Origin of the sequence: Flexivirga endophytica (genome assembly GCF_014640635.1) — a bacterium.
In the GTDB taxonomy this organism is placed as follows: domain Bacteria; phylum Actinomycetota; class Actinomycetes; order Actinomycetales; family Dermatophilaceae; genus Flexivirga; species Flexivirga endophytica.
This window is the reverse complement of sequence record NZ_BMHI01000005.1, coordinates 1-115,343: the sequence shown is the minus strand read 5'-3', so window position 1 is coordinate 115,343 and position 115,343 is coordinate 1. Positions and strand designations below refer to the sequence as shown.

General features: G+C 67.7%; 99 protein-coding genes, 1 pseudogene and 1 riboswitch (1 of these 101 running past the window's edge). Of the genes and pseudogenes, 48 read left to right on the top strand and 52 right to left on the bottom strand.

Translation table 11 applies throughout. The features are described 5' to 3' along the window. Together IEX71_RS15810 and IEX71_RS15805 are read left to right on the top strand one after the other, a co-directional pair. Window positions 1-554, top strand: partial view of a Na+/H+ antiporter gene (locus IEX71_RS15810; protein ID WP_188838024.1) — the final stretch only. Its footprint begins 1,333 nt before the window's first position; the window shows 554 of its 1,887 coding nt (coding positions 1,334-1,887); the start codon falls outside the window, past its left edge; the stop codon is at window positions 552-554. A gap of 97 nt (window positions 555-651) precedes the next feature. After that, entirely contained in the window at window positions 652-1,281 is a 630-nt protein-coding gene (locus IEX71_RS15805; RefSeq protein WP_229749788.1) for a Maf family protein, read from the top strand. 6 nt (window positions 1,282-1,287) lie between these two features. On the opposite strand, the gene IEX71_RS15800 is transcribed toward IEX71_RS15805, so the two are convergent. After that, complete coding sequence (locus IEX71_RS15800; RefSeq protein ID WP_188838022.1) at window positions 1,288-2,580, bottom strand: MFS transporter; 1,293 nt, start codon at window positions 2,578-2,580, stop codon at window positions 1,288-1,290. A gap of 161 nt (window positions 2,581-2,741) precedes the next feature. On the opposite strand from IEX71_RS15800, the gene IEX71_RS15795 reads away from it, so the two are divergent. From IEX71_RS15795 to metE, 3 genes are all read left to right on the top strand, one after another. Next, complete coding sequence (locus tag IEX71_RS15795) at window positions 2,742-4,016, top strand: MFS transporter (RefSeq protein WP_188838021.1); 1,275 nt, start codon at window positions 2,742-2,744, stop codon at window positions 4,014-4,016. A 47-nt stretch (window positions 4,017-4,063) separates the two neighbouring features. Then, a complete protein-coding gene (locus IEX71_RS15790) occupies window positions 4,064-4,873 on the top strand; it encodes an MBL fold metallo-hydrolase (protein WP_188838020.1) in 810 nt (269 codons plus the stop codon). Between the two features lie 74 nt (window positions 4,874-4,947). Then, window positions 4,948-5,161, top strand: a riboswitch (cobalamin riboswitch). Between the two features lie 56 nt (window positions 5,162-5,217). Next, on the top strand, window positions 5,218-7,521 hold the full coding sequence (metE, locus tag IEX71_RS15785; RefSeq protein ID WP_229749787.1) for a 5-methyltetrahydropteroyltriglutamate--homocysteine S-methyltransferase: 2,304 nt from the start codon (window positions 5,218-5,220) through the stop codon (window positions 7,519-7,521). On the opposite strand, the gene IEX71_RS15780 is transcribed toward metE, so the two are convergent. The 4 genes from IEX71_RS15780 to IEX71_RS15765 all read right to left on the bottom strand — a co-directional run bounded on the left by IEX71_RS15780 (window position 7,518) and on the right by IEX71_RS15765 (window position 12,055). Then, window positions 7,518-8,807, bottom strand: coding sequence for a YihY/virulence factor BrkB family protein (locus tag IEX71_RS15780; RefSeq protein ID WP_229749786.1), 1,290 nt, complete (start codon window positions 8,805-8,807; stop codon window positions 7,518-7,520). The genes metE and IEX71_RS15780 overlap by 4 nt on opposite strands. An 85-nt stretch (window positions 8,808-8,892) precedes the next feature. After that, entirely contained in the window at window positions 8,893-9,093 is a 201-nt protein-coding gene (locus IEX71_RS15775; RefSeq protein WP_188838019.1) for a DUF7489 domain-containing protein, read from the bottom strand. Between the two features lie 89 nt (window positions 9,094-9,182). Next, window positions 9,183-10,724 carry an acyl-CoA carboxylase subunit beta gene (locus IEX71_RS15770; RefSeq protein ID WP_229749785.1) on the bottom strand — a complete coding sequence of 514 codons (1,542 nt, stop codon included), beginning with the start codon at window positions 10,722-10,724 and terminating at the stop codon, window positions 9,183-9,185. Window positions 10,725-10,873: 149 nt separating this feature from the next. Further along, window positions 10,874-12,055: an acyl-CoA dehydrogenase family protein gene (locus IEX71_RS15765; RefSeq protein ID WP_188838017.1), complete on the bottom strand. Its 1,182-nt coding sequence runs from the start codon at window positions 12,053-12,055 to the stop codon at window positions 10,874-10,876. An 82-nt stretch (window positions 12,056-12,137) separates the two neighbouring features. On the opposite strand from IEX71_RS15765, the gene IEX71_RS15760 reads away from it, so the two are divergent. From IEX71_RS15760 to IEX71_RS15740, 5 genes are all read left to right on the top strand, one after another. Continuing rightward, window positions 12,138-12,539 carry a MerR family transcriptional regulator gene (locus IEX71_RS15760; RefSeq protein WP_188838016.1) on the top strand — a complete coding sequence of 134 codons (402 nt, stop codon included), beginning with the start codon at window positions 12,138-12,140 and terminating at the stop codon, window positions 12,537-12,539. A gap of 149 nt (window positions 12,540-12,688) precedes the next feature. Next, window positions 12,689-13,633, top strand: coding sequence for a cutinase family protein (locus tag IEX71_RS15755; protein ID WP_188838015.1), 945 nt, complete (start codon window positions 12,689-12,691; stop codon window positions 13,631-13,633). A 30-nt stretch (window positions 13,634-13,663) separates the two neighbouring features. Continuing rightward, window positions 13,664-14,560, top strand: a complete 897-nt coding sequence (locus IEX71_RS15750; protein ID WP_188838014.1) for an AAA family ATPase — start codon at window positions 13,664-13,666, stop codon at window positions 14,558-14,560. Next, window positions 14,538-16,028 (top strand): VWA domain-containing protein, encoded by a 1,491-nt coding sequence (locus IEX71_RS15745; RefSeq protein ID WP_229749784.1) that lies wholly within the window; start codon window positions 14,538-14,540, stop codon window positions 16,026-16,028. The genes IEX71_RS15750 and IEX71_RS15745 overlap by 23 nt, the downstream gene beginning before the upstream one ends. Window positions 16,029-16,155: 127 nt before the next feature. Further along, window positions 16,156-17,418 carry a hypothetical protein gene (locus IEX71_RS15740; RefSeq protein WP_188838013.1) on the top strand — a complete coding sequence of 421 codons (1,263 nt, stop codon included), beginning with the start codon at window positions 16,156-16,158 and terminating at the stop codon, window positions 17,416-17,418. On the opposite strand, the gene IEX71_RS15735 is transcribed toward IEX71_RS15740, so the two are convergent. From IEX71_RS15735 to IEX71_RS15725, 3 genes are all read right to left on the bottom strand, one after another. Then, on the bottom strand, window positions 17,409-18,863 hold the full coding sequence (locus tag IEX71_RS15735; protein WP_188838012.1) for a catalase: 1,455 nt from the start codon (window positions 18,861-18,863) through the stop codon (window positions 17,409-17,411). The two genes, IEX71_RS15740 and IEX71_RS15735, sit on opposite strands and share 10 nt — an antisense overlap. Window positions 18,864-18,954: 91 nt before the next feature. Beyond that, window positions 18,955-20,178: a protein kinase domain-containing protein gene (locus IEX71_RS15730; protein ID WP_188838011.1), complete on the bottom strand. Its 1,224-nt coding sequence runs from the start codon at window positions 20,176-20,178 to the stop codon at window positions 18,955-18,957. 85 nt (window positions 20,179-20,263) lie between these two features. Continuing rightward, window positions 20,264-21,112 carry an aldo/keto reductase gene (locus IEX71_RS15725; RefSeq protein WP_188838010.1) on the bottom strand — a complete coding sequence of 283 codons (849 nt, stop codon included), beginning with the start codon at window positions 21,110-21,112 and terminating at the stop codon, window positions 20,264-20,266. Window positions 21,113-21,212: 100 nt separating this feature from the next. Between IEX71_RS15725 and IEX71_RS15720 the strand changes: the two genes are divergently transcribed. Further along, window positions 21,213-22,991, top strand: coding sequence for an acetyl/propionyl/methylcrotonyl-CoA carboxylase subunit alpha (locus IEX71_RS15720; RefSeq protein WP_188838009.1), 1,779 nt, complete (start codon window positions 21,213-21,215; stop codon window positions 22,989-22,991). A gap of 3 nt (window positions 22,992-22,994) precedes the next feature. Here the strand turns inward: IEX71_RS15720 and IEX71_RS15715 are convergent, their stop codons facing one another. Continuing rightward, window positions 22,995-23,648, bottom strand: coding sequence for a TetR/AcrR family transcriptional regulator (locus IEX71_RS15715; protein WP_188838008.1), 654 nt, complete (start codon window positions 23,646-23,648; stop codon window positions 22,995-22,997). A gap of 126 nt (window positions 23,649-23,774) precedes the next feature. On the opposite strand from IEX71_RS15715, the gene IEX71_RS15710 reads away from it, so the two are divergent. Further along, window positions 23,775-23,954 (top strand): hypothetical protein, encoded by a 180-nt coding sequence (locus tag IEX71_RS15710; RefSeq protein ID WP_188838007.1) that lies wholly within the window; start codon window positions 23,775-23,777, stop codon window positions 23,952-23,954. 145 nt (window positions 23,955-24,099) lie between these two features. After that, complete coding sequence (locus tag IEX71_RS15705) at window positions 24,100-24,300, top strand: hypothetical protein (RefSeq protein WP_188838006.1); 201 nt, start codon at window positions 24,100-24,102, stop codon at window positions 24,298-24,300. A gap of 13 nt (window positions 24,301-24,313) precedes the next feature. Here IEX71_RS15705 and IEX71_RS15700 read toward each other — a convergent pair whose 3' ends face one another. After that, window positions 24,314-25,729, bottom strand: a complete 1,416-nt coding sequence (locus IEX71_RS15700) for an NAD(P)H-quinone dehydrogenase (RefSeq protein WP_188838005.1) — start codon at window positions 25,727-25,729, stop codon at window positions 24,314-24,316. Between the two features lie 68 nt (window positions 25,730-25,797). Here IEX71_RS15700 and IEX71_RS15695 point away from each other — a divergent pair, with 68 nt between their 5' ends. Continuing rightward, window positions 25,798-26,649 (top strand): purine-nucleoside phosphorylase, encoded by an 852-nt coding sequence (locus tag IEX71_RS15695; protein ID WP_373284648.1) that lies wholly within the window; start codon window positions 25,798-25,800, stop codon window positions 26,647-26,649. Further along, window positions 26,646-28,280, top strand: coding sequence for a phospho-sugar mutase (locus tag IEX71_RS15690; protein ID WP_188838004.1), 1,635 nt, complete (start codon window positions 26,646-26,648; stop codon window positions 28,278-28,280). The genes IEX71_RS15695 and IEX71_RS15690 overlap by 4 nt, the downstream gene beginning before the upstream one ends. A 313-nt stretch (window positions 28,281-28,593) precedes the next feature. Here the strand turns inward: IEX71_RS15690 and IEX71_RS15685 are convergent, their stop codons facing one another. After that, entirely contained in the window at window positions 28,594-29,241 is a 648-nt protein-coding gene (locus tag IEX71_RS15685) for a hypothetical protein (RefSeq protein WP_188838003.1), read from the bottom strand. Between the two features lie 54 nt (window positions 29,242-29,295). Here IEX71_RS15685 and deoC point away from each other — a divergent pair, with 54 nt between their 5' ends. Genes deoC through IEX71_RS15640 form a run of 9 tightly spaced genes read left to right on the top strand, consistent with a single transcriptional unit; the run spans window position 29,296 to window position 38,457 of the window. Further along, a complete protein-coding gene (gene deoC, locus IEX71_RS15680; RefSeq protein WP_188838472.1) occupies window positions 29,296-30,243 on the top strand; it encodes a deoxyribose-phosphate aldolase in 948 nt (315 codons plus the stop codon). 10 nt (window positions 30,244-30,253) lie between these two features. Continuing rightward, window positions 30,254-31,705, top strand: a complete 1,452-nt coding sequence (locus tag IEX71_RS15675; RefSeq protein ID WP_188838002.1) for an aldehyde dehydrogenase family protein — start codon at window positions 30,254-30,256, stop codon at window positions 31,703-31,705. Next, on the top strand, window positions 31,705-32,589 hold the full coding sequence (locus IEX71_RS15670; RefSeq protein WP_188838001.1) for an aldehyde dehydrogenase family protein: 885 nt from the start codon (window positions 31,705-31,707) through the stop codon (window positions 32,587-32,589). The genes IEX71_RS15675 and IEX71_RS15670 overlap by 1 nt, the downstream gene beginning before the upstream one ends. 20 nt (window positions 32,590-32,609) lie before the next feature. Next, the gene (locus IEX71_RS15665; RefSeq protein ID WP_188838000.1) at window positions 32,610-33,215 is read left to right on the top strand and encodes an AAA family ATPase; all 606 of its coding nucleotides are present in this window, start codon (window positions 32,610-32,612) and stop codon (window positions 33,213-33,215) included. A gap of 37 nt (window positions 33,216-33,252) precedes the next feature. After that, window positions 33,253-34,431, top strand: a complete 1,179-nt coding sequence (locus IEX71_RS15660) for a DUF7847 domain-containing protein (protein WP_188837999.1) — start codon at window positions 33,253-33,255, stop codon at window positions 34,429-34,431. Further along, entirely contained in the window at window positions 34,421-35,068 is a 648-nt protein-coding gene (locus tag IEX71_RS15655) for a DUF4129 domain-containing protein (protein ID WP_188837998.1), read from the top strand. Before IEX71_RS15660 ends, IEX71_RS15655 begins: the two co-directional genes overlap by 11 nt. Further along, window positions 35,065-36,171 (top strand): DUF4350 domain-containing protein, encoded by a 1,107-nt coding sequence (locus IEX71_RS15650; RefSeq protein ID WP_188837997.1) that lies wholly within the window; start codon window positions 35,065-35,067, stop codon window positions 36,169-36,171. Before IEX71_RS15655 ends, IEX71_RS15650 begins: the two co-directional genes overlap by 4 nt. Further along, window positions 36,168-37,151: an AAA family ATPase gene (locus tag IEX71_RS15645; protein WP_188837996.1), complete on the top strand. Its 984-nt coding sequence runs from the start codon at window positions 36,168-36,170 to the stop codon at window positions 37,149-37,151. The genes IEX71_RS15650 and IEX71_RS15645 overlap by 4 nt, the downstream gene beginning before the upstream one ends. 10 nt (window positions 37,152-37,161) lie before the next feature. Beyond that, window positions 37,162-38,457: a DUF58 domain-containing protein gene (locus IEX71_RS15640; RefSeq protein WP_188837995.1), complete on the top strand. Its 1,296-nt coding sequence runs from the start codon at window positions 37,162-37,164 to the stop codon at window positions 38,455-38,457. 123 nt (window positions 38,458-38,580) lie between these two features. Here the strand turns inward: IEX71_RS15640 and IEX71_RS15635 are convergent, their stop codons facing one another. Next, a complete protein-coding gene (locus tag IEX71_RS15635; protein WP_188837994.1) occupies window positions 38,581-39,576 on the bottom strand; it encodes a stage II sporulation protein M in 996 nt (331 codons plus the stop codon). Window positions 39,577-39,599: 23 nt separating this feature from the next. Between IEX71_RS15635 and IEX71_RS15630 the strand changes: the two genes are divergently transcribed. Further along, window positions 39,600-40,454 (top strand): RDD family protein, encoded by an 855-nt coding sequence (locus IEX71_RS15630; RefSeq protein ID WP_188837993.1) that lies wholly within the window; start codon window positions 39,600-39,602, stop codon window positions 40,452-40,454. 118 nt (window positions 40,455-40,572) lie between these two features. Here the strand turns inward: IEX71_RS15630 and IEX71_RS15625 are convergent, their stop codons facing one another. The 3 genes from IEX71_RS15625 to IEX71_RS15615 all read right to left on the bottom strand — a co-directional run bounded on the left by IEX71_RS15625 (window position 40,573) and on the right by IEX71_RS15615 (window position 43,420). Further along, the gene (locus tag IEX71_RS15625) at window positions 40,573-41,637 is read right to left on the bottom strand and encodes an adenosine deaminase (protein ID WP_188837992.1); all 1,065 of its coding nucleotides are present in this window, start codon (window positions 41,635-41,637) and stop codon (window positions 40,573-40,575) included. Continuing rightward, window positions 41,630-41,986 carry a cupin domain-containing protein gene (locus IEX71_RS15620; RefSeq protein ID WP_188837991.1) on the bottom strand — a complete coding sequence of 119 codons (357 nt, stop codon included), beginning with the start codon at window positions 41,984-41,986 and terminating at the stop codon, window positions 41,630-41,632. Before IEX71_RS15620 ends, IEX71_RS15625 begins: the two co-directional genes overlap by 8 nt. Window positions 41,987-42,073: 87 nt before the next feature. Continuing rightward, window positions 42,074-43,420, bottom strand: coding sequence for a thymidine phosphorylase (locus tag IEX71_RS15615; RefSeq protein WP_188837990.1), 1,347 nt, complete (start codon window positions 43,418-43,420; stop codon window positions 42,074-42,076). 165 nt (window positions 43,421-43,585) lie between these two features. Here IEX71_RS15615 and IEX71_RS15610 point away from each other — a divergent pair, with 165 nt between their 5' ends. Then, window positions 43,586-43,945: a hypothetical protein gene (locus tag IEX71_RS15610; protein WP_188837989.1), complete on the top strand. Its 360-nt coding sequence runs from the start codon at window positions 43,586-43,588 to the stop codon at window positions 43,943-43,945. Window positions 43,946-44,043: 98 nt separating this feature from the next. Then, entirely contained in the window at window positions 44,044-44,499 is a 456-nt protein-coding gene (locus IEX71_RS15605; protein ID WP_188837988.1) for a hypothetical protein, read from the top strand. On the opposite strand, the gene IEX71_RS15600 is transcribed toward IEX71_RS15605, so the two are convergent. The 8 genes from IEX71_RS15600 to IEX71_RS15565 form a co-directional block, all read right to left on the bottom strand. After that, window positions 44,476-44,949: a cytidine deaminase gene (locus IEX71_RS15600; RefSeq protein WP_188837987.1), complete on the bottom strand. Its 474-nt coding sequence runs from the start codon at window positions 44,947-44,949 to the stop codon at window positions 44,476-44,478. The two genes, IEX71_RS15605 and IEX71_RS15600, sit on opposite strands and share 24 nt — an antisense overlap. After that, window positions 44,933-46,285 carry an ABC transporter permease gene (locus IEX71_RS15595; RefSeq protein WP_188837986.1) on the bottom strand — a complete coding sequence of 451 codons (1,353 nt, stop codon included), beginning with the start codon at window positions 46,283-46,285 and terminating at the stop codon, window positions 44,933-44,935. Before IEX71_RS15595 ends, IEX71_RS15600 begins: the two co-directional genes overlap by 17 nt. Continuing rightward, complete coding sequence (locus tag IEX71_RS15590) at window positions 46,282-47,571, bottom strand: ABC transporter permease (protein ID WP_188837985.1); 1,290 nt, start codon at window positions 47,569-47,571, stop codon at window positions 46,282-46,284. Before IEX71_RS15590 ends, IEX71_RS15595 begins: the two co-directional genes overlap by 4 nt. Beyond that, window positions 47,568-49,085 (bottom strand): ABC transporter ATP-binding protein, encoded by a 1,518-nt coding sequence (locus IEX71_RS15585; RefSeq protein WP_308420988.1) that lies wholly within the window; start codon window positions 49,083-49,085, stop codon window positions 47,568-47,570. The genes IEX71_RS15590 and IEX71_RS15585 overlap by 4 nt, the downstream gene beginning before the upstream one ends. 144 nt (window positions 49,086-49,229) lie before the next feature. Then, the gene (locus IEX71_RS15580; RefSeq protein ID WP_229749782.1) at window positions 49,230-50,339 is read right to left on the bottom strand and encodes a BMP family lipoprotein; all 1,110 of its coding nucleotides are present in this window, start codon (window positions 50,337-50,339) and stop codon (window positions 49,230-49,232) included. A gap of 193 nt (window positions 50,340-50,532) precedes the next feature. Beyond that, window positions 50,533-51,741: an amidohydrolase gene (locus IEX71_RS15575; protein ID WP_188837984.1), complete on the bottom strand. Its 1,209-nt coding sequence runs from the start codon at window positions 51,739-51,741 to the stop codon at window positions 50,533-50,535. Next, window positions 51,738-52,148 (bottom strand): barstar family protein, encoded by a 411-nt coding sequence (locus IEX71_RS15570; protein ID WP_229749781.1) that lies wholly within the window; start codon window positions 52,146-52,148, stop codon window positions 51,738-51,740. The genes IEX71_RS15575 and IEX71_RS15570 overlap by 4 nt, the downstream gene beginning before the upstream one ends. Then, a complete protein-coding gene (locus tag IEX71_RS15565; protein WP_188837983.1) occupies window positions 52,145-52,615 on the bottom strand; it encodes a guanyl-specific ribonuclease in 471 nt (156 codons plus the stop codon). The genes IEX71_RS15570 and IEX71_RS15565 overlap by 4 nt, the downstream gene beginning before the upstream one ends. Before the next feature lie 175 nt (window positions 52,616-52,790). On the opposite strand from IEX71_RS15565, the gene IEX71_RS15560 reads away from it, so the two are divergent. Continuing rightward, window positions 52,791-53,876 (top strand): hypothetical protein, encoded by a 1,086-nt coding sequence (locus tag IEX71_RS15560; protein WP_188837982.1) that lies wholly within the window; start codon window positions 52,791-52,793, stop codon window positions 53,874-53,876. Between the two features lie 76 nt (window positions 53,877-53,952). Here IEX71_RS15560 and IEX71_RS15555 read toward each other — a convergent pair whose 3' ends face one another. Both IEX71_RS15555 and IEX71_RS15550 read right to left on the bottom strand, forming a co-directional pair. After that, window positions 53,953-55,002, bottom strand: coding sequence for a quinone-dependent dihydroorotate dehydrogenase (locus IEX71_RS15555; RefSeq protein WP_188837981.1), 1,050 nt, complete (start codon window positions 55,000-55,002; stop codon window positions 53,953-53,955). Continuing rightward, window positions 55,002-56,102 carry a mannose-1-phosphate guanylyltransferase gene (locus IEX71_RS15550; RefSeq protein ID WP_188837980.1) on the bottom strand — a complete coding sequence of 367 codons (1,101 nt, stop codon included), beginning with the start codon at window positions 56,100-56,102 and terminating at the stop codon, window positions 55,002-55,004. Before IEX71_RS15550 ends, IEX71_RS15555 begins: the two co-directional genes overlap by 1 nt. A 156-nt stretch (window positions 56,103-56,258) precedes the next feature. Here IEX71_RS15550 and IEX71_RS15545 point away from each other — a divergent pair, with 156 nt between their 5' ends. From IEX71_RS15545 to IEX71_RS15530, 4 genes are all read left to right on the top strand, one after another. Then, window positions 56,259-57,341, top strand: a complete 1,083-nt coding sequence (locus IEX71_RS15545; protein ID WP_229749780.1) for a glycosyltransferase family 4 protein — start codon at window positions 56,259-56,261, stop codon at window positions 57,339-57,341. A 48-nt stretch (window positions 57,342-57,389) separates the two neighbouring features. Next, window positions 57,390-58,091, top strand: coding sequence for a GntR family transcriptional regulator (locus IEX71_RS15540; RefSeq protein ID WP_188837978.1), 702 nt, complete (start codon window positions 57,390-57,392; stop codon window positions 58,089-58,091). Between the two features lie 107 nt (window positions 58,092-58,198). Further along, window positions 58,199-60,973, top strand: coding sequence for a glycoside hydrolase family 84 protein (locus tag IEX71_RS15535; protein ID WP_229749779.1), 2,775 nt, complete (start codon window positions 58,199-58,201; stop codon window positions 60,971-60,973). Between the two features lie 587 nt (window positions 60,974-61,560). Then, on the top strand, window positions 61,561-62,382 hold the full coding sequence (locus IEX71_RS15530; RefSeq protein ID WP_188837977.1) for a putative endonuclease domain-containing protein: 822 nt from the start codon (window positions 61,561-61,563) through the stop codon (window positions 62,380-62,382). Window positions 62,383-62,798: 416 nt separating this feature from the next. Here IEX71_RS15530 and IEX71_RS15525 read toward each other — a convergent pair whose 3' ends face one another. Genes IEX71_RS15525 through trpS form a run of 5 tightly spaced genes read right to left on the bottom strand, consistent with a single transcriptional unit; the run spans window position 62,799 to window position 67,829 of the window. Next, a complete protein-coding gene (locus IEX71_RS15525; RefSeq protein WP_188837976.1) occupies window positions 62,799-63,533 on the bottom strand; it encodes a succinate dehydrogenase/fumarate reductase iron-sulfur subunit in 735 nt (244 codons plus the stop codon). After that, window positions 63,533-65,512: a fumarate reductase/succinate dehydrogenase flavoprotein subunit gene (locus IEX71_RS15520; RefSeq protein WP_188837975.1), complete on the bottom strand. Its 1,980-nt coding sequence runs from the start codon at window positions 65,510-65,512 to the stop codon at window positions 63,533-63,535. Before IEX71_RS15520 ends, IEX71_RS15525 begins: the two co-directional genes overlap by 1 nt. Before the next feature lie 10 nt (window positions 65,513-65,522). After that, on the bottom strand, window positions 65,523-66,251 hold the full coding sequence (locus IEX71_RS15515; protein WP_188837974.1) for a succinate dehydrogenase cytochrome b subunit: 729 nt from the start codon (window positions 66,249-66,251) through the stop codon (window positions 65,523-65,525). A 49-nt stretch (window positions 66,252-66,300) separates the two neighbouring features. Then, window positions 66,301-66,816, bottom strand: coding sequence for a 2'-5' RNA ligase family protein (locus IEX71_RS15510; protein WP_188837973.1), 516 nt, complete (start codon window positions 66,814-66,816; stop codon window positions 66,301-66,303). Beyond that, window positions 66,813-67,829: a tryptophan--tRNA ligase gene (trpS, locus tag IEX71_RS15505; protein WP_373284659.1), complete on the bottom strand. Its 1,017-nt coding sequence runs from the start codon at window positions 67,827-67,829 to the stop codon at window positions 66,813-66,815. The genes IEX71_RS15510 and trpS overlap by 4 nt, the downstream gene beginning before the upstream one ends. Window positions 67,830-68,042: 213 nt before the next feature. Between trpS and IEX71_RS15500 the strand changes: the two genes are divergently transcribed. Next, a complete protein-coding gene (locus tag IEX71_RS15500; RefSeq protein WP_188837971.1) occupies window positions 68,043-68,837 on the top strand; it encodes a DeoR/GlpR family DNA-binding transcription regulator in 795 nt (264 codons plus the stop codon). Between the two features lie 35 nt (window positions 68,838-68,872). Here IEX71_RS15500 and IEX71_RS15495 read toward each other — a convergent pair whose 3' ends face one another. Then, window positions 68,873-70,363, bottom strand: a complete 1,491-nt coding sequence (locus tag IEX71_RS15495) for a peptidoglycan DD-metalloendopeptidase family protein (protein WP_188837970.1) — start codon at window positions 70,361-70,363, stop codon at window positions 68,873-68,875. Window positions 70,364-70,453: 90 nt separating this feature from the next. Between IEX71_RS15495 and IEX71_RS15490 the strand changes: the two genes are divergently transcribed. Together IEX71_RS15490 and IEX71_RS15485 are read left to right on the top strand one after the other, a co-directional pair. Continuing rightward, on the top strand, window positions 70,454-71,971 hold the full coding sequence (locus IEX71_RS15490) for a S10 family peptidase (RefSeq protein ID WP_229749778.1): 1,518 nt from the start codon (window positions 70,454-70,456) through the stop codon (window positions 71,969-71,971). After that, on the top strand, window positions 71,971-72,942 hold the full coding sequence (locus IEX71_RS15485; RefSeq protein ID WP_188837969.1) for a glycosyltransferase family 4 protein: 972 nt from the start codon (window positions 71,971-71,973) through the stop codon (window positions 72,940-72,942). Before IEX71_RS15490 ends, IEX71_RS15485 begins: the two co-directional genes overlap by 1 nt. Before the next feature lie 120 nt (window positions 72,943-73,062). Here the strand turns inward: IEX71_RS15485 and IEX71_RS22860 are convergent, their stop codons facing one another. The 3 genes from IEX71_RS22860 to IEX71_RS15470 form a co-directional block, all read right to left on the bottom strand. Next, window positions 73,063-73,722 (bottom strand): glycosyltransferase family protein, encoded by a 660-nt coding sequence (locus tag IEX71_RS22860; RefSeq protein WP_373284658.1) that lies wholly within the window; start codon window positions 73,720-73,722, stop codon window positions 73,063-73,065. 337 nt (window positions 73,723-74,059) lie between these two features. Further along, window positions 74,060-75,262 carry a glycosyltransferase family 4 protein gene (locus IEX71_RS15475; RefSeq protein WP_188837967.1) on the bottom strand — a complete coding sequence of 401 codons (1,203 nt, stop codon included), beginning with the start codon at window positions 75,260-75,262 and terminating at the stop codon, window positions 74,060-74,062. Beyond that, window positions 75,255-76,355 carry a glycosyltransferase family 4 protein gene (locus IEX71_RS15470; RefSeq protein ID WP_188837966.1) on the bottom strand — a complete coding sequence of 367 codons (1,101 nt, stop codon included), beginning with the start codon at window positions 76,353-76,355 and terminating at the stop codon, window positions 75,255-75,257. The genes IEX71_RS15475 and IEX71_RS15470 overlap by 8 nt, the downstream gene beginning before the upstream one ends. A 169-nt stretch (window positions 76,356-76,524) precedes the next feature. Between IEX71_RS15470 and IEX71_RS15465 the strand changes: the two genes are divergently transcribed. Together IEX71_RS15465 and IEX71_RS15460 are read left to right on the top strand one after the other, a co-directional pair. Next, complete coding sequence (locus tag IEX71_RS15465) at window positions 76,525-77,469, top strand: UDP-glucuronic acid decarboxylase family protein (protein WP_229749777.1); 945 nt, start codon at window positions 76,525-76,527, stop codon at window positions 77,467-77,469. After that, a complete protein-coding gene (locus IEX71_RS15460; protein WP_188837965.1) occupies window positions 77,462-78,514 on the top strand; it encodes a glycosyltransferase family 4 protein in 1,053 nt (350 codons plus the stop codon). Before IEX71_RS15465 ends, IEX71_RS15460 begins: the two co-directional genes overlap by 8 nt. Here IEX71_RS15460 and IEX71_RS15455 read toward each other — a convergent pair. Next, window positions 78,493-79,410: a glycosyltransferase family 2 protein gene (locus tag IEX71_RS15455; protein WP_188837964.1), complete on the bottom strand. Its 918-nt coding sequence runs from the start codon at window positions 79,408-79,410 to the stop codon at window positions 78,493-78,495. The two genes, IEX71_RS15460 and IEX71_RS15455, sit on opposite strands and share 22 nt — an antisense overlap. Window positions 79,411-79,491: 81 nt before the next feature. On the opposite strand from IEX71_RS15455, the gene IEX71_RS15450 reads away from it, so the two are divergent. Continuing rightward, the gene (locus tag IEX71_RS15450; RefSeq protein ID WP_188837963.1) at window positions 79,492-80,169 is read left to right on the top strand and encodes a methyltransferase domain-containing protein; all 678 of its coding nucleotides are present in this window, start codon (window positions 79,492-79,494) and stop codon (window positions 80,167-80,169) included. A 31-nt stretch (window positions 80,170-80,200) separates the two neighbouring features. Here IEX71_RS15450 and IEX71_RS15445 read toward each other — a convergent pair whose 3' ends face one another. From IEX71_RS15445 to IEX71_RS15425, 5 genes are all read right to left on the bottom strand, one after another. Continuing rightward, entirely contained in the window at window positions 80,201-81,199 is a 999-nt protein-coding gene (locus IEX71_RS15445; protein ID WP_188837962.1) for a glycosyltransferase family 2 protein, read from the bottom strand. Window positions 81,200-81,347: 148 nt separating this feature from the next. Next, window positions 81,348-82,826 carry an MATE family efflux transporter gene (locus IEX71_RS15440; RefSeq protein WP_188837961.1) on the bottom strand — a complete coding sequence of 493 codons (1,479 nt, stop codon included), beginning with the start codon at window positions 82,824-82,826 and terminating at the stop codon, window positions 81,348-81,350. Window positions 82,827-83,051: 225 nt separating this feature from the next. Beyond that, complete coding sequence (locus IEX71_RS15435; RefSeq protein ID WP_188837960.1) at window positions 83,052-84,080, bottom strand: acyltransferase family protein; 1,029 nt, start codon at window positions 84,078-84,080, stop codon at window positions 83,052-83,054. 74 nt (window positions 84,081-84,154) lie between these two features. Then, complete coding sequence (locus IEX71_RS15430; RefSeq protein ID WP_188837959.1) at window positions 84,155-85,228, bottom strand: glycosyltransferase family 4 protein; 1,074 nt, start codon at window positions 85,226-85,228, stop codon at window positions 84,155-84,157. Window positions 85,229-85,284: 56 nt separating this feature from the next. Further along, entirely contained in the window at window positions 85,285-86,298 is a 1,014-nt protein-coding gene (locus IEX71_RS15425; protein WP_188837958.1) for a TlpA family protein disulfide reductase, read from the bottom strand. A 57-nt stretch (window positions 86,299-86,355) separates the two neighbouring features. Between IEX71_RS15425 and IEX71_RS15420 the strand changes: the two genes are divergently transcribed. Beyond that, window positions 86,356-87,228: a nucleotidyltransferase family protein gene (locus tag IEX71_RS15420; protein ID WP_188837957.1), complete on the top strand. Its 873-nt coding sequence runs from the start codon at window positions 86,356-86,358 to the stop codon at window positions 87,226-87,228. Beyond that, on the top strand, window positions 87,225-87,482 hold the full coding sequence (locus tag IEX71_RS15415) for a PqqD family protein (RefSeq protein ID WP_188837956.1): 258 nt from the start codon (window positions 87,225-87,227) through the stop codon (window positions 87,480-87,482). The genes IEX71_RS15420 and IEX71_RS15415 overlap by 4 nt, the downstream gene beginning before the upstream one ends. On the opposite strand, the gene IEX71_RS15410 is transcribed toward IEX71_RS15415, so the two are convergent. After that, window positions 87,469-88,929 (bottom strand): tyrosine-protein kinase domain-containing protein, encoded by a 1,461-nt coding sequence (locus IEX71_RS15410; protein WP_188837955.1) that lies wholly within the window; start codon window positions 88,927-88,929, stop codon window positions 87,469-87,471. The genes IEX71_RS15415 and IEX71_RS15410 overlap by 14 nt on opposite strands. 100 nt (window positions 88,930-89,029) lie before the next feature. Between IEX71_RS15410 and IEX71_RS15405 the strand changes: the two genes are divergently transcribed. The 5 genes from IEX71_RS15405 (at window position 89,030) to IEX71_RS15385 (ending at window position 95,335) form a co-directional block, all read left to right on the top strand. Beyond that, a complete protein-coding gene (locus IEX71_RS15405) occupies window positions 89,030-90,997 on the top strand; it encodes a glycosyltransferase (RefSeq protein ID WP_188837954.1) in 1,968 nt (655 codons plus the stop codon). A 12-nt stretch (window positions 90,998-91,009) separates the two neighbouring features. Next, window positions 91,010-92,332, top strand: coding sequence for an O-antigen ligase family protein (locus tag IEX71_RS15400; protein WP_188837953.1), 1,323 nt, complete (start codon window positions 91,010-91,012; stop codon window positions 92,330-92,332). Next, window positions 92,329-93,351, top strand: coding sequence for a glycosyltransferase family 4 protein (locus IEX71_RS15395; protein WP_188837952.1), 1,023 nt, complete (start codon window positions 92,329-92,331; stop codon window positions 93,349-93,351). The genes IEX71_RS15400 and IEX71_RS15395 overlap by 4 nt, the downstream gene beginning before the upstream one ends. After that, window positions 93,348-94,463 (top strand): glycosyltransferase, encoded by a 1,116-nt coding sequence (locus IEX71_RS15390; RefSeq protein ID WP_188837951.1) that lies wholly within the window; start codon window positions 93,348-93,350, stop codon window positions 94,461-94,463. Before IEX71_RS15395 ends, IEX71_RS15390 begins: the two co-directional genes overlap by 4 nt. A gap of 227 nt (window positions 94,464-94,690) precedes the next feature. After that, a complete protein-coding gene (locus IEX71_RS15385) occupies window positions 94,691-95,335 on the top strand; it encodes a hypothetical protein (protein ID WP_188837950.1) in 645 nt (214 codons plus the stop codon). A gap of 83 nt (window positions 95,336-95,418) precedes the next feature. Here IEX71_RS15385 and IEX71_RS15380 read toward each other — a convergent pair whose 3' ends face one another. The 3 genes and pseudogenes from IEX71_RS15380 to IEX71_RS15370 form a co-directional block, all read right to left on the bottom strand. After that, window positions 95,419-96,678: a glycosyltransferase gene (locus tag IEX71_RS15380; RefSeq protein WP_229749776.1), complete on the bottom strand. Its 1,260-nt coding sequence runs from the start codon at window positions 96,676-96,678 to the stop codon at window positions 95,419-95,421. Between the two features lie 362 nt (window positions 96,679-97,040). Next, window positions 97,041-97,840: pseudogene (locus IEX71_RS15375) on the bottom strand (HAD-IIA family hydrolase). 144 nt (window positions 97,841-97,984) lie between these two features. After that, a complete protein-coding gene (locus IEX71_RS15370) occupies window positions 97,985-99,211 on the bottom strand; it encodes an NADP-dependent isocitrate dehydrogenase (protein WP_188837949.1) in 1,227 nt (408 codons plus the stop codon). A gap of 163 nt (window positions 99,212-99,374) precedes the next feature. Here IEX71_RS15370 and IEX71_RS15365 point away from each other — a divergent pair, with 163 nt between their 5' ends. Beyond that, the gene (locus IEX71_RS15365; RefSeq protein ID WP_229749850.1) at window positions 99,375-100,373 is read left to right on the top strand and encodes a malate dehydrogenase; all 999 of its coding nucleotides are present in this window, start codon (window positions 99,375-99,377) and stop codon (window positions 100,371-100,373) included. A gap of 474 nt (window positions 100,374-100,847) precedes the next feature. On the opposite strand, the gene IEX71_RS15360 is transcribed toward IEX71_RS15365, so the two are convergent. The 6 genes from IEX71_RS15360 to IEX71_RS15335 all read right to left on the bottom strand — a co-directional run bounded on the left by IEX71_RS15360 (window position 100,848) and on the right by IEX71_RS15335 (window position 111,791). Next, window positions 100,848-101,123: a DUF3017 domain-containing protein gene (locus tag IEX71_RS15360; protein WP_188837947.1), complete on the bottom strand. Its 276-nt coding sequence runs from the start codon at window positions 101,121-101,123 to the stop codon at window positions 100,848-100,850. Next, window positions 101,120-101,980: a bifunctional methylenetetrahydrofolate dehydrogenase/methenyltetrahydrofolate cyclohydrolase gene (locus tag IEX71_RS15355; protein ID WP_188837946.1), complete on the bottom strand. Its 861-nt coding sequence runs from the start codon at window positions 101,978-101,980 to the stop codon at window positions 101,120-101,122. The genes IEX71_RS15360 and IEX71_RS15355 overlap by 4 nt, the downstream gene beginning before the upstream one ends. Before the next feature lie 46 nt (window positions 101,981-102,026). Further along, the gene (locus IEX71_RS15350; RefSeq protein ID WP_188837945.1) at window positions 102,027-102,431 is read right to left on the bottom strand and encodes a YjbQ family protein; all 405 of its coding nucleotides are present in this window, start codon (window positions 102,429-102,431) and stop codon (window positions 102,027-102,029) included. Window positions 102,432-102,433: 2 nt separating this feature from the next. Then, a complete protein-coding gene (locus IEX71_RS15345) occupies window positions 102,434-105,544 on the bottom strand; it encodes an adenylate/guanylate cyclase domain-containing protein (protein WP_188837944.1) in 3,111 nt (1,036 codons plus the stop codon). A 61-nt stretch (window positions 105,545-105,605) separates the two neighbouring features. Further along, window positions 105,606-108,689 (bottom strand): adenylate/guanylate cyclase domain-containing protein, encoded by a 3,084-nt coding sequence (locus IEX71_RS15340; protein ID WP_188837943.1) that lies wholly within the window; start codon window positions 108,687-108,689, stop codon window positions 105,606-105,608. A 24-nt stretch (window positions 108,690-108,713) separates the two neighbouring features. After that, complete coding sequence (locus tag IEX71_RS15335; RefSeq protein ID WP_188837942.1) at window positions 108,714-111,791, bottom strand: adenylate/guanylate cyclase domain-containing protein; 3,078 nt, start codon at window positions 111,789-111,791, stop codon at window positions 108,714-108,716. 141 nt (window positions 111,792-111,932) lie between these two features. Here IEX71_RS15335 and IEX71_RS15330 point away from each other — a divergent pair, with 141 nt between their 5' ends. Further along, entirely contained in the window at window positions 111,933-112,355 is a 423-nt protein-coding gene (locus IEX71_RS15330) for a cyclic nucleotide-binding domain-containing protein (protein WP_188837941.1), read from the top strand. A 112-nt stretch (window positions 112,356-112,467) separates the two neighbouring features. Here IEX71_RS15330 and IEX71_RS15325 read toward each other — a convergent pair whose 3' ends face one another. Further along, window positions 112,468-113,145: a response regulator gene (locus tag IEX71_RS15325; protein ID WP_188837940.1), complete on the bottom strand. Its 678-nt coding sequence runs from the start codon at window positions 113,143-113,145 to the stop codon at window positions 112,468-112,470. Then, a complete protein-coding gene (locus IEX71_RS15320) occupies window positions 113,142-114,302 on the bottom strand; it encodes a sensor histidine kinase (RefSeq protein ID WP_229749775.1) in 1,161 nt (386 codons plus the stop codon). Before IEX71_RS15320 ends, IEX71_RS15325 begins: the two co-directional genes overlap by 4 nt. Window positions 114,303-114,468: 166 nt before the next feature. Between IEX71_RS15320 and IEX71_RS15315 the strand changes: the two genes are divergently transcribed. Further along, window positions 114,469-115,191 carry a hypothetical protein gene (locus IEX71_RS15315; protein WP_229749774.1) on the top strand — a complete coding sequence of 241 codons (723 nt, stop codon included), beginning with the start codon at window positions 114,469-114,471 and terminating at the stop codon, window positions 115,189-115,191. The last annotated feature ends 152 nt before the right edge of the window (window positions 115,192-115,343 follow it).

The following is a 115,343-nucleotide window of genomic DNA, read 5'->3' as shown; positions in this document are numbered from 1 at the left end:
TCCTCATCTCGCTGCGGCACCAGGGCACCCGGCGGGCCAACCTCGCCTGGGAGCGGCTGGGGCACAGCGACGACACCAGCGAGACACCGTCGGATGCCTACCGCCGACTGCGCTCGGCCATGCTGGAGGCCGAACGCGCCAAGGTCCTCAAGCTGCGCGACAAGGGCATCATGGACCACGATGTCCTGCAGCAAGTCATGCAGCTGCTCGACGTCGAGGAATCTATGATTGCCAGGGTGCGGGACCACGACGAAGCCTTGAACGAGCGCGTCCTGCTCACGCCCGAAGAACGCCAGTTCGGTTGTGAGCACCTCGCCGATGCGCCGTTCGCCGTCGACCCCAACACCCCGGAGGGCTGCGAGGAGTGCCTGCGCGACGGCACGGTCTGGGTACACCTGCGGTTGTGCCTGGCCTGCGGCCACGTCGGCTGCTGCGACTCCTCGGTCGGCAAGCACGCCAGCAAGCACTACGCCGAGACCGACCACCCGGTGATGCGTTCCTTCGAGCCCGGCGAGGGCTGGCGCTGGTGCTTCGCGGACAGTGTCCTTGGCTGAGTCCCTCAACGCTGCACGCCGCCTCAGCATGTCCTCGGCTGACTTCCTCACCGCGGAACGCCGCGTGGCCGCACCGCTGCCCATAAGCTTGTCGGTCGTGACTGTCGACCTCGTCCTCGCCTCCGCCTCCCCCGCCCGCCTCACGACATTGCGATCGGCCGGTGTCGAACCGGAAGTGATCGTGTCCGATGTCGACGAGCGCGCCGTCATCGCGGCCGCCGAGGAAGGTCTCGGCGCGACCCTCGCCGCGGACGACGTCGCGCTGCTGCTGGCGCGTGCCAAGTGCGAGGCCGTGGCGTCCGACACCGATGCCGATGCGTTGGTCCTGGGCTGTGATTCGGTGCTGGAGTTCGAGGACGCGACATTCGGCAAACCCGCCGATGCCGCAGAGGCCATCGACCGATGGCGACAGATGCGCGGGCGCTCCGGCTCGCTACACACCGGCCACTGGCTGGTCGATGGTCGGGAGGAGTCGACCGGTGCGACGTTCGGCGTCGTCGCCTCGACGGTCGTGCACTTCGCCGATCTCACCGACGCGGAGATCGAGGCGTATGTCGGCACCGGCGAACCGCTGCACGTCGCAGGCGCGTTCACGATCGACGGCCTCGGCGGACCGTTCGTCCGTCGCATCGAGGGCGACCACCACAACGTGGTCGGCTTGAGCCTGCCGGTCCTGCGCGAGATGCTCGGCGAGGTCGGTGTGACCTTCGATCAGCTGCGCGACTGAGGTCGCTCAGGCCGCCTCTGAAGCGGTGTCGTCCCTGCCGGTGACCGCCGACATACGCATCAACCGCGGGAACGGCAGCACCAGCACACCGGACACCACGAGCAACGCCGCGAAGCCGACCATCGCACGCTCACCACCGGCGGCGCCGATCAAGAAGCCCATCGTCGCGGGCGCCAGCGCGGTCAGCACGAGCGAGAGCACGTTGTCCGCGCTCATCACCCGGCCGAGGCGGTCCTCGGGGGTCCGCGAGGTGAGCACCGAAACCACCGCCGCGTTGCACGGCGCGAGCAGGAAGGTCGCACACGCCATCAGCAGCATCAGCAGCAGCGGCGCATGCACGAACGCCATGCCGGCGAACGCGACCGCACCGACGATGGGCGTGAGGAACATCAGCAGCCCGACGCTCAGGTGCGCCAGGATCCGGCCGGACAGCAAGGACGCGACCAGCATCGAGACCGCCATCGAACTCGAAACGGCGCCGATCCACGCCGGCGCCGTGCCTCGCTGCTGCATGGTGATGGTCACCGAGACGACCAAGCCGGTGCCGGCGAAGTTGAGCACCGTGGACAGCAGCGTGATGGTGCGCAGCAACTGATGCTGGAACAGGAAGCTGAGCCCCGTGCGGATGGAGGGCAGCAGCGCCTCCCGGTCCGAGCGGGCTTTGCCGGGCAGCGTTGTCCGGACTCGCAGCGCGCAGAAGATCGCGATGGCATAGGTGATCGCATCGGCGGCCATCGGCAGCCCACGGGTGATGCCGAAGAGGAAGCCGCCGATCGGCGGTCCGGCCAGACCGGCCGTCGCCGACCGCACCTGGTTGTTGACCGCCGCTCGAGGGATGTCGTCCCTGCGGACGACATTGCGCACGGCGACCTGCTCCGCCGGGGTGTAGAAGCTGTTGGCGATGCCGCCGCACGCGGCAGCGAGCATCAGGTGAGGCACGGTCACGCGATCTGCGAACGCCGCGAGAGCGACCGACAGATAAGCGATGCCGCCCAGCGATGCAGCGGCGATCATCGTGCGGCGCCGATCCCAGCGGTCGACCAGCGCTCCGGCGGGAATGCCGATGAGAACCAGTGCCATCGTGGCAGTTCCGGCGACCAGACCGACCGCGAACGGGCTACCCGTGGCCGCCAGCGTGATGAGCGGGAAGGCGATGTTGCTCATCCGGCTGCCCAGACTCGAGACGGCGCCACCGGCGATCAGGTAGGCGTAGTCCCGGTTGTGCCGCAACGGTGGCAGCGCTGATCGCCCCGCGTCGTCGGTCCCCACCGTCGCGCGCCCCCTCTCGTGCACTGTCACGACCCAACACCTTGCCACCCCGGGGCCCCCCGATGGGCCACCGGAAGGTAAGGGTTTGGTCATGACGCCGAGTCGTCGGCCGCGAATCCAGCGGGCACCCATACAGCGGGTCTAGCTTCGTCCTTCGCACAGCTATCCATCGCCCGCGATGAAGGAGCCGTATGTCGATCACCCGCCACTCGCAGAAGCTCACCTCGGACCAGCGGAACTCGTTCGCCGCGGCATACCTCGGCTGGGCGATGGACGCCTTCGACTACTTCCTGGTCGTGCTGATCTACGCCCAGATCGCCAAGGATTTCGGCAAGTCACTGACCGAGATGTCGCTGATCACGACCATGACGCTGATCATGCGCCCGGTCGGTGCGTTCATCTTCGGGCTGTGGGCGGACCGGGCCGGACGGCGCATCCCGTTGATGGTCGACGTCTCGTTCTATTCGGTGGTCGGCTTCCTGTGCGCCTTCGCGCCGAACTTCTGGGTCCTGATGGTGCTGCGGATGCTCTACGGCATCGGCATGGGCGGCGAGTGGGGCCTGGGTGCCGCGCTGGCGATGGAGAAGATCCCGACGGAGCGTCGCGGCTTCTTCTCCGGCATCCTGCAGGGCGGCTACTCGATGGGCTACCTGATGGCATCGCTCGCGTTCCTGGTGGTCAACACGTGGTGGGGACTGAACTGGCGGTGGATGTTCGCTCTGTCGATCGTGCCTGCGCTCATCTCGCTGATGATCAGGGCGAGGGTCGAGGAGTCGGAGGTATGGCGCGAGAGCCGACAGCGCTTCAAGTCGACCACCACGAGCGTCGGCGACATCGTGAAGAGCCCGACCATCTGGAAGCGGTTCATCTTCCTGGTGCTGCTGATGACGGCGTTCAACTGGATGAGTCACGGCACACAGGACGTCTATCCGACCTTCCTGAAGGAGACCGTCGATTCCGGTCTCGGCTTCGCGAAGTCGACGGCCACCTGGATCGCGGTCGTCTACAACCTCGGCGCCATCGTCGGCGGCGCGATCGCCGGTGCTCTGTCGGAGCGCTACGGCCGCCGGACGCTCATCGTGCTGTGTGCGGTCCTCGGCCTGCCGATCGTGCCGCTGTTCGCGTACTCCTCCTCGCTGGGGATGATCATCCTCGGCTCGTTCCTGATGCAGGTGATGGTGCAGGGCGCGTGGGGCGTCATACCGGCGCACCTGACGGAGTTGTCGCCGGACGAGATCCGCGGCTTCTACCCCGGCGTGACCTACCAGCTCGGCAACTGCCTGGCGGCGTTCAACCTGCCGATCCAGGAGGCCCTCGCGTCGTCGCACGGCTATCCGTTCGCACTGTCTGTCACCATCGTGCCCGTCTTCATAGCGGTCATCGCGCTGACTCTGATCGGCAAGGAACAGAAGGGGATTCAGTTCGGGACCCGCGACACCAGCATGGTCGCCGAGACCGCCGGTTGACGATTTCCGTTGACCTCAAGCGTGCTTGAAGTACCAGGATGGTGCGCATGATCACTTGTGCCACGTGTGCCGTGGAGTATGACGACACCGCTGCCGACCGCGACTGCCCGATCTGCGTCGATGAACGGCAATACGTTCCCGAGAACGGTCAGGTCTGGACGGACCTGTCGAAGCTTGCCGCGGACGGTCACCGGGTCGAGGTGCTCGACCTCCGACCCGGGCTGACCGGCCTGCGGACCGATGTCGGCATCGGACAGACCGCGCTGCTCGTGCAGACCCCCGAAGGCAACCTGTTGTGGGACCCGCCGGGGTTCATCGACGACGCCGCGATCGCTGCGGTGACCGAGCGCGGCGGCATCCGATGGATCGCTGCGAGTCACCCGCACATGTTCGGCGTACAGCTCGAGTGGTCAGCAGCGTTCGACGACGCACCGGTCCACGTCAATGCCGCCGACACCGATTGGCTGGGCCGGCGTGGTCCGGCGATCACCGAGTGGGGCGACGAGCTGGGGCTGACCGACGGACTCACGCTGCATCGGATCGGCGGCCACTTCCCCGGAAGCGCCGTTGCACACTGGGCGCTCGGCGCCGACGGTCGCGGCGCGCTGCTCAGCGGCGACACGATCATGTCCAACCCGGACCGTCGGACGGTGAGCTTCATGCGCTCCTATCCCAACCGGATCCCACTGTCGGGCAATGTCGTGCTCCGCATCGCCGAGCGAGTGAAACCGCTTGCCTACGAAGAGATCTGGAACAACTTCGGTCTGGCCGTGCCGACCGACGCCGCTGCCGCCGTGCAGGACTCGGCACAGCGACACGCGGCCTGGGTCCGTGGGGACTTCGACCACCTGACCTGAGCGATCACACCTTCGCGGCCAGAGCGCCGCAATGTGGCTGCCGGCGGGTGACGCGCGTTCCAGCAGGCGTCGGTAGGCTGCGGAGCGCGACAGGTTCGTGTCCTCCGAGTGACCGGGGGCCGCGACGCAAGAGGGAACCCGGTGTGACTCCGGGACTGCCCCGCAGCGGTATGTGAGAACGACCTCCGTCATACGCACTGGCCCCATCGGGCTGGGAAGCGACGGACAGTAGGCGCCGGATCAGGCGTGCTCACGAGTCCGAATACCTGCCTGTCGCCCGAGCCCGGACCCGGGTTCGGCCGATTCCGTGACCTCTCGGGTGGGTCACGAAGGAAAGGTTCTCCATGACCGAGCGCATGACCGAACACATCAGCGGACACACCGATGCCACCGTTCTGGGTTGGCCACGCCAGGGACCGCGACGCGAACTCAAGCGAGCGATCGAGTCCTACTGGGCGGGACGTACCAGCGAGAGCGAGCTGCACGACGTCGCGACAGGACTACGCGCTGACGCGTGGAAACTGCTCTCCGACAACGGGATCGACGAAGTCCCGACCGGCGACTTCTCCTACTACGACCACGTCCTCGACACCGCGTGGACGGTGGGCGCCATCCCCCAGCGCTACCGTGCCGCCGCCGACACCGACCTGGACGTCTACTTCGCGATGGCCCGCGGCAACGACCGGGTCGCACCGCTGGAGATGACCAAGTGGTTCGACACCAACTACCACTACCTCGTGCCGGAGCTGTCCCCCACGACGACGTTCGCCGCCGACCCGGCTCGGCAACTGGAGCACTTCGCGCAGGCGACCGAGGCCGGGCACACCGCCCGCCCGGTGCTCGTCGGCCCGCTCACCTTCCTGTTGCTGTCGAAGCCGGCACCGAACGCTCCCGCGGACTTCGATCCGCTGACGCTCCTCGAGCCATTGCTCGACGTGTATGTCGAGATCCTCGGCGCATTGCACGACGCCGGCGCGGCCTGGGTGCAGATCGACGAACCGGCCCTGGTCCTGGACCAGCCGGCGTCGGTACTGGACGCCGCGCGGCACGCGCTCGACAGGCTCGGCACGGCGACCAACCGGCCGAAACTGTTGATCGCCAGCTATTTCGCCGCATTGCAGGATGCCTTCGAGGTGCTCGCCGACGCACCGGTCGACGGTCTGGCCATCGACTGCACGGTGCCGGACAACGTCACGGCGATCCTCGAGCACGGACTGTCCGGCAAGCGTTTGGTCGCCGGGGTGATCGACGGCCGCAACGTCTGGGTGGCGGACGTCGATGACCGGCTCGCGACCTTGCGCCGCCTGGACGCACGGGTCGACGACCTCGTCGTCGGCACTTCCTGCTCGCTGCTGCACGTCCCGCTCGACGCATCCCGCGAGACCGCCGTCGACGAGGAGGTCCGCAGCTGGCTGGCCTTCGCGCGCGAGAAGGTGCTCGAAGTGCGCACTCTCGCAACCGCTCTCGACGACGAGTCGGCAGCGGCAGCCGCCCTCGAGTCATCGCGGCGAGCAGTCGCCTCGCGGCGGGCATCGACCCGCACCCATGACGACGCCGTGCGCAGTCGCGTCGCGGCTGTGTCCGACGCGGACGCGCACCGTACGACGCCCTTCGACCAGCGGCGCGCGCAGCAGCAGGAGGCGCTCGGACTCCCGCTGCTGCCCACGACGACCATCGGCTCGTTCCCGCAGACCGACGCAGTGCGCAAGGCGCGAGCTTCCTTGCGGCGCGGCGAGATCGACGGGGCGACATACGAGACAGCGATGCAGGACGAGATCTCGGCCGTCATCTCGCTCCAGGAGGAGCTCGGTCTGGACGTGCTGGTGCACGGAGAGCCGGAGCGCAACGACATGGTCCAGTACTTCGCCGAGCAGCTCGACGGCTACCTGGCGACCACCCATGGCTGGGTGCAGTCCTACGGCACCCGGTGTGTCCGACCGCCGATCGTCTTCGGCGACGTGTCCCGCCCGCAGCCGATGACCGTCCGCTGGTGGCAGTACGCGCAGTCGCTGACCGAGCGCCCGGTCAAGGGCATGCTGACCGGGCCGGTGACCATGCTCGCCTGGTCGTTCGTGCGCGACGACCAGCCGGTCGGCGACACGGCCCGGCAGGTCGCACTTGCCCTGCGGAACGAGGTCACCGACCTGGAGGACGCCGGTTGCCGGGTCATCCAGGTCGACGAACCGGCGCTGCGCGAGACGCTCCCGCTGCGCAAGTCCGAGCGTGCGGCATACCTGGACTGGGCGACCGAATCCTTCCGGCTGGCAACGAGTTCGGTTGCCAGCACCACCCAGGTGCACACCCACATGTGCTACGCCGATTTCGGGGACATCTTCGCCGCGATCGACGACCTGGACGCCGACGTGATCAGCCTCGAGGCGACCCGATCCGGTATGTCGCTGGCCGACGAGCTGGAGCAGTCCGGCTACGCCAAGGGGGTCGGTCCGGGCGTCTACGACATCCACTCGCCCCGGGTGCCGAGCGCGGATGAAGTGCGAGCGTTGCTGGAGAAGGCGGTCGGCGCGCTGCCCGCCCGCCAGGTGTGGGTCAACCCGGACTGCGGCCTGAAGACCCGGCGCCCGGACGAGGTCCGGTCCGCACTCGCGAACCTCGTGACGGCGGCGACCGCCGCTCGCGCTTCGCTCTAACGTTCGGCGGACCAGGGGCCGCGGATGACGGGTGCAGTGTCCTCGTCGTCCGCGGCTTCCGTGGTCTCCACGGCCTCTGAGTGCCGCCGGACCAGCGGAATGGTGCGCTCGTCCTCCTGCCGTGCGGCACCGTGATGGCGAGCGGGCAACCGGTGCGCCTCGTCCGGCGCCTGGGACGCGCGGGTCGGCATCGGCTCGGTAGCCGTGGGCCCACCCCGTTGCGGCCCGGTGCTCGGCCCGTCCGGTTCGTCACCGTCGCCGAAGTCCAGCGGCAGTGGGAGCGCTTCGTGCCCGGAGTCCTCGTCGCTCTCCGGTGACTCTGGCAGCTCGGGTGGCCTGTCGAAGCCCACCTCGATCTGCTGGAAGCCCTTGAGCCGGGTGGCACGCGCCAACCCGCCGTATGCGCGCACGTCGGCGTCCGTGAGTTCCACGTTGTCGGTGAAGGGCGTCAGCAGCGCCCGCGGCCACAACCGCAACGTCCAGACCGCATTGATCTCCATGCTCAGCACGATGATGATCCCGGCGATGAACAACAGCAGCATCAGGCCGAGCACGACCGCGAGGGTGCCGGTCTCCTTGTTGCGCTGCACGACGTGTTCGACGTAGAGATTGCCGAAGCGCTGCAGCACCTGCCACATCACGGAGGCGAAGACCGCGCCCGGCCAGATGTCGCGCCAGCGCAGGGATCGGCTGGTGGCCACGTGGTAGGCCACCATGAAAGCCACCACGTCGATGCCCACGGTGCCGAGCTTGACGCCGAACGATGCCAGCCCCGCCAGATGCACCAGGCGGGGCATCACCGTCGTCAGACCGATGGTGGCGAGCAACGCCGTGCCGAGCAGCGCGATGAGTCCGACCGACTTGCCCCGCGCAGCGAAGGGGTTCGGCCGGGCGTTGCGCGGCACCTGCCACACACTGTTGGCGATGTACTGGAAGGCCTGCGCACTGCCCAATGCACCGTAGAGAGCAACCACGGTGCTCACCGTGATCGACATCCAACTGCCGGACAGGGCGTTCGGGGAGGCGAGTTGGTCGTTGATGATCGGGAACTCGTTGAGAGCCGACTCGATCAGTCGCTGCTGCAGGGCGGCATCACCGCTCAGCACCACTCCGAGGATCGTCGAGCCGAGGATCAGCAGCGGGAACAGCGAGACGAACGCATAGAACGCGAGCAGCGCCCCGAGATAGTTGCCCATGTCGTCGAAGAACTTGTAGACGACGGCGATGGGATAGCCCAGCGGCGGGAACCTCCGCTGTGCCTGATCGACCACCGAGTGCGCTGACACCCCTCCACGGTATCCGCACGCACGGAAATCCACGGAATCCTGCGGAGCGTCGCCGACACGGCGCGACCCGCCGGCGGGTGCGGTGCTACTGCTTGACCGGGTCCTCACCCGCCCGCTTCACGACCCGGTCCCCGACCTCGAGGCTGTTCCACAGGTCCTTGCCGACGCGGGCCTTGATAGTCGAGCCGTCGGCACAACGGATCTTCAACCGGCGGTACATGTTCGAGCCGTCGAGCAGTCCGCGGGACTTCTTGGCGACCGTGCCCTCCCAGGCGTCGTGACTCATCAGCATCCCTTTCGGTGGTGTCGTCTCCGACGAGTCTCGCAGCGGCGAGCCGTCCGCACATCCGCCGAAAGTTGACACCTGGGCGACTTTCAGACCGGCGGTATGGCGCGGCGACGCTCGCTGAAGGCGCGATCGCGGCGGGCGGCATGCGCCAGCCTGCGCAGCAGATCGGCCCGCAGGTCGGACGCCTCGACGACCGAGTCGATGACCAGGTCGGACGCGAGCCGCTCCAGGTCGACGTCCTCGAGGTATTCCTCGCGGCGGGCCTGCACGAACTCCGCCCGCTCGACGTCGTCCTCGATGGCGGCGATCTTTCCGGCATACACCGCATTGACCGCAGCCTCCGGACCCATCACGGCGATGCGTGCGGTCGGCAGCGCGATGGTCGCGTCCGGCCCGAAACCCGGGCCGCACATCGCATAGAGCCCGGCGCCATACGCCTTGCGCACCACGACGCAGAACTGCGGCACGGTCGCCTCGGACACGGCCGACACCATCTTGGCGCCGTGCCGGATGATGCCGCCACGCTCGACCTCCGAGCCGATCATGAAGCCCGGCACGTCGGCCAGGTAGATCAGCGGGATCGAGTAGGCGTCACACATCCAGATGAACCGGGTCGCCTTGTCCGCGCTGTCGGTGAAGAGCACGCCACCCTTGGCCGCGGAGTTGTTGGCGACGAAACCGACTGTTCTGCCGTCCATCCGGCCCAGGCCGACGACGAGTTCGGGGGCGAAGAGCGGCTTGATCTCGAAGAACGAGTCGTCGTCGACGAGGCCGTCGATGACCTCGTGGATGTCGAACGGCTGGCTCTCGATCTCCGGCACCGCGGTGTCGGTGAGCGGCGCCTCCGGCTCCTCCGCGATGTATGTCGGAGGCTCGTCGCGCCAGGTCGTCGGCAGGTAGGAGAAGAAGAGCTTGGCCAGCTCGATGGCCTCGGTGTCGTCCTCGGCGAGCAGATCGCCGACGCCGGAGACGGTGCAGTGCATCCGGGCACCGCCCATCTCCTCGAGCGAAACCTTCTCTCCGACAACCATTTCCGCCATACGCGGGCTGCCGAGATACATGGACGCATTGCCCTCGACCATGATGATCGCGTCGGTGAAGCTCGGGATGTAGGCGCCGCCGGCAGCCGACGGGCCGAAGAGGCAGCAGATCTGCGGCACCCTGCCGGACAACGCCACCTGGTTGTGGAAGATCCGTCCCGCCCCGCGGCGACCGGGGAAGAGTTGCACCTGGTCGGTGATCCGCGCGCCGGCGGAGTCGACGAACCAGAAGATCGGCAGTTCCTCGCGCAGTGCGGATTCGGTTGCCCGCACGATCTTCTCGACAGTGCGCGCTCCCCACGAGCCGGCCTTCACGGTCGGGTCGTTGGCGACGACGATCGCCGAGCGCCCGTCGACCGTGCCGCGCCCGGTGACGACTCCGTCGGCCGGCAGGTTGCCCGCGACCGAGTTTGCGTAGCGCCCGTCCTCGATGAACGAGCCCTCGTCGAAGAGCAGCGCGATCCGGTCCCGCACGTAGAGCTTGTTCTGCGAATCCAGCTTGGCGCGAGCCTTGTCCGACAACGTCTGTGACGCCTCGTGTGCCGCGGCCAGCCGCTCCCGGACGTCGGCCACCCGTGGGTCACCCAAGCTGGTCGAGTAGGCCGGAGCGCTAGCGGAGGCCGTATCGAGACCTTCCTGATCTCGATACGCTCCTCCGCTTCGCTCCCCCGCTACCCTTCGAGACGCCCGCTCGTCCCTCACGGGCTCCTCAGGGCGCGCTCGATCAGCATTAGTTGTCATGCGGGCAAGCCTAGGCCGCGAGCGATCAGCATCCGCTGAACCTCCGAGGTGCCTTCACCGATCTCCAGGATCTTGGCGTCCCGGTAGAACCGCGCCACGGGGTACTCCTCCATGAAGCCGTTGCCGCCGAAGATCTGGGTGGCGATGCGGGTCGCGGTGACCGCCGACTCGGTCGAGTAGAGCTTGGCGATCGAGGCGGCCTGCTTGACCTCGGCGACCGAGCGGCGGCCGGCCTCCAGCTCGTCCTTGAGCCAGGCGGCTTTGTAGGTCAGCAGCCGGGACGCCTCGACCATCACGGCCAGGTCGGACAGCTGGAACGAGACACCCTGGTTGACGGCGATCGGCTTGCCGAATGCCGTTCGGGTCTTTGCGTATTCGGTCGCCGCCTCCAGGCACGCCTGCGACAGGCCGACCGCGAGCGCGGAGATCGCGATGCGGCCGTCGTCGAGCGTCTTGAGGAACTGCCGGTAGCCCTGGCCACGCTCCCCCAACAGATTGCCTTCCGGCACAACACAATTGGCGAACGTCAAACCGTGAGTGTCGGAGATGTTCCAGCCGAGCTTGTTGTATGCCGGCTCGGCGGTGAAGCCGGGCGTCCCGGCAGGAACCATGATCGCGCTGATCTCGGCACGGCCCTTGTCATCGGTGCCGGTGCGCGCGGTCACCGTGACCACCGAGGTGATGTCGGTGCCCGAGTTGGTGATGAACGCCTTGGAACCGTTGATCGTCCACTGCCCGTCGGCCAGCGCCGCCTTGGTACGGGTGGCGCCGGCGTCCGAGCCCGCGTCCGGCTCGGTCAGGCCGAAACCGGCCAACGCACGACCGGCGACCAGATCGGGCAGGAAGCGCTCTTTCTGCTCCTGGGACCCGTAGGTCAGGACCGGGTTGATCCCCAGCCCCATGCCGGCCGACAGGGTGATCCCGATCGACTGGTCGACCCGCCCCAACTCCTCGATGGCCAGGCACAGGTAGGTGAAGCCGCCCTCGTCCAGGCCCGCGCCGCCGTACTCCTCCGGCACGACCAGCCCGAAGAGTCCGAGCTCGCCCATCTTCGGCACCAGGTCGGTCGGGAAGTGGTGATCGAGGTCCCATTGCGCAACGTGCGGAGCGACCTCCTTCTCGGCGAAGTCGCGCACCAACTGCCGGAATTCCTCGTGCTCCTGGGTCAACTCGAACATGTGGCTGGCGGGTCCTTCCGGATCGGTGCGGCACGTCTCGCGTGCTTGACGTTGACGTAAACGTAAAGCATGCTTGCCGACCATGACAACCCCGGAGCGAGCCAGCACGTGGACGATCGCCGAGCTCGCCGAGGAGTACGGCGTCACGCACCGCACGATCCGGCACTACGAGGAGCTCGGCCTCATCTCCCCCGAGCGCCGCGGCACCGTCCGGGTCTTCCACCGCCGCGACCGGACACGACTCGCGCTCATCCTGCGCGGCAAGCGGATCGGCTTCCCGCTGGAGGAGATTCGCACGATCATCGACATGTATGACGAGACGCCCGGCGAGGCCGGACAGCTCACGTACCTGTTGGCGCAGATCGCCGCCCGGCGTGCCGACCTCGAGCAGCGTCGCGCGGACATCGAGCAGACCCTGCGCGATCTCGGGGACGTCGAGGCACGCTGTCGCACCGACCTGCGGGCGCTGCGCCGAACGCCGTAATCCAACTTTCACCCTTTGGTGAATCATTTACTCAATCTTGGCTGCTTTGCTGTTTTGTTCTCGGCGAACCCCTCGTAGCGTGCAAGACACCACCTGCGCCAACCGAGGAGCCGACAGTGCACCGGAAGAAATCGATTACTCGCACAACGGTGACCACCGTCGCGAGCATCGCCATGCTGACGACCGGACTCGGCGCCGCCGCGCTGCACGCAGCGCCTGCCGCTTCCGGCGCCGGCTGTTCCAACAAGATCTTTCTCGTCGACGGATACAAGAGCGGCGAGTCCGCGGCCAGTTTCGGCGGAGCGAGCATGAGCAACGTGACCTCCGTCCCCGGCTGGGATCGCGAGATCTTCTATTACGAGAACGGCATCATCCCGGTCATCGATCCGACCACGCTCAACGAGACCGTCGCCAAGGCGGTCCCGAGTCTCGAGCGGAAGGCGGTCGACTACCACCGCGCCTGCCCGAACGCGAAGATCGCGTTCCTCGGCTATTCCTTCGGCGCGCTCGTCGCCGGCAACGTCGTGGAGTCGTTGGCGCACAAGAGCGTCATACCGCACAACCAGCTCAATGCCGTCCTGTATGGCGACCCGCGCCGCGCGCCCCACGCGAAGGGCATCGAAGGCCCCGCCGGAGGCGTGCTGACGATGCTGCCCAACCTGCCGACCATCGATGCTCCCGGACCCCGCGACTTCCAGGACGTCGACGTCAGCGAGGTCTGCAACCAGAACGACGTGATCTGCAACGCGGCGAACCCCTTCACCAATGCACTGGCCGTCGCCAACGAGGTGCAGGGCTACCGATCCGGCGACCACGGCTACGGCAAGTTCGATCCGTTCGGTGCGTATTCGCATCCGGGTGACCACTGGATCGCGCAGCAACCGAGGATCAACTACGGCGCGCCATTGCCACTGCCGATAGCCACGCCCCACGACCTGCTCAAGGACAACGCCGGTTGGAACGCCGCCATGAAGGCGATCGGTGACGCCATCACCGCAGCCACCCTCGGCGAGACCTTCGGCGGGTTCGGCATACCGCCACAGGTGGCCGAGGTGGCGATGGGTCTGGTGCGGGAGGCGGGCGTCGCGTCCTGATCGACCACATCGCGGGTTAGCGTTGTCGCCGTGAGCAGTGACGACAGCGCGACGCGCTTCAACTCCGTCGACGAGGTGTCCCGCGCTCTGCAGAGCGCGGGATATCTTGCGTCCGAGGAGATTTCGACCACCGTCTATCTCGCGGCTGCCCTCGGCCGGCCGATCCTGGTGGAAGGACCGGCGGGTGTCGGCAAGACCGCGCTGGCCGCGGCGCTGTCGCAGTCGCTCGACCAGCGGCTGGTCCGGCTGCAGTGTTACGAAGGCGTCGACGAGGCGCGCGCCCTCTACGAGTGGAATCACGCCAAGCAACTGCTGCGCATCACTGCCGAGCAGGGCGCCGAGTGGGACGAGTTGCGCACCGACATCTTCGGCGAGGAGTTCCTGCTCCCCCGCCCGCTGCTGACCGCGGTCCGCAGCGAGGAGCCCGTGGTGCTCCTCATCGACGAGGTCGACAAGGCCGACGAGGAGATGGAAGGCCTGCTGCTGGAGCTGCTCTCGGAGTTCCAGGTCACCATCCCCGAGCTGGGCACGCTGCGTGCCAGCCACCGGCCACTGGTCGTGCTGACCTCCAATGCCACCCGCGAGCTCTCCGAAGCGCTGCGCCGCCGCTGCCTCTTCCTGCACATCGACTACCCGTCCCCCGAGCTCGAGCAACGCATCGTCTCGTCCCACGTGCCGGACCTGCCCGACGCACTCGCAGCCTCGATCGTGCGGGTCGTCGGAGCGCTGCGAGCGCTCGAGCTGCGTAAGGCGCCCTCGGTCGCCGAGACCGTCGACTGGGCGGGCACCCTGCTCAGCCTTGGCGCCACCGAGCTCGACCCGGCGGTCGTCCGGCGCAGTCTCGGCGTGATCCTCAAGCACAACAGCGACATCGAGCTCGCACTGCGCAAGCTGGATCTTGATCGTGACCTCGCCGGTTCAGCCTGAGTCCCCTGCTGTCGCACACCGATTCATCCGACTGGGTGCGGCGATGCGTGGGCACGGCATACGCGTCGGGCCCAGTGAGGTGACCGACGCGGCACGGGTCGCCGAGGCGCTCGGCTTCGACAACCGCACCCGCCTGCGCGCCGGTATGGCGGCCGCCATGGTCCGGCAGGCGGAGGACCGGGCGACGTTCGACCAGCTCTTCGACATCTTCTTCCCCGCGGCCACCGGCGCACGCACAGCGACCGGTGAGCAGGCGGACGACGACAGCGACCTCCTCGATCAACTGGCCCGTGCCCTGGCGACGGGTGACGACGCCGAGCTGGAACGGCTGGCAGGTGCCGCCGTCGAGTTGCTCGGCCAGGTCGACCCCGCCGATCCCGAACGCGGCTGGAGCTCGGCTCGCACCCTGGATGCCCTCGCACCGCAACGGGCCATCGCCGACGCCCACCAGCAACTGCGCGCGACGCAGGAAGGCGCCGGTGGTGAGGGCAACGCGCTCGGTCCCGGCTCCGGAATGGCGCCCTCGGCCTCCGCCGCCGCCGACACCTCCTGGGCGGTCAACCCCTGGGACCGCCCACCGACCCGCCCGGAACAACTCACCGACCGGGTCGACCGCGACGAATTGCGCCGCCGGGTCGACGACTTCCGGGCGCGTGTCGAGACCGAGTCCCGCCGTCGCAACGCCGAACTCCGCGACCGGGATCGCCTCGCGCAACTCGCGGTGCCGTCCTCGCTCCGGCGCCGCGATTTCATCAGCTCCGGCGACAAGCAACTGGCCGAGCTGCGCCGCGAGATCGACCCACTGACCCGGAAACTCGCCGCCCGGATGACCGCCCGCGAGCGCTCCGGTCGCCGCAGCATCGACGTCCGCCGCACCCTGCGTGCGTCCATGTCGACCGGCGGGGTGCCGATCAAACCGTCATACCGCCGCCGCGCCCCGCACCGCCCGGACCTGATCCTCTTCGCCGACCTCTCCGGATCGGTCGGCGGCTTCTCGACGTTCACCATGCTGCTGATGCAGGCGCTGCACCAGCACTTCCGGCGGGTCCGGGTCTTCGGATTCATCAGCAGCACGGCCGAGATCACCGATGTGGTGCACGCTCTGCCGCCGGGCACCTCGTTGACCAGCTGGGCGCTGGGCACACCGGAGCTGATCCGCCGCGGCACCAACTCCAACTACGGCTGGGCGCTGCGCACCTTCACGCGTGGCCACCTGGACGCCATCACCAAGCGGTCGACCGTGCTGGTTCTCGGCGACGCACGCACCAACTTCGCCGACCCAAACGTCGCCGACCTCGAGCGCATCCGGGACCGCGCGCGCCACATCGCCTGGTTGAACCCCGAGCCCAGCACTCTGTGGACACAGGGCGATTCCGCCGTGCGCAGCTACCGCACGGTCGTGCCGATGCACGAGTGCCGCAACCTGGAGCAACTGCGCCATTTCGTGGCCGACACGATGCCTACCTGACAGCCCGCTGGACCCGTTTCGGCATACTGACTGCCACATGAACTTCATTCTGAACAAGCACAGGAGGCTTGGCATGCGTTGGCGTTGCAGGGAGCTTGCGACTCGCATCGCCAACGCAGAACAAGCCATGATGCCTTCTCGAGCGACCGCAGCCGCCCTTGGCGCCGCCATACTCCTGGGTGCCGCTGCACCCGCGTATGCCGCCACCGACCCGGCCGGCGCACCGTCGTCGGTGCAGTTCAGCACCGCACGCGGGGACGCACCCCTTGTGCACCCGGGGCTCCACCAGACGACGGCCCCCACCGGCGACACCGAGCGCTACGCCGCCCTCAAACGCCCCAAAGGCGGAGCGGTGGCGGTCGCGATCTTCGGCTCGGTGGACGCCGAGATCACCACCACCGACGGCAACACGACCTGCTCCAGCAGCAGCGTCAGCCTCAGCAACGACGTCACCGGTTACACGTTCGTGTATGTCGACGCGTCCCAGTCGGAGCGGCAGTCCTACCAGTCGGACGACTGCAAGAACGCCACCGACCTGATCCTGAAGCTCAAGGCCGACGACAGCTCCTCGAGCTCGTCCTCGTCCTCCCCCGCGGCGAGCGGACCGCTGCAGTTCGCGGTCACGGTGGAGCCCCAGCTGGACGACGTCGGATCGCCGGCCCCGAAGAGCCAACAGGACGAGATCAAGGCGCCGAGCAAGTCCGTGCACGAGGGCGAACGTGCCCTCAGCGACCAGCTCTTCGCCCCGACCAGCCTCACGCCGGGCAGCTACAAGGTGTCGCTGACACCGGGCAAGCTGGCCGTCGCCCGCGTCCGCGTCGGCTGGGGGCAGCGGCTGGCCGCGTCGGTGGACGCCCCACGCAACGGCAGCAACTTCGCGCCGCCCCAGTCGCTGAATCTGGCCATCGCGGCCTTCAGCCCCCAGTGGGCTCCGGTCGGCGGCGGCACCGGCTCCGAACTGCTCTTCAAGGAGAGCTCCAGCGAGGAGACCGCCGACACCTACACGGCACCGGTCGATACCGGCAATCGCAAGCTCACCTACGGCGACGCGGGCGATGTCGGTGCCAGTGAGGCGCGGTGGACGACGGTCGCCGGCTGGTACTACGTCGTGGTCCGGGTCAGCGCGTCCGACGAGGGCGACAAGCTCACCACCGAGAAGCTGCCCGCCCGACTGAACCTCTCCGTGGTCGGCTCACCGACCGAGGGCCCCAGCTACGTCGGAGCCGACGGCAAGGCGGCCGTCGCGCCACCCGCGACGCAGCTGAGCCAGGGCGGTCACTCCGACTCCGGCTCGTCGACCGGCACCGTGCTGCGCGTCGTGGGCTCACTCTTCGTCATCGCCGTCGCCGCGGGCGTCGTCGCGCTGCTGTTGCGTCGCCGTCAGTCCTGAGACCGGACCCCCTGCTCGATCCGGTCACCGGTCTCCCGGTCGATGTTGCGCCAGTATTCGAACGCACGCTCCAGCACCGGGTCGCTCACTCCGTTGCGCAGGTGACCGACGACGTTGCTCACCAGTCGATCGCGCGCCGCGTCGTCCATGACCTCACGCACCAGGGTCCCCGGTTGCCCGAAGTCGTCGTCCTCCGGATGCAAGGTGTATGCCGCCCGCACGTGCTCACCGTCCGAGTGCCATCCGGCGGGCTCGCCGAACCGAGCCGTGTCCGCTGCCGGCCCGCCCTTGGAGTTGGGCGCATAGACCGGGTCGGAGACCGGGTGGATCCGCATCGCCCCGTCCTTGGAGTAGGACCGCACCTCCGCATGCTTCGGGTAGTTGACCGGTAGCTCGCGATAGTTGGCGCCGATGCGGTAGCGATGCGCGTCGGCATACGAGAAGATCCGCGCGAGCAGCATCTTGTCGGGACTCGGGCCGATGCCGGGCACCATGTTGTTCGGCTCGAAGGCCGCCTGCTCGATCTGGGCGTGATAGTCGGTCGGGTTCTGCTTCAACGTCATACGGCCGACCTCGATCAGTGGGTAGTCCTTGTGGGACCAGGTCTTGGTCAGGTCGAACGGGTTGAAGCGGTAGTCGGCGGCTTCCTCGAACGGCATGACCTGCATGTGCAGGGTCCAGCTCGGGTGGTCCCCACGCTCGATCGCCTCGTAGAGGTCGCGCGTGTGGAAGTCGCCGTCCGCACCCGCCAGCCGATCGGCCTCGGCCTGCTCGAGGAACTCCACGCCCTGGTCGGTCTTGAAGTGGTATTTCACCCAGAAGCGTTCGCCCTGGGCGTTGACCCACATGTAGGTGTGGCTGGAGTAGCCGTTCATGTGCCGCCAGCTGCGCGGGATGCCGCGGTCGCCCATCAGCCAGGTGACCTGGTGCGCGGACTCCGGCGACAGCGTCCAGAAGTCCCACTGCATGTCGTTGTCGCGCAGGTTGGTGTCGGCGCGGCGCTTCTGGGACCGGATGAAGTGCTGGAACTTCAGCGGGTCGCGCATGAAGAACACCGGCGTGTTGTTGCCGACCATGTCGTAGTTGCCCTGGTCGGTGTAGAACTTCAGCGCGAAGCCACGCGGGTCACGCCAGGTGTCGGGGCTGCCGCGCTCGCCGGCGACCGTCGAGAACCGCGCGAGCATCTCGGTCTTCTTGCCGGGCTGGAAGAGGTCGGCCTTGGTGTATGCCGAGACGTCGCCCGTGACCTCGAACTCGCCGAAGGCACCGCCGCCCTTCGCATGCGGTTGCCGCTCCGGCACCCGCTCCCGGTTGAACTGCGCCATCTGCTCGATCAAGTAGGCGTCGTGGAGCAGGATCGGTCCGTCGGGGCCGACCGTCAGTGAGTGCTCGTCGCTCTCGACGGGTATCCCGGCATCCGTGGTCGTGTAGTTGTCCTTGCTCATGTGCCTCACACAAACACCGACACCGAAATGGGTCAAGGGTGCTGCAGATGAACAACCGGGCCGAGCCGTACGCCGAGGGCGTGGCTCCAGCTCAGCCCTGCTGCCACGTGTAGCTATCGCCGTCGGCGACGCAGCGCAATGTGTGTGACCCGCTGGTGTCGTTCTCGGCGGTCCCGGCGTCCTGCCACTGACAGGTGCCGCCCTCGACGGCTCCGCCCGGTGTGAGGTCGCCCTTGTCCGACGAGCCCGGCATCCAGATGCCCAGCAGCGCCGCGATCGCGACGACGGGCACGAGGACGAGGCCGACGCGCCGGCCGGTCGCGGACCGCGACGGAGCAGCGACGGGAGTCGCCGCCCGCGTGTGCGCGGCTCGCTGCGTGCGTGTCGCGTCCTGGGCGTGCTGGTGCAGCAGCTGGGTGGACGAGCCGGGCACCTGGGTGGACGGCCCGGGCACCTGGGTGGCCGAGAGCGTGGCCGGCGCCGCGACGGCACCGGTCGGCACCCGCGACGGCACGACGATCTGCTGCTGGTCGACCCATGCCAGGTCGGGAGTCTCCAGCGCGTCGGCGGCGGCAGCCGCCGACGGCGGACGCGACTGGGGATCGGGGTCGGCCAGATCGGTGACGACGCGCCACAACCGGTCGGGTATGCCATCCGGGCGCGGCGGCACCTGATCACGGGTACGCCGGATCTCGTCCGGCTTGTGGCCGGTGAGCAGCTGGAACGCGACGATCCCGGCGGCATACAGGTCGAACCCGGGTGCCGGGTCCCCGCCGGCCAGCTGCTCGGGCGCCAGGTAGCCGCGGGTGCCGAGCACGACCGACGTCGTGGTCATCCGGGGCGAGTCGGTCGGCACCGCGATGCCGAAGTCGGTGAGCATCAGGTGTGGTCGCGCTGGTCCGGTCGCCGCGAGCAGGAGGTTCGCCGGCTTCACGTCACGGTGTATGACGCCTGCGCTGTGCACCGCGTCCAGTGCCCGCATCAGCTGGCGCAGCAGCTCCGCGACATACCGCGGCGGCAGCGTGCGATGGTCGCGCTGCAGATCGCTGACCGCTCCACCGTCGACCAGCGGCATCGTGAACAGCACCCGGTCGTCCTCGCCGGCCCAGCCCACCGGGGTGACGACGTTGGGGTGGTGGATGCGGACGCCCTGCTCGCGCATGAAGCGCAGCAGCGCGCCGGCGTCGGACTGGCGCAGCACCTTCGCGGCCAGGACACGGTCCTGTTTGCGATCGTGCACCTGCCAGACCGACCCCATGCCGCCCTCGCCGATGATGTCGATCAGCTCATAGCGACCCGCGAATATCTCTCCCACGGGTCAGCAGGATGCCAGGTCAGCCCATTCTCCGGCGAACCGCTCTCACGGCTCGTCGCACGAAGGACCGCCGTGGCGGACTCCTTCAACCGAATTTCTTGGGGTCCGGGCCGGTGCGCAAGCCGCGGTCCAGCGGCGCGATGGCGGCCAGGTCGTCCTCGGTCAACTCGAAGTCGAAGACGTCGAAGTTCTGCTCGATCCGTGCGGGCGTGACCGACTTGGGGATCACCACGTTGCCGATCTGCAGGTGCCACCGCAGGATCACCTGGGCCGGTGTCCGGCCGAGGCGCTCGGCGATCCCGCCGATGACCGGGTCGGTGAGGACGTCACCGCCGGAAGCCAACGGGCTCCAGGCCTCGGTCACGATGCCGTTGTCCTGGTGGAACGCGCGCAGCTCCTCCTGCTGGAGATAGGGGTGCAACTCGATCTGGTTGATCGCCGGGAACTCGCCCAGCTCGTCCTTGACCCGCTGCAACTCGTCGACGCCGAAGTTGCAGACCCCTGCTGCCCGGATTCGGCCGTCGTCGCGCAGCTGCAACAGCGCGCGGTAGGTGTCGACATAGGTGTCCTGCACCGGCGCCGGCCAGTGGATCAGGTAGAGGTCGACAGGGCGGCCGAGTCGCTTCTCTGACGCATCGAACGCGCGCAGCGTGGCGTCATACCCCTGATCGTCGTTCCACACCTTGGTGGTCAGGAACACCTCGTCGGCCGACAGGCCGGACTCCGCCAGCGCGGTGCCGGCGCCGGCCTCGTTTCCGTAGATCTTCGCCGTGTCGATGTGTCGGTAGCCGGTCTGCAGTGCCGCCGACACGGCCGCCGCGACCTCGTCGTCCGGCACCTGCCAGACACCGAAACCGAGCTGCGGGATCTGCACGTCACCGTCCTTGGCTCGGAGCGCGACGGTGGGCACGGGCTGCTTGTCCTGTCCAGTCATGTCGGGGCCAACACCACCGGCGTGCGCAATATGCCGCGATCCGATCCGGTCTCACAACCCGAGCACGTGATGCGCGTCACGCGCCGATAAGGTCAGCCGCATGCCGCAACTGCACAAAGTCCTGATCGCCAACCGCGGTGAGATCGCCGTGCGTGTCGCGCGCGCCTGCGCCGACGCCGGACTCGTCTCCGTGGCCGTCTACGCCGAGCCCGACCGGGACGCGCTGCACGTGCAGGTCGCCGACGAGGCCTACTCGCTGGGCGGCTCGACCCCCGGCGATTCCTACTTGCTGGGCGACAAACTGCTGGAGATCGCGCGCCGGTCCGGTGCCGACGCCGTGCATCCGGGCTACGGATTCCTTTCCGAGAACGCAAGATTCGCGCAATCGGTCCTCGACGCGGGACTGATCTGGATCGGTCCGCCCCCTGCCGCGATCGACAGTCTCGGGGACAAGGTCAAAGCCCGTCACATCGCCACTGCCGCCGGCGCACCGCTGGTGCCCGGCACCAAGGACCCGGTCGGGGGCGCCGACGAGGTCGTCGCGTTCGCACAGGACCACGGGCTGCCGGTGGCGATCAAGGCGGCGTATGGCGGAGGCGGCCGCGGGCTGAAGGTCGCCCGCGCCGTCGAGGAGATCCCCGAGCTGTTCGACTCAGCCGTGCGTGAGGCGGTGACCGCCTTCGGTCGTGGCGAATGCTTCGTCGAGCGCTTCCTGGACAAACCGCGACACGTCGAAACCCAGTGTCTTGCAGACTCTTCCGGCAACGTCGTGGTCGTGTCCACCCGTGACTGCTCGCTGCAGCGCCGCAACCAGAAGCTGGTCGAGGAGGCGCCCGCGCCATACCTGTCCGAGGAGCAGCGCGCGGAGCTTGTGCGTGCTTCCAAGGCGATCCTGACCGCGGCCGGTTACGTCGGCGCCGGCACCTGCGAGTTCCTGGTCGCGCAGGACGGGACCATCAGCTTCCTGGAGGTCAACACCCGGCTGCAGGTCGAGCACCCGGTCTCCGAGGAGGTCACCGGGATCGACCTCGTGCGTGAGCAGTTCCGCATCGCAGCCGGCGAGGAACTCGGGTACGACGACCCGGCGCCTCACGCGCACTCGATCGAGTTCCGTATCAACGGCGAGGACGCCGGCCGGGGCTTCCTCCCCGCGCCCGGCACCGTCGAAACCTTCACCGCACCCAGCGGCCCCGGTGTGCGCGTCGACTCGGGTGTGGTGTCCGGGGACGTCATCGGCGGCGCGTTCGACTCGATGCTCGCCAAGCTGATCGTCACCGGCCGCACCCGCACGGAGGCGCTGGAGCGGTCCCGGAGGGCACTCGCCGAGATGGTCGTCGAGGGTATGCCGACGGTGCTGCCCTTCCACCGCGCCGTCGTGTCCGATCCGGCGTTCGCCTCCGACGACGAGACGCCGTTCGCCATACACACCAGGTGGATCGAGACCGAGTTCGACAACACCATCGAGCCGTATGCCGGCACGCCGCCCGTCGCGGACGAGGCACCGGCCCGGCAGTCGCTCGTCGTCGAGATCGACGGGCGTCGGCACCAGCTCACGCTGCCCGGCGACCTACAACTCGGTGGTGGGGGCGCAGCCGCTGCAGGCCCCACCCGTAAGCGCGCCCCCAAGCGGTCCCGAGGTGGCTCCTCCGCCGCAGCGGTCTCCGGTGACTCGCTCACCGCACCGATGCAGGGCACCATCGTCAAAATCGTTGTCGCAGAAGGCGATCAGGTCGAGGCAGGCGACACCGTCGTCGTGCTGGAGGCCATGAAGATGGAGCAGCCGATCACGGCGCATCGCGCGGGCACCGTGGCGTCGATCGGCGCCACCGTCGGTGAGACGGTCCCCGCCGGCGCGGTGCTCGCCACCATTACGGAATGACTTCTACCGACTGACTTCGTCCTCCAGGTCCGCATCGCCGATGGCGCGCAGCACGAGGGTGACCATCGACCGCAGGTAGCCGGGACGCTCCTGCGGTGAAGTGGCGAGCAATCCGTTGAGTACGACACCGTCCAGGCAGGCGACGATCGCCTCCGCGCGCAGGCGAGCCGCGGACTTCTCACTGCGGCACACGATGCTCTCGACGATGTCGGTGAGGTTGGTCCGCCAGGCGACGATCGGCTCACTCAGGGAGGGCGTCCGACCCGCCTCGAGCGAGAGCTCGGACATGGTGATGACCAGCGCCGGGTGCTCCGACCAGCGCATCAGCATCTCGATCGTCGCATCGACCGCCTGGTCGATGCCCTCGTCGCCCGCGGGACTCGGCAGCGACGCACCCAGCGCGCGGACATCCGCGTGCAACGCCGCGGCGACGAAGTCACTGAGCGCGGTCAGCAGCGCCAGCCGGGTGCGGTAGTAGACCGAGCAGGTGCCTTCCGGCATACCCGCCTCGCGGTCGACCGCGCGGTGGGTCAGCCCACGCATCCCGGACCGGCCGACCACTGCGATCGCACTGCGCAGCAGGAGTTCCTGGCGTGCGGCAGTGCCTTCGGGGGCCTGGCCGGATCGCTTGCGCGCGGCTCGTCTGCGGGCGGACACCCTTCACTTTCTCATGCCGCGAGCAACGACGTGATGCAGACCACGCGCGCTCGATTTGCAATCGGTCACTACAGGCGTAGTGTTGTAGTCACTACAAACGTAGTACCCAAGACATCAGGAGTTCGAATGATCAACATCAACGCCTTCTTCATCGGCTTCGTGGTCATCAACGCGATCGCGCTCGCGCTCCTCGTGGGCTTCGCCGCCGTCGAGACCACCCGTTTCTTCGCCGCGAACCGCAAGCAGCGCATCGCGCGCCACGAGCCGTTCGGCCGCTACTACTCGCAGCTGGCCCTCGGCCACTGATCCGCAGCGCGCACCGTCCGCGCAGCACCACGAAAAGCGACGTCGTCTCGATCCCCTTTCCGAGACGGCGTCGCTTTCTGTCATCGGTGCGCGGGCCCGTAGATTGGGTGGTCAGACCCTTTCCGCCGGCAGATCGGATCACGCCGTGTCAGTGCTCGTGAGATTCATCATCCTGATCGTCATCGTCGCTGCCGTGGTCTACGGGCTGCGGACACTGCGCCCCAAGCTGCGCGAGCAACGGCACCGCCGCTGGGAGGAGGCCGGCTTGCTCCCCCACCAGGTCGATCCGTATGCGCCCAAGCCGAAGGAAGAGGACGACACCGACCAGGACGGCGAGCACCGCTGAGGTGCGCGCAGGCTCAGAGCTCGGCTTCGTGCAGCCGGCGTGCGGCCTCGGCGATCGAGCCGGTCATCGACGGATAGACCGAGAATGTGCTGGCGACCTGGTCGACGGTGAGACGGTTCTGGACCGCGAGGCCGATCGGGTAGATCAACTCCGACGCCTGCGGTGCGACGACGACGCCACCGATGATCGTGGTGCTGCCGGGTCGCACGAAGAGCTTGACGAAACCGTCGGTGATGTTGCGCATCTTGGCTCGCGGATTGGTCGACAACGGCAGCGTCAGTGCGCGCGCCTCGATCCGGCCCTCCTCGACGTCGGCCTGCGAATAGCCGACGGTGGCGATCTCCGGGTCGGTGAAGATGTTGGCGCAGACGCCTCGCAGGTTGAGCGGAGCGACCGCGTCGCCGAGCGAGTGGGCCATCGCGATCCGGCCCTGCATGGCCGCGACCGACGCCAGTGGGAGGACACCGGTGCAGTCGCCGGCGGCATACACGCCTTGAGCCGAGGTGCGCGAGACCCGGTCGACCGGCACGTGACCGGATTTCGTGGTCTCGATCCCGACCGTGTCGAGACCGATGTCCTTCGTCAACGGCACGGAGCCCACGGCGAGCAGGACGTGCGAGCCACGTACGTCACGGCCATCCTCCAGCGTGACGACGACCTCGTCGCCTTCGCGGCGGGCTGCCGCCATACGGGAGCGATTGAGGACCTTCATGCCACGCCGCCGAAAGACGTTCTCGATCACGGTGGCGGCGTCGGCGTCCTCGCCGGGCAGCACGCGATCACGGGACGACACGAGCGTCACCTCGCAGCCCAGCCCCAGGTAGGCGTGGGCCAACTCGGCGCCGGTCACGCCGGACCCGACGACGATCAGCTTCTCCGGGAGCTCGGTGAGGTCGTAGATCTGCTGCCAGGTGAGGATCCGCTCGCCGTCCGGCACGGCGGTGTCCATGACGCGCGGCGTGCACCCGACGGCCAGCAGGATGACGTCGGCGGCGAGTTCCTCGATGCCGCCGTCCGCGAACTCAGCCGTGACCTTGCCCGGGCCGGCGATGCGACCGCGGCCGTTGGCGATGCGGACTCCGACACTCTCCAGTTGCGCCCGGATGTCGCGGCTCTGCGCCTTGGCCAGATCGAGGATCCGCTCGTTGATCTGCTTCGCGTGGGCCTCGGCGTGCTGGTCCTCCGCGGTGCCTTCGAAGCCGACGCCGAGCCGGCCGGCGGCCGCGAAGCGCGACATGAAGTCGGAGGTGGCGATGAGGGTCTTGCTCGGCACGCAGTCGGTCAGCACCGCTGCACCGCCGAGGCCGGTCTCCTCGATGACCGTGACCTGAGCTCCGAGTTGTGCCGCGACCAGTGCGGACTCGTAACCGCCAGGGCCGCCGCCGATGATCACGACCTGTTTCCGACTCACAAGGTCGCATCCTTCCATGTCGACCGGTGGTTGCCGAAAACGCGTGTGCGCTGTGCGCGCGGCCCACACGTCATACGCTGGCGCGCGTGACTGCTACGACTGCATTGGCCGACCCCGCGACCGACCCCTTCGACGTTGCGCGGGACGCCGCCGCCATCATCGCCGAACGCACCGGGACGCCCCGGCACGACATCGCCCTCGTGCTCGGCTCCGGTTGGGGCGAGGCCGCCGACCGCATCGGCGAGACGCTCGCGACCGTCGACAACGCCGACGTGCCGGGTTTCGCCGCGGCGGCGGTCGCGGGCCACTCGAGTGCGATGCGTTCGATCGCCATCGGTGACACCGGTGCCCGTGCACTGGTCTTCGGCACCCGCACGCACTTCTACGAGGGCAAGGGCGTGCGCTCGGTGGTACACGGCGTCCGCACCGCGGCAGCCGCCGGTTGCCACACGATCGTGCTGACCAACGGCTGCGGCGGCCTCGACCGCTCGTGGGGACCCGGCACTCCGGTGCTGATCCGGGACCAGATCAACCTCACCGCCCACTCGCCCATCGAGGGCGCGAACTTCGTCGACGTCACCGATCTCTACACCCCGCGGCTGCGGGACATCGCCCACACCGTCGACCCGTCGCTCGACGAGGGCGTCTACGCACAGTTCCGCGGGCCGCAGTACGAAACGCCCGCAGAGGTGAAGATGGCCGGGATCCTGGGCGCCGATCTGGTCGGTATGTCGACGGCGCTGGAAGCCATCGCGGCGCGGCAGGCGGGGCTGGACGTGCTCGGCGTCAGCCTGGTGACCAACCTCGCCGCCGGGATCAGCGACCAGCCGCTCTCCCACCAGGAGGTCATCGAGGCCGGGCGCGCCGCGGCCGAACGCTGCGGGCAGCTGCTCGCCGATGTGGTGGGTCGTATCGCGAGCGAGGGTCGCCCGGCATGAACGACGTGGCGACTGAGGCACGCGACTGGATCGCGGACGACCCGGACGAGCAGACGCGCGCAGAGCTCGAATCCGTAGTTGCTGCAGCAGAATCCGGTGATGCGGCAGCCTTGGAGGACCTGCGGGACCGATTTTCCGGACTGCTCGAGTTCGGCACTGCCGGGCTGCGCGGAGCGTTGGGTGCCGGGCCAGCTCGGATGAATCGCGTGGTCGTGATCCGGGCAGCGGCCGGCCTGACGGCATACCTGCAGGACACGCTCGGCAAGCGCGACGTCACCGTCGTGATCGGGTATGACGCCCGGCACAACTCCGACGTCTTCGCGCGGGACACCGCGGCCGTCGCGGTCGGCGCCGGCGGTCGGGCGATGATCCTGCCGCACACATTGCCGACACCGGTGCTGGCGTTCATGATTCGCCACCTCGGAGCCGATGCGGGCGTCATGGTCACCGCGAGCCACAACCCGCCGCAGGACAACGGCTACAAGGTCTACCTCGGCGACGGCAGTCAGATCGTCGCACCGGCGGACGTGCGGATCGCCGATGCGATCAGTCGGTTCCCGAAGGCCGCCGATGTGCCGTTGGCCGACGACGGCTGGGAGACCCTCGCGGACGAGGTGGTCGACGACTATCTGACCGCGGTGACCCGGGTCGTTCGACCGGACGGTCCTCGCGACATCAACATCGTGCACACCGCCTTGCACGGCGTCGGATCCGCTGTGTTGCGAGCTGCTTTCGACCGTGCTGGATTCCCCGCACCGGAGTCGGTCGCCGATCAGGCGGAGCCGGACCCCGCGTTCCCCACGGTCGCCTTCCCCAACCCCGAGGAGCCGGGCGCCATCGACCACGCACTCGCACTCGCCGCCGAGACGAGCGCCGATCTGGTGATCGCGAACGACCCGGACGCCGACCGCTGCGCCGTCGCAGTACCGCGCCCGGACGGGTGGGCCATGCTGCGCGGCGACGAGGTCGGAGCCCTGCTCGGCGCCTATCTGCTGCAACGCGATGTCGCACGGGACGCGGTCTTCGCCAACTCCATCGTCTCGTCCCGACTGCTCGCCGCGATGGCCAAGGCAGCCGGGGTGCCGCACGCCGAGACCCTGACCGGCTTCAAGTGGATCAGCCGCGTACCCGGCCTCGCCTACGGCTACGAGGAAGCACTCGGTTACTGCGTGGACCCGGAAGCGGTCCGGGACAAGGACGGCATCAGCGCCGCCCTGCTCGTCGCCGAGTTCGCGGCGCAGTGCAAGGCCGAGGGCAGGACCCTCGACGACATACTCGCCGAGCTGGCCGTGCAGCACGGCACACACGCGACCGACAGCTTCTCGGTGCGCGTCGACGACCTGTCCGTCATCGGCGACATCATGGGCCGACTGCGGTCGAACCCGCCGCAAAGCGTTGCAGGACAGGAAGTTTCGCAGGTCGACGACCTCTCGCTCGGCGCCGGCGGACTGCCGCCCACCGAGGGACTGCGCTACTTCCTGGCCGACGACACCCGGGTGATCGTCCGGCCCAGTGGCACTGAGCCGAAACTGAAGATCTACCTGGAGACCATCGACGCCGACCCGGAGGTCGCCCGCCGCAAACTGGCCGACGTACGCGCCCAGTTCGAGCGACTCACCGCTGCCCGCTGACCAACATCCGCCTGTGCACGAGTCTCCCCAGTGTCAACGCATGACCGGCCCAAGCCGCCATACCCGTGCACGAGTCTCCCCAGTGTCAACGCATGACCGGCCCAAGCCGCCATACCCGTGCACGAGTCACCCCAGTGTCGCCTCCCGCACGGGCTGACCATCCAGTCCGATCACGACTCGACACTGGGGAGACCTAGGCACGGGCTGACCATCCAGTCCGATCACGACTCGACACTGGGGAGACCTAGGCACGGGCTGACCATCCAGTCCGATCACGACTCGACACTGGGGAGACCTAGGCACGGGCTGACGATCAGGCGACGAGCGCCACCACAACGAGGATCACCGCAAGCACGAGTGCGGCGATCGGCGCCCACGCCGGCTCGACGACGAACTCGTCCTTCGCCCGCACCGACGGGTCCCGGCCGACCGCTCCCTCGTAGTCCTCCTGCCCGGTCCGGATCGCGGCAGCGACCCCGGCGGCCGAGCCGGGGCGGGCACCCATGACGGACCCTGTCGGGTCTTCGAGGTCGATCTCACCGATCCCGGGACCGGCGTGCATGCCGGTGCGGCGATTGACCCGACGCGGCCGCTGGGAGGTGATCGCCCACGATCCGTAGCCCTTGCCGGCCGCGTTGTAGATCTTGAGGTTCCACCGCTGCTCGACGAGATCGAGGGCCGGCCAGCCGGCACGCACGTCACGCACCAGGTTGCGCATCACGACACCCGCCTGGGACAGCTGGACGCACGGTCGCAGGAAGACGATCCAGATGAGCAACAGGCCGGCGAGCGGCCAGCAGAACTGCTGCGGCTTGCTGAATCCGGAGTCGACGATGATCAGCACGAAGAACACGACGCAGGCCACCGCAAGGATGATTCCGGGGACGAGCATCGCGGGCTGCCGATAGGTGCGGCGGGGTCCGTGCGCAGATGTGTTGCGCCGGGGAAGATTGAAGGGCATGACCGGTAGGCTGCACCGGTGAGCCCATCATCTGCAACGTCGCGGGCCCGGGACATGCTCGGTGTCGCCTCTTTGACCAACAAGGCACTGCGCACCTGGCTGCACGGACTGCCCGGCGTCGATCAGGTCGGCATCGAGGCCCGAGCCGCTGCCCTGGCCACCCGATCGATCAAGACCACCAGCAAATCCTGGGCGATCGACACGGCCATCGGCATGATCGACCTGACCACTCTCGAGGGCGCCGACACCCCCGGCAAGGTCCGCAGCCTGTGTGCCAAGGCGCAACTGCCCGACCCGTCCGATCTCGGCACGCCACAGGTCGCCGCGGTCTGTGTGTATGGCGACATGGTCGGCATCGCGAAGGAAGCGCTCGGCTCCAGCGGCATCCACGTCGCGGCCGTCGCCACCGCGTTCCCCTCCGGCCGCGCCAGCCTCGCCGTCAAGCTCGCCGACACCAAGGACGCCGTCAAGGCTGGGGCCGACGAGATCGACATGGTCATCGACCGCGGCGCGTTCCTGTCCGGTGACTACCGGCTGGTCTTCGATCAGATCGCCGCGGTCAAGGAGGTGTGCGCCCGCCCCGGCGATGCGCCGGATGCGCATCTGAAGGTCATCCTGGAGACCGGCGAGCTCGCGACATACGACAACGTGCGCCGCGCCTCGTGGCTTGCCATGCTGGCCGGGGCCGACTTCATCAAGACCTCCACGGGCAAGGTCCAGCCGGCCGCGACGATGCCGGTCACGCTGCTGATGCTGGAAGCGGTCCGCGACTGGCGCGAGCTCACCGGCGAGATGGTGGGCGTGAAGCCGGCCGGCGGCATACGCACCAGCAAGGACGCGTTGCGCTACCTCGTCATGGTCAGCGAGATCGCCGGTGACGACTGGTTGTCACCGGACTGGTTCCGCTTCGGCGCATCCAGCCTGCTGACCGACCTCCTGCTGCAACGCCAGAAACTGCGCACCGGTGCCTACTCCGGCGCCGACTACGTCACGATTGACTGAAAGACCAGTAATGACACCAAGATTCGAATACGCGCCGGCACCCGAATCGCGTTCCGTCGTCGACATCGCCTCGTCATACGGGCTGTTCATCGGCGGCGAGTTCGTCGACCCTGCTGACGGCAAGTCGTTCAAGACGATCAACCCGGCCACCGAGGAGAAGCTCGCGGATGTCTCCGAGGCGAACGCCGCCGACGTCGACAAGGCCGTGCGGGCTGCGCGTCGGGCTTACGACCGCACCTGGAGCCGGCTGTCCGGTGCCGAGCGCGGGAAGTACCTTTTCCGGATCGCCCGGATCATGGCCGAGCGGGCCCGTGAGTTCGCGGTGCTGGAGACCCTCGACAACGGCAAGCCGATCAAGGAGTCACGCGACGTCGATGTGCCGACCGCAGCGGCGCACTTCTTCTACCACGCGGGCTGGGCGGACAAGTTGGACTACGCGGGCCTGGGTCCGAACCCGCGGTCGCTGGGCGTCGTCGGGCAGGTCATCCCGTGGAACTTCCCGCTGCTGATGCTGGCCTGGAAGATCGCGCCGGCCCTCGCCACCGGCAACACCGTCGTGCTCAAGCCCGCCGAGACGACGCCGCTCACGGCGCTGCTGTTCGCCGACGTATGCCGGCAGGCCGACCTGCCGCCCGGAGTCGTCAACATCGTCACCGGCGCCGGTGCCACCGGCCAGGCCCTGATCGAGCACCCCGACATCGACAAGATCGCCTTCACCGGCTCCACCGGCGTCGGCAAGTCGATCGCGCGGACGATCGCCGGCACCCGCAAGCGGCTGTCCCTCGAGTTGGGTGGCAAGGCCGCCAACATCGTCTTCGACGACGCACCCGTCGACCAGGCCGTCGAGGGCATCGTCAACGGCATCTTCTTCAACCAGGGTCACGTGTGTTGCGCCGGCAGCCGGCTGCTCGTGCAGGAATCGGTCGCGGACGACGTCATACACCGGTTGCAGCGTCGCCTGCAGACGTTGCGCGTCGGCGACCCGCTGGACAAGAACACCGACGTCGGCGCCATCAACTCCGCCGCTCAGCTGGCGCGCATCACCGAGCTCGTCAAGGCCGGTGAGGCCGAGGGGGCGCAGCGCTGGAGCCCGGAGTGCACACTGCCGGAGCGCGGATACTGGTTCGCACCAACGGTTTTCACCGGTGTCTCGCAGTCGCACCGCATCGCGCAGGAAGAGATCTTCGGGCCGGTGCTGTCGGTGCTGACCTTCCGCACGCCCGACGAGGCGGTGGCGAAGGCCAACAACACGCCATACGGTCTGTCGGCCGGCATCTGGACCGACAAGGGCTCGCGGATCCTGGCGATCGCCGACCGGCTGCGCGCCGGTGTGGTCTGGGCAAACACTTTCAACCGTTTCGACCCGACGTCGCCGTTCGGCGGCTACAAGGAGAGCGGCTACGGCCGCGAGGGTGGCCGCCAGGGTCTCGCCGCTTACCTGGACACGGAAGGAACGCACTGATGGCACGCCTCGAGGTGCGCAAGACCTACAAGCTCTACATCGGCGGCAAGTTCCCCCGCTCGGAGTCCGGCAGGTCCTACGAGGTCGTCTCGACCGGTCGCTCCCCCAAGTTCCTGGCCAACGCGGCGCAGGGCTCGCGCAAGGACATCCGCGACGCCGTCGTCGCCGCCCGCGGCGCCGTCAAGGGTTGGTCGGGCGCGACGGCATACAACCGTGGTCAGGTGCTCTACCGCGTCGGCGAGATCCTGGAGGGTCGCCGTGAGCAGTTCATCGCGGAAGTCTCCGCGAGCGAGGGCCTGACCAAGCCGCAGGCGACCAAGATCGTCGACGCCGCCATCGACCGATGGGTCTGGTATGCCGGGTGGCCCGACAAGCTGCCGCAGGTGCTGGGCAACCTCAACCCGGTCGCCGGCCCCTATTTCGACATCTCGGCACCTGAGCCGACCGGGGTCGTGGGCATCCTTGCGCCGCAGGCGAGTTCGCTGCTCGGACTGGTGTCGGTCATCGCCCCTGCCATCGTCTCCGGCAACACCGTCGTGGTCATCACGAGCGAGGACCGGCCGTTGCCGGCGATCTCGCTGGGCGAGGTGCTGGCCACCTCCGACGTGCCGGGTGGCGTGGTCAACATCGTCACGGGCCGCACCGCCGAGCTCGCGCCGTGGCTGGCGTCGCACGCCGACGTCAACGCGATCGATCTGGCCGGCGCGACCGAGCTGCCCTGGGGCGAGCTCGAGGCGGCTGCCGCGGACACCGTCAAACGGGTCGTGCGCCCGGCCGGTGACGGCGCCGACGCGGTCGAGCCGGACTGGCTGGAGGCACCGGACCTGTCCCGGATGACGGCGTTCTTGGAGACCAAGACCGTCTGGCATCCCAAGGGACTTTAGAACTGCCTGAGCCACCCACCGTGAACGATTCAGTTCCCCATGCCCGCGTCCTCGTGCTCGGCGGCCCCAGCGGCTCCGGCAAGTCCCGCTGGGCCGCCCACCTGTCCCGCGAACACGGTTGGCCGATAGTCCGATTGGACGACTATTACAAGGACGCCGGCGACCCGACGCTGCCCAGCTCGTCGTTGGGGATAGCCGATTGGGACGACGTACAGTCGTGGCGGTGCGACGACGCGGTCGACGCACTCGAGGAGTTGTGTCGCACCGGCGAACTGATCGCGCCGGTCTACGACATCGGGGAGTCGGCGGCGACCGGCACTCACGAGGTGCACCTGGGCGGTGCCGACACCGTGATCGCGGAGGGCATCTTCGCGCCATACGTCATCGGTCCGCTGCGGGAGCGCGGACTGCTCGCCGGCGCCTATTGCGTGCACCACAATCGATGGGTGACGTTCGCGCGCCGGCTCGCCCGCGACCTGTCGGAGCGGCGCAAGCCGCCGCTGGTGCTGCTGCGGCGGGGCCTGCGGCTGGCCAAGGCGGAGCCGCAGATCGTGCGCGACCAGCTGCGCATGGGTGCGCAGCCGATCCGACCCAAGGAGCTCGCGCGTCGGCTCCGCACGGATTGAGCGGGTCCCTCCCGCGGTGATCCTCTAGGGTCGGCACATGAGCAACGGCTGGACGAGCCCAGGGGGCGACTCGCCCGACGGTGCGCCGGGTGCACAGGCACCGCCACCTCCCCAGTACGGACAGTACGGCGGGCAACAGCCACCTCCGCAGTACGGGCAGTACGGCGGGCAACAGCCACCTCCCCAGTACGGACAGTACGGCGGGCAACAGCCACCTCCCCAGTACGGGCAGCAACCGCAGTACGGGCAGTACGGGCAATATCCGCAGCAGTACGGCCCGCCGGCGCCGTTCCGGCTCGCGCCCAAACCCGGCGTCATACCGCTGCGCCCACTGAGCCTCGGTGACATCTTCAGCGGCACGTTCGGCACCATCCGCGGCAACCCCGGCGCGACGCTCGGACTCTCGGCGCTGGTCGCCCTCATCGTTGCGGTGCCCGCCGTGCTCACCACGCTCGCGCTGTCCGGCGCCGATCTGACCACGACCGACAGCTCGGGCACGACCGTCAATCTCGGCACGCAGCTGAGCAGCAGCGTCACCGCGATCTACACGGCGATCGCCGGGATCTTTCTCACCGGCATGCTGACGGCGGTCGTTGCGGAGGCGGTGCTCGGCCGGCGGATCTCCATCGGCGAGACCTGGCAGAAGGTCCGCGGCCGGCTGTTGCCGCTGCTCGGTATGACGCTGCTGGTCGGCCTCGCGTTCGTGATCGCCGCCGGGATCGTCGTCGGCATCATCGTGCTGCTGGCGCTGACGACCAGCACCGCCCTCGCGGTGACCGTCGGCATCCTGCTCGGTCTCGGGATGCTCGTCGCGTTCATCTGGGCCGCGATCAAGGTCTCGCTCGCCTCACCGGCCATCGTGCTCGAACGCGTCGGGCCGGTGGCCGCACTGCGTCGCTCCTGGTCGCTGAGCAGCGGCCAATGGTGGCGGATCTTCGGGATCACCCTCCTCGCGCAGCTCATCGTCGGCACGATCAGCAACATCGTCCAGCTGCCAGGGGCAGCGGTCCTCGTGGCGTCCGCGGGTGACGCGGGCACCCCGAGCGTCGGCGCCGTCCTGGCCGTCGAGCTCGTCTCCGTGGTCGTCAGTGCCCTCACCGCACCCTTCACCGCGGGCGTCACCGCGCTGCTCTACCTCGACCAGCGGATCCGCAAGGAGGCGCTGGATGTCACGTTGATGGAGGCTGCCGCCAAGGACGGTGCCGGTGGGCCGTGACGGCGCAGTGCCACTGGATCCGAGCGGTGGCACGGCACGTGAGTGGTTGCGGCGGGAGCTGGCCAAGCCGGCGTACGCCGACCAGCGCAGCTGGCTGCAACGGCTCTGGGACTGGGCGACCGACCGCCTGGGCGATCTGCTGCAGGGCGTCGGGAGCGCGCTGCCGCTCTTTGTCCTGATCCCGCTGTTGCTCGTCGTGATCGCGATCGTCGTCTTCGGACTGTCCCGGCTCCGCGGCCGCGGTGCGAGCACCGGTGCTGGTGCTGGTGCTGGCAAGGGCGTCCTCGCCGACGTCGACCTGTCGGCCGACCAACTGCGGGACCGGGCCGCCGGCGCCGCCCGGGAAGGCGCCGACTCCGCAGCGTTCATCGACTACTTCCGCGCGCTGACCCGCCGTGCCGAGGAACGCGCCCTGTTGGTGGCGCAACCCGGGCGCACGGCACACGAGGTGGGCACGGAGCTCGCGCCGTACTTCCCAGCACACGACACCGGGATCCGTTCGGCCGCAACGTTCTTCGACCAGGTGAGGTATGGCGGAGCCGACGCCCGCCCGGACGACGTGGCGCGGATCACCGCACTTGACAAGGAGCTGGACGCGACCCGCCCACAGCACGCCGAGCAACGGGTCACGACATGATCACCCGCGGCCGAGTCGCGGTCGCAGTGATCGTCGGGTGCTTGTTGGCGGTCTTGATCGGCGCGGTCCTACTCACTCCCCGCACGTCCAGCGAGCCGCTCGACCCCGCGTCGGCCGAGCCGGACGGCGCACGCGCGGTCGCGCAGGTGCTCGGGCAACACGGTGTGGACGTGACGATCACGCATCGGGTCGGCCAGCTGCGCTCCGGCGACGTTCGTGACGCCACCGTCGTGCTGACTCGTCCGCAGCTGCTCGCCCCGAGCACGCTCCAGCAGACGATGGCTGCGGCCTCACAGGCCCGTCGGCTGATCATCGTGGATGCCGACCCGAGCACGGTCAAGGCTCTCGGGCTACCCATCGACTCCGTCGATCCAATGCGTTCCGAACCGGTTTCGCGCTGCACGGTCGGGTGGCTGGACGGCCTGCGGCTCAGCTTCGCGGACGTCTCCTACCGCCCACGCGCCACGGGCCAGACCTGTTTCGGCGAGGGTGGCGCAGGTGCCGTCGTCGTGTTGCCGGCACAGGGTCGTGCACCGGAGACCGTGCTGCTCGGCAGCCATGCAGTGCTGGCCAACAAGACCGTGACCGATGCTGACAACGCCGCGATCACGTTGCGCACCTTCGGTGCGAGTGACCACCTCGTGTGGTTCGCGCCCTCCCTCGGCACGGCCGACAACAAGGCCGTGCAGGGCCCGATGTGGCCGGACTGGTTCCACCCGGCCATCTGGCTGGCTGGTGCCGTCGTCCTCATCGTGATGGTATGGCGCGGAAGGCGTTTCGGCCGGCTGGTGGTCGAGCCGCTGCCGGTGGTGGTACCCGCCGACGAGACGACCCGCAGCCGCGGCCAGCTCTATCGGAAGGCGCACGACCACGTGCGCGCCGCAGCGGTGCTGCGTCTGGCGACCCGCACCCGGCTGGCGCGCTATCTGGGGCTCGCACCGAACGGCCGCCCCGAGACGTTGATCGGGCATGCGGCCCGGGCTGCGCAGCACGATCCGCAGCGGGTGGCCGATCTTCTCTACGGCGCCGACCCGCCGGACGACGACGCCATGACCGCACTCGCGAAGGACTTGCAACAACTCGAAAGGCAGGTACGACGATGACATCGCTCCCTACGGACGACACGGAGGCCGCACAGCGCGCCCAGGCCGCGCTCAGCGCGGTGCGCGGCGAGGTGGCCAAGGCCGTGGTCGGTCAGGAGGCTGCCGTCACAGCACTGGTCATCGCTCTGCTCGCACGCGGTCACGTGCTGCTGGAAGGTGTGCCCGGAGTCGCCAAGACCCTGCTCGTGCGCTCCCTCGCGGCTGCTCTGTCGATCGAGACCAAACGTGTGCAGTTCACACCCGACCTGATGCCCGGCGACATCACCGGATCACTCGTGTTCGACTCGCGTTCCTCGGAATTCACCTTCCGGCCTGGCCCGGTCTTCACCAATCTGCTGCTGGCGGACGAGATCAACCGCACTCCTCCGAAGACGCAGTCCGCGCTCCTGGAGGCGATGGAGGAGCGTCAGGTCTCGGTGGACGGCGAAGCCCGCCCGGTGCCGACGCCGTTCATGGTCGCGGCCACCCAGAACCCGGTCGAGTACGAAGGCACCTACCCACTGCCGGAGGCGCAGCTGGACCGGTTCCTGATGAAGGTGAGCATGCCCCTGCCGGAGCGGGACGCCGAGCTCGAGGTGCTGCGGCGGCACGCGGCCGACTTCGATCCACGTGACCTGGCAGCCGCCGGCATCCGCCCGGTCGCCGGGCCGGCGGACCTGGCCGCGGGAACCGCCGCCGTGCGCGGGGTCCAGGTCCGTGCCGACGTCGCGGCATACATCGTCGATCTGGTCCGTGCGACGCGGTCCGCGCCGTCATTGTCCCTCGGGGCGAGTCCGCGCGCGGCGACCGCGTTGCTGGCCACCAGCCGGGCCTGGGCGTGGCTGAGCGGACGCGATTTCGTGACCCCGGACGATGTGAAGGCGATGACCCGCTCGACGCTGGCCCATCGGCTCCAGTTGCGCCCGGAGGCCGAGCTCGAGGGTGTCGGCACAGCAGCCGTGCTCGACTCGGTGATCGGCGCGGTCCCGGTGCCTCGGTGAGTGACCGGTCATGATGCTGACCGGGCGGACCGCCCTGCTCGCCGCGCTCGGCATCGTCGTCGTCCTGGTGCACCCGGACGTCTCGACGGTGTTGTGGTGGCTCGTCGTCGTCGCCGCTCTGGTGGGCATCGACCTCTGTTTGGCGCCCGCGACGACTTCTCTTGCGGCACAACGACTTCCGGTGCGGCCGGTGCGGCTCGGCGACAGCTCGGCCAGCACCTTGACCCTGCGCAACACCGGATCGCGCGAGCTGCGCGGCGCGGTCCGGGACGCCTGGCAGCCGTCGGCCGGTGCACGCGGCGAGCGTATGCCGGTCCGCCTGGCAGCCGGTGAGCAGACCCGACTCGTGGTCGAGTTGACCCCGACCCGGCGCGGCGACCGGCGGGCCGACCGGCTCACGACGCGCACCTCCGGGCCGCTCGGACTCGCCATGCGACAGCGGTCGGTCGAGGTTCCCGGAGCCGTCCGTGCCCTGCCTGCCTTCCCCTCGCGTCGGCACCTGCCCAGCCGGCTCGCACAGCTGCGCCAGATCGACGGCCGCTCGGCCGTCCGAACACGTGGCCAGGGCACCGAATTCGACTCGCTGCGGGACTACGTCGACGGTGACGACGTGCGCAGCATCGATTGGCGGGCCACCGCGCGTCGCCAGCACCCTGTCGTGCGCACGTGGCAACCCGAGCGTGACCGCCGGGTCGTGATCGTGCTCGACACCTCCCGCACGTCCGCCGGGCGGATCGGCGACAGCACTCGCCTGGACGTCGGCATGGACGCGACGTTGCTGCTGACCGCGCTCGCGTCACGCGCCGGCGACCGCGTCAGCTTCCTGGCCGGCGACCGCACGGTCCGCAGCCGGGTCGCCGGCGTCAGCGATCGCGCCGAGCTGCTGCACACCGTCATCAACGCGATGGCCACGGTCGAACCCGCTCTGGTGGAAGCGAACTGGCGTACCCTGCTCGGCGCCGGAAGTGCCCTGCCGAAGCAACGCTCGTTGCTCGTGCTGGTCACGCCGCTCGAACCGGCCGCCATACAAGAGGGCCTGCTGCCGGTCGTCGCGAACATCGCGCTACGGCATCGCGTCGTGATCGCCTCGGTGGCCGACCCGGGTGTCCGAGCGATGGCGGGCCGCCGGGACTCCACCGAGCAGGCGTATGACGCCAGTGCGGCCGAACGCACCGAGCTGTTGCGGAACGACACGCGCATCGCGCTGGAACGCCTCGGCGTGACGGTGCTGGACGAGGAGCCGGACGCGCTCCCCGTGGCGCTCGTCGACCACTACCTCCTGCTGAAGAGCCGCGGCCTGCTCTAGCAGCAGCCATCTCCGCCGAGAGGACAGGCAACACACCGAGAGGACAGGCGATTGCGGCTCAAACTGCCGATTTCGGGTGTCCTATCGATGAACGGGTGTCCTGTCGGCGGAAGGGGACCGAGATCAGGCACTGACCGGACGGGTCGCGCTCTGATCGGCGTCGCGCAGATCACCCGTGAACCCCGCCGCGACCGCGCGCCTGCCGAGCACGAAAACGTAGGCCAGGAACGCGATCTCGGCCAGCACACCGATGCCGATCCGTGCCCAGGTCGGCAGCGACGACGGCGTCACGAACGCCTCGATCGCCCCACTGACCAGGAGCACTCCGATCAGTCCGAGGGCGACCACGACGATCGAGCGGCCCTCGTGCGCCATCGCGTCGGCACGGCTGCGCGCCCCGGGTTCGACCCACGACCAGAAGAGCCGCAGACCACAGCCGGCAGCGACGAAAACCGCTGTCAGTTCGAGGATCCCATGCGGCAGGATCAGCCCGAAGAAGTCGCCGCCGTGGCCGTAGGACACCATGATCCCGCCCTGCACGCCGACATTGAGCACGTTGTTCCAGAGCATCCAGACGATCGGGAATCCCAGCACTCCGAACGCGATGCAGACGGCTGCGACCCAGGCGTTGTTGGTCCACACCCGCGCCGCGAAGTCGGCGCCGCCATACTCGGAGTAGTAGTGCCGGAAGTCGTGGTTGACCAGTTGCTGCGCGGCCTCGGGTGAGATGAACGACGTCTGCACCGCCGGGTTGCGCGCGACCCAGACGCCCAGCACCACAGCGACGACCACGTTGGCCAGCGCGGTGCAGATCCACCACCGCCGGGTCCGATAGAGCACCGCCGGCAGGTCACGCACCGCGAAGTCGCCCAGCCGCGACCAGGTCATCGTGCGCCGCCGCAGCGACGCGGTCCGTGCCTTGGCCAGCACCGTGGACAGGTACTGCACCACCGTCGGGTCCGGCGCGGCCGACCGGACGAGCGACAGGTGCGTCGCCGCCCGCTGGTAGAGGTCGAGCAGTTCGTCGGCCTCGGCACCGCTGAGGGTGCGCCGGCCACTCAGCGCACGCAACTGCTCCCATTCGGGGTAGTGCGCCGTGACGAACGCGTCGAGGTCCACGCCAGCGACTATATGCTCGCCGTATGCCCGACGCAGTCAGCACGCAACCGCGTCGCCTGCGCGGTGCGGACAGCGACCTGATGATCACCGGCGAGGCCGTGCTCATCGACGTGCCGTCGGCGCCGTTACCGACCCGGATGGTCGCCTCGCTGATCGACTGGGTGGTCTACATCCTGTCGCTGGTCGGGCTGGTCTTCGTCGTGTCGTTCGGGTCGGCCGGCAGCAGCGACGCCACGTTCAGCACGCTCATGCTGCTGAGCGTGATCGTGTGCTTCCTCGCGGTGCCGGTGACCGTCGAGACGATGAGCCGCGGCCGGTCGCTCGGCAAACTGGTCGTCAAGCTGCGCGTGGTGCGCGACGACGGCGGACCGATCGTCTTCCGACACGCCTTCGTGCGTGGCCTGGTCGGTGTGATCGAGCTGCCGCTGCTCAGTGCCGTCCCGGCGGTCATCGCCTCGGTGAGCAACTCTCGTGGCAAGCGGCTGGGTGACTTCGCCGCCGGGACCTACGTCGTCCGCGAGCAGACCGGTCTGAAGCTCAGCCCGCCGCCACCGCCACCGCCATACCTGCGGGCCTGGGTCGTCGGGGCCGACCTGGCGCCGCTGCCCGACGGGCTGGCGCTGGCCATCCGGCAGTTCCTGATCCGCCGCACATCGTTGACACCGGCGGCGCGCAGCGCTTTGACCGACAACCTGATGCAGCAACTGATGCCGCTGGTGTCGCCGCCACCGCCGGCGCACACGCATCCCGAGGACGTGCTGTCGGCAGTGCTCACCGCACGCAGTGATCGCGAGGCGGACCGGCTGCGACGTGAGCAGGCCACCCGCTCGCGGCTCCTGCCCCCGGATCCACTGCGCCAATCCTTTTGGCACGACTGATCCTCGATCGGGGCCCCGCGAAGTATCGGAGCGACGTTGCGGGGTCCTCGCGAAGTATTCGGAGGAGCGAAGCGGGGGAGAAACTTCGTGGGTGCAAGGAGCGGAGAACTTCGTGGGGTCAATATCCCGGCTTGATGATGTCGTCGATGATCGCCAGGCGCTCGTCGAAGGGCAGGAACGCCGACTTCATCGCGTTGATCGTGACCCAGCGCAGGTCGTCGACGGTCCAGCCCGCCTCGTCGACCAGCAGCTGCATCTCGCGCGACATCGAGGTGCCGCTCATCAGCCTGTTGTCGGTGTTGACCGTCACTCGGAAGCGCAGGTCCTTCAGGCGGGTGATCGGGTGGTCGGCGATCGATTCCGCCGCTCCCGTCTGCAGATTGGACGACGGGCACATCTCCAGCGGGATCCGGCGATCGCGCACGTATGCCGCAAGCAGGCCGAGCTTCTCGTCCGGCTTCCCGAACTCACCGATGTCGTCGACGATCCGCACACCGTGGCCGAGCCGTTCCGCGCCGCACCACTGGATCGCCTCCCAGATGCTCGGCAGACCGAAGGCCTCTCCGGCGTGGATGGTGAAGTGGGCGTTCTCGCGCTGCAGGTATTCGAACGCGTCGAGGTGCCGCGTGGGCGGGAAGCCCGCCTCGGCGCCGGCGATGTCGAATCCGGCGACCCCCTCGCCGCGGTAACGGACCGCGAGCTGGGCGATCTCGGTCGACTTCGCGGCATGCCGCATCGCGGTCAGCAGGGCGCGCACGACGATGCGGTCGCCACTGACCTGCTCGCCCTCACGGAACCCTGCGTTGACGGCCTCGACGACCTCCTCGAGGGTCAGCCCGCCCTCGAGGTGTTGCTCCGGTGCGTAACGCACCTCGGCGTAGACGACACCGTCGGCGGCCAGGTCCTGCGCGCACTCGGAGGCGACCCGCCGCAGCTGGTCCGCGGTCTGCATCACCGCGACCGAGTGCTCGAACGTCTCCAGGTAGCGCTCGAGCGAGCCGGAGTCCGCGGCCTCCCGGAACCACCGGCCGAGCGACTCGGCGTCATCCGCGGGAAGCGCGTCATACCCGCTCTCCTGCGCGAGCTCCACGATGGTCGCCGGTCGCAGGCCACCGTCGAGGTGGTCGTGCAACAGGGCCTTGGGCAGCGCCCGGATCTCGGGGCGGATCTGGCTGTCACTCATCGCGGTTGACCGTCTCGGGGGTGAACGCCGGCAGGCAGACCGCGATGTAGTCGGCGCCGTCCGGTCCGGTGGAGTATCGAATGCGTTCTCCGGCAGTGGTTTTCACCGACTGGCCGGCGGTCACCTCGGTGGTCTCCCCGTCGCCGTGCTCCACGATCACGGTGCCGCTCAGCACGATCGTGAACTCGTCGAACTCGGGCGTCTGGAAAGGCTCCGACCACTCGGCGGGCGCCCGCATGTGCGCAACGCTCAACTTCGACTCACCAGTGCTCGCGGCGCCGATGTGCTCGTCGATGATCTTGCCGCCGGGCACCGGGATCCGCACCGGATCTACGTAATGATCAACCATTCCGACACTCTAGTGAGTGCATACGCAGGTGGTGTGCGGGACCTCGATACGCTTCTCTGCTGCGCTCCCCGCTACTCGGCCACCTTGCTACGCGATCCGATCGATCACCAAAGGAGTTGTGTCCAGCGCGGATTCGCCGATCGACCACGCTCCCTGCAACGCCTCGCTCGCCCGAGAGAACCGGTCGGGTGTGTCGGTGTGCAGGGTGAGCAGCGGCTGCCCGGCGGTGACTCGGTCCCCCGGCTTGGCGTGTATGACGACACCGGCCCCGGGCTGCACCGGGTCCTCCTTACGGGCCCGGCCGGCGCCCAACCGCCACGCGGCGACACCCACCGCGAGCGCGTCCAGCCGTTGCAGCACGCCGCTGCTGTCGGCCGCGATGACCTCGGTATCGGTCGCAACCGGGAGCGTCGCACCCGGGTCACCACCCTGCGCGGAGATCATCTTGCGCCATACGTCCATCGCCCGGCCGTCACGTAACGCCTCGGCCGGGTCGACGTCGGACTTGCCCGCGGCAGTGAGCATTTCGCGTGCGAGCGCGATGGTCAGCTCGACCACGTCGGCCGGTCCGCCACCGGCCAGCACGTCAACCGACTCCTGCACCTCCAGCGCGTTGCCGGCCGTCAGGCCGAGCGGCGTCGACATGTCGGTGAGCAAAGCGACGGTCTGCACTCCGGCGTCCGTGCCGAGATCGACCATGGTGCGGGCGAGTTCGCGCGCCTGCTCGACGCTCTTCATGAACGCGCCGCTGCCCACCTTGACGTCCAGCACGAGCGAACCGGTCCCCTCGGCGATCTTCTTGCTCATGATCGAGCTGGCGATCAGCGGTATTGCCTCGACCGTGCTGGTCACGTCACGCAGCGCGTAGAGCTTCTTGTCGGCGGGCGCCAGGCCGGCTCCCGCCGCGCAGATCACCGCACCGATCTCGTCCAGCTGACGCAACATCGCGTCGTTCGACAGCGACGCCTGCCAGCCCGGGATCGACTCCAGCTTGTCCAGGGTGCCGCCGGTGTGCCCGAGGCCACGACCGGACAGCTGCGGCACCGCCACGCCATACACGGCGACGAGCGGAGCGAGCGGCAGCGTGATCTTGTCGCCGACGCCGCCGGTGGAGTGCTTGTCGGAGGTCGGCCGGGACAGCGAGCCGAAGTCGAGCCGCTCCCCCGAGGCGATCATCGCGGCAGTCCAGTGCGCGATCTCCTCGCGGCTCATCCCGTTGAGGAAGATCGCCATGGCGAGCGCGGACATCTGCTCGTCCGCGACGACACCCCGGGTGTAGGCGTCGATCACCCAGTCGATCGCCGCTTTGTCGAGGGTCCGCTTGTCCCTCTTGGTCGCTATGACGTCGACGGCGTCGAATGGCTCGTTCTTTCGGGGCCCCCACGAAGTATCGGAGCGAGGAACGAGCGGAGAACTTTGTGGGGTGTGGCTCATGGTGTCCGATTCTCCCAGTGCCCGGACCGATGTGCGCGGCGACCCGCAGATGCGGCAAAGTGTCCTGTTGCCCGGTGTGGAAATTCAGGGAACCGTCCACCCCGCCGGCGCGTCAGTGCTCCGGTGACGACGAATCCACACCTCGACCCCACAGGGAGGAACACCATGAAGATTGCTACCCGTACCGCCGCTGCGGCGCTGCTCATCTCCATGCCGATGGCGCTGGGTGCCTGCGGCAGCGACAGCAAGCCGGCCAAGGCCGACGTCAAGGCCGGTTACATCAAGGCCGTGAAGAAGAACATGGGCGCGTCCGGCGCGAAGGTCCCGGACTCGCTCTACAAGAAGATGGCCGATTGCATCGTCGACGAGTCGTATGACGATGTCAGTGCGGACACGCTCAACAAGCTCAAGGACGGCAACGTCACCAAGGACACCAAGGTCAAGTCCGAGGACAAGGACACGATGGACAAGGCCAGCAAGACCTGCCAGACCAAGCTGGCCGACGACTTCAAGAGCGTCGGCTGAGCCTTCGGGCAGCTGCGCAGAACGCCCCGGTCGGTGTGCAACCGACCGGGGCGTTGCTGCGTCCCAGTCCAAACATTCGACCCTCCGGAGAGGACACCATGCGTTCGCTTCCCACCCAGCGGGCCGCCGCCGCGGCCGTGCTGCTCGCCTTGCCGCTCAGCCTGGCCGCCTGCAGTTCGAGCTCGAGCAAGCCCGACAAGGTGGACAGCTCCACGCCCGCAGCGTCGTCCTCGAGCAAGGTGCCCGGCTCCGGCGACTCCTCCGCCACCGGTGGCACGTCCGCAGGTGAGGAAGGCAAGCCCAGCAAGGCGCAGGTCGCCGCCGGTATGACGGACTACTTCGTCGGCAAGGGCGTGCCGCGCTCACTGGTCAACGATGTCGCCGGCTGCGTCGCCGACAAGGGCTACACGCAGTTCTCGGACTCCACCCTGCGGGCACTGAAGAACGGCAAGGTGGGCAAGCTCAACCCGCTGGACGCCGGCAAGCTGACCAAGGTCACCACCAACTGCCTCGCCGGTGGCAAGGGCGCCTCACTGCCCAGCAGCGTCGGCTGACCGGTCGACCGATTCGCCGGCCGACCCCTGCGCGGACTCGGCCACGTGCTGCAGGTCCTGCGGGCCGAACGCCTGTGGCAATACCTCGGTCATCGGCAGCACGCCCTGCGGGGTCAGCAGCAGGCACTCCGCGCCGCCGTGCTCCCACAGCAATTGCCGGCAGCGGCCGCACGGCATCAGCGGCTCGCCGAGGCCGTTGACGCACGACACGGCCACCAGCCGTCCTCCGCCGCTGCGGACCAGGTCACTCACCAGGCCGCACTCGGCGCAGAGGGTGACGCCATACGCGGCGTTCTCGACGTTGCAGCCGGACACCACCCTGCCGTCGTCGACCAGGCCCGCGACGCCGACCGGGAAGTGGCTGTAGGGCACGTACGCGTGACGGGTCGCCTCCACCGCCTCGGCGGTGAGGGCTTCCCAGTCAGGCTCCACGTCAGTCACCCTTGACATACGGCTCGCCGTCCGCAGCAGGTGCGCGCACCCGGCCGACCAGCCCGGCGACCGCGAAGATCGTCGCCAAGTAGGGCAGCATCTGCAGCAGGTTGGAGTCGATCTTGACCGGCGTCGCCAGCAGCGACAACGCGGTCTGCAGTGCACTCGCGAAACCGAAGAACAGTGCCGCACCCAACGCGCCCCGCGGCGTCCAACGGCCGAAGATGAGCGCGGCCAGCGCGATGAAGCCCTGCCCGGACGTCATGTTCTTGTTGAACTGCCCGACCGACCCGATGGTCAGCGCGGCGCCGGCCAGGCCGGCGATGCCGCCACCGATGATGACGTTGCGATAGCGCAGCCGCAGCACGTTGATGCCGACGGTGTCCGCCGCCTTCGGGTGCTCGCCCACCGCGCGGGTCCGCAGGCCCCAGCGGGAACGCAGCAGCATCACGTCGATGACGATCACGATGAGGTACATCAGGTAGGTGATGATCGTCTGGTTGAACAGCAACGAGCCAACCACCGGGATGTCGCCGAGCACCGGGATCTTGATCGGACTGAACACGTCCGGCTGGTTGGTGCTGGTGGCGTCGTTGGCCATCATCGCGTCATACAGATAACCGGTCAGACCCAACGCGAACGCGTTGATGACGACGCCGAGGATGACCTGGTTGACGGTGAACTTGATCGCGAAGACCGCGAGCAGGGAGCCCGCGAGGCAACCGACGACGACTGCTGCGATCAGGCCGAAGTAGCTGCCTGCGATCGTGCCGAACAGGGCGCCCGCGAAGGCGCCGAAGAGCATCTGCCCCTCGATCGCGACGTTGATGACGCCGGTCTTCTCGCACATCAGGCCGGCCATCGAACCCAGGATCAGCGGTGTGGCCAGGAAGAGCGTCTGCTGCAGCAGCGAGCCGATCTGCACCGCCTGCTTGCCCTCGGTGCCCGCCCAGGTGAGGAAGGCCACCAGGAAGAGCAGCCCGGTGGCGATGCCGACCCAGCGCAGCGTGCTCTTGCTGAAGCCACGCACGATCTGCGCGACGCCCAGCAGGATGATCACGATGCCGCAGGCGACGATCAGGCCGACGCCGGGCAGTGAGAACTTCGGCACCGTGATGCCGGGGTCGGAACCGTTCAGGTCGAAGCTGGCCGACTGGGAACCGGCCGACATACCGAGCACGAGCGCCGTGATCAGACCGACCAGGATGATCGCCGCGCCGGTGCCGACCCGCCGGGCGGTCGTCTGCTTCAGCTCGACGACGTGCTGCTCGACGACCTTCCCCGGTGCGACCTCGACGGTTGCGACCGAGGAGTCGACGACGTCGGTGGAGTCGTTGTTCAGCTCGGGGCTCATCCGTTCCATCCCTTCGCCAGGACCGCCGACCCGGCCGATTTGCTACGCCGGAGCCGGAAGATCAACCGGATCAGGCCGGGCGCCGCGATGAAGATCACGACGAGGGCCTGCAGGACCTGCACCAGGTCCGGTGGGGTGGGCGTCGACGCCTGTAGCTGCCCACTGCCGGCGGTCAATGCACCGAAGAGGAGACCGGCCGCGAAGGTGCCCCACGAGGTGCCGCGGCCCAGCAGGGCGACGGTGATCGCGGTGAACCCGACGCCGCCGTCGACGCTGGCGGTGATGTGGTAGTTGTTCGCCTCGCCGAGGACCTGCGACGCGCCGGCGAGGCCACACAGCGCACCGACGATCACCATCACACCGATGTATGTCGCCGCGACGCTCATCCCGGCGGTGCGGGCGGCGTCCTGGTTGGAGCCGACCGCGCGGATCCGGAAGCCGAACGTGCCGTACTTCAGCAGCCACCACACGAACACCGTGGCGGCGATCGCGAGGACGAAGGAGAAGTTCACCCGCAGGCCGGAACCGAACAAGTGCCAGAACTGCGCGTTGCCGTCGACGGGGCGGGACACCGCCTGCTGGTATGGCGGAGCCTGGAACCACGTCTGGGTGAGCAGCCAGTTGATGAAGAAGACCGCGACGTAGTTGAGCATGATCGTCGTGATCACCTCGTGGGCGCCGGTCTTGGCCTTCAAGGCGCCGGCGAGCGCCGCCCAGATCGCGCCACCGATGATGCCGCCGATGATCGCCACGATGATATGGATGCCGGCCGGCAGGTCCCACGCGAAACCGATGTAGCCGGCGAGTGCTGCCGACATCAGGATCTGACCCTGGGCGCCGATGTTGAACAACCCGGCGCGGAACGCCAGGGTGACCGACAGGCCGGCCAGGATCAGCGGTGTCGCGTAGACCAGTGTCTCCGAGATCGGCGAGAGCAGTTGTCCGCCGTTCGGGTTGTAGATCGCGCCCTCGAAGAGCGCCACGTAGGCGTTCTTGACCGCGTCCCAGCCCGTGGTGAGAGTGTCGCCCGGTGCTGCGGTGAAGTATTTCGCCGCGCTGCGGGTCGCGTCGTCGGACACCACGATGAGGATCGCGCCGACGATCATCGCGCAGATGACCGCGAGCACCGTGACCACCGCGGGGTGGTCACTGCGCAGAATCTGGCTGATCGTCTCGCGGGTCCTGTCGTCGCCGGACTCGGCCTGCGCGAGCTTGGTGTCGCCCTCTGCCGCGGGCTCCTCCCCCGGGTCCTTCTTCTTCCCGAGGTCCGGGCCTTCGGGGCTCATGCGCTCTCCTTCGTGTCGGAGATCTGGCCGGCCATCAACAGGCCGAACTCCTCCGCTGTCGCTGTCGGCGGCAACTCGCCGATGATCTTCCCGCCATACATCACACCCACCCGGTCGGCGAGGGCGATGACCTCGTCGAGCTCGGTGCTGACCAGCAGCACGGCGGTGCCGCGGTCGCGCTCCTCGACGATGCGTTTGTGCACGAACTCCTGCGATCCGACGTCGACACCACGGGTCGGCTGGGAGACCACCAGCAGGCGCAGCGGCCGGCTCATCTCCCGCGCCAGCACCACCTTCTGCTGGTTGCCGCCGGACAGGGTCGAGGCCGCCGATTCCGCGCTCTGCGTGCGCACGTCGAACTCGTCGATGCGCTCGGAAGCGTTGCGGGAGATGGCGCTGAGGTTCAGCGAGATCGCGTTGCCGAACGGCGCTTCGTCATACGTGTCGAGCACGAGGTTCTCGGCGATACTGAAGCCGCCGACCAGACCGTCGTGCATCCGGTCCTCGGGGACGTAGCCGACGCCGCGGCCGAGGATCTTGTCGGTCGTCTCGTCGGTGACGTCGGCGCCTTCCAGCGTTATCCGCCCGGCGCTGGGCTCGATGAGGCCGACGATGGCCTCGGTCAGCTCGGACTGGCCGTTGCCCTGCACGCCGGCGATCGCATAGATCTCCCCGCCGCGGACGTCGAGCGAGACGTCGTCGACGAGGACCTGCCCGGTCGGCGCGGTCACGCTGAGGCCATCGATGCCCAGCACCACCTCACCTGCATCGGCAGGCTCCTTGTCGACCTTCAACTGCACCGGCCGGCCGACCATCATCGCGGCCAGCTCGGCAGGGCTCGCGGTGGGCTCGGCCTGTCCGACGACCTTGCCACGGCGGATGACCGTGATGGTGTCGGCGATCGCGCGGACCTCACGCAGCTTGTGGCTGATGAAGACGATCGACGTGCCGTCCGCCTTCAGCGAGCGCATCACGTCCATCAGGTGATCGGTCTCCTGCGGCGTCAGCACAGCGGTCGGCTCGTCGAGGATCAGCACCTTCGCGTGGCGTGCGAGCGCCTTGAGGATCTCCACCCGCTGCTGGATGCCCACCGGCAGGTCCTCGACGAGGACGTCGGGGTTGACCTCGAGGTGGTAGTCCTTCGACAGGCGGCTGACGACGTCGCGCGCCTTCTTCTGGTCCAACATGCCTGCGGACCGGGTGTATTCGTCGCCCAGCATGACGTTCTCGGCGACGCTGAGCACCGGCACCAACATGAAGTGCTGGTGCACCATGCCGATCCCGGCACGCATCGCATCACCGGGACCGTTGAACTTCTGCGCCTCACCGTCGACGACGATCTCGCCCTCGGTGGGTTCGTACAACCCGTAGAGCACGTTCATCAACGTCGACTTGCCGGCGCCGTTCTCGCCGAGGAGGGCGTGGATCTGGCCGGGCTCGACCACCAGATCGATGTGGTCGTTGGCCGTGAACGAGCCGAACATCTTGGTGATGCCACGCAGTTCGAGCTTCACGCAGGGACTCCTAAATCTGACTTTCACTCCGCCGTGGCAGCAACTGTAAGTGCTGGCACGGGCCGAAGACCGCGCATCGGCATACGTCACGACACGGCGGCGGGGTGGGTGGCTCGGCGAGCCACCCACCCCGTTCGGCGCTTGTTACTTCGGCTGGCTCGGCGAGGTGATCTTGATCTTGCCGGCGATGATGTCGGCCTTGACCTGGGTGATCTCCTTCTTGAGGTCACCCGGCACCTTGGACTCGAACTGGTGGTAGGGCGAGAGGCCGACACCGTTGTCCTTCAGCGTGCCGACGTAGTTGCCGGTCGGGAAGGTGCCGTCGGCAGCCTTCTTCAAGTAGGTCTCGACACCACCGGAGAGGTTCTTGGTGGCGCTGGAGATGAAGTACTTGCAATAGTTGGCGGCACTCTGGCAGCCGTCGGTGTCGACCCAGATCAGGTTGAGCTTGCCGCCCGATGCCTGTGCTGCGGCACCGGCGCCCAGGCCGGAAGCACCGGCAACCGGGAAGACGATGTCGGCGCCCTGGCTGACCATCGCCTGCGTGATCGACTTGCCCTTGTTCTGATCGGTGAACGAACCGGAGAAGGTGCCGCTCTTCTGGTTCTTCTCGTTCCAGCCGAGCACCTTGACGCTCTTCTTCTTGGTCTTGTTGAAGTACTGGACGCCCTCCCAGTAGCCGTCCATGTAGATCGTCACCGGCGGGATGGACAGGCCGCCCCAGGTGCCGACGGTGCCGCTCTTCGTCATACCCGCGGCCAGGTAACCGGCGAGGAAGCCGGCCTGAGCGGTGTTGTACTCGATGCCGTAGATGTTCTTGGCGTTCTGGTTGCCGTTGTCGATCTCGGCGAAGTGCGTCTTAGGGAACTGCTTGGCGGCCTTCTTGAGCGCGTCGCCCATCAGTCCGCCGACCGCGATGACGGAGTCACAGCCGCCCTGGGCGTACTTGGTGAGGTTGGGGGTGTAGTCGCTGCCCGAGTTGGACGGGACGTACTTGACCTTGATGTTCGGGTTGGCCTTGGCCGCGGCCTGCATGCCTGCCCAGGAGTTCTCGTTGAACGACTTGTCGTCCACACCACCGGTGTCCAGCACCATGCAGGCGCTGAGCTTGTTGCCCGTCGCCTTGCCAGTGGCCGCCGCCGACCCCTTGGCGCCGCCGCTGGTGGAGTTGTTGTCTGCAGGTTTGCTACCGCAGCCGGCAAGCGCCATCGCTGCAACGGCCGTGACGGCCGCAATCTTCATCACCGAACGCACGGTGTCTCCTTTTCGTGGTGCAACTTCTTGTGAAAGCCTGAGCGGTGGCTCCGCGGTTGCGGGTGCCGAAGGCGTGGACGGATCCCCCGAGGTCAGTCACCCGCGGTGGGGCAAGTCGGCAGCCTAGCCGGGCGATGCCGAACACAACCATTGATTGCAGTTCTGGGATCGAACTGTTATCTGCGCGAACGTGTCAGGCCTCGCTCAGTGCTGCTAGGGCGAGCATCCGGCTGCCCACACCGATCGCCGCCTCGTCGATGACCAGGTCGCCCTGGTGCAACTCGTAGGTCGGGCCGTCGGGCGCACGGGTGCCGAGCCGGGCGAGTGCGCCGGGAGTGGCCTGCAGCAACCAGGAGAAGTCCTCGCCGCCCAGTGATTGGCGGGTCGGCACGACGCTGCGATCACCCTCGGACGCGCGAGCGGCGGCTGCGAGCGCCGCGATCGCAGCGGCATCGTTGACGACCGGCGGGACCCCGCGGATGTGCTGCACCTGCGCGGCCACCTTGTATGGCGCAACGATCTCGTGGACCACCTGCTCCACCAGGCCACCCACGCGTTTCCACTCGTCGGCGTCCAGCATCCGCAGGGTGCCGACGAGGTGCCCGGTCGCGGGTATGACGTTGGCGGCGTTGCCGGCCTCGACCTGTCCCCACACAAGCGCGACACCGGACCGCGGGTCGAGCCGACGGCTCAGCACGGCGGGCACCTCGGTGAGGACCTTGCCCAGGGCGAACGTCAGATCGGCGGACAGGTGCGGGCGGGAGGTGTGGCCGCCGGGGCCGGCGAGGGCGATCTCGATCTGGTCGCACGCCGCGGTGATCGGTCCTGTGGTCAGCCCCACGGTCCCGACGTCGATGCTCGGGTCGCAGTGCACGGCCAGCGCCCGGTCGACGTCGTCGAGGACTCCGGCAGCGAGCACGTCGTGTGCTCCCCCGGGCATGACCTCCTCGGCGGGCTGGAAGATGCAACGCACTGCCAGGTCACGCGCGACGAGCGTCGGCTCGATCGTCTTCAGCGCCAACGCGACTCCCAGCACGACGGTGGTGTGCACGTCGTGACCGCAGGCGTGGCACAGCCCCTCGACCGTCGACCGGAACGGCAGCCCGCTGCGTTCCGGCACGGGCAGCGCGTCCAGGTCCGCGCGCAGCGCGATCCGCCGCGTGGGATCGGTGGCCCCGAGGTCGGCGATCAGTCCGGTGCCGGGCAGCGCGGTGACGGCGATGCCGGCCGCGGTGAGCGTGTCCCGCAGGAACGCCGTCGTGCGGGTCTCGCGGCGGGCGATCTCCGGGTGGGCGTGCAGATCCCGGCGCCAGGTGATCAGCTGCGGGAGCAGTCGCTCGATCTCGGCGACGACGGCCGCGGCAGGGTCTACAGCCGTGCACGAAGAAGCAAGTTCACTCACAAGTCGTTCATGGTACGTCCGGCGTCCTCAGTGCCGCCGACCAGCACCAGGAACGGCCCGATCGCGCCGCCGGTGCGGTCCGCTCGCTCGGCGAAGATCTCCGCCGCCGTCTCCCGGACCGTGGGCTCGAGACCGCCGGCCCCGCGCCACAGCACGAGCGTGCCCGGACTGGACGCGACGTCGCTGAGGCTGTCGGCGAGAGCGTCCCAATTGGCGCCGAACCAGTCCGGCAGGTCGAACGCTGCCCGGCATACATCCAGGAAGTAGGGCTTGTCGTGCCCGGCCGAGGTGTCGAGCTCGACGACCCGCCATCCAGCGCCCGCGCCGGCCGCGCGAGCGCCCGCGAGATCTTCGGTCGGGTGCAGGCCCGACGAGCCCGTGGCGATGAGGTCAGCTGGTGTAGTCACTGGATGATCCTCTTGAAACTCTCGTAGTGATCGGCCGTGTAGTAGAGCGTGCCGTCGCGCGCCCGGATGATCCGGCGCGCTCCCCTGTCGGGCGATCCCGGTGTCTTCACGGTGTATTCGTGGTAGTAACCCGAGGACTCCCGCGGCAGCAGGCGCTCGCGGTTCTGGAAGACCGTGCCGTCCTGGTGGTACGGGAACGGCCCGCCCTCCTTGATCAGTGCGATCGTCGTGCGTGCCTCGTCCGGCAACTGCGCGACGGTGACGGTGAGCATTCCGTCGTTCGGGTGGTCCCGGCCGCCCGCCCCGACGCTACTCGTCACCGCCGGTGTGCCGCCGCCCTGCCCGCCCGCGCTACCGCCGGAGCTGCTCGCGCAACTCGCGAGCACGCAGACCAGAGTGATGAGGACGAGGAGTCCGAAGACGCCGGGTATGAACAGATCCCGAATCCGCTTGACCCGATGCAGCATCCGGTCAGATTAGCGGTATGACGGCCGACTGCCCTTGATTGACCGGCATACCAAATGATTGAGCGGCAGCCCGATATGTGCGATTTCGGTATGCCGGTCGATCCGGGGGTATGCCGGTCGATCTGCGGCTGTGGACAACCCGTCTGCTCGGTCCCGCTGCGGCAGGCTTTCGTGGATGTCAGTCGCTCACTCCACACAGCCCGGCCCATCTGTCGACAGCGCTGAAGCGGCCCGGGTGGCGCGTCGCGAGCACCTCCAAGCCTGCGCCGATCGTGTCCGCCGCCTACGCGGACAACTCGCCGCCACCTCCGCCGAACGTCTTCGCTTGGTCGGCGCGCCTTCTGCCGCACCGTGGACGCGGCTGCGGCAGCGCGCTTTCGCCACCTGCGACCCTGCCGCACTGGACCACAGCGACCGCCTCGTTCTGATGGCGCTTGCCATGCAGGCTGCTGCCACGACACCTCGAATCTACGTCCATGGCACCGCGAATGCCGTATGGCGTCTGCCGGTGATCGGCCCTCAGTCAGAGTTGGTCGAGTTCGCCCGACCACCCGACGCCACGGGCCGGTCGCCCCAAGCGCGACGCCGACGGACTGCGATGGTGCCAGATGCTGTGGACGTAGGTGGCCTCTCGGTTTCCGGCCTGGACCGGACGATCATCGACCGTGCCCGCTACGAGAGTCTGGAGTCGGCGCTGGCGACGTGTGATTCGGCGCTGCACCTCGACCTCGTCGAACAATCCGCACTTCTCGCGCAGATCCGGGCGTTGCCGAGTCGATCTCGGGGCTGCCGGATGGCCGAGCTCGTTACATTGCTGGCGGATGGGAAGGCCGAGTCTCCGCTCGAGTCCCTCAGTCGAACCAGGATGTTCCAACTCGGGCTGCCGATGCCGGAGCTGCAGGTGAAGTTCTACGACGCGTCGGGTTTCATCGGGCGGGTCGACTTCTTCTGGCCGCAACTCGGCATCGTCGGCGAGGCAGACGGCCGGATGAAGTTTCGCGTCACCGAAGGCCAGACGGGCGATGCGGCTGAAGAGGCAGTATGGCGCGCCAAGCGCCGGGACGACCGCTTGCGACGGCACCCGGACGTTCGCGAGGTCGGCCACTGGGACTGGGGTGAAGCATTGGACTCCGGGCGTTTCGCCGCCGTGCTGGGTGACCTCGGCGTCCGGCCGGTCCGTGGCATCGACTGGCCGGTGCCGGATGGCGCGCTGCCTCGGAAGTCTCGGCACATTTCCGTGATCGAGCGGCATACCAAATGATTGAGCGGCAGCCCGATATGTGCGATTTCGGTATGCCGGTCGATCCAGGGGTATGCCGCTCGATCAGAAGGCACGGTCAGGCGAGGGCGCGGTTCAGCTCGGCGACCAGTGCCGGGCCGCGGTAGATGAAACCGCTGTAGACCTGCACCAGCGAGGCGCCGGCATCGATCAGGGCGCGGCCGTCGTCGGCGGTCATCACTCCCCCGACACCGATGACCGGCAACGGCGAGCGCTGCGCGATCCGCCGCACCACGTGCCGGGCGCGGCGGGTCAGCGGTGCGCCGCTCAATCCACCGGCCTCGTCCGCGAGCGGCAGGTCAGCGTCGGCGATGCCGTCCCGGGACAGGGTGGTGTTGGTGGCGATGACGCCGCTGGCGTCGGCCCGTTGTGCCACCTCGAGCACGTCGTCGAGCGCGCCGTCGGTCAGGTCGGGCGCGATCTTGACGAAGATCGGCGTGCGGGAACGGGCCGCGGTCGCGGTCACGAGCTCGGCGAGCAACTCCGCCAGCGGCTCCTTGTCCTGAAGCGACCGCAGGCCAGGGGTGTTCGGGCTGGACACGTTGACGGCGAAGTAGTCGGCGTGCGCGTCGAGCAGCGCGAGACTGGTCAGGTAGTCACCAATCGCGTCCTCGACGGGCGTGACCTTGGTCTTGCCGATGCTGACGCCGATCGGTATGCCGATGGGGCCCGCCGCCGCGAGGCGGTCGGCGAGCGCCCGGGCGCCGTTGTTGTTGAAGCCCATCCGGTTGATGATCGCGTCGCTGCCGCGCAACCGGAAGAGTCGTGGGTGCGGGTTGCCGGGCTGGGCCTGTGCGGTCACGGTGCCGAGCTCGATGTGCCCGAACCCCAAGTGTTTCCAGACCTTCACGCCCACGCCGTCCTTGTCGACGCCGGCCGCGAGGCCGACACGCCCAGGGAAGGTGATCCCTGCGACCTCAACAGGGTTGGCCGGTTGCGGCATACCCAGCCCGAGCGCTCGTATGGCGGAAGGGTGCTCACCCAGTTGCGCCATACGACGCAGGGTGAGGTGATGCGCGGCTTCGGCGTCGCCGCCGCCCACCCGGAAGAGGACGGGTCGGACCGCGGAGCGGTAGCCGGCGTCGAGCGCCCAACTGGGCAGGCCCATCAGATGAGCTCGCCGCGGCCGCCGGACTTCAGGCGTTGCACGACGCTCTTGACGTCCTGCGCGCGCTCGCGATTGGTGACCAGCAGTGCGTCGGGGGTGTCGACCACGATGATGTCCTTCACGCCGAGCGTCACGACGACCCGGCCGGACCGCGGCGCGATGACGCCGGTGGTGTCCTCGGCCACGACGTCCCTGGCATCGCCGAGCACCTTGACGCCGTCGATCGATTCGGTGAGCAGCGACCCGAGCGAGTCGAAGTCACCCACGTCGTCCCAGTCGAAATGACCGGGTATGACGGCGACGCGACCGTCCGCTGCAGCCGGCTCGGCGAGGGCCTTGTCGATGGCGATCTCGGTCAGCCGCGGCCACAGCTCGGTCAGTCGCAACGGGTTGTCGGCGATGGCGCGCAGGTCGCTGGCCAGACCCGGTTGGTAGTGATCGAGCATGTCGAGCAACATGCTCGCGCGGAAGACGAACATGCCTGCGTTCCAACGGTATTCGCCGCTGGCGAGATAGGCACGCGCGGTGTCGACGTCCGGCTTCTCCACGAACGAGTCGACGCCGTGCGCAGTCGGCGCACCTTCGACGTCGAGCGTCGCGCCCAGCTTGATGTAGCCGAATCCCGTTGCCGGCCCTTTGGGTTCGATGCCGATGGTGACGAGTTGGCCGGTGCGGGCGACCGCGACGGCCTCGCGGACGCTGGCACGGAACGACTCGTCGTCGCGGATGACGTGGTCGGCGGCGAACGACCCGATGATCGCGTCATGATCGCGCTGCTCGATGATTGCGGCCGCCAGCCCGATCGCGGGCATCGACTCACGCGGGGACGGCTCGACCAGCAGGGAGTCGATGCCGAGTTCGGGCAGCTGCTGGCGAACCTCGGGCGCGTGGCGCAGGCCGGTCGCGATCAACAGCCGGTCCTCGGACAGCGGTGCGAGCCGATCAACGGTGCCCTGCAACAGGGACCAACCCGACCCGGTGAGGTCGTGCAAGAACTTCGGCGATCCGGAGCGCGACAACGGCCACAACCGGGTCCCCGAACCGCCGGCCGGAATGACGGTCCAGAACCCGTCGATGGGCCCGCTCTCCTGCGTCGACATGGCAACAAGCTAATGCACGTTCGGCGCCGATCCTTCAGGAGGCTGAAACTGGCCCCCTCTGCGCGCTTGTTGATTCGAGTTCACGGGCCCGGACACTCGCCGTTCACGTGCCGGCCACCTGGGGCGAGGACGGTATGAGACGTGAGAGTTGCGATCGTGACCGAATCCTTCATCCCGACTTTCAACGGCGTGACCACCACCGTCTGCCAGGTGCTGGACCGCCTTGCCGCGACGGGCCACCAGGCCATCGTGCTGTGCCCGGGTCCTGCGCCGGCGACATACCGCGGATTCCCGGTGCAGACGGTGCGCGGTGTCACCGTCGGCGGGCTGCGGCTGCGCGGCCGGACCGCGGAGCTGGAGCGGCACCTGACCGCCTTCGCCCCCGACGTCGTGCACGTCGCGTCGCCGCAGGGCCTCGGCACCCGCGGGCTGAATGCCGCGGATCACCTGAACATTCCGAGCGTCGCGGTCTTCCAGACCGACGTGTCGGGTCGCCTCGCACACCCGTCGGCCAAGTCGCTGTCGCGCGCGTTGTCGGTCGCCGGTATGACGCTGGCGCCGAGCTCGGCCGCGAAGCAGCTGCTGATCGACAGCGGCGTCCCCCGCGTCGGCCACTGGGCGCGCGGAGTCGACACAACCGTCTACCACCCGAACCGCCGCAACAGCGAGCTGACCCGCGAGCTGCGCCAGTGCCTGGCGCCGCACGGCGAGACGATCGTCGGGTATGTCGGCAGACTGACCCAGGACAAGGAGTTGCACCGACTGACCGAGCTCGCGGACCTGCCCGGCGTCTCGCTCGCGGTCGTCGGTGACGGGCCCGATCGCGGGCGCCTGGAGCAGCTGCTCCCCCGGGCGTCGTTCCTCGGTCACCGGCAGGGCATGGAATTGGCCGGCACCCATGCGGCCTTCGACATGTTCGTGCACCCCGGGCGCAGCGCGATGTTCGGGCAGACACTGCAGGAGGCGATGGCCTCCGGCGTGCCGGTCGTCGCGGCCGCGGCAGGCGGCCCGCTCGACATCGTGCGGCCGGGCGTCACCGGACTGCTCTTCGACCCGAACCGGTGCGGCGCACTGCGGGAATCCGTCGGTGGGCTGCTCGCCGACCCGGAGATGCGCGCGCGGATGGGCCGCAGCGCGCGCACCAAGATCGAGCACCGCGGCTGGGCGACCGCCGTCGACGAGTTGGTCGGCCGGTATGGCGCAGTGACCGCTGCGTCATACGCTCGCCGCGTCGCCTGATCGGGTGCAGCACGGCGCTCCGCGGCGCCGATGGGCGATCATGACCCGGTGAGCGACCTCCAGGACGGTTCGAAATATGCCCGCATCAGCGCTGCCCTCCGAGTGCAGGTCGAGGAGTTGACGCCCGGTCAGGCGCTGCCGTCCGAACGCGAGCTCGCTCAGGAGTGGGGCGTCGCACGAATGACGATCCGGCGGGCGCTGGCCGAGCTCGTCAATGCGGGACTGGTCCGAACCGTGCACGGTTCCGGCTCCGTTCGCGCCCCCGAGCCGGTGTCGTTGCGGATCCAGCTCGGCTCCTTCGCGGCCGCGCTGCGTGCCCACCATCTCGACCCGCAGACCACCATCCTGCAGGTGAGCGCCGAGGTGGAACCGCCACCGGCGGTGCGGGACTTCCTCGGCAGCGAACACGGGGTGATCTGCGTGCGCCGGTTGCGTCACGCGAACGGCACCCCGCTGGCGCTGGAGTGCACCTGGCTGCGAGCGGACCTGCTGACGATCGACGAGGCCCGGCAGCTGACCGGCAGTCTCTACGACCATCTGGCACGTGAGGGGCGGCAGCCGGACGCCGGCGAGGAGTCGGTGCGCGCGGATCTGCCCGACGCCGACGAAGCGCAGGCGCTGCAGGTTCCTCCCAGCCGGCCGGTCTTCCGACTCACCAGGCGGGCGCGGCTCGCGGCGCAACCGGTCGAGTATGCCGAGGCGGTGCTCCCCGCCGACCGGTGCGAGCTGTGGTTCCCACTCACGCCCTGAACCGCATCGCGCGCGGGGCACTACGGCGTCCCGAACTTCGCTAGCGTTCGACGGACAACTGGTCTAGACCTCTCCCCTGGACCACTGCCTGAGGAAGGAACGTCACGGTGACCCCACTCATCCCCCGTCCCGCCCCGCTCGCCCACCGTCATACCGCCCGCCGGAAGGTCGCCGCGCTCGGCACCGTCACGGCGGTCGCGTTCGGCATGACCGGCGCCGAAGTCGCGTCCGCCCACGCATCCAGCGAAACCCCCACAGCAACAACACAAAACACTCTTCCGACCGTTTTCCCCGCCCCGCAGGAGATGCATGCCTCCGGCGCACAGGTGCCGCTCAGCGGCAGGGTCCTCATCGTCACGGGTGAGGACCCGGACGCCCCGACGGTCGATCTCGTCAAGCAGATCGTCACCCGCGCCGGCGGACAGCCGGTCGTCTCGCCGACCGCGAGCGGCGGCGGCAAGCGCATCTACCTCGGCACGGTCGCGAGCAACCCGGCGATCGACGACGTCGCAACCGAGCTCGGCACGAAGGACGCCACCGGCCTGAAAGCGGACGGCTACGTCCTGGCCAGCGGGTTGTATGACGACACCCCGACCGTCGTGCTCAACGGTGTCGACCAGCGTGGCACGTATTACGCGGCACAGACGCTCCGACAGCTGGTCACGCACAAGCAGGTGCCCGGCGTCACCATCCGCGACTGGCCGCTGATGTCGATCCGCGGCGCGATCGAGGGCTTCTACGGCATCCCGTGGTCGCACCAGGCACGCCTGGACCAGATGGCGTTCTACGGCAAGCACAAGATGAACACCTACATCTACACGCCGAAGGACGACCAGTTGCTGCGCGCGAAATGGCGCACGCCATACAGCGGTGCCGCCCTGGACCGGATGAAGGAACTGGTCAAGACGGCGAACGACAACCACGTCGACTTCACCTTCGCACTGTCCCCCGGCAACGACATCTGCTACTCGTCGCAGACCGACTTCGACGCGACGATCAAGAAGTTCGACCAGTTGCGCGCGCTCGGCGTCCGGTCGTTCTACATCGCACTGGACGACATCCCGCTGGAGTTCCACTGCGCCGCGGACAAGGAGAAATATCCCGACAACGGTGACTGGCACTGGCTCGCCGACGCGCAGGCGGACTATCTGAACCGCATCCAGAAGGAGTATGTCGAGCCGAACCACCTGGCGCCGCTGCAGACCGTTCCGACCAACTACAACGGGTCCGGCCCGGATCCCTACAAGGGCGAGTTCGGCAAGCGGCTCAACGACGACGTGCTGGTGCAGTGGACCGGCGAGGGTGTCTTCTCGGACACGATCACGGCGGAGTCGGTGCAGCGCGCGAGCACGTCATACAACACCGACCACCTCTACATCTGGGACAACTTCCCGGTGAACGACGGCAAGCGGGGGCGTCTCTTCCTCAACCCGCTGACCGGGCGCGCGCCCGACCTCTACAAGTACATCGACGGGTTCACCTCCAACCCGATGATCGAGCCGTATGCGTCGATGCCGGCGCTGGCCAACTACGGCGACTACACCTGGAACGGTCCGAAGTACGACGCCGATGCCTCGATGTCGGCGGTGCTGGACGAGCTGGCCGGGCCCGATGCCGGCACTCGCGAAGCGCTGCGAACCTTCGCAGATCTCAACCAGGAATGGCCCTACCGGCCGAGCACGCAGAAGGCGCCCGCTCTGAGCAAGGACATCGCGGCGTTCTGGCAGGCGCGTTCGGACGGCGATGCGACCGGCGCCGCCGCGCTGACCAGGCGGCTCACCGCGATCGTCGCGCTGCCGGAAAGTCTCAGCGGTATGGCGCAGCCCGGCTTCACCGGTGACGCCGGGCCGTGGATCAACGCTGCTGCGAAGTGGGCGACCGCGTTGCAGCACCAGATCGCGATGCTCGATGCCCTCGACGCCGGGGACGGCGCGAAGGCGGCACGCGAGTACTTCGCCGCGCAGCACGCGATCAACGATGCGAAGAAGCCGACCGTGCCGGACCAGGGATCCGACGGTCAGCCCGAGCCGGACCAGATCGTGCCGTCGGTCGGTGACGGAGCGTTCGAGGCGTTCACCAAGAAGGCGAACCAGGAGTTCATCGCCTGGCTCGGCGCGAAACCCCTTGACACCGCGACGTATCCGAGCACACCCAGCACCTCGATGGGGACGTACTCCAGCTACAAGATCGGTCGTATGACGGACGACGACCTGTCGACCTACTACTGGTCCAACGCCGCGCCGTCGGTCGGCAGCAACGTCGCGGTCGACCTCGGCTCGGTGCGAACGGTCGGCAACGTGGTGGTCCGCCAGTCCGACAGCGACACCCAGACCGGCGACATGATCTACCACGCGGCACTGGAGTACTCGACCGACGGCCAGAACTGGACGACCGCAGGCGAATTCGACACCCAGCCGGTGGTGCGTCATACCTTCGACACCCCGGTGCAGGCGCGCTACGTGCGGCTGCGGGCGACGGCGCTCAACCCGGGCGGCAAGTGGGTCAAGATCCGTGACTTCGCAGTCGCCGCGAGCACGCCGGTGTCCTCGAACCTGCCTGCCACCAACGGCACCGGCGCTGCCGATGCCTTCGATGCCGAGCTGACGACGGCGTACCAAGCGGCGTCGAAACCGGTCGACGGGTCGTTCATCGGGCGGACGTATGACGATCCCGTGTCGTTGCAGGAGGTTTCGGTCGTCGGCAGCGGTGCCGGGGAGCTGCAGGTGCAGCACGACGGCACCTGGTCGACGGTCGGCACGCTGGCGGCGGGTGCGTCATACGCCCGCGGTGACGTGGACCCGAGTTGGCAGGTGACGGGAGTGCGGATGCTCTTCACTCCAGGCTCCGACGCGCCGGTGATCAACGAGCTGGTCGCACGGTAGGCGCCATACAGGAACAGGGCCGGTCGGAAATCTCCCGACCGGCCTTGTACATGGGTCTCCCCAGTGTCGGGTCCTGCACGGCCCGGCACCGCCGTACCGGTCATACCTCTCCCCAGTGTCGGGTCCTGCACGGCCCGGCACCGCCATACCGGTCATACCTCTCCCCAGTGTCGGGTCCTGCACGGCCCGGCACCGCCATACCGGTCATACCTCTCCCCAGTGTCGGGTCCTGCACGGCCCGCGCCCTGTCAGCCGCTCACGCGCCTCCCCAGTGTCAGCGCACGAACGGTCCGCGCAACGAATACCGACACATCTCGACCCTGGGGAGACTCGTGTACGCCCGGTCCAGCAGAACAAGTGCATGCCTCGACACTGGGGAGACTCGTGTAAGCCGACAGGTCACCGACAACCCGGCAGCACCTGTGGACAACTTCTGCGCCGTATGACGATCACCCGCCAACCTTGGGGAGATGTCCGAGACTTTCGATCCACGAGTTCCGTTCCGCAGTGCATCCGGACGGAAGCAGGGCCTGAGCCGACGGGAAATGACCGGCAAACGTTTTCGCCGCGTACACCGCGACTGCTACGTGTCCGCCGAGCATGACCTGGACTTCGAGACCCGGGCGCTCGCCGCGCTCGAGATGGTTCCGGGAGCCTATGGCCTCAGCCACCAGAGTGCTGTCACCTGGTGTGGTGGCATCGCACCGGACACACCCGACATACATCTGGCTGTTCCCCATCGGTTGCGATGCGAGCTACCCGGCATCCGAGTGCACCGCTACCGCACGGCGCCGCTGCTCTGGACGCGCCGCGGAGTGAGGGTGACGGCTCCGGCCCAGACCTTCACCGATCTCGGGGCGACTACTGACCTCGTGGACCTCGTCGTCGCCGGCGACTCGCTGGTCCGCCGAACTTCGGTCACTCCCTCCGAACTGGCGGCATTCGCTCGGCAAGCGCACTCGAACGGTGTCGGACGAGCACGCCAGGCAAGTGAATTCGTCCGAGCCGACGTCGATTCCGCCCAGGAATCTCGCTCGAGGATGCTGATCGTGCTGGCCGGTCTCCCGGAGCCCACCGTCAACCTGCGTTTCTACACCGCGGAAGGGGCCCTCCTTCGGCGCATGGACATGGGCTACAAGGCGATCAAAGTCGCAGTCGAGTATGACGGGCGCCAACATATCGAGCGAAAAGCCAATTGGGGCGCGGACATCGGCCGGCGCGAGTACTTCGAGGGCCTTGGGTGGCGGTTCATCATCCTGATCGCGTCAGACATCTGGACCATCCCAGGGAGGACTGTCCGGCGTGTGCACGACATCCTCGGTGAGCGTGGGGCCAAGCTAGGCCCGGTACACGACGATTGGCGGCTCCATTTCCCCGACCGCGGTGGGTTCGACGTTGAGTCGGCCTGAACACAACTCTCCCCGGTGTCGGTGGGTGCGCGCTGACCGGTAGTACGACCGGTCATGCCTCTCCCCTGTGTCGAAAAGCGACCGGCGGGCCTGGCGCACGCGGGCCGTTCTCGACACTGGGGAGACTCAGGTACACCCAGAGCCACCAAACCCGCACGCACCCCGACACCGGGGAGACTCAGGTACACCAGAGCCAGCAAACCCGCACGCACCCCGACACCGGGGAGACTCAGGTACACCCAGAGCCACCAAACCCGCACGCACCCCGACACCGGGGAGACTCAGGTACACGCGGGTATGCCTCAGGACAGGCTCCATACAGAAGGAAGGGCCGGCTGGGAGATCCCAACCGGCCCATCCTGTGGGACGACAGCCGCCGCACCTTCAGCCGCGCGATGCGGGCGCGGCTCGATGACTCAGCTCTTGGCTTTGATGAAGTCCCGGTTGAGCTGGCTGATGACGTTCAGCGGGATCTCCTTGGGGCACGCCGCCGAGCACTCGCCGAGGTTCTGGCAGCCGCCGAAGTCCTCCGCGTCGTGCTGGTTGATCATCTTCACGACCCGCGAGTCGCGCTCCGCCTGGCCCTGCGGCAGCTCACCGAGGTGGGTGATCTTGGCTCCGAGGAAGAGCATGCCGGAGGCGTTCGGGCACGCGGCGACGCACGCACCGCAGCCGATGCAGGTCGCGGTGTCGAAGGCGCGGTCCGCCTTGTGCTTCTGCACCTGCAGGTTGTTGGCCTCGACCGCGGCACCGGTCTTGACCGAGATGTAGCCGCCGGCCTGAATGATCCGGTCGAACGCCGAACGGTCGACGATCAGGTCCTTCACGAGTGGGAACGCCTGCGCGCGCCACGGCTCGATGGTGATCGTCTCGCCGTCGCTGAACGAGCGCATGTGCAGCTGGCAGGTCGTGGTGACCTCCGGCCCGTGCGCCTCGCCGTTGATCATCAGCGAGCACATGCCGCAGATGCCTTCGCGACAGTCGGAGTCGAACGCGACCGGCTCCTCGTCCTTGGCGGTGAGGTCCTCGTTGAGCACGTCGAGCATCTCCAGGAAGGACATGTCCTCGGAGACGTCGTTGACCGGGTAGGTCACCAGTTCGCCTTGGGCGTCGGGCCCGGACTGGCGCCAGATCTTCAGTGTCAGGTTCATTACTTGTAGCTCCGCTGCTTCAGCTGGATGAAGTTGTAGACGAGGTCTTCCTTGTGGAGCACGGGCGGCTCGAACGTTCCTTCGTCGCCACCGGTGAACTCCCAGGCGGCGACATACGCGAACTTGTCGTCGTCGCGCAACGCCTCCCCGTCCTCGGTCTGGGACTCGGATCGGAAGTGACAGCCGCACGACTCGGTGCGGTGCAGGGCGTCGATGAACATCAACTCGGCGAGCTCGAAGAAGTCGGCCACCCGGCCTGCCTTCTCCAGCGACTGGTTGAGGGTCGTGGCCGATCCGGGCACCTTGACGTTGCGCCAGAACTCCTCGCGCAGGGACCGGACCAGGTCGATGCCCTTGCGCAGGCCTGCGTCGTTGCGCTCCATGCCGCAGTATTCCCAGACGATGTTGCCGAGCTCCTTGTGGAAGGAGTCGACGGTCCGATCGCCGTTGATCGACAGGAGCTTCTCGATGCGGTCCTCGACCGTCTTGCGAGCCTCCAGCACCTCCGGTGCGTCCTCGGCGACCGGCTCGAACGGGCCGCTCGCCAGGTAGTCACGGATGGTGTTGGGCAACACGAAGTAGCCGTCGGACAGGCACTGCATCAGCGACGAAGCACCCAGTCGGTTGGCGCCGTGGTCGGAGAAGTTGGCCTCACCGGCCGCGAACAGCCCCGGGACGGTGGTCTCCAGGTTGTAGTCGACCCACAGGCCGCCCATCGTGTAGTGGACCGCCGGGTAGATGCGCATCGGCACCTCATAGGGGTTCTCGCCGGTGATCTGCTGGTACATGTCGAAGAGGTTGCCGTACTTCGCCTTGACCGCTTCCTCGCCCATCCGCTCGATCGCGGAGGCGAAGTCGAGGTAGACGCCGCGGCGGAAGTCGCCGACCTTCGGACCGACACCGCGGCCCTCGTCGCAGACCACCTTCGCCTGCCGGCTGCCGATGTCACGCGGCACCAGGTTGCCGAACGCGGGGTATTTGCGCTCGAGGTAATAGTCGCGGTCCTCCTCGGGTATGTCGCGAGGATCCTTCTCGACGTCGTCGCGGCTCTTCGGGACCCAGATGCGGCCGTCGTTGCGCAGCGACTCACTCATCAGGGTGAGCTTGGACTGGTAGTCGCCCGCGACCGGGATGCAGGTCGGGTGGATCTGCGTGTAGCACGGGTTGGCGAAGTAGGCGCCCTTGCGGTGCGCCCGCCAGGTGGCCGTGACGTTGCAGCCCATCGCGTTGGTCGACAGGTAGAAGACGTTGCCGTAGCCGCCACTGGCCAGCACGACCACGTCGGCGAGGTGCGTCTCGATCTCGCCGGTGACCATGTCACGCGCGATGATGCCGCGCGCCTTGCCGTCGACGATGATCACTTCGAGCATCTCGTGGCGGGTGAACTGCTCCACGGTGCCTTCGGCGACCTGGCGCTCCATCGCCTGGTAGGCGCCGATCAGCAACTGCTGGCCGGTCTGGCCACGGGCGTAGAACGTGCGGGCCACCTGCACACCACCGAACGATCGGTTGTCGAGCAGGCCGCCGTAGTCGCGCGCGAACGGCACGCCCTGAGCGACGCACTGGTCGATGATGTTCGCGCTGACCTCGGCCAGGCGGTAGGAGTTGGACTCGCGGGAACGGTAATCGCCGCCCTTGACCGTGTCGTAGAAGAGGCGGTAGATCGAGTCGCCGTCGTCGTTGTAGTTCTTGGCGGCGTTGATGCCACCCTGTGCGGCCACCGAGTGAGCCCGACGCGGGCTGTCCTGGTAGCAGAACGATTTCACGTGGTAGCCGGCCTCGCCGAGTGTGGCGGCGGCGGCGCCGCCGGCCAGTCCGGTCCCGACGATGATGACCGACAGCTTGCGGCGGTTGGTCGGGTTGACGAGTTTGTTGTCGAACTTCGCCTTGGTCCACATCTCGGCGATCGGGACGTCGGGAGCCCGCGTGTCCTCGATCTGGTCGCCGAGCGAGTAGAGGTTGTCGATGAGTTCAGGCATCTGGCAGTCCTTACTTGATTCCGCCGAAGGCGATGGCGAGCGGCGGGATGACGAAGCCGACGGCGACGACCAGCGCGACCACGACGGCGACGATGTTGGCGATGGTGCGGGCGCGGACGGTGGAGGTGAAGCCCAGCGTCTGCGCGGCACTCCAGATGCCGTGCCGCAGGTGCATGCCGAGGGCGATCATCGCCAGCACGTAGATCAGTGTCAGCCACCACACGTTGAAGCTGTGCACGACCAGCATGTATGGGTCGTGCTTGATCGCCGCGCCGTTGCCGCCGTCACCCACGTTGATCTTGGGGTTGGTGAACTCAAGCAGGTGCCAGATCACGAAGAGCAGCAGGAAGGCGCCGCCCCAGCGCATCCACCGGCTCGAGAACGAGCGGGCGATCGATTTCTTCACGGCGTACCGCTGCGGGCGAGCAGCCTTGGCCCGCTTCCAGAGGACGACGGCGCTGTAGACGTGCAGCACGACGCTGATGCCGAGCACGACCTCGATGATGGTGAGGAGCCCGTGTCGCGGGAGCATCGGTTCGCCGATGGTGCGCAGGTGCTCGGAGTACTCGTTGAAGGCCGCATGGCCGTCGAAGAGCTTGTAGAGATTGCCGTACATGTGGGCAATCACGTAGAGCACGAAGATCACGCCGGTCACAGCCATCAGCGTTTTGAGGAAGATCGTGCTTCCCTGTTTGCCGGTGCGGACTCGAGGCGGCTTGGAGACGGTTGAGGTAGCCACGGGCTTCAGGTTACGCCGCAAAGTACCTTGACATCGAAATAAGGTTCACCTAAGCATTTGCGAGCGGCCAGGTGGACACGGAGCGCCATACCTGATCGGCTCCGTGCTCGTAGAGATCGAAGCCCGCAACCTCGAAACTGCGCTCGTATGACGACAGTGCGGCGAACGCGTCGTCCAGCGCCGCCTCGGGGACGCCGTGGGCGATCGTGACGTGCGGGTGGTAGGGAAACGCCAGCTCGCGCTCGACCGGGCCGGAGCGCACGGCGAGCTCGAGCTGCTCGCAACTTGCGATGCCTTCGGCGACCGCCACGAACACCACCGGTGAGATCGGCCGGAAGGTGCCGGTGCCGCGCAGCGTCATACGGAAGGGCGCGACCGACTCCGCGACGGCCGCCAGGTGGGAACGCAACGCGTCCTCGGCGGCCGGCTCGACGGGAGTCGGCGGCATGAGCGTGACGTGCGGCGGCACGGCATGGGCCAACGGGTCGTCGGCCTGCTCGCGTGCATCCTGTAACTCGTCCGCGTAGGGCTGCGGGATCGGAATGGAAACGCCGATCGTCTTCATCGGGCGGTGTCCGCCAGCGGGATGAATCCGACTGCGGCATAGGCCCTTTCGAGCACGACGCTGGCGACGGAGCGAGCACGTTCAGCACCCTTGGCCAGGATGCGGTCCAGCTCGGCGGGGTCGGCGAGCAGCTCCTCGACCCGAGCCTTGAACGGCGCCTGCACGTCGGCGACGAGAGCGGCGACGTCGGTCTTGAGGGCGCCGTACTTGTTCTCCCCCGCATAACGCTCGACCAGTGCCTCGATCGAGTCGTTGGACAGTGCGGAGTGGATGCGCAGCAGGTTGGCGATGCCGGGCTTGGCCTCGATGTCGTAGCGGACCTCGTTGTCGGTGTCGGTGACCGCCGACTTGATCTTCTTGGTGTTGGCCTTCACCTCGTCGAGCATCATCAGGTTGCCGTTCTGATTGTCCGCCGACTTGCTCATCTTCGCCGTCGGCTCCTGCAGCGACATGATCTTCGCCGTGCCCTCGGGGATGTGGCCGTCGGGTATGACGAACGTGTCGCCGTAGCGGGCGTTGAAGCGCTGCGCGAGGTCACGGGTCAACTCCAGGTGCTGGCGCTGGTCCTCGCCCACCGGCACCGACGTCGCCTCGTAGAGCAGGATGTCGGCCGCCATCAGCATCGGATAGGTGAACAGGCCGACGTTGGTGCCTTCGGTGCCGCGCTTGGACGACTTGTCCTTGAACTGCGTCATCCGAGCGGCCTCGCCATACCCGGTGATGCAGTTGAGCACCCATGCGAGCTGGGAGTGCTCGGGGACCTGGGACTGCACGAAGACCGTCGAGACCTCGGGGTCGATGCCTCCGGCGAGGTACTGCGCCGCCGTCACCCGGGTGCGCTGTCGCAGCTGCTCGGGCTCGGGGTTGACGGTCAGCGCGTGCTGGTCGACGACGCAGAAGAACGCGTCGAAGTCTCGCTGCATGCGGACCCAGTTGACCTGTGCGCCAAGGTAATTGCCCAGATGCAGCGAGTCGTGCGTGGGCTGCATACCGGACAGGATCCGTGGCGTCATCCGTGAAGCACGACTGCTGGGCCCGCTGCTGGGCGACGTTTCGCTCATGGAAGGTACGTGCTCTCTTTCTGTGCACTCGAACCGGATCGCGGGCCAGTCTCTCACTCCGACACGAACGATTCAGCCGTCGCCCACCTCCGACTGCACAGAAGGCGCTTTGTTTGAACGTGTTTAGTATCGTTTGGAAACCCGGTGCATCGAAGGAGGGCCACCATGCTCGCGCGTCAACGGCAGGAGCTGATCGCGCGAGCCGTGGAGGAGCACGGCGGGATCCGGGTGTCCGAGCTCGTCGCCGAGCTGAACGTCAGCGACATGACCATCCGGCGCGACATCGAGACACTGGCCGGCAAGGGCCTCGTGCGCAAGGTCCACGGCGGTGCCACGCGCGCCGATCGCAGTGCGGACGAGCCGGGCTTCACCGCCAAGTCCGAGATGCACCCGCAGCAGAAGTCCGAGATCGCCCGCACCACTGCGGAGTTGATCTCGCCCGGGTCGTCGGTCGCTGTGTCGGCCGGGACCACCGCGTATGCCGTCGCCCAGGAACTGCGCCACATCAAACGCCTGACGGTCGTGACCAACTCGCCGCCCGTCGCCGAGCTCCTCTTCGACCCCGAGGACAAGGACCGGCTGGTGGTGTTGACCGGGGGCGTCCGGACTCCGTCGGACGCGCTCGTCGGTCCGGTCGCCAACGAGATGCTCGCGACCGTGCACGTCGACACTCTCATCCTCGGGGTGCACGGTATCGACATCGATGCCGGCCTGACGACGCCCAATCTGCAGGAAGCACAGACCAATCGCGCGCTGATCCGCTCGGCGAAGCACGTCGTGGTGGTGGCCGACCACAGCAAGTGGGGCACCATCGGGCTGTCGACGATCGCAACGCTGGACAAGATCGACACCTTGGTCACGGACGCCGAGCTCGACGAGCCGGCCCGGCGGGAGATCAGCAAGCAGCGCGTCAACCTGATCATCGCCGCGCGGGACGACGCACCCTCGGCCTCGAGCTGAGCCTCAGCGCCATACGGCGTGGTGCTGCTGCTTCGTCAGTGGCCGGATCCCACCGGAGGCTGCGTCAATCGCCATACCTCGAAGATGTGCTTGCTGTGCTGGGCATCGGCATAGCTCAGGTGTGTCACCTGCAGTTGCGGGTTGCGTGCCGCGACGCCACGCTGCGACTGCGGGTCGGTCACGAGCATCACGAAGCCGATGTGGTTCGGACCGAGATAACTGTCCTCGAAGATCAGGTCACCGGGCCGTGCGTCACCGGGCCGGACCCGTGTGCCGTGTCCGGAGGCCAACCACGCGCGTTGCTCCTGGGCGGTCCGCGGCAGCCGGACCCCGACCTGTGCGTATGCCGCCTGCACGAACGACGAACTGTCCCAGGCGTCCGGCCCGTCGGCGCCGAAGCGGAACTTGTGGCCGACCTTGCTGTCGGCCCAGCGCACGGCACCGGCGGCCTGCGCCGTGCCGGCCGGCTGGGGCGCGTCCGCGCACGCGATGCCGCCCGACCCTTCGGCATACGCACCCGCGTAGTGGAGCACGTCGTTGACGTACCACTGCGCGTGGTTGTAGCTGAACAGCGCCTGCCGGACCCCCGCGGCGCCCTCGGTCGCTCCCCACGCGCGCAGTGCGTTGGCGGCCGAGTAGACGCTGTCGGCGTCGTTGCGTATGTCGACACGTCCATCGCCGTTTCCGTCGACGCCGTAGCGCGCGAAGGTGCCCGGCATGAACTGCATCACCCCGACCGCGCCTGCCGACGAGGTGTGGTTGTTGCGTCCGTGCGCGGTCTCCTCCATACCGACCCCGGCGAGCAGAGGCCAGGGCACCTCATACTTCTGACCGGCCCGCAGATAGAGGTTCATCAGGCTGTCCGGCACGGACAACGCGGACTGGTTGATGCTGTTTTTCCGCGGTGAATCCGCTGATGGCAGAGCGACATTGGCCACCATCGCCTTCGGCGCGGCACCGGTCAGCGGTGCACCCCGCTGGGCCATGAACGGCACGGGGTTGATCGGCTTCCCGTCCTGGTGGACCTCGAAGTGCAGGTGTGGTCCGGTGCTCGCACCCGTGGACCCTTCCTGCCCGAGCACCTGACCCGCATAGACCTTGGTGCCGGGTTTGATGTTGTCGGCGATGTGGGCCATGTGCCCGTAGAGGGTCTGTATGCCGGCGGCGTGCTGCAGCGTGACCTCGTTGCCCAGACCGCCGTAGGGTCCGGCGCGCAGCACGGTGCCGGCGTTGGCGGCGACGACGGGTCCGGGACCCGGTTGCATAGCGAGATCGACGCCCGCGTGCAGCTGGTAGCGGTGCGAGATCGGGTTGTCACGATCCCCGAAGGGTGAGGTGATGATGTAGCGCTGCTGCGCCGGAGCACGCCACCCGGTCTGGCCCGGAACGCAGCTGCTGGCGCCCGGGGGCCCCGATGACCCTGTTGCCTGCGCGGGTGCCATGGGTAACGCGACGACCATGGCTGCGGCAGGCAGCACCGCAATCAGTCGCAACCATGACCGTCGGGCCAGTGCACCAGAGCGCATACCATGCCTCGTTCTCTCCCCGGACCACGATGATATGAGCGAGTCAACCGTGCCGACCAGTTCTTGCAGTGGCTGGTTAACATCAGGCTGGTGAACGATGAGCCGACAACACCGACGTCCACCGGCCCCGAGACCGCACCCGAGTCGGCGCCCGATCCGAGCGACACCTTGGTGCGCCGGTCCCACACGTTGACCACGGCGACCGGTCCGATCCGTTACACGAGCGAGTCCGGCACCGTTGTGCTGCGTGCCGACGAGTTGAAGGACGACGTGTGGCGCGGCCGCAAACCGGTGGCGGAGGTCGCCGTCACGGCATACACCCTCGACGACGCGGATCCGCGGGAGCGTCCGGTGACGTTCGCGTTCAACGGTGGCCCGGGCAGCTCGAGCCTGTGGTTGCACATGGGGCTGCTCGGCCCACGCCGGGTGGAGATGGGCGATGCCGGAGATCTGCTGCCGCCGCCATACGACCTGGTGGACAACCCGGAGACGTTGCTCGCCACGAGCGACCTGGTCTTCATCGACCCGGTCTCGACCGGACTGTCGCGAGTGGTGAGTGGCGGCAAACCGAAGGACTTCCATGGATTCACTGCGGACATCGAGTCGGTCGGCGAGGTGATCCGCACCTGGGTGACCCGTGAGAACCGTTGGCTGTCACCGAAATTCGTCGCCGGCGAGTCCTACGGCACGACCCGCGCGGCCGCAATGGCGCAGCACCTGCAGGAGAAGCTGGGGATGTATCTCAACGGCCTCATGATGATCAGCAGCGTGCTCGACTTCGGCACGGCCAACTTCGAGCACGGCAACGACCGGGCCCATGCGCTCTACCTGCCGTTCTACGCGGCGACCGCTCATTTCCACGGCCAACACGGCGACCGGCCGCTGCGCGAGGTGCTCGACGAAGCCGAGGAGTATGCCGCGCGTGACTACCCCTGGGCGTTGTCGCGCGGCAACCGGCTCACCGACGCCGAACGAGCCGAAGCGGTCACCCGCCTGGCGGGGCTGACCGGCTTGAGCGAGGACTACGTCGACCGGGCGGACCTGCGGATCGAACACTGGCGCTTCTTCGGCGAGTTGTTGCGCGAGCGAGGTATGACGGTGGGTCGTCTCGACTCCCGCTTCACCGGCCTGGCCGCGAGCCGGATCGCCGAGAACATGGACGCCGACCCAGCGATGGACGCCATCACCGGACCGTATTCGGCGACCTTCCAGCACTATCTCGGCGCTGAACTGGGCGTGACCAGCGAGCAGGTCTTCCACGCAATCAGCGAGGACGTCGGGCGAGACTGGAGCTTCAAGGAATTCGAGAACTCCGCGGTCTACGTGATCGACCGCCTCGCCCGGGCGATGCGCCAAAACCCTCATCTTTCAGTGCATTTCGCATATGGCTACTACGACGGCGCGACGCCGTACTTCTGCGCGATGGACGACGTCGCGCGCCTCGCGCCGGCCCTGCTCCCCCGCCTCGAGCACCACTTCTACGAGTCCGGCCACATGACCTACGTGCACCAGCCCACGCGCGTGCAGCAGAGCGCGGACCTGGCCGAGTTCGTGCTTCGGCACAGCGGACACGCACAACGTGAATCGTCGACCGCGGAGCAGGCGTGATGGCGACTGTGTTGTCTGTTTCGTGGACGTGGCCATTCGGTGACCCACCAAGCGATTTCGACGGACAGATCGTGAAGCGATCAATGACGTGGGGCATGTCGCGGTCTCGATCACGGCTTCGGATCCTGCCGGACGCCCTGCGACTCGCACGATCTGCGCGCCAATCCGATGCTGTTGTTCTGTGCACGATAGGGATCGAGGCAGCCGTGCTCGCTGGCATCGTCAAGATGGTGTCACCGAGGTCGAAGGTCTTCGTCTTCGATTTTCTCGCCCCGCGCCGAGACCTACCAACGCTGATTCGCAGGCCGTTGCTCCGACTTATCGATCGGTTCTTGATCATCCGTAGTGGTGACGCCGCGATGTTGCAGCGCCGGTTCCAAGTGCCGCTGGATCGGACACGATTCATCCCGTGGCCAGTGCTTCCCGAAGTGCTCCCGGAGAGTCCCGACGAGGGTGATTACGTCTATTCAGCGGGTTGGGCACATCGAGACTGGCCGACGCTCGTACGTGCCCTCGAAACGGTGCCGGTGCCGGCGATCCTAGCGCCAGGACGCTCTCTCGATATCCCGACCAACCTTCTGGATCGGATCCGCGTGCGGCCGACAATGCCGAGCCCCGAAGACGGTAGAGCGCTCTGCCGCGGCGCGAAGATCGTCGCAGTAATCATGCGTGACACCGAGCTTCCGTCCGGGCCGCTCGTGCTGCTCGATGCAATGGCGGCCGGCAAACCTGTGGTCGCCACTTCCGCCAACGGCACCCGCGACTACATCACAGATCGCGTGACTGGTTTAGTAGTCCCGCCAGATGATTCGGCAGCCCTCTCGGAGGCGCTGCGAGAACTGTCCGTGGATGAAGAGTTGCGGCGGTCCCTGGGCCGTGCCGCACGTCGCTACGTCGCTGAAACGAATTCTCTCGAGAAATTCTGGTTCAACCTCCGCAACGCACTGCCACCAAACCACGACCTTGAATAAAGACGATGACTCAGTCATTGAATGAGGATGAACAGCCGCAAAATACCTCAAATGCGACCTTCGCATCGTTCACCATATGGCGGCCGCTCCTGGCGAGATATTCACCGGTTATCCGTCAAACTAGAGACCCCACGCCTTAAACAAATCCCCGAAGCGCCGATCCAATGAATGTTCCGCAATAACTCGCGCGTGCCCTTTTTTGGCAATCGCTTTCGCCCTCTCAGGTTCGTGAATAGAGCGGCAGACGTGCGCCACGAGTTCCTCCGCGTCCGACCAGAGCAGCATCTCCTCCCCTGGCTCAAAAAAGTCCGATGCCCTCTCGTTATCGGTGACTATCAATCCCCCCGCTCCGCCAATTTCAAAGACACGTGGACTAACTCCTGAATTCCCGCTTCGATGACCGTTGACACAGATCCGGCCGCGAGCCGAGATCGCGACGGACTCCGGCAGAGAGACATCGCCGCGCAAGCGAACGTTCGACGAAGGCTCTGTCCATTGCGGCCACGTGCGGCCCACGAGTTCAACGCTCAGTCCGGCTTTCCCGAGGGCAGACGCGGCGCCCCGTCGACTCGGATATGCAGCACCAAGGATGAGAGGGCAATCAGACCAATTCGGACTCTCCGAAACGCGAATCGGCGCATACCCCTGCGGCACGTATGCGACATCCGATCCGACTAGGCGGCCGAGCGCTGCGACCTGTCTCGCATTGAACGTTGCCACGCAGTCGAATGCCCCAAAGGACAACCCCGAGGTTGGCAATGTCTCAATTTCGTCCAGCATCCGGAGCCCAACCATCCTACATTTTTCGCGTACGGCATCGAGTATTTCGTCATTTACAATACTGTGTGAATTTACGAACAACCCGAGATCGAAGCTGTCTTTCTGTCGCCCGATCCACTTTCGTAGGGCAACTTGTTCAGACCACATGTAATGGCGTCTCGCGCCAGCAATATTCGGTATTCGAACATGCACGACCCTTCTGAGACGCGTCACAGCATCATACTGATTGAGCCCAACGTAGACGTGAACTCGATGGCCGCTCTGCGTTAGGGAACGCACGTATGAATCTGCATATCCCCGGTATCCGATGGCAATTAGTAAGATTTTCAACGCTCTCCTATCTTCCGATGGGCCGGCAGATGCGCGGCGGCCTCGCGGAACAGGAGATCGCCCGCCATACGAGGCGCATGCTCTCGGCGGACCGAGCGATCGAATAGGTATCGACCACCTCAGGCTGGACGCGAGTGGCCAAGCGCTGTGCGGCCATAGGGTCCCTGAGAACGCGCAACAACGCGTCGCGCAGCTCCGCTACGCCGCCAGGTTCAACGAGTTGCCCTCGACGTGAATCTGGCGATGGCTCAACAATTTCGGTCGCTCCTCCGCCGCGGGTCGCCACGATCGGCACGCATCGGGCCATGGCCTCGGTGATGACCTGACCGAAGGGTTCGGGCACGGTCGCCGCGTGCACCGCAACCGTCAGCAGGTCCAGCTCAGCGCGGGTGTCCGGCTGGTGGCCGACCCAGGTGATGGCGTGATCGACTCCGAGGCGTTCAGCCTCGGCGCGCGCCTCGGCCTCGTACGACTTCTCCCCGAAGAGCGCACCACCGACGATCCGTACGCGAGCCGTCGGATGCCGGCGCAAGACGTCCGGCAGCGCGCGGATCAGCACCAGCTGTCCCTTGGTCGGACTGATACGGCCGATCATGCCGATCACCGGCGGGCCATCAGGCAGCTCGGATCGCACACGGATCTTCTCCGGCACGAGTCCCGGATAGACGACCGTCGGCGCCGATCCGCAACCTGCCGTATCAGCGGTGGCCCGTGAGTTCGCGACGACCGCGGCCGGCACGTGCCGGAACGCCGCGCGCATCGGGCCGACGATGCGCCTCGGGAGGTATTCCGCAGCCACCCGATCGTGCAGGTGCCACAGCGCCGGGATCCTCAGCAGCTTCGCCGCCGGGGTGGCGATCGCCATCGCCTTGAAGGTGTTCGCCCACAGCAGGTCGACGTGTTGGTTGCGCAACCACGGCAGCAATCTCGCTGCGTATGACGCCGTCGCCGGCCCGACCCGAGCAGCGGCGCGCATGCCCGCCGCTGAATGACGATCGATCCGCACGATGTCCGATCGCATCGGACGGACGTGCACCTCGACGCCTTGCTCACGCAACACTCGGCCTAGGTCGCCGTCTTCGAAAAGCAAGGCCTGCACGTCGAATTCGTCGGCCAGCAGTGGGATGAGGCGGGCAACGCCGAGCTCGTTGCCGCCGAGCCGGGCCGTGTGGTTGACCAGCAGGACCCGTGGCCTGCGTCCGTCAACCACGACCGACCCGGTCGTAGATGGCGAGGTATCGCTCAGCGATCGCCCGCCAGGACATCGTCTCGGCGTGCGCACGCACCTGGTCCGGGGCGACCGGCCGAGCGTTCGCTTCGATCATCGCGCCGGCGAGCGCTTCGACGTCGGTCGGGTCGACGCCCCAGCCGATGCCACCGGTCGCGTCGGCGAGCCCGCCGTTGGTGCTCCACACGACCGAGCGGCCCGCAGCCATCGCTTCGAGTGCCACGATCCCGAACGGCTCGAGACGACTCGGCACGACAGCGACCCGGCATCCTTCGAGCAACCGTTGCACGCCTTTCCGATCCAACGCACCGGTGAATTCCACTCCTGGACCGGCGATTTCGCGAAGGTGTGGTGACTCCGGTCCATCACCGCCGATCCGCAGGACCGCGTCCGGCACGGTCTTGCGCACCAGCGCGAACGCGCTGATGAGCAGGTCAAGTCCCTTCTGCGGCACGTGACGACCCCATGCGGCATACACCGGGGACCCCGGTAGAGCGGTCACTGTCCATTGGCTCACGTCGACCCCGTTGGGGACGACTTCGCAACCGGAGAAGCGCGGCGCCACTGTCGCGGCATCGTCGCCGGCATGGCGCGAGCACGCGGTCAGCGCGTCAGCGCGTCGTGCACCCGCACGCAGCACCGCACGCATCTGCGAGCTGCGTTGGTAGACCTGCGCAGCGTCCATCGTGACTTCGCCCTGGGTGGTAATGACCAGCGGAACCCGGCGCAGCGTGGCGTATGTCGTGAGCGTCGCGACCTGGTTGGCGGCGCACTGCACATGAATGACGTCGGGGGCCGGCCCGAGTCGGCGCAGCACGCCCAGCTGCCGTCCCATCGAGATCGGGTAGCCGGCGATCAGTGCGGGTCGGCGCCCCGGCAGGTCGAACGGAACGCGCGCGACCCGCACTCCCTCGACCTCGTCGTGCTCGGGCAGGCCCTCGGGGTGGCGGTGCACGATGACCGACACCTCGTGCCCGCGCCGTTGGTATTCACGCGCAAGTTGCAGGGTCAACTCCTCCACCCCGCCGCGTGCGGGGAAGAATGCACTGGGAGCCAACCAGATCCGCTTCGTCATTCGGGCTTGCTCCCCTTGCTCACGCCTGACCCGTCCCACAAGGACTTCTTCTGCGGAGTCTGACAGGCAGCAACGTGTTTCATGGTGTTTCAGCGATATGTTGCGGGCCGTGGTTCGATGAAGCGGGCTGCAACGGCAACTTGATTGTTCGACGAAGGGTGAGCGTGTCGTGACCGATCGACGAGTGCTGGTCACCGGCGGCGCCGGATTCATCGGATCCCATCTGGTGGAGCGCCTGCTCGACCGTGGCGACGAGGTTCTGGTCGCCGACAACTTCTATTCCGGGATGCGCTCCAATGTGCATCACCTGCTCGCCAACCCGGCGTTCGAGCTGATTCGACACGACGTGACATTCCCCTTGTATGTCGAGGTGGACGAGATCTTCCACCTCGCGTGCCCCGCGAGCCCGGTTTATTACCAACGTGATCCGGTGCAGACCACCAAGACGAGCGTGCACGGGTCGATCAACATGCTCGGCCTGGCCAAGCGCACCGGCGCTAAGATCCTGCTCACCTCAACGTCCGAGGTGTATGGCGACCCGGACGTCCACCCACAGACCGAGGACTATTGGGGGAACGTCAACCCGGTCGGGATCCGCTCGTGCTACGACGAGGGCAAGCGCTGCGCGGAGACCCTCTTCTTCGACTACCGCCGCCAGCACAACCTGCCGATCAAGGTCGCTCGCCTCTTCAACACGTACGGCCCGCGCATGCGCCCGGACGACGGGCGGGTCGTCTCCAACTTCATCATGCTGGCCCTGCGCGGGGAGCCGATCACGATCTACGGCGACGGCCTGCAGACGCGCTCCTTCTGCTACGTCGACGACATGATCGACGGCCTGCTGACGCTGATCGACTCCGACCCGTCGTTCACCGGCCCGGTCAACCTGGGCAACACCGGCGAGTTCACCATGCTCGAGCTCGCCGAACTCGTCGTGAAACTGACCGGCAGCACGTCACCGATCGAGCACCGGCCGCTCCCCCAGGACGACCCGACCCGGCGCCGCCCGGACATCACACTCGCGAAGGAAGCGCTCGGCTGGGAGCCGGTCACACCGCTGGAAGAGGGTCTGCGCCGCACCATCGAGCACTTCCGGGCAGACATCGATGACTGAATCCACCGTCGATCCGCTGCGGATCGCGATGGTGTCCAACTACCTGCCGAGCGGTAGCAAGATCGGCGTCGGCTACCAGGCACATGCTCTGGCGAATGCCCTGACGGACCGCGGACATCGCGTGACGATGTTCAGCAATTGCCCACCGGTCGAGGGAGCGCGCTACGCACACCACCACGTCGAGCTGAGCGGTCCCTTTCGGACCTTCCGCTTCGCGCGATCTCTGAAGTCGTTGGATTTCAGTGGATTCGACGTCTTGCACGCCCACGGCGACGACTACTGGCTGTGGCGCCGTCGCTGTCCACTCCATGTGCGCACCATGCACGGCAGCTGTTTCGAAGAAGCACTGCACATCCCGGGCGCCAAGGAGAAGCTGCGCATGACCGCGCTCGGGCTGAGCGAGGTTCTCGCGACGCTGGTCGCGGACCGCACGGTCCTGGTCTCCCCCGGCACGCGCCGCTGGACGCCATGGGTCCGTGACGTCATACCGAACGGCGTCGACACGCAACGGTTCAACCCCGACGCTGCTCCCAAGACCGATCATCCGACGGTGCTCTTCGTCGGCACGTGGCACAACCGTAAGCGCGGGTCGAAATTGGCGCGGATCTTCACCGACCGGGTCCGACCCCGTGTGCCGGACGCCGAGCTGCTCATGGTTGCCCAGGACGCTCCAGCAGACCTGCCCGAGGGCGTTCGAGTCCTGGGCCGACTCACGGATCTCGAGTTGGCACAGGCGTATTCGGCGGCCTGGGTCTTCTGCCTGCCCTCCGATTACGAAGGATTCGGCATCCCGTATGCCGAGGCGATGGCGTCCGGCACACCGGTCGTCGCGACTCCGAACGTCGGTGCACGTTACGTGCTCGACAACGGTGACGCCGGCGTCCTCGCCGACCTTGACGACCTCGGCGATGCGCTGGTCCGGGTCCTCGCCGACAGTGAGCACCGTGCGGACCTACAGCGTCGTGCATTCACCCGCAGTCACGAGTTCTCGATGGAGCACGTCATCGACGCCTACGACCACCTCTACCGCTCAGCCCGGAAGTGATCCTGGCGCCCGAATCTCTTGAGTCGAGAGCCGATCGCCGGACGCAGCGACGCGATGATCGCGCCTCGAGTGAGGCGGCACGCGGCATACAAGTGCGCAACTGTCTCCCGCAGATCGGACTGGTGGTGAGCGGCTCGGGCGGCATCCAGGGCTTGCGACCCGTACAACTCCCGGGTGCGCCGGAGTCCCGCATCACACGCGGCGACGGTGGACTGGTCAGCGTCGCGCTCGGCGGCGTCTCGGTGTGCCTGGATGAGCCGAAAGCGCTCCTTCGCCGCAGCCCGATAGTCGGCTGACACGTTGGCATCGTGCAGGTGGTAGCGGACCAGCGAGTCCTCGACGCCAACGGGTTCACCGAGACGACACAGGCGGAGGAAGAGGTCGTAATCCTGCATGATCCGTAGGAGCGGGTCGTGACCACCGACAGAGAGGTACGCAGACCGCTTCATGATCACGCTGCTGAGGCAGACGTGTTGATCGGTCAGCAGGCCGCGGTACGTCACCTGCTGCGGGTCTGCGTGCTCGGCATGCTCACCGCGCACCCAGTCGAAGCCGGTGTAGCAGAAGGACGCGTTCCGGACGCTCTCAAGTCGCTGGAGCTGGCGATCCAGCTTGGCCGGTAGCCATTCGTCGTCCTGATCGAGGAACGCAATGATCCGCCCTCGCGCGTTCAGGACCCCGACGTTGCGGGCGATAGAGACACCATGGTTTTCCTGGCGCAGATAGCGCAGGCGACGGTCGGCGTGCTCAGCAACCCACGCCAGGTCGTCGCTCGAGCCGTCGTCGACAACCACACATTCGAGGTCGTCCATCGTCTGTGCGAGCACGGAGTCGATGGCGCGGTTCAGGAAGCCGCCCGGGTTATATACCGGGACCACTACTGACACCAACACCATGGGGCGAATGCTAGTGGCACCTCAGCCGCTGCGCCTGGCAACTGGGAGCCACGGGCCGGCCCGCTTGGCTACGATCGCCAAATGCAGCTTCCTGCCACCACACCCCCGCCGCCCGGTCCGCGGCAGTCTCTCTACGACGTGGGAGACCGAGCCGAAATTGTGCCGTTTGTCCCCGATGGCGTGACCTCCGTACTCGATGTGGGCTGTGGTGGCGGTGGTTTCGGGGGGCTGCTGCGTCGACGCTTCGGCACGGAGCTGCGCCTCGTCGGTGTCGAGCCGATGGACGCGGCGGCGGACCAGGCTAGAGAGGCCGGCTTCGACGACGTTGTCTCGGGATTCTTCCCGGACGCACTGCCGTCGGACGAGCGGTTCGACTGCATCGTCTTCAACGACGTGCTGGAGCACATGGTCGACCCATGGTCAGCCCTTGCGGCGGCGAAGGCGCACCTGGCGCCGAAGGGTGTCATCGTCGCGAGCCTGCCGAGCATCCTCTACCTGCCGGTCATCGCTCGTGTTTTGGCGCGGCGTCGCTGGGACTACACAGACGCGGGAACTCTCGACCACACGCATCTGCGCTTCTTCACAAAGGCAACGATGGTCGAGATGTTCGAAGGCTCCGGTTACCGGGTCGAGCGGGTACAGGGCATCAACAACCAGTGGTACACAGGTCGCTGGAGTAAAGTCCGCCGACTCGCACCACTCTTCGGCGAATACCAATGGCTCCAGTTTGCGGTGGTCGCGAGACCTGCTGCGACCTGAAGTACTGAGAGTTCAGATCGCCGATTTCCTCTCACTGCGCCGATTTCCTCTCACGGCGCCGACGACCGTCACCTGAGTCGAGCAGCCGAAGCCGGGCAGCCACACCGATGCCAACCACAGTCCCACTGGCGAGGACACCGGCCCGCGCCAACCTCCCGACCGCCGCACGAGTCCGCCCGCGGGTCCCTGAGCCCCGGCCCGCGGCCGCCGCCACTGCTGCTCCGACCAGTTGCGCGACCCCGCGAGGCACCCCTCCGAGGTAAGCGCGAAGGTGGGGGTCGCGAAACCCCAGGCTGCGCTCAAGAAGGACGACATGGTTACGGGCGCCGTAGAAGTCGTACCGGAGGTCAAACCGCCGTCCCTTGGCATAGGTGCCTGCAACATGCCGGACCAAGGCGTCGGGGGTGTAGACGACGCGATGGCCCGCGGAACGCATACGCAGGAGCATGTCGGTCTCCTCGCGAAGGCACGTTCCCGGGTAGTAGTCCTGTAGACCACCGAGCGCGTCGACCACGTTTCGGCGGAGTGACATGTTTGCTCCGAGCAGGTGGTCGACGTCGATGTCTCGGCCGGGGTCGGAGGCGAAATAGCCGGTCAGCGTCCCATCAGGAAGAAGTCGGCCAATGGCGTCGATTCCCACAGCCTCCTCACCGTCGATGCCATTGCTAGCACGGCCCCCAACTGCAGCGACAGTTTCATCGACGTAGCGGCTCATCAGCTCGCGCAGCCACGACGGCTCGGGATAGGCGTCGTCGTCGAGGAACGCCACCACCTCTGCGTTCGTGGCTTCCAAGCCCATCTTCTTTGCCGTACCCGTGCTGCCTCGACCACGGAGGTTCCGCAGGTACGTGACTTCAGGGACCTCCGCAACGACCCGAGCTGTCTCGTTCCCCTCGGACGAATCAACCACGACGATCTGAGCAGGCCGGAGATCCTGAACAGCCACGTGCCGAAGACACTCGCGCAGGTAGGCGCTGCGGTTATACGTGGCGATGACGACAGCCGCAGTAGTCCCGGCACCAGTTGTCATGCCGGAAGTATCGCAAATCTCACCGTCAGAACCCGATCTCCCAGCGGTTTCTGCCAGACAGCGAGTCGAACTGCCATCTGCAACAGAGTCCACCGACGGCCCCACGCCACCGAGTCCAGGGTCTTGCGAAGGCATGACCGTCTATCGATCATGTCTTCCTCTTGGTCACGACCGACGCCAGCAGCCGCGCGACAAGCGCCCGGCCGCGCGGCGGCACGACACGCTCGAGGGCCCGTGCATCGCTTTCGGTGACCCCACCGTGTACGAGCCGGACGACGATGACCCACGCCGCAGTGCCGACCAGTCCCGCAATGACTGCTTCGACCACAGCTGGCAGCCCGAGGTGCCCTGCTGCCCACCACACAAGCACACATATCGGGAGCGCAACGACCAGTGATCGCACCTCCCCCAGCAGGTCACGCCAGGAAATAGCCATCGCCCGTAGTTCGGCTCGCACCAACAGAGTCAGCAACGTGACCGCGCCCGACATATTCGCGAGCACCGCGCCCCACGCACCGATGACGGGGATGAGCGACGCGGCCAAACCTGCGTCGATGGCAAGCGCCACCAGATTGATCATCAGCATCGCCCTGGCCGCGAGACGACCCATGACGAATGCGGAAACCGGTCCAGCCGCGATCAGCAGACCCGCGGAGATGCTGAGTGCGACGAACATCGGCGCGGAGACGCTGAAGGCGTCCCCATAAAGGACCGGGATCAGCAGGGCGAAAGCCGGGACACCGACCACGCAGAGCGCTGCGACCATCAGCGATGACGTGCGGATAGTGCGCCAGAAGGCATCCTTCACCGAGTCGACATCGACCTCGCGTAGCCCGGAGATGGCCGGCATGAGCGGCCCGACGAGCGCCTGCGCGGGGGCGAAGATGTGCGACGCCAGACCGAAGGCGAGCGCGAAGTATCCGACCGCAGCGGCATCGCCGAGCCATGCGAGGAAGAAGACCTCGGTGCGCGAGAGGACCAGGGTGGCAACCACACCGGCGAGGGCCGTTGGTATCGCGAAGCGCCAGAAACCTGCGGGCATTCCTTTCGGAATGCTCGGGCGAAGTACGGCGGACCGGTAGCCCGGGTCGATGACCAGAAGGGCAAGTCCGACCCCGACAGCACCGAGAATGAGCCGGGTCACCCACACGACGTCCGCCTGGTGCGTGATGAGCACGCTTATGGCAACCCCGGCCTGCATGATCAGATTTACCAGCATGCCAATCTTGGCGCCCCAGGCCGTCTTGTTCTCGATGCCCAGGCAGGTGGTGGCGCCGTCCAGGAAGCCGGGCATCCACACGCCGAATACCAACGCCAGAAGCAGCATCGGGGTCGACACATGTGCAACGAGGACCACCACGACCGTGAGCAACGGCGCGGCTACCAAAAGACGAAAGCCCTGCGCCTTCGACAACAGCAGCCGCACTTCGTCGCGGCGTCCGGCAGCGTGCGCCTTTGCACCGAATTGAATTGTGCCCGTCGTGACGCCGAGCGCGACGATTCCGGTCGCGACATCCATGAGCGTCATCAGGAACGCGAGTCGACCGTAGTGGACGACGCCAAGGGCATGAGCCAGAAGCAAGTTCACGAAGAAGGCCACCGGCACACCGGTGACCGTGTGGATCATGGTCCAACTGGCACCGCGAATCGCGCGATCTTGCAGGTCCCGGCGGCTGAGCGTTTCGCGGCCGGCATCTGGTTCCTCATCCGGGGCCGACGCACGGCGGCCCGACGTGTCACTCACTCGCGTTCTTACCACGGCCGCCCACCCGTGGACGGCTGTCGAGATTGCGTCTGCACGCGCTCAAGGAGACATGATCATCGGGGGTGAGCGCACGGACGTACCTCAGTTTCACGCGACCTCCCGACGTGCGCTCGAGAACCGCTTGTCCTTCAGCTTGAGGAACGGCGACTCCAGCACACGGTAAGACACTGCTGTCACCAGCAACACCATTGGTAGAGCAATGAGTCGACGTAACCACGACGGGCCGACACTCAGCTGGTGAGCGAAGAGACTGAGGAGCGGGAAGTGGTAGAGGTACAGGCCGTACGACCGTCGGCCGAGCCAGCCCAATGGAGCGCTCCCCCATGCACCGCCACGCCCACCGGGCGAGCTGACGATTGTCGCCACGAGCAGCACTGACAGCAGCCCCGCCGCACCCACTGGACCCGTCACGAAGTCGGTCCCGAGTCGGGTAGGTGTCAACAGCAGAACCAGCAGCAGTGCCGACCCGCCCCAGAGCAGCACTGAGCCCAAACGACGCGGCAGCTGCCAGCGCTGCAGCACCATCGCGAGCAGGGCTCCCCAAACAATCGGGACACCGCGCAGGTAAGACTCTCGAACGCTGTCTATCCCGCTCGGCCACGGCAGTGCGATCAACAAGCACACGACCCCGGCGACCACCCAACCGATCACTCGACGGCGTCGTTCGCGACCGAGCAACAACGTCAGCGCGACAGGCCAGATCGCGTAGAAATGTTCCTCGATCGAAAGCGTCCAGGTGTGGTCCAACAGCGGCGCGGGCTTGCCCAGGTAGATCCACCAGTTGGCGACATACAGGAGCGCAGCCACTGCCGGGCCGACCTCCCGGTCCAGCTTGTGCGTGGCTGCGGCTACGAGAACCACGAAGAGGCAGGTGGCGAGCAGTGCGGGGTACAGGCGGAGTAGTCGCCGAATGTAGAAGCGTCCCAACGCAATCGCCCCGGAACGAGCTCGCTCGCGCAACAACAGCGAGGTGATCAGGAAGCCACTGAGCGCAAAGAAGACATCGACGCCCGCGTAGCCGTTGACCGCTGGACCGAAGCCGGCGTGGAAGAGGACGACCGCGACCGCAGCGACACCTCGCAAGCCGTCGAGTCCGGGCCAATGCAGGGGCCGCACACGTTCTGTGTCACGGCCTTCCCGGGACCGCACTGCCGACCACGAAGGATTGCGTCCACCCTCAGAGGCAGGGCTCATGCCGGCGCCGGTGTTGCCTGCACCGTTCCCAGCACCCGATCGAGGGCCTTCGCTTGTAATGCCCAGTCGAACCTCTCTGCGCGCGCCCGGGCTGCCGCGCCGAGGCGCTGTCTGAGTGCACGGTCACCAACCACGGCATCCAGCACGTCTGCGAGCGCGCGGCGACTCCCGCGCTTGAAGCTGAGGACTGCGTCGCCACCTGCTTCGAGCATGCCTCCGGTCTCGGCGACGATGACGGTCGCGCCCACGGCCATCGCCTCGAGCACAACGAGCCCGAGCGGTTCTAGCCAACGGGACGGCAGAACGATGATGTCAGCTTCCTGCAGCACGGGGACGATCGCACGGCGATCGACGAAAGGCTGGAATGTCACCGGTCCGGGGACTGCCGGCACAATCTGGCGCAGCGCTCGTTCATACCGGGTCAGCGGCCCGTATGGCGAGAAGCCGCTGCTGCCGACGATGTGCGTCTCGATGTCATCCCGACCCAGCCGGGACAGTGCGGACAACAGGAGGTCCGGGCCTTTCGCCGGCACCACTCGCCCGAAGAAGAGCACTCTGACCCGGTCATGCTCCGGCCGGTCCGGAACCGTGAAGGTCGAGGTGTCGACGCCGTTGCGCACCACGTGTATCGGAGTCCGGGACCGGGGACCGAGTGCATGCTGGGTGGCATTCGCCAGCCAGTCGCTCACCGCGATGATGCCCGAGTAGCCGGCCACCGCACGCCGTGCCGCGATCCAATTGTGATGCGGAACGATCAGATTGTGCGCGTAGAGCAATTCCATCCCGGGCAGAAATCGTCCACCGCAGAAGGGCGCATTGTGCGCCAACAGCACGTGGTCACCGTCCGGGATGGCATGCGCAACGTCGCCATACGAGGCGATGATCCCCGGCTTGCCGGCACCGGCACGCGAGAGCAGCGCATCCTTGGTGCGACCGTGGCGATCCAGGTATGGACCGGCGGCGTACTCAATCACATCGGCGGAGTCGTAACGATCGGCAGAGGTCGCGCGGGCAACCAGCACCGCATGACGCTCATCGCCAGCACGGGCCAGCCCATCGATGACTGTCATCACCGCCGAGCCGTTTGATGGCGAGAAATGGTGTAGCGCCGTAGGCAGGTGAATAATCACGGTGCTCCACTTGCCGGCACGCCCGCTTCGGCCAACTGCTCGGAGATCTCGTCCAAAAAGTTGCTGATGCCGTCGAAACCGCTCTCCGGCCCACCCGCCAACATTCCGTCGACGCCGAACAGCACCGCCGACGGGTACGTCACGGCGAAGGTGCGTGCCACGGTGGCCGCTGGGTCCTCCATCCAGGACACGTGCGGGCCGAGGTCAGGAAGTTCGTCGAATCCTGTCCCGGGCGGTATGGCGATGGTCCGGATCGCCGAGTGTCTGCCGGCCCAGGAAGGCAACATCTCCATCGTCCGCACGCACGGACCGCACCACAGATTGACGAAGACGAGCAGCGCCGGCCTGCCGCCACCGACCGCGAACAGCGGGACGGACTCTCCGGTCGTCCGGTCGAGCAGGGCGCCATACGGGATCGGCCGGCGCTCGTAGTCGAGCTGATCGTCCCCCTGAGCCGGCTCCGAGGTCGTCGGCGTCGCGTTCGCGGCCTCACTCCGCCGACCCACGACCAGCCAGGTGAGGACGATCGCGACCGCCACTCCGATCAGCCAACCCCATTCGGTGACACCGAAATCGACCAGCCGCTCAATGACGCTGTGACCTGCCACGGCGTCGCCGAGGGCGACCAACGCCACCAGCACCAGCACACCGTTGCGCACCGCGGTACGCCGATCGACGTCGCCCAGGCCGAGACGACCGAAACAGCCGCACTCAACCCGCTCCTCGAAACCGAGCGCTCGCACGATGACGGCGAGGTATGCGACGAAGAGCAACACCGTCACGACGGTCACCACCACGTAGCCGGGCTCCGGGACGACGACCAATGCGACGGCGAGCAACAACTCGGCGTACGGCAACAGAACGGGCACCTTCAACGCACGCAGTCGATCGGGCAATCGCAACGAGACGAAGGCGTCGGTCGAGGTCACCGCGTCGCGCAGCTTGAACACCGCGCTGACGGTCAGCACCAGTGCGAGCAGCAGCGACGGCAGGACGAGCGGTGTGGTCACGAACAAAGGCTACGGACGTCAACAGCACCATGCCGACCTTCTGCGACAATCGGCGCGATGACGCAAACGGAGTGGGCCGAGCACGAGGTGGCACAGGTGCGCATCGAACTCGCCCACGGCGTCGTTCAACTGCTGTGCGACAGCCGACGGATCGACGCGCTGCACATCAAAGGCCTCGCCCTCGATCCGGAGTTGCGCCACCCCGGCCGGGTCAGCATGGACGTCGATCTGCTCGTCCGGCCTCCGCACATCGCCACCCTGCGGGCAGCGCTGAGTGAACACGGCTGGCAGCAGACTGGGCACTTCTCCACCGGCTCCCCCTTCGAGCACGCGGAGAACTGGCACCACGAAACCCTCGGCCATCTCGATCTGCATCGCCTGATCCCTGGCGTGGGTCTGCCCCCGGACGAGGCGTTCGACGCGTTCTGGGGTTGCCGGAGCCAGACGCCGATCGCCCAGGTCGACTGCGCGGTCCCCAGCCTCGACGCGCAGGCACTGATCGTGTTGCTGCATGCGGCTCGTTCGCACGGCGACCATCGCTCCCGGCTGGACGTCGAGCATGTATGGCGGACCGCTGACGTCACGACTCAGCGGCGGATCCGCGATCTCGTCGGGACCATGAAGGCCGAGGTCGCCTTCGCCGCAGCCGTCGGCGGACTGGAGGATTTCCGGCATCGCCCGGACTACCTGCTCTGGAAAGTGAATTCGAGCCCCGACGCCGCTCGGACCACCGAATGGCGCGCACGCATCAAGGCATCGCCCGGAATCCGGTCCAAGGCGTCGCTCGCCGTCCGCTCGTTGCAGGTCAACCGCGATCACCTGCGCACCTTGAGGGGTCGGGAGCCGTCTCGTGCCGACATGGTCCGGGAGTTCATGCGCCGCCTGTCGCTGGCGACGCGTGAGATCACCAGCCGCAGGGGCAGATCATGAGCTGCTTCCGCCAGTCCGCGCAGGTTGCCGTGGCTCGGCGGGACGACCGGGTCTTCATCGCCCAGCTACTGGGCAATGTCGTTGTCCTGCAAGGCAATGCCACGATCATCTGGGACTGCGTGAACGGGTCTTCGGAAGAGGACATCGTGCGACGGGTGGCCGCGCGAGCCGGGGTCCCCGACCGCGATGTCGCCGACGAGGTGCGTGTCTTCCTGAGCTCGCTGTGTCAGGACGGGCTGCTCATCGCCGACTGAGCTGTCGGTGCGATCTCTTCCTGCTGACGGCCTTCCTACTGTCCGCTGCACCACGGCGAGTCGCCGGGCCCTCCGCGACACGGGGCGTGGCGATCGCACCCTTCTCCGGCTGATACGTGTAGCGGTAGTAGCTCGTTCCTGCGCGGCGACGACCGGCGAGATTCAGGACGAAACCACTGATCTCGACATCGGAGTTGTGGAAGAACTTCGCCGCCTGCAGCAGGTCCCGTTTGCGGGTGCGTCCTGCTGCGACGACCATGACCAGACCCGATGCCAGCTTGTGCAGCAGCATCGCGTCCACGACGGGCAGCACCGGGGGGCTGTCGATCAACACGAAATCGTAACGAGCCTGCAGGTTCGCCATGAGCGTCGCCATCCGATCGGAGCCGATGAGTTCACTCGGGTTGGGCGGGACCTCGCCGGACGTGAGCACATCGAGCTCGATGTCGCCGAACGGCTGGATGGCGTCCTCGAGTCTCGCACCGCCGAGCAACACCGTCGTCAGTCCGACGCTGCCCTCCAGACCGAGCATTCTGGCGATGCTCGGCCGTCGCAGGTCACCGTCGATCAACAGAGTGCGCGAGCCGGCCTCGGCCAGTGCCCGCGCCAGGTTGGCGCAGGTCGTCGTCTTCCCCTCGCCCGGCGCCGCTGACGTGATCACGAAGGTGTGACCACTGGTCGTGACATCGACGAACATCAGGCCGGTGCGCAATCGCCGCACCGCCTCCAGGTAGCTGTGGTGGGAGCTGTCCGCGGACCAGTCCCGGAGCACTCCGTCTGTGGCGAGTTGCTTCTCGACCGGCAGGTCCGCCAGCACCGGGGCGTCGGCCGCGGCGTGCAGGTCGGCCTCGTCGCGCACCTTGGTGTCCACGGTGTTGCGGATCAGGGTGACGCCCACGCCGAGCAGCAGCCCGGTCAGCAGGGCAAGGACCAGGTTGCGCTCGAGGTTCGGGGAGGACGGCTCGTTCGGGGTGGTCGCCGGCGACACCGGGATCGAGGTGACCTCCTGCCCGCTCACCTGGAGCAGGGTGGAGAACGTCGCTGCGCTCTTGGCGAGTTGCGGCCCGACGGCATTCGCGATGCGCGCTGCACGGGCCGGGTCGGCGTCCTTGACGACAACGGTGAGGATGTTCGCCTTCGAGTTGGCGGACGCCGCGACATCGATCGGATAACCGGCCGGCAGCCCGGCCCGTTTGCGCAGTGGCTTGACGACCTCCGGCGAGTGCAGCACAGCGATATAGGTGTCGAGGTCGTTCGCGTTGATCACGACGCTGCCGGCGTCGCTCTTCGTGACGACGCCGGTCTGCAGATAGACGGATGCTGTCGCAGTGTAGACCTTCGCCTGGAGCAGGGTGACTCCCGCGGTGACACCGACGACGACCAGGATGCAGATGACCAGGGTCAGCCATTGGCGACGCAATATGGTGAGGAACTCCCGAACTGTCACGCGCCGATCTCCCTGAACTCATGGGCGGGCCGGAGCCCCTGATCTCAACGTTACGCGGCGGATATCCTGCTGTCCCGTCGTTCTGGAGGAGTGTAGTCGAGTGCGCGTTCTACGCTTCTCACACAGCGCAGTGGTCCGGTCGTGGCGGCAACGCGAGCAACGGATCCGCGAATCGGGCGTGGACATAGACCTTTTCACCGCGAAACGCTGGAACACAGCCGGTCGCACAGTCGATCTCGATCCAGTGCTCGACGAGCCGGTGACCGGGGTCCGGACACTTGGAACCCACCCCGCTTTATTCCTCTACGACCCGCGTCCGGTGTGGGCTGCGTTGCGTGCGCCCGTCGACGTCATCGACATCCACGAGGAGCCGTTCGCACTGGCCACCGCGGAGATCCTGTTGCTGCGCAAACTCGCGCGGCAGCGCGCGCCATACACGCTCTACTCTGCGCAGAACATCGAGAAGCGCTACCCCGCGCCGTTCCGCCGGCTCGAGCGCGCCGCGTTACGCGGTGCCGCCGGATTGCAGGTGTGCAACGACGTTGCCGGCGAAATCTGTTGCCGCAAGGGCTTTCCCGGCAGGCCTGTGACCATCGGACTCGGCGTCGACCGGTCGGTCTTCCGACCGCACGCCGATCCCGGCGCCGAGGTGACCACGACTGTTGTCGGTTACGCCGGCCGCATCGAACGCCGTAAGGGCGTCTTCGTCCTGCTCGACGCCATCGAGCGGGCCCCTGAACTCACTCTCCGTGTCGCCGGGGCGGGGTCGGCCGACGCGGAGCTGCGCGGCGCGATCGCCGACCGACAGCTCGGTGAACGGGTCCAGTTGCTCGGGGCGCTCGACGGTGGAGACCTTGCCGACTTCTACCGGGCTATCGATGTGCTCGCGGTTCCGTCGCTCACCACCAACAGTTGGGTGGAGCAGTTCGGTCGGGTCGCCGTCGAGGCCATGGCCTGTGGCACGCCCGTCGTGGCCAGTGACTCCGGAGCGCTGCCGGACGTGGTCGGCGGGGCCGGCCGCGTCGTGCCCGAGGGCAACCCGACGGCGCTGGCGGACGCACTCCGCGAGGCGGTGGGCGAAAGTCGACCCGCGCTGCGGGCCACAGGGCTGCGGCGTGCGGAGCAGTTCGACTGGCGATCCATCGCCGGGCAGTACATCGACCTCTACCGGACCGTGACCCACGCGGCCCTGCCGATGCCGCGCCCGGTACAGATCGTGATCGTCGCGTATGGCGCACCGGCATACCTCGCACGGTGTCTGCAGCCGTTGCGTCCCGACCGGGTCCTGGTCGTCGACAACAGCTCGCGGGCGGACGTTGCGGAGGTCTGCCGCGCGGCCGGAGTGCGTTACCTCGACGCAGGGCGCAACGGAGGGTTCGGAGCAGGCGTCAATATCGGTCTGGCGCAAGGAGATCCGGCTGGTGACGTGCTGTTGCTCAACCCGGACGCGGTGGTCACCGACGCCCAAATCGACCGACTGCAGGCCAGGCTGCTGGCCGAGCCGGACCTCGCCTCCGTCGGCCCCGCCCAGGTCGACGCCGACGGGCACACGTCCCGGGTGGGGTGGCCAATCCCCAGCCCGGCCGGCGTATGGCGCGAGGCTCTCGGCCTCGACCGGTTGCACCGGCCCGCCGACGAATATGTGATCGGCTCCGTCCTCCTGCTGCGCGCCGAAGCTCTGGCACAGGTCGGCGGCTTCGACGAGCGGTTCTTCCTGTATGCCGAGGAGACCGACTGGGCGAAACGAGCGGTCATGCTCGGCTGGCGCCACGCCGTCATACCCGAAGTGCGGGCGACCCACATCGGCGCGGCGACGAGCAGCGACACCGAGGTGCGGGACGCGCACTTCCACGCAGCCCAGGAGACGTTCCATCGCAAGCATTACGGGCGCGCGGGATGGGCGGTCGCACGATCCGCAATCATCATGGGAGCAGGGCTGCGCTCTGTCATACTCCGAGGTGACAGCGGGGTCGAGTCGCGGCGCCGGATGCGCCGTTACCTGCGCGGCCCGGTCGCTGTTCGAGATGAACACGTGCGTGCTGCTACTGCGGCAGAGCACACGGAGTAGGGGGCGACCGCGATGATGGCCCCCTCCCGTCAGCTCGCGGACCGGCTGCGCACCGGAATGTTCGTCGCACTCGTCATCGTCATGACGGTGACGATCGGCTACCTGCTGCCACATCACCCTCACATCGCGCTCGCGGTCGCCGGTCTGGCCGCGCTGACCGGGCTGTCGGCCCTGGAGCCGGCGCTCCTGCCGATCCTGCTGCTGCCGGTCATGTTGGTCGCCTACCGCGCAAGCGGGGTCGGCTCCAACGGCGTCACGTTCGCCGACCTCGCGCTCGCCCTGGCGTTCGTGCCGGCCCTCCTGCTCGCGCCACGGCCGTTCAGCCACACGTTGCGCACGCTGCTGTGGCTGGCTGCGGCATACTTCGCGGCGTTTGCGCTCTCCCTCGCGGCGAATCCCTACCGCGACAACCTCGTCGAATGGCCGCACGAGGTCGTGCTGGTGATGGGGGCACTCATCGTCGGATGGACCATCGGCCGCCGCGGCTTCGCCCGCGCGGGGTTGCTGCTGCTGTTGCTGTGCGCGACCGCGATGGCTGTGATCGTCGTCGTCGACGGTCTACTGCGGTATGCCAAGGGACACTTCGGCCCCGTCGACCCCGACCTGTTCTTCAGCGGCGGAAAGAACTATCTCGGCACCACCATCGGCTTCATCGCGGTCGTCTGCGCGGTACATCCGCCGTGGATGCGACTCGGGCGACTTGCGACCCCGCTTCTCGTCCTCTTCGGCGTCGCGATCGGGATGACCCAGTCGCGCCAGGCCATCGTCGGCCTCGCGGCCGCAATCCTGGTCGCGATGCTGCGCCGTGGTGAGCACCGACGGTCGGCACTGCTGCCGTTGGTGGCGGTGCCCGCCATCATCGTCTCGGTGCTGACCCTGCGGGAGCAGTTGCGGTCGGACAACAGCCACAACTCGGCCCATCAGCGTGTCGAATGGTTCACCGACGCGATCAATGTATGGCGCGACGACCCACTCTTCGGCGCCGGCCAACGCTGGTGGTACTCCTCGCGATTCGATGTGAACTTCCAACCACCCAACGCTGAGCTGGAGGTCCTGAGCACCACCGGACTGATCGGTCTGGCGGCCTTCCTGCTCTTCCTGATCGGCTCGATCGTCGTGACTGCTCGTCTCAAGTCCACCTACGGCACGCTCGCCCTCGCGGTGCTCGTCGACCGGGCGGTGCAGGGGCAGCTGGACATCTTCTGGCTGTCGGTGACCGCATCGTTGCCGCTGCTCATCGCCGGCATCGCGCTCGGTGGACACGAGAAGGTCGTCGATGACGCGCGCGGCACAGCGGTCGACATCGCCGACGACCGCCAGGCCGCGAACGTATGACGATCTCGGTCACCCACGTCACGGCCTCCGACCGCTACGCCGGGGTCGAGGCCCACATCCGCACGCTCGCGACCGCGCAGGCACGCGCCGGACTGGAGGTGAGCGTCGTCGGCGGCGCCCCGGAGCGAATGCAGACCGAATTGACCTCGTACGGCGTGGGATTCACGCCTGCACGCACGGTATGGGACGCTGTCCTCGCGGTGCGCAGGTCCGGCACACAGGTCATCCATTCGCACCTCACGGCCGCCGACCTCGCGGCATATCTGGGGACACGTCTGTCCCGCACGCCGGTGGTCGCCACGCGCCATACACCGCAGTCCCGTGGTGCCACGAGACTGCGGCGAGAAGCGTTGCGCCACACGGTGTCCCGAGCGATCGCGGCAGAGACCGCGGTGAGCGGTTATGCGGCCGCGTTCATCGAGGGACCTTGCACGGTGATCCATGCCGGCGTGTCCACGGAGCGACTCGTGCCGGCGCCGGACCGTGCGCCGGTGATCCTCATCGCGCAGCGGATGGAGCCGGAGAAGGCAACGTCCGAGGGAGTCGAGATCGCAGCCGCGTCCGGACTGCTCGACGAGGGCTGGCGGTTGCACATCGCCGGTGACGGCGCACTGCGTCCTCGCATCGAGCAACAACTCGCCGCGTTGGGGATTGCCGACCGCACCAGTCTGCTCGGACGAGTCGCGGACGCCCGTGTGCTGATGCGTTCTGCCGGTGTGCTCCTCGCACCGTGCCCGGCTGAGGCCTACGGGCTCAGCGTGGTTGAGGCGATGGCGTGCGGCTTACCCGTGGTCGCTAGCGGGGCCGGCGGACATGTCGAGACGGTCGGATCCGTCACGCCGGAGTCGCTTTTCGCGCCGGGCGACATTGCCTCCGGCGCTCGGATACTGGCCGAGCTCGCAGCCGACCCCTCCCGACGCGACCGGGTCGGCTCGTCCCTGCACGAAGCGCAACAACGCAGCTTCACCCTCGAGCGGCAGGTCGAGCTGACCTCGCAGGTCTATCGGAGCGTCCTGTGAGGGCGAGACCCGTCGTCTTCATCTCGCTCGAGCGGTGGGACGAGGTATGGCGCCGCAACCAGCACCTCCTCACCCGGTTGCGCGCGAACGGCGTCATCGGGGACGTCCTGTATGTCGAACCCTCGGTCGACCCGCTGCACGCGGCGCGACAGCGCCATCGGCCACGAGCCGCCCGCGGACTGCGGCCGCTGATGAGCGAGCCGGGGATCACGGTGCTGGAGCAGACCAAGTGGTTGCCGCGCAGGTTCGATTCCGGGCAGGACGAGCGGTGGGCGCGATCCGTCGTGACCGCAGCCGACCGTCTGGGGTTGGCCGACCCGCTGCTGTGGGTCAACGACCCGCGTGGCGCGGAGCTTCTCGCCCGGGTCGACTGGCCGGCGATCTACGACATCACTGACGACTGGCTGCTCGCGCGGCGACCGGCGAGCGAACTCGCTCGGCTGCGCGCGCAAGAAGCGCTGTTGCTCGACGCGTGTGCCGAGGTCATCGTGTGCTCCCCCGCGCTGCAGCAGTCCAAGTCCGCAACTCGTCCGGTCGCGCTGATCCCGAACGCCGTCGACCTCCATCTCTACGCCCGACCGCATCCGCGTCCCGATGATCTGCCCACCGGCCGCGTCGCCCTGTATGTCGGGACCCTGCACAGCGACCGGCTCGACATCGATGTGTGCTGCGCGACCGCGGACCTGCTCCGCACTGCCGGCGACGAGCTCGTGCTGGTCGGGCCGGACGCCCTCACCGGCGAGGATCGGGCGCGGCTCGACGCGTCCGGCGCCATACGTCTGGGTGCGCGCCCTGCGTCGTTCGTGCCGGCCTACCTGCAGCACGCCGACGCACTCGTCGTACCGCACGTGGTCACGCCGTTCACCGAGAGCCTGGACCCGATCAAGGCATATGAGTACGCCGCTGCGGGCCGGCCGGTGGTCAGCACGTCAGTGGCCGGCTTCCGCGAGCTGGCCGGGACCATCGTCGCCGAGGCTGCACGTTTCCCGGCAGCCGTGGCTGAGGTGCTGACCCACGAGGCGACGGGTTCCGCGAATGCAGCCGAGATACCCACGTGGCAGCAGCGCGCCGGTGAGTTCGAGCGATTGCTGGAGAAGTTGCCCGTTCAGTGACGTCGGTTTCTTGCCCGGGTCATCCTTTTTTGCAACTTGAAGCAGCTGTTTATTGCCGACTTCACCACTACACCCTAATATCTGCTATTGGGACGTGCAGCCCCGCGCAAACAGTCATACTGGGAACATCGTGACGTGCATTTGCGGCGACGGCCGCACCTCACAGTCATGCTTGACCCTGCGGCAACCAGTCGCATTCACCCAGCACACAAGTGGGGGCAGGAAACATGGAAAGCAACGAGCCCGGCGGCCTTTCCCGGCGCACAGTGGCGAAGGGTGCAGCGTGGGCGGTTCCCGCCGCCGTCGCCCTCGGTGCCGCCCCCAAAGCAGCCGCATCGCCACCGTGTGTCCCGACCTTCACGCTGAACGGCGCGAGCTGCAAGTGCCCCGGCGGATCCACACCGCAGACGCAGAGCTACTACCTGCTGATCTGTTCCGACCCCGCCAACACGTGCACCACCGCCGGTGGCAGCATCTACATCTGGGCGGCGGAGAGCAACAGCGGCAAGGCGCTCACCGGACCGAGCTTCCCCATCACCATCCCCGCGGGATCGTGTGACAGCCAGTACCGCCTGTTCGGCAGTACCAGCAGTGCGCAGTACGTGCACTTCCAGTACAGCTTCACGCTGGACGGGCCGAAGGCGTGGAGTGCGCTAATCCCGGCACCGAACCAGCAGTGTGGCCGTGACGGCAACGGCAACTGCACGGCCCCGGGCGCCAGCACGGCCGTGGCCAAGAAGGCCACGGATTCGACGCCGTCCTCGACATCGTCCACCGCCGCCCCGAGCAGCACCACTTCGGCGCCCGCCACCTCCACCCAGGCCCCGGCTCCGGCCAGCACACAAGCCCCGGCGCCGACGTCCGCCGGCTGAGTCGTCCGCATCGCCTGACGCCAACGAAAGGCCGCCCGTGGTGATCACCACGGGCGGCCTTTCGTCGTCCTACCTTCGTTGTCCTAGGCGCTGGGCAGTGCCGGCGTACTCGGTTGCACCGAGTCGGCCTCCCGGCCCTCGTCGGCCAGGTCGTCAACTGCCGCACGGATCTGCGCGACGAAGCTGGCCTCACTGAACTTCGCGGCGTGGTCGGTGACCCGCAGCCGTGACAGCGGATGAGCCCGCAGGCGGCGTACGGCGTCTGCGATCGCAACTGCCGTCGGCTCGTCGAAGAACAGACCGGTCCGCCCGTCCACCACCGTCTCCAGGTAGCCGCCCGAGCGCAACGCCAGCGCCGGCGTGCCGAATGCAGCAGCCTCGATCACCGTCAGGCCGAAGTCCTCGTAGCTCGCCCCGATCAACGCTTCGGCGTTTGCATAGAGCCAGCGCAGCTCGGCGTCGGGCACGCCTTCGAGGAGGGCGACGTTCGGCGGAGCCTGCCTGCGCAGTTGGTCCGCCAAGGGACCGGTGCCGACGACGACCAGATGCTCGTTCGGGAGGTTGCGCCACGCGGCGAGCACCTGGTCGACGTGCTTGTAGGGCAGCAGCCGCGACACGACGAGATGGAAATCGGTCCAACCGCGGTCGCGCAGCGCAGCCGGTTGGACCCGGTCGCCCTTCACATCCACGCGGTATGGCGGCGCCACGACGCTGGCGTCGATGTCGTAGCACTCGCGCACCCGACGGGCTGCGACCGCGGAGTTGGCGAGGTAGCGGTCGGCCCGGGCTGCGGCACGGCGGTCCCAGCGTCGCAGAGTGGGACCGAGCATGCGGAGCGCTCCTGCGGCCACCGGACTCGGCCGGTCGCCCAGGAAGTCCTCGGTGACGTAGAGCCAGCGTGCCGGCGTGTGGCAGTAGACGAGTCGTTTCGCGTCAGTGGTGAAGCCGTGCGCCCAGCCGGAGGACGACGCGACGACGATGTCCGCGTCGATATGGATGGAGCGCGCGGCCAACGGCAGCAGCGGCAAGGCTGCCCGGTAGTGCTTGCGCGCCGGTGTCAGTCGGTCCAGCGCCGACACCCGGACGTCGAGATCCGCGAACTCAGGGAACGTCGTGTCGGGGTCGTACAGCGTGGTGTAAATCGGTGCTTCCGGGAACGCCTTCGCCAGGGACAGCACCACACGCTCGGCGCCGCCCATCTGGGTCAGGTAGTCGTGGGCGATGGCGATACGAGGGCTCGTCCGTGCCGCTCGTCGACCGTCGCCGGCGGTCAGTGACAGCGGAACCGGGCGCTGTGGTGTCGCCAGATCTGCGCTCGGCTCGGGCATGAAGACATGCGGCATTAGCTCTCCCCTGAGAGGGTAAAGCCTCCATTTTGTGGAGGTAAAGAGATAGTAAAGGTCAACCAGGGGACGATGCTTAGATATTGCTGGTGAATTGCAGCCGACAAAGAATCGTGCAAGACAGGTGTACTGGTCGCCTGTATTGCACATCGGTGAAATAAGTCACCAAACGTCAGGTACGTGGTGGTAGGGCACCCTGCAATGGCGTGTCATCAGCGTGACTGGACGCACGTCCTGCGGCCCCTGGGGTCACAGAGACACCACACCCAGCCTGGCGACGATTCAGGTGCTGTTCGGGCGTGGACCTCCCGGCCGCGGGCCCGCACTCAGGCCCGGACTCAGGCTCGGACTCGGGCTCGGACTCAGTCCTCGGGTGCGAAGTCGTCCACGAGCGGCACGACGTCGGCGATCGACTCCACGACGCGGGTCGGCACGAACGGGTGTCGAGCGACCTGCTCGGGCTTCGTCGAGCCGGTCAGGACCAGGATCGTGCGCAGTCCGGCCTCGAGCCCGCTGACGATGTCGGTGTCCATCCGGTCACCGATCATGACCGTCGTCTCGGAGTGCGCCTCGATCCGGTTGAGCGCGCTGCGCATCATCAGCGGGTTGGGCTTGCCGACGTAGTAGGGCTCGACACCGGTCGCACGGGTGATGAGCGCGGCGATGGCACCGGTCGCCGGCATCAGACCTTCGGCCGACGGTCCGCTCGGGTCGGGGTTGGTGGCGATGAAACGCGCTCCGCCCGCGACCAACCGGATGGCACGGGTGATGGCTTCGAACGAGTAGGTGCGGGTCTCCCCCAGCACGACGTAGTCGGGGTCGCGCGAAGTCATGATGTAGCCGATGTCGTGCAGCGCAGTGGTCAGCCCGGACTCGCCGACGACATACGCCGAGCCGTTCGGCCGCTGGTCGTCCAGGAACTGGGCGGTGGCGAGCGCCGAGGTCCAGATCGCGCTCTCCGGTATGTCGATACCGCTGGCGCTCAGGCGAGCTCGCAGGTCACGCGGCGTGTAGATCGAGTTGTTCGTGAGGACGAGGAACCGCAGTCCCAGCGTCTGCAGCCGACCAGGAACTCGGCAGCACCCGGTATGGCGTGCTCCTCGTGCACCAGGACGCCGTCCATGTCAGTCAGCCAGCTGCGGACCTCACGCTTGTCGGTCATGTCGCCAGTATTGCCGGTTCACCGCCGAACGCGCGTCATCAACCACTACCCGGGAATGCCGCACCGGCCAAGTGGCGCGGCCGCACATGACGACGCCGGCAGGGAGCATGTGCTCCCTGCCGGCGTCGCCGATGCTGTCGTGGCTCAGGCCGTCATACCCATGGCCTTCTGGAGGTTCTCGTCCAGTGCGGCCAGGAACTCCTCCGTGGTGAGGAACGGCTGGTCCTTGCTGATCAGCAGCGCGAGGTCCTTGGTCATCTGGCCGCCCTCGACGGTCTCGATGCAGACGCGCTCGAGGGTCTCGGCGAACTGCGTGACCTCCGGGGTCTCGTCCAGCTTGCCGCGGTGTGCGATGCCGCGGGTCCAGGCGAAGATCGACGCGATCGGGTTGGTAGAGGTCGCCTTGCCCTGCTGGTGCTGGCGGTAGTGGCGGGTGACCGTGCCGTGCGCGGCCTCGGCCTCGACGGTCTTGCCGTCGGGGGTCATCAGCACCGAGGTCATCAGGCCGAGCGAGCCGAATCCCTGTGCGACCGTGTCGGACTGGACGTCGCCGTCATAGTTCTTGCAGGCCCAGACGTAGCCGCCCTCCCACTTCATCGCGGCGGCGACCATGTCGTCGATCAGCCGGTGCTCGTAGGTGATGCCGGCGGCTTCGTACTGCTCCTTGAACTCGTCCTCGTAGATGCGGGCGAAGATGTCCTTGAACTGACCGTCATACGCCTTGAGGATGGTGTTCTTGGTCGACAGGTAGCAGGGCACCTTGCGCTGCAGCGCGTAGTTGAGCGATGCGCGGGCGAAGTCCTCGATCGACTTGTTGAAGTTGTACATGCCCATCGCGACGCCACCGTCGTCGCCGTACTCGGCCACCTCGTGCACCTCGGGCTCGCCACCGTCGGCGGGCGTGTAGGTGATGGTCACGGTGCCGGCACCGGGCACCTTGAAGTTCTGCGCTTTGTACTGGTCCGCGTGGGCGTGACGGCCGATGATGATCGGCTTGGTCCAGCCAGGCACCAGGCGCGGCACGTTGGAGATGATGATCGGCTCGCGGAAGATCACGCCGCCGAGGATGTTGCGGATCGTGCCGTTGGGGCTCTTCCACATCTCCTTGAGACCGAACTCCTCGACGCGGGCCTCGTCCGGAGTGATCGTCGCGCACTTGACGCCGACGCCGTACTGCTTGATCGCGTTGGCCGCGTCAATGGTGATCTGGTCGTCGGTCGCGTCGCGGCTCTCGATGCCGAGGTCGAAGTACTTCAGGTCGACGTCGAGGTAAGGGTGGATCAGCCGGTCCTTGATGAACTGCCAGATGATGCGTGTCATCTCGTCACCGTCGAGTTCGACGATCGGGTTCGTGACCTTGATCTTCTCCATGCCTGCTTCTGGCTCCTTGCTGAGTCTTGCCGGACTGATGTGGGCCGGGTGGTCGTGGCGCTGTCGCGCCATACCAGGCTATCCGGGCGGCGACAAGACCTCGGTGCCAGGCCTGTCCCGGGCGCTGCTAGCGTCATACGGGAAAGACCGTCCCCTCGCCCAAATGGGAGTTCTCGTGAGCGCTTCGCCCGTCAAGGTCGCCGTCACCGGCGCCGCCGGCAACATCGGTTACAGCCTGCTTTTCCGCATCGCCGCAGGTGACCTCTTCGGCCCGGACACCCCGGTCGAACTCCGTCTGCTGGAGGTCACTCCGGCTCTCAAGGCCCTCGAGGGCGTCGTCATGGAGCTCGACGACAGTGCCTTCCCGCTGCTGGCCGGCGTCGAGATCGGCGACGATGCCGAGAAGGTCTTCGACGGTGTCAACCACGCGCTGCTTGTCGGCGCCAAGCCGCGCGGCCCGGGCATGGAGCGCGGCGACCTGCTCAAGGACAACGGCGGCATCTTCGGCCCGCAGGGCAAGGCGCTCAACAAGGTTGCGGCAGACGACATCAAGGTCACCGTCACCGGTAACCCCGCCAACACCAACGCGCTGATCGCGATGAGCAACGCTCCCGACATCCCGGGCGAGCGCTTCACCGCGCTGACCCGTTTGGACCACAACCGCGCCCTGGCGCAGCTGGCCGCCAAGCTCGGGGTCAAGACCACTGACATCAGCCAGATGTCGATCTGGGGAAACCACTCCGCGACCCAGTACCCCGACCTCTTCCACGCGCAGGTCGGCGGCAAGTCCGCTGCCGAGGCCATCGGCGACCAGGACTGGATCGCCAACACCTACATCCCGACCGTCGCCAAGCGCGGCGCCGCGATCATCGAGGCACGTGGTGCTTCGTCCGCCGCCTCGGCCGCTTCGGCGACGATCGACCACGCCCGTGACTGGCAGAACGGCACCGACGGCGCCTGGGTCTCCATGTCGGTCCCGTCCGACGGCTCCTACGACGTCCCGGAGGGCATCATCAGCTCCTTCCCGGTGACCGTGGCCGATGGCAAGTGGAGCATCGTCCAGGGTCTGGAGATCGATGACTTCTCCCGCGGCAAGATCGACACGTCGGTCAAGGAGCTGCAGGGTGAGCGCGACACCGTCAAGGAGCTCGGCCTCATCTGAGGTTCCGTTCGCTGACAACGAAGCGGGCGCCGGTCACATGACCGGCGCCCGCTTCCGTATGTCGGGGGGGCTCCGCCTCATGTCGGGGACTCCGCTTCGTCCCGCCAGATCGACCGTCGGCACTTCGGGACACCCTCCAGCCCCCAACCCGTCCCCACCGACCGACCGTCGGCACTTCGGGACACCCCCCAGCCCCCAACCCGTCCCCACCGACCGACCGTCGGCACTTCGGGACACCCCCCAGCCCCCAACCCGTCCCCACCGACCGACCGTCGGCACTTCGGGACACCCCCAGCCCCCAACCCGTCCCCACCGACCGACCGTCGGCACTTCGGGACACCCTCCAGCCCCCAACCCGTCCCCACAGACCGACCGTCGGCACTTCGGGACACCCTCCAGCCTCCAACCCGTCCCCACAGACCGACCGTCGGCACTTCGGGACGCCGCCCCACCCAACGGCGACCACACTCGGCATCAGCCGGTCAGCGGGCTGAGCTTCACGACGCTGAAGATGAACCCGACGGCAGCTGCGAGCACCAGGAACGCTGCTCCGTCGACCGCTCTGGATCGTATGACGAGAGCGCCGATCAGACTCTCCGGCAAGGCGATCCGGCCCAGGCCGGCGACGGCCAGCACCAGGGCCAGCAGGTAGCCGCCGCCACGCACCGGCCCGGTCGAGAGCACGACCAGCGCGAGCGCGGTGCCGAGGATGACGAACCACCACAGTGGCCCGAGGCGGAATTTGTTCACGCCCGTTCCGCGAGCGCTGCCTGCCGTTCGGCTGCGGCGACGACGTTCGTGAGCAACATCGCCCGGGTCATCGGACCCACGCCACCCGGGTTCGGGGTGAGGTGGCCGGCGACGTCCGCAACGTCGGGCGCCACGTCACCGGCGATCTTGCCGTCGACCCGTGAGACACCGACATCGAGCACCGCGGCGCCCGGCTTGACCATGTCTGCGGTGATCAGACCGGGCACCCCGGCGGCGGCGATGATCACATCGGCGGTACGCGTGTGCGCTGCCAGATCCCGGGTCCCCGTGTGGCACAGGGTGGCCGTGGAGTTCTCACTGCGACGGGTCAGCAGCAGGCCGAGCGGGCGGCCGACGGTCAACCCGCGGCCGACGACGACGACCTCGGCGCCGCGCAGGTTCACGTCATACCGGCGCAACAACTCGATGACGCCGATCGGGGTGCACGGCAACGGGCCGGTCTCCCCCAGCACCAGCTTGCCGAGGTTGACCGGGTGCAGGCCGTCGACGTCCTTGTCCGGGGAAACCCTTGACAGCAAGGCGAACTCGTCCAGCCCGGTCGGCTGCTGCACCAGGAAGCCGGTGCACTCGGGGTCGGCGTTGAGCTCGTCGATCACGGCCTCGACCTCGGCCTGGGACGCCGTCGCCGGCAGGTCCCGCCGGATCGAGTTGATGCCGATGCTCGCGCAGTCCTTGTGCTTGGCGCCGACATACCAGCGGGATGCGGGGTCGTCACCCACCAGCACGGTGCCGAGGCCGGGCACGATCCCGCGCTCGGCGAGCGCCGCGACGCGGGCCCGCAATTCGGTCTTGATGGTCGCGAGGGTGGCTTTGCCGTCCAGGAGAGTTGCCGTCACGCCTGGCATCTTTTCACGCGACCGCGGGGTCGTCGCACGGCGTCGGTCAACCGGGGATCAGCGAGAACCGGACGGATCGGTCCGGATTGTCGACGTTGAGGTCCACCAGGCAGACGCTCTGCCAGGTGCCCAGCACCAGGTTGCCGTCGATCACCGGCACCGTCGCGTATGGCGGAACGATCGCCGGCATCACGTGCGACCGGCCGTGTCCGCGGCTGCCGTGTGCGTGTCGCCAGCGGTCGTCGGCGGGCAGCAGGTCGCCCAGCGCCGCGAGCAGGTCGTCGTCGCTGCCCGCTCCGGTCTCGATGATCGCGATGCCGGCCGTCGCGTGCGGCACGAAGACGTGTAGCAGACCGTCCGGCCCGGCAGCCGCGAACTCCTCGCACTCACGGGTGATGTCGAGGACCACTTCCGTTGCGCCGGTGTGGAATTGGTGGGTCTCGGTGCGCATGGTCAATCCCTTCCGCGTAGTTTCTCGGCGGCGTTCAGCCAGTCATCGACGTGGTCGGCCATGATGTCGGCACCCTTGCGCCGGTAGGCCCGTCGGGCGCGCTCGGCGGCGTCGTCGGCACCCGAGCGGTCACCGAGCAGCAGCAGGGTGACGGCTTCGTCCACGGCCTGCTCGGCGAGCGTGATCGGCATCGACATACCCGCGGTTGCCTCGCGCGCCTCGCGCACGCGCTGCAGGGCCAGCTCGCCGTTGCCGGTCGCCGCGAGGAGCTGCGCGGCCACGGACTCGCGCAGTCCCGGCGCGTAGCCGTCGTCCTCCATCGTCGGCGCCTCCACGTCCCCGTCGAACACCTCCAGCGCCGCGTCGAGATCACCGGTGCGCAACAACATCCGGACGATCCACATGCTGTTGTCCAGCTGTGCGATGTGCCCGATCCGCGGCAGCGTCTCCAGCAACGCATCGGCGGCCTGGCGAGCATCCCCGAAGCTGTAGAGCGCCATCGCCCACCGGTCGGTCTCGCGGGCCAGGTAGTCCGGGCCGCTGGACAGCTCCTCCACCCGCTCCCAGTCCTCGGTCGCGCCTGGCCGATCGCCCAGCATGGCTCGCAGCCACACGCGCAGCGGCAGCAGGCTGAGGATGCGCTCGTGCTGTGCGGCGCCCGAACTGATCGCCTGGTTGACGTCCTCCAGGACCATCGCCGCCGGCTCGTCGCTCCACATCCCGTATTCGACCCGCGCGAAGGTGAGCCGCCGCCGCACCGGCCGGTCCTCGAGCTCCTCCGCAACCGCGCTGAGCCTGCTGACCTCGCCGAGTCCCTCCGTCATACGACCGGCGAGACCGTAGGCGAGCATGCGCGCCCAACCGACGTCCAGGGCAATTGAGGGTATGTCGAAACCTGTTGCGTCGCCGATGAGTTCGGTGGCGACTCCGATGCCCTCCAACGGGGTGGTCGCCGCCGAGTTCAACCGTCCGGTGAGCAGCATCCCCTCCCGGTGCACCAGCCACGCCGGCGCCTCGTCGAACTTCTTGTCGAAGAGCTGGACGACCTCCTCGACCTCCTGGAAGTTGGTGTGGTCGGAGCGTGTGAACGCGCGGTGCGCGACGTCGTGCAGTCGCGGATCGCCATCGGCATACAGCGGGATGAGTGCGAGGTATGCCGCCCGGGCGCCCGGCTCGCCGCGCAGGTCGAGCTCTTCGGCGGCCTCGAACGACACGCGCGCCGCACGATCACGCACGTTCGCGATGAGGGACGGGTCGGAGGAGACGAGCGCGATCTCGTCATACGCCTTCCGCACGTGCTCGGCGATGGCCCGGCGCTGGGAGCCTTGCAGCTCCTCGGCATGCGCGGCGATCCAGTCGGCTGCCCGCAGGTGGCGCTCGGAGCGGACCTGGCGCGCCTGCGTGCGATATGCCGTCTCCATCAGCATCGACTGCGCGAACTGGTAGCGAGTGAAGCCTGAGTTGTCCTGGTCCCCGAGTTCGAGGATGTTCAGCTGCCGCAACCGGTGGGCGACGTCGTTGCCGTCGTCGTCCGGATCGGGCTGTGCCGTGCGGACCGGCCCAACTGCCTCGGCGTAGAACTCCCGCCCCAGGATCGACCCGACCTCGCAGAACGCGCGCTCCATCGGGGTGAGCCGGTCCAGCGTCGCCTCGAAGAGCGTGTGCACCGACACGGGCAGTTCCTCGCCGTCGCACATGCACTCGAGCAGCACCTCGAACACCTGTGGATTGCCGTCGCTGCGACGGATGAGGGCGTCGAGCGTGACCTCGACCGACCGGCCGGAGTCGGCAGCGGCTGCTTCGAGGTCGGACATCCGCTCGGCGGCCATTTCGCGCAGCTCGGCCGGCTCGAGCGGGTCGACCGGCTCGACGCGGGACTGCTGACCGCCACCCCACATCGGCCGTCGCTCGAACAGCTCGGGCCGGGTCGTGCAGATCGTCACCACTGGGTAGGTCAGCAGCGGCTCGACCAGCTGCTCGATCAGGTCGAGCATCGGCTCGCTCGCCCAGTGGATGTCCTTCCACCACACCGCGATCGGGCCGCCGAGCGCGAGCCGGGAGATCACCTTGCGGACCGCCCACACGATGTCGTCTGTCGACGTCGTCTCCTCCGAGCGCGCGGTCGCCGACTCCAACCGCCGGATGATTGCGGTGGCGGTCCGCTCGTCGAACATCGAGGTGACCGTCTGCGTCCAGTCCTCCCCGATGCTGGACAGCAGTTTGTTGAGCGGGCCGTAGTTGCCGTCGGTGCCCAGTGGTTGGGCGGTGCCGCGCAGCACCCGCAATCCGTCGCGTTCGTCGAGCAGGTGGGCGACCATGCGGTTCTTGCCGATGCCGGGTTCGCCGACATACGTGACGAACCAGCCCTGCCCGAGTCGCCGGGACCGATCGGCGATGCCGCCGAGGTCCCGCAGCTCGACCTCGCGGCCGACGAACGGGCTGCGCCGGATGTCGCCGGACCGGGCGTCCCGGTCGGCGACCTTGTAGACGTCCTGCGGCTCGGTCTTGCCGCGGTGGGTGATCGGCGCGACGAAGTCCAGCGGGACCTGGGTGCCGACGAGGGCTGCGACGGTGTCTCCGACATACGTCTCGTCCGGGCCGGCCGCAGCTTCCAACCGCGCCGCGACGTTGACCGCGTCGCCGGTGACCGAGAACTGCCCGTCGGGCTGGTGGGTCACGAAGACCTCACCGGAGTTGATGCCGACCCGCACTCGCAGTCGTTGCCCGAGCCGGGCCTGCATCCGCTTGGACAGGTCCCGCATCGCCTCGTGTATGTCGGTGGCCGCCGACACGGCGCGCAGCGCATCGTCCTCACGCGTGGCGGGGACGCCGAAAACGGCCATGACGGCGTCGCCGATGAACTTCTCGACGGTCCCGCCGTACTTCCAGACGATGCGTGAGATGGCGTCGAAATAACGCGACAGGCTCGCCCGCAGCGCTTCGGGGTCGAGCGACTCGCCCAGGCTGGTGGAGCCGACGATGTCGACGAAGAGGATCACCACGTGCTTGCGCACCGGCGCCTGCAGACCGCCCTGTGCGAGGGCAGCGCCGCAGTTGGGACAGAACTTCGTCCCAGCGGGCGACTCGAATCCGCAACGCCAACAGGTGATCACGATCGGCCATTCTTCCAGGTGTCCGGTGTATGTCGCTCGCGCCCGGCTGTTGGGAACACGATCAGCCGGCACGGAGCTTTTCGGCGTTGCCCACCCAGGTGTCGACCTGGTCACGCAGCGCCACCGCGCCCTTGCGCTCGAAGGCGTCCTTCGCCGCCGCGGCTGCTGCGCGACTGGCCGTTTCGTCGCCGAGGAGGTGCTCGACGATGGCGGTGAAGGTGTGCACGATGCCAGCTGCGTCCAGGCTCTCCTCCGGCCGGTCCATCCGCGAGCCGATCTCGATCTGCTCAAAGGCACCTGCGCGGTCACCGTCGAGCGCGTTCTCGATCGCGACTGTGAATGCCTGCGCGTCGGCACGGAGCCAGTCGAACGAGTCGGGTAACTCCAGCGTCAACGCATTGTCGACGTGTGTTCGTGTAGCTGCCAGGGCGCCGGCGAACAGCGCCCATCGTGCAGCTGCCGCATGTAGTGACGCCGCGTAGCTCACGACCGTTGCGTCGTTCGCCCGATGGGCGAGTTGCGACGCGAAATCAGCGGCGTCGGCAAGTCGACCTTCCGCAGCAAGAGTCCGTTGGTAGTGCTGCAGGTCGTAGAGCGTCTCCGCACGATCCACCCCGTCGAATGCTTTTTCGTGCAACGCCCACTGCTGCCGGGCTTCCTCGAATCGTCCACTGCTCGCGAGTGCCGCTGCGAGCACCGCCGTCGTGGTCCCCCACATTCCGCGCTGGCCGGCGACAACTTCCTGCAGTCGTGCGGCATCTTCGACGACCTCGGTCAGTGAAGTGCTGGCGCTGTAGGTGATCTGCAGGTCGAAGTTGAGCCACACCCGTTCTTGAACCGGCCGATCTTCATCAGCGGCCGCTCGTGCTCGCTCCAGGCAGACTTCGTGACATGCACGCAGGTTCCCGAGGTCCGCCTCGACTTGGCTCAGGTAGACCGCCGCGAGCTCCATCGCGAAGACATCGACCGGTCCGATCCTCCTGAGCCGATCCACCATGATTGATGCCTCTTCCCGGGCTTCCAGCAACGTGAGACCGCCGCGGCGGATGCCCACGATATTGCGGGGAACGGATCGCACGACCTGCCAGTCCTCGTCCTGCGCCATCGCGGCATCAAGGCGGTCGATCCAACCCTGCCAGCGCTCGACCGTCGCCCCGCTGTTGCGGGCAAGAACCACGGCATAGGCGATCTCGAAGTGCCCCGGGGCTCCGGACGGAAGGAGGTCCAGGACTCTGTCCATGGTGTCCCGCATACCCGGGTCGCCGCGCAACTGTTGCGCCCTGAGCAACTCGATCGCGGCCTCGCAGGCCGACGACTGCAACAACTGCCGCTCATCAGCCGGGCCGTCGATCTCCTGCAACAACTCGTAAGCACGCCGACGGTGCGAAGCGACCAACGCGACCGGGTCGCCCAGGATGCCGCCCTGATGTTCGCGGATCCAGTCCGCGAGCGCCGAATGCCGAGTGATGCGAGTGCGTTTCGGCATCGTCCGGTAAGCCGTCTGCATGAAAGCCGCCTGGGCGAAGCGGAAGTCGCCGTCGCCGGCGACCTCGAGCACGTTGCGGCCGCGCAGACGGGCGACAGCCTCGGCCGGCTCGTCGATGCCGGCAGTGGCAGCTACCGGTGCGAGCGGGAAGCGTCGTCCGTAGACGGCCGCGACCTCGACCAGGGAACGCTCGTCAGCGGTAAGCCGGTCGAGTGCCGCCTCGTAGAGCTGAGTCACCGACGCCGGCAACCCCTCACCAGCGGCGGCGGACTGCGCGAGCAGCTGGACCACTTGCGGGTTGCCGTCGGCACGCGTGACGAGATCTTCGGCGGTGACGTCGATCTCCTTGGTCTGCAACGCGATCCGCTCCGCGGCGATGGCGAGCAGATCTTCCTCGTCCAACGGTGTGACGTCCTCGACCCGGGACTTGCGCCCGCCACCCCACCGGGAGTCGATGTCGAAGAGTTCGGGGCGAGCGAGGCAGATCGTCAGCACCGGAAGGCCACGGCTCGCGGCCGCCGTCCGGCCGATGAAGTCCAGCTGCGCCTCGGTCGCCCAGTGCAGGTCGTCCCACACGGACGCCACCGGCGACGTCTCACACAGCGCAGCCAGCAGAGTCTGCACCGCCCACACCACGTCCTCGACCGAGGTCTGCGCGTCGGAACGACCGACGGCCGACCGCAGGCGCTGCAAGACCGCGGCCGACTCGTCACCGAGAAGCTGCTCGACATACGCCTCCCAGTCGACGTCGAGACTGCTCAGCCAGCTCGAAAGAGGTGCGAACGCACCGGCATTCATGGCGTCGGCTCCCCCGGTCACGACGCGCAAGCCGTCACCGCGCCCCGCCGTGAACTCGCGGACGAGTCGGGACTTGCCGATGCCGGGGTCGCCGACGTAGGTCAGCAGCCACCCCTCCTCACGTGCGGCGGAGCGGTCCGCGAGCGCGGTCAGATCCGCCAGTTCACCGACCCTGCCGACGAATGACGGCTCGCGCTCTTCACGGACCCGGTCCTGATCCGCAGCGACACGAAAAACCTGCTGCGGCACCGTCTTTCCCTTGTGCAGGATCTCGCCGACCTCGTCGAGCACCATTTCGTCGCGTAGCAACTCGGCGACCGTGTCACCGACATATGTCTCGCCGGTGCCGGCCGCTGCCTCCAACCGCTGGGCGGTGTTGACCGCGTCACCGGTGACCGAGAACTGCCCGTCCGGCTGATGCGTGACGAAGACCTCGCCGGCGTTGACGCCGATGCGCACGTGCAGCCCGACACCGATCTCCTGCTCGAACTGCCGCGACAGCTTCGCAACCGCATCATGTATGCCGCTCGCGGCCCTGACCGCGCGAGCCGCGTCGTCCTCCCGAGTGCTCGGCACCCCGAAGACCGCCATGACCGCGTCACCGATGAACTTCTCCACCGTGCCGCCCTGCACCCAGATCGCCTTCGAGACCGCATCGAAGTAGCGCGCCAGTCGGTCCCGCAGCGCCTCGGGATCGGCGGCCTCACCGAGCGTCGTCGACCCGACGATGTCGCAGAAGAGGATCACGACGTGCTTGCGCACCGGCGTTTGGAGTCCGCCCCGCGCCACCGCCGCACCGCACGACAGGCAGAAGCGAGCCTCCGCCGGCAGTTCCGCCCCACACCGAGCACACGTTGTCACGTGAGCACACCCTTTCCCCTGTTGTCACGCTGCGATCTCACGCAACTTGTCGGCATTCGCGACCCACCTGTCGACCTGCGGCACGAGCGCGGTCGCGCCCTTGGCGATCAGCGCGTCCCGGGCACTGTTCGCTGCAGCACTCGAGGCAGCCTCGTCGCCGAGCAGGCGCTCGACGATCGCGATCATGGCGTGCATGTAGGCGGCGCTGACCGGGCTCTCCTCTGGCCGGTCGACCCGGGCGTTGAGCTCGATCTGGTGGAGCGCGCCGACCCGATCACCGCGCAGCGCGCACTGCACCGCAACCATGAAGGCTTCGTTGACGTCCTCCAGGAACGCCAGCGTCGGCGGCAACTCGACCATCACCAGCTTGCGACAACACTCGACGGCGAACGCGAGGTCGCCGGCGAAGATGGCATCCCGGGCTCCCAACCCCAACAGGCTCGCGGCGAAACTCGGTAGCCCGGCGTCGGATGCCAGCTTCGCCAGATAGCGCGCGGAGTCGCCCGGACGGCCGTCCGCGAGTAACAGGTGCGGGTAGTGCTGCAGGTTGAAGGCTTGTTCCGACGCCGACTCCTCGGCATGCCTGACCGCCACTTCCTCCCACAGCGTGCGGGCACCATCGAGATCACCAACTCCCGCCAGCGCGCCCGCGAGGACCGACGTGGTGGTACACCACTGCTGTCGTTGTCCGGACACCATCGTCTGCAACGTCCGCGCATCCGCGATGACCTCGGGCAGCGGGGTCAGCCCGATGTATGCCGCCTGAATATCGAAATTGCGCCACATCCGCTCGATGAAGGTGCGTCCGCCATGCTGTGCGCGGGCGATCCCATCCACGCAGACTCGGTGGCAGGCCGCGAAGTTTCCGAGATCGGCTTCCGCCTGGGCCAACAGGATGGACACGACGTCGACCGCGAGCGGCTCGACCTCGCCCATAGTGTCGAGTCGGCCCAGGATCTGCAGGCATTCGGCGCGCGTCTGGTCCAAGCTCACATCTCCGCTACGCACCGCCGCTAGATTGCGTGGAGCACGACGGATGAGCTGCCAGGTGGAGTCCGCCTCCATCGCGACGTCGAGCCGGTCCAACCAGCCGATCCATCGCTCGGGATCGACCCTGTTGCGGAGATACCAGCCTGCATGCGCGACCTCGAAGTGACGAGCGTCGCCCGCGGGGAGGACATCGAGCAATCGCTCGACCGCGTCCGGTAGTCCCGGGTCACCGCGCAGCTGCATCGCCAGCAGTGACTCCAGGGCCGCATCAGCCGCCATCCTCCGGAGCGCGGTGCGCTCGGAGGGGGAGCCCTCGATCTCCTCCAGCAGGTCGAACGCCCGTTGCCGGTGCGACGCGATCAGCGCCACCGCGTCGAGGTGCAGCCCGTCCCGATGGTTGTCCACCCAGTCCGCCAACGCCGAATGGCGTGTGATGCGAGTGCGTTTGGACATCGTGCGGTAGGCGGTCTGCATGAAGACGGTTTGCGCGAAACGGTAATCTCCGTCGGATGCGACCTCGAGCACGTTGCGGTCGCGCAGGCGGTCGAGCACCGTCGCCGGGTCCGACACCTCCGCGACGGCGCCGACCGGCGCCGCCGGAAAACGTCGGCCGTAGACGGCGGCGGCCTCCACCATCGAGCGCTCATCCGCGTTCAACCGGTCGAGGGCAGCTTCGTAGAGCTGGGTGACCGACGCAGGGAGGGCACCGCCTGCCGCCGCGGACTGGGCCAGCAGCTGGACCACCTGCGGGTTGCCGTCCGCCCGGTCGACGAGGTCCTCCGCGGTCAGGTCGATCCCGCCCGGCTGCAAAGCGATTCGTTCGGCAGCCACCGCGAGCATCTCGTTGTAGTCCAACGGCTCGACGTCCTCGACCCGCGCCTTGCGCCCGCCACCCCAGGACGTGTCGATGTCGAACAGCTCCGGACGTGCCAGGCAGATGGTCAGCACCGGCAATGCCCGGCACGCGGCAGCGAGCCGGCCGATGAAATCCAGCTGGGCAGCGGTCCCCCAGTGCAGGTCGTCCCAGACAGATGCAACCGGTGAGGACTCGCACACCGCGCTGAGCACCGCATGGGCGGCCCACACGACGTCCTCGGTGGATGTCTGGGCCTCGGAAAGGCCGACCGCGGACCGCAGCCGCTGCAGCACCGGCCCGGCTTCGGACCCCAACAACTGCTCGACATACGTCGGCCAGTCGTCGGCAAGGTTGCTCAGCCATCCCGCGAGCGGAGCGAACGCCCCGGTGCTCATGGCGTCGCAGCCACCGGCGATGACTTGCAAGCGGTCCCGCCGTGCCGTCACGAACTGACGCACGAGCCGAGACTTGCCGATGCCGGGGTCCCCGACATACGTGAGCAGCCAGCCTTGCCTGCGAGCCGCCGAACGGTCGGCGAGGACGGTCAGGTCGGCGAGCTCGACCTCGCGACCGACGAAGGCGGGCTCGCGGACGGTCAGCACGCGTTCCTGGTCTGCGGCGACCTGGAAGACACGCTGCGGAGCACTGCGGCCCTTGTGCAGGACCTCTCCCACGTCGTCGAGCACGATCTCGTCACGCACCAGCTCGGCCACGGTGTCACCGACATACGTCTCATCGGTGCCGGCAGCGGACTCCAGACGCTGCGCCGTGTTGACCGCGTCGCCGGTGACCGAGAACTGCCCGTCCGGCTGGTGGGTCACGAAGACCTCACCGGAGTTGACGCCGATGCGCACGTGCACCTGCTGGCCGATCTCGGCCTGGAACGTGGTCGACAGGTCAGCAACAGCCAGGTGTATGGCGGACGCTGCGCGCACCGCCCGGATCGCGTCGTCCTCGCGTGTGCTGGGCACCCCGAAGACCGCCATGACCGCGTCGCCGATGAACTTCTCGACGGTGCCGCCGTATTCCCAGATGACCCGCGAGACAGCGTCGAAGTATCGAGACAGACGCTCACGGAGCGCCTCCGGATCGGCGAACTCACCCAGACTCGTCGATCCGACGATGTCGCAGAAGAGGATGACCACGTGCTTGCGGACCGGCGCCTGCAGTGCGCCCTGGGCCGCCGCGGCCCCGCAGGAGGAACAGAACCGAGCACCCTCGGCCAGCTCCGCACCACACCGAGCACACGTCGTCACGAGCCGAACTTACCCCGGAGGACTGACGAATGCCGGTTCGATCTCGCTCGCGGAATCTCACCGGCGCGGGCGGGCCCGCGCTGCTAAGTTGGCTCGGTCACCGCACGGGCGTAAATCTTTCATTTCTCAAGGGGTTCATCCATGTCAAGCGCTCAGTTGAAGCAGATCCTCGCGGGCATCGACCTGTTCACCGGTCTGAGCCCGGCCGCGATCGCCCAGATCGCCGAGAGCGGGTCCAACTTCCGCAGCGGTCCGGGATCCAACGTGATCACCGAGGGCTCCAAGGACAGCGGCCTGCGGGTCGTCCTGCAGGGTTCCGCGAACGTCGTCGTCGGCGGCGAGGACCGCGGCCAGATCGGTGTCGGTGACTACGTCGGAGAGTTGTCCATGATCGACGGCGCTCCCCGGTCGGCGACCATCACCGCCGGTCCGGAGGGCGTGGAGACCTTCGCACTCTCCCCCATGGCCTTCATGCCGCTGGTCCGCAATGACGGCGACATCGCCGCCGCACTCCTGAAGACGCTGGTCGCACGGTTGCGCAAGGTCGAGGCCGCTCAGAAGTAGGCAGCAGCCGCCCTGGCGGAGGCAATAAGACACGAGACGACGACCGATATCGGGCCGTGCATCCGGTGAGCAGGTTCACCGGATGCACGGCCCGTTATCGCGAGGAGTCGAGTCAGTGACTCTGCTGCGCGCGGAAGACCGTGAGCGCCAGTTGAACCCGGTTGTCGAGGCCGGTCTTGGCCAACGCACGGGAGATGTGTGTCTTGACCGTGCCCTCGCTCATGAAGAGCGCCCTGGCGATGGTGGCGTTCGAGGCCCCTTCCGCGACGGCGTCGGCGACCGCACGCTCCCGGTCGGTGAGTGCGGCGAGCGCACGCTGCGCCGCTGACCCTGCGGTGCCCACCTGGGACGAGGCCGTATGCCGAGCCACCAGTTGCCTGGTGATCGTGGCGGAGAACGCCGACTCACCCGACGCGGCGAGATGTATGGCGTGGCAAAGCTCTTGCGGCGCAACGTCTTTCAGCAGATAGCCGCTTGCGCCCGCCTGCAGCGCGTCGAGCACGTGCGTGTCGAGGTGGAACGTCGTGAGCATCAGGACTGCGGACGAGGGCACCGCCGCGTGGAGGCGGCGGGTCGCTTCGACACCGTCCATCTGCGGCATCTGCAGGTCCATCAGCACCACGTCGGGCCGGTGCTGGATCGCCGCCACGACGGCCTCCGCTCCACCGGCCGCTTCCGCAGCGATCGCGATCGTCGGATCCGCCGACAGCACCATGGTCAAACCGGCCCGGACCATCGCGTCGTCGTCGACGAGCAGCACCGAGGTCGGATCCGGTGTGTGCGGGCTCATCGCAGTGGCACCCTTCCCCGCAACAGGAACTCGCCGACGCCGCCGTTCCCGCGTCCCACGATCTCGTGCTCGACGACGCCTCCGGCAGCAGCGACGCGCTCGGTCAGGCCGACCAGCCCGGCACCGCTGCCGGGCATGAGCGGTGCGCCTGCCTCCACCGGATTGGTGATCGACACCACCGCTTCGGCTCCCTCCTGGTGCACACTCACCGTCACCAGCGCTCCGGACGCGTGCTTGCGGGCATTGGTCAGCCCCTCCTGCACGATGCGGTAGACGGCCTCGGCACCGGAACCCGAGTCCGGCGTCGCGCCCGACCCGAGATTGGCGACCACGAGCTGCCCCGCCCTTCGCGCCTCGTCGACCAGTCCGCCGACGGACCGCTCGGGCCCGTTCTCCTGCGGTATGGCGAGCGTGCCGTCACGCAGCATGCCGATCACCCCGCGGAGTTCGTCCAGGGCACGGGTGGCGGTCGTCCGGATCGTGCCTGCGGTCGGGCCGACGTCCTGCGCACTCGCGCCGGCGACCTCGAGCCCTCCGGCATACAGGGCGATCAGCGAGATGTGGTGGGCGACGGAGTCGTGCATGTCCCGTGCGATCCGCGCGCGTTCGGCCATCTGGATCTGCTCCGCGCGCATCGCCCGTTCGCGCTCGATCCGCGCCGCGCGGTCCCGGTAGACCGCCACGAGGTCCTGCTGCGTCTGCTGCAGCGCGCCCCACGCGACGACCGCGAGCGAGATCGCGGTGTTGACCATCACGGTCAGGCTGACCGACGCGTTGCCCGGATGCACGAGCCAGAAGACCAGGCCTGCGACGATGTCGGCGAGCGCGACCAGGAAGGCGATCTCGAGCCGCTTCGTGCGCGCAACCGCAAACAGCGCAACGTAATTGGCGATTCCGGCAGTGGCTGCGAACGCGCTGGCGGTGGCGAGCGTCAGGGCGACCGTCGTCGGCCTGCGGTGTCGGAGCACCAGCGCCATGCAGGCGAGCGCACCGACCGCCACGTCGAGCGGGAGCCAGGACCCGCCGGGACGCTGCTGCAGCACGAGGAAGAGGTTGGCGAGGCCGCCGGCGAAGGACGCGAGCACGAGTAGGAGGGAGACGCTCGGCGGCTCACGCTCGTCATCGACGGCGGACGAGATGACCGGGCGATGCTGCACGTCGTCAGCCTAGATGTCCGACCCGGTCGGCCGCAGTCAACGAAAGTCGTATTCACGATCGGTCTTTCGCCGACGCTCTCCGCCCGAACGGCAGATGTGACCGACATGGCGCCACAGCCATCGTTGCTGCCATGAACACCTCAACGCATCAGGTCCAGGAGTCGCTGTGAAAACCTCTGCCGTCATTGATGATCCGACAACCACTTCCCGCACCCACATCGACCGTGGTGATGCACGCGTCGCCGGCTGGGCAGCGCTCGGCGCAGGCGTGACGACGGTCGCTCTCATCGCGCTCTACTTCGTCTACTCCGGGCCGCCGCCGGCGTCGAACGTACTCACCCGCAGCCTGTTGACCCTGATCATGCTCGCGCTGTTGAGTGTCTTCGGAGTCGCCTTCGGCAGGCTGTTGCCGGTCGACGGTCACGGCCGGCGGAGTCTGCCGGGTCAGCTCGCGCTGGTGTCACTGTTCACGTATGTCGCTGTCATCCTCTTCGCCACTTCATTGGAGGCCGGCACGCCGCTGTGGCAGCCACACGCGTCGCTCGACCCCACCACCGACGGACCGCTGGCCGCGGCGATGGCCCTCGCGCACGGACCGATCGCGCATCTGTGGATCGCGATGTTCCTGGCCGGATTCGCCAGTGCGGCGGGCGCATCGGGGTTGTCGCGACTCGTGCCGCGATGGGCGGTTCGTGGCTGCGTCTCCGTCGCGGTGATCAACGTGCTCGCCATACCGTCGATGTACTTCGGTATGGACGCCACGGACTTCTACGCCGTGAACGGCTGGGGCGCCGACGCGCTCGTCGGGCTGATCACCATGGTGTGGGTCGGCCTCGTCGGACTGGGCATCCTCCGGTCCGGGCCGGCGCGCAGCCTGACCGCCGGGTGACGCAGCTGACGCCGAGTGACGCATTTGCAAATGCGTCACTCGGCGTCAAGTGCGTCAATGGGGCAATGCCGCGCCCGCCCTTCATACCGCGTCCGCGACGATGCCGGCCGGCCGAGCCCGCGAGGCCGGCCGGAGGAGGAGCGGCGCACAAG

What these genes read in the sequence shown, in the direction of transcription:
- IEX71_RS15485 (WP_188837969.1), top strand. Translation starts at nt 71,971, where the DNA reads ATGGCGACTGTGTTGTCTGTTTCGTGGACGTGGCCATTCGGTGACCCA.
- IEX71_RS15495 (WP_188837970.1), bottom strand. Translation starts at nt 70,363, where the DNA reads ATGCGCTCTGGTGCACTGGCCCGACGGTCATGGTTGCGACTGATTGCG.
- IEX71_RS15440 (WP_188837961.1), bottom strand. Translation starts at nt 82,826, where the DNA reads ATGATCCACACGGTCACCGGTGTGCCGGTGGCCTTCTTCGTGAACTTG.
- metE (WP_229749787.1), top strand. Translation starts at nt 5,218, where the DNA reads ATGACCGAGCGCATGACCGAACACATCAGCGGACACACCGATGCCACC.
- IEX71_RS22860 (WP_373284658.1), bottom strand. Translation starts at nt 73,722, where the DNA reads ATGCTGGACGAAATTGAGACATTGCCAACCTCGGGGTTGTCCTTTGGG.
- IEX71_RS15630 (WP_188837993.1), top strand. Translation starts at nt 39,600, where the DNA reads ATGCCCGACGCAGTCAGCACGCAACCGCGTCGCCTGCGCGGTGCGGAC.
- IEX71_RS15650 (WP_188837997.1), top strand. Translation starts at nt 35,065, where the DNA reads ATGATCACCCGCGGCCGAGTCGCGGTCGCAGTGATCGTCGGGTGCTTG.
- IEX71_RS15330 (WP_188837941.1), top strand. Translation starts at nt 111,933, where the DNA reads ATGTCAAGCGCTCAGTTGAAGCAGATCCTCGCGGGCATCGACCTGTTC.
- IEX71_RS15765 (WP_188838017.1), bottom strand. Translation starts at nt 12,055, where the DNA reads ATGTTCGAGTTGACCCAGGAGCACGAGGAATTCCGGCAGTTGGTGCGC.
- IEX71_RS15470 (WP_188837966.1), bottom strand. Translation starts at nt 76,355, where the DNA reads ATGACGAAGCGGATCTGGTTGGCTCCCAGTGCATTCTTCCCCGCACGC.
- IEX71_RS15550 (WP_188837980.1), bottom strand. Translation starts at nt 56,102, where the DNA reads ATGTCGACGCAGGAGAGCGGGCCCATCGACGGGTTCTGGACCGTCATT.
- IEX71_RS15595 (WP_188837986.1), bottom strand. Translation starts at nt 46,285, where the DNA reads ATGAGCCCCGAGCTGAACAACGACTCCACCGACGTCGTCGACTCCTCG.
- IEX71_RS15350 (WP_188837945.1), bottom strand. Translation starts at nt 102,431, where the DNA reads ATGCGCACCGAGACCCACCAATTCCACACCGGCGCAACGGAAGTGGTC.
- IEX71_RS15460 (WP_188837965.1), top strand. Translation starts at nt 77,462, where the DNA reads ATGACTGAATCCACCGTCGATCCGCTGCGGATCGCGATGGTGTCCAAC.
- IEX71_RS15645 (WP_188837996.1), top strand. Translation starts at nt 36,168, where the DNA reads ATGACATCGCTCCCTACGGACGACACGGAGGCCGCACAGCGCGCCCAG.
- IEX71_RS15370 (WP_188837949.1), bottom strand. Translation starts at nt 99,211, where the DNA reads ATGGAGAAGATCAAGGTCACGAACCCGATCGTCGAACTCGACGGTGAC.
- IEX71_RS15325 (WP_188837940.1), bottom strand. Translation starts at nt 113,145, where the DNA reads ATGAGCCCGCACACACCGGATCCGACCTCGGTGCTGCTCGTCGACGAC.
- IEX71_RS15520 (WP_188837975.1), bottom strand. Translation starts at nt 65,512, where the DNA reads ATGCCTGAACTCATCGACAACCTCTACTCGCTCGGCGACCAGATCGAG.
- IEX71_RS15685 (WP_188838003.1), bottom strand. Translation starts at nt 29,241, where the DNA reads ATGCCCTTCAATCTTCCCCGGCGCAACACATCTGCGCACGGACCCCGC.
- IEX71_RS15615 (WP_188837990.1), bottom strand. Translation starts at nt 43,420, where the DNA reads ATGAGCCACACCCCACAAAGTTCTCCGCTCGTTCCTCGCTCCGATACT.
- deoC (WP_188838472.1), top strand. Translation starts at nt 29,296, where the DNA reads ATGCTCGGTGTCGCCTCTTTGACCAACAAGGCACTGCGCACCTGGCTG.
- IEX71_RS15395 (WP_188837952.1), top strand. Translation starts at nt 92,329, where the DNA reads ATGACGATCTCGGTCACCCACGTCACGGCCTCCGACCGCTACGCCGGG.
- IEX71_RS15660 (WP_188837999.1), top strand. Translation starts at nt 33,253, where the DNA reads ATGAGCAACGGCTGGACGAGCCCAGGGGGCGACTCGCCCGACGGTGCG.
- IEX71_RS15605 (WP_188837988.1), top strand. Translation starts at nt 44,044, where the DNA reads ATGCGTTCGCTTCCCACCCAGCGGGCCGCCGCCGCGGCCGTGCTGCTC.
- IEX71_RS15720 (WP_188838009.1), top strand. Translation starts at nt 21,213, where the DNA reads ATGCCGCAACTGCACAAAGTCCTGATCGCCAACCGCGGTGAGATCGCC.
- IEX71_RS15795 (WP_188838021.1), top strand. Translation starts at nt 2,742, where the DNA reads ATGTCGATCACCCGCCACTCGCAGAAGCTCACCTCGGACCAGCGGAAC.
- IEX71_RS15735 (WP_188838012.1), bottom strand. Translation starts at nt 18,863, where the DNA reads ATGAGCAAGGACAACTACACGACCACGGATGCCGGGATACCCGTCGAG.
- IEX71_RS15415 (WP_188837956.1), top strand. Translation starts at nt 87,225, where the DNA reads ATGAGCTGCTTCCGCCAGTCCGCGCAGGTTGCCGTGGCTCGGCGGGAC.
- IEX71_RS15430 (WP_188837959.1), bottom strand. Translation starts at nt 85,228, where the DNA reads ATGACAGTCATCGATGGGCTGGCCCGTGCTGGCGATGAGCGTCATGCG.
- IEX71_RS15740 (WP_188838013.1), top strand. Translation starts at nt 16,156, where the DNA reads ATGATGCCTTCTCGAGCGACCGCAGCCGCCCTTGGCGCCGCCATACTC.
- IEX71_RS15400 (WP_188837953.1), top strand. Translation starts at nt 91,010, where the DNA reads ATGATGGCCCCCTCCCGTCAGCTCGCGGACCGGCTGCGCACCGGAATG.
- IEX71_RS15710 (WP_188838007.1), top strand. Translation starts at nt 23,775, where the DNA reads ATGATCAACATCAACGCCTTCTTCATCGGCTTCGTGGTCATCAACGCG.
- IEX71_RS15510 (WP_188837973.1), bottom strand. Translation starts at nt 66,816, where the DNA reads ATGAAGACGATCGGCGTTTCCATTCCGATCCCGCAGCCCTACGCGGAC.
- IEX71_RS15620 (WP_188837991.1), bottom strand. Translation starts at nt 41,986, where the DNA reads ATGGTTGATCATTACGTAGATCCGGTGCGGATCCCGGTGCCCGGCGGC.
- IEX71_RS15640 (WP_188837995.1), top strand. Translation starts at nt 37,162, where the DNA reads ATGATGCTGACCGGGCGGACCGCCCTGCTCGCCGCGCTCGGCATCGTC.
- IEX71_RS15380 (WP_229749776.1), bottom strand. Translation starts at nt 96,678, where the DNA reads ATGCCGCATGTCTTCATGCCCGAGCCGAGCGCAGATCTGGCGACACCA.
- IEX71_RS15690 (WP_188838004.1), top strand. Translation starts at nt 26,646, where the DNA reads ATGAACGACGTGGCGACTGAGGCACGCGACTGGATCGCGGACGACCCG.
- IEX71_RS15760 (WP_188838016.1), top strand. Translation starts at nt 12,138, where the DNA reads ATGACAACCCCGGAGCGAGCCAGCACGTGGACGATCGCCGAGCTCGCC.
- IEX71_RS15590 (WP_188837985.1), bottom strand. Translation starts at nt 47,571, where the DNA reads ATGAGCCCCGAAGGCCCGGACCTCGGGAAGAAGAAGGACCCGGGGGAG.
- IEX71_RS15525 (WP_188837976.1), bottom strand. Translation starts at nt 63,533, where the DNA reads ATGAACCTGACACTGAAGATCTGGCGCCAGTCCGGGCCCGACGCCCAA.
- IEX71_RS15790 (WP_188838020.1), top strand. Translation starts at nt 4,064, where the DNA reads ATGATCACTTGTGCCACGTGTGCCGTGGAGTATGACGACACCGCTGCC.
- IEX71_RS15450 (WP_188837963.1), top strand. Translation starts at nt 79,492, where the DNA reads ATGCAGCTTCCTGCCACCACACCCCCGCCGCCCGGTCCGCGGCAGTCT.
- IEX71_RS15555 (WP_188837981.1), bottom strand. Translation starts at nt 55,002, where the DNA reads ATGGGCCTGCCCAGTTGGGCGCTCGACGCCGGCTACCGCTCCGCGGTC.
- IEX71_RS15670 (WP_188838001.1), top strand. Translation starts at nt 31,705, where the DNA reads ATGGCACGCCTCGAGGTGCGCAAGACCTACAAGCTCTACATCGGCGGC.
- trpS (WP_373284659.1), bottom strand. Translation starts at nt 67,829, where the DNA reads ATGACGCCACGGATCCTGTCCGGTATGCAGCCCACGCACGACTCGCTG.
- IEX71_RS15675 (WP_188838002.1), top strand. Translation starts at nt 30,254, where the DNA reads ATGACACCAAGATTCGAATACGCGCCGGCACCCGAATCGCGTTCCGTC.
- IEX71_RS15455 (WP_188837964.1), bottom strand. Translation starts at nt 79,410, where the DNA reads ATGGTGTTGGTGTCAGTAGTGGTCCCGGTATATAACCCGGGCGGCTTC.
- IEX71_RS15625 (WP_188837992.1), bottom strand. Translation starts at nt 41,637, where the DNA reads ATGAGTGACAGCCAGATCCGCCCCGAGATCCGGGCGCTGCCCAAGGCC.
- IEX71_RS15385 (WP_188837950.1), top strand. Translation starts at nt 94,691, where the DNA reads ATGGAAAGCAACGAGCCCGGCGGCCTTTCCCGGCGCACAGTGGCGAAG.
- IEX71_RS15610 (WP_188837989.1), top strand. Translation starts at nt 43,586, where the DNA reads ATGAAGATTGCTACCCGTACCGCCGCTGCGGCGCTGCTCATCTCCATG.
- IEX71_RS15565 (WP_188837983.1), bottom strand. Translation starts at nt 52,615, where the DNA reads ATGCTGCATCGGGTCAAGCGGATTCGGGATCTGTTCATACCCGGCGTC.
- IEX71_RS15775 (WP_188838019.1), bottom strand. Translation starts at nt 9,093, where the DNA reads ATGAGTCACGACGCCTGGGAGGGCACGGTCGCCAAGAAGTCCCGCGGA.
- IEX71_RS15560 (WP_188837982.1), top strand. Translation starts at nt 52,791, where the DNA reads ATGTCAGTCGCTCACTCCACACAGCCCGGCCCATCTGTCGACAGCGCT.
- IEX71_RS15365 (WP_229749850.1), top strand. Translation starts at nt 99,375, where the DNA reads ATGGGAGTTCTCGTGAGCGCTTCGCCCGTCAAGGTCGCCGTCACCGGC.
- IEX71_RS15600 (WP_188837987.1), bottom strand. Translation starts at nt 44,949, where the DNA reads ATGTCAAGGGTGACTGACGTGGAGCCTGACTGGGAAGCCCTCACCGCC.
- IEX71_RS15725 (WP_188838010.1), bottom strand. Translation starts at nt 21,112, where the DNA reads ATGACTGGACAGGACAAGCAGCCCGTGCCCACCGTCGCGCTCCGAGCC.
- IEX71_RS15445 (WP_188837962.1), bottom strand. Translation starts at nt 81,199, where the DNA reads ATGACAACTGGTGCCGGGACTACTGCGGCTGTCGTCATCGCCACGTAT.
- IEX71_RS15500 (WP_188837971.1), top strand. Translation starts at nt 68,043, where the DNA reads ATGCTCGCGCGTCAACGGCAGGAGCTGATCGCGCGAGCCGTGGAGGAG.
- IEX71_RS15420 (WP_188837957.1), top strand. Translation starts at nt 86,356, where the DNA reads ATGACGCAAACGGAGTGGGCCGAGCACGAGGTGGCACAGGTGCGCATC.
- IEX71_RS15700 (WP_188838005.1), bottom strand. Translation starts at nt 25,729, where the DNA reads ATGGAAGGATGCGACCTTGTGAGTCGGAAACAGGTCGTGATCATCGGC.